This window comes from Streptomyces flavochromogenes, assembly GCF_000717595.1.
Lineage (GTDB): Bacteria > Actinomycetota > Actinomycetes > Streptomycetales > Streptomycetaceae > Streptomyces > Streptomyces flavochromogenes.
Map to the genome: position 1 here is coordinate 55,696 of NZ_JNZO01000005.1, position 113,801 is coordinate 169,496.

Here is a 113,801-nt window from a genome sequence, read left to right on the forward strand (position 1 = left end):
TCTCGGCCGCCAGGTCGAGCGCGGCCCGGACGTCGGCGCGGATCGCGTCGGCCTCCTCGGCGGTCGGCGGGTCGTGCCGGACGTGCCGCTCGGTGAGCCGGACGCAGCCGATGTCGACGGAGCGGGCCGCCTCGACGTGCCGGTTGCCCACGACGAACTCGGTCGAGCCGCCGCCGATGTCCACGACCAGACGGCGGTCGTCCCCGTGCAGCTCGCCGGTGGCGCCGGTGAAGGAGAACGCGGCCTCCTGGTCGCCGGTGATCACCTCGGGCTCGACGCCGAGGATCTCCACGACCCCGTTCACGAAGTCCGCGCGGTTCTCGGCGTCGCGGGAGGCGGAGGTGGCGACGAAGCGCAGCTTCTCGGCGCCCAGCTCCTTGATGACCTCGGCGTACGCGCGGCAGGCGGCGAAGGTCCGCTCCAGGGCCTCGGGGGCGAGCCGGCCGGTCTTGTCGACGCCCTGCCCGAGCCGGACGATCGTCATCCGCCGGTCCAGCTCGATCAGCTCACCCTCGGGGTGGATGTCGGCGACGAGGAGGCGGATGGAGTTCGTGCCGCAGTCGATTCCGGCGACCCGGGTCACTCCGCCCCCTCCTTCTTCTCCTCGTCCTCGTCCGCGCACGGCGTGACGCAGGCGCCCTTCGCCCACCACTCCGGCAGCATCGCGAGCGCCTCGTCGCCGAACGGGTTCACACCCGGCCCGGCGGCCAGCGAGTGACCGACGAGGACGTGCAGGCACTTCACGCGGTCCGGCATGCCGCCGGCGCTCGGAAAGCCCTCCAGGACCTCGATGGCGTCACGGCGCGCGATGTAGTCCTCGTGCGCGGCCCGGTAGGCGGCGGCGAGCTCGGGGTCGGTGGCGAGCCGGGCCTGCATCTCCTTCATGACCCCGTTGGCCTCCAGGGTCCCGATGGCCGAGGCCGCCCGGGGGCAGGTCAGGTAGTACGTGGTCGGGAACGGCGTGCCGTCGGGAAGCCGGGGCGCGGTCTCGACGACGTCCGGGTTGCCGCACGGGCAGCGGTGCGCGATGGCGCGCAGGCCGCGGGGCGGCCGGCCGAGCTGGAGCTCGAAGGCGGCGATGTCCCGCTCGGTGGGCTCGGTGCGTTCGGTCTGCGGAGGGGGCGTTTCCATGTCTGCCTTGCTCGTCTGGTGCGGAGGAGGGGTCAGGGGCGGTCGGCGTGGTCGACGCCGTCCCAGAGGTTGTCGTACCAGGGGCGGTCCGCCGCACCCTGGTCGCCGCGGGGCCGTTGCTCCGCGGCGGGGTCGTTCACGGTGAAGCCGGTCTCGCCGGGCAGCAGGTAGTGGAGGTGCTCGCGGGCGAGGCGGCGGACGTAGGCCGGGTCCTGGAGGCGGGCCTTCTCGTCCCTGAGCTCCTCGACCCGGCGGGCGGCCTCGGCGGCCCTGCGCTCCTGCTCGGCGATCTCGCCCTGCTGGGAGACGTAGCTCCGCATCGGGTAGGCGAGCGCCACGACGAGGGAGCAGACGACCAGGGCGAGGAAGGCCGCGCGGCCGGTGAGCCGGGAGCGGCGGGCCTGGCGGCGGGTCTGGGAGCGGTAGACACGGGCGGCGGTCTGCTCGCCGAGCAGTCTGATCCGGGTCGCGGTGGAGAACCGGTCCCGGTCCTTCGCGGCCATGTCGTGTCGCCTCCCCTGTTCACGCGGACGTCCCCGCACACGGTACGGGACCGAGTACGGGGACGTACGGAAGCTGCCCTGCGGAGGGGCTCAGCCGTTGATCAGCCCTTGAAGCGCGGGAAGGCGCTGCGGCCGGCGTAGACCGCGGCGTCGTCGAGGATCTCCTCGATGCGCAGCAGCTGGTTGTACTTGGCGACACGGTCCGAGCGGGCCGGGGCGCCGGTCTTGATCTGGCCGCAGTTCACGGCGACCGCGAGGTCGGCGATGGTGACGTCCTCGGTCTCGCCGGAGCGGTGGGACATCATGCACTTGAAGCCGTTGCGCTGGGCGAGCTCGACGGCGTCGAGGGTCTCGGTCAGCGAGCCGATCTGGTTGACCTTGACCAGGAGGGCGTTCGCGGTGCCCTCCTCGATGCCGCGGGCCAGGCGCTCCGGGTTGGTGACGAAGAGGTCGTCGCCGACGATCTGGACCTTGGAGCCCAGCTTGTCGGTGAGGACCTTCCAGCCGGCCCAGTCGTCCTCGTACAGCGGGTCCTCGATGGAGACCATCGGGTATGCGGAGACGAGCTCCTCGTAGTACTCGGTCATCTCGGCCGCCGAGCGGGACTTGCCCTCGAACTCGTACGTGCCGTCCTTGTAGAACTCGGACGCGGCCACGTCGAGCGCGAGCGCGACGTCGGAGCCCGGGGTGTAGCCGGCCTCCTTGATGGCCTCGACGATGAGGTCCAGGGCGGCGCGGTTCGACTCGAGGTTCGGCGCGAAGCCGCCCTCGTCGCCGAGGCCGGTGGAGAGGCCCTTGCGCTTCAGCACGGCCTTGAGGGTGTGGTAGATCTCGGCGCCCCAGCGGAGGGCCTCGGAGAAGGACTCCGCGCCGATCGGGGCGATCATGAACTCCTGGATGTCCACGTTGGAGTCGGCGTGCGACCCACCGTTGAGGATGTTCATCATCGGAACGGGCAGCAGGTGCGCGTTCGGGCCGCCGAGGTAGCGGAAGAGCGGAAGGTCCGAGGCCTCGGACGCGGCGTGCGCGACGGCGAGGGAGACGCCGAGGATGGCGTTGGCGCCGAGGGAGCCCTTGTTCTCGGTGGCGTCCAGGTCGAACATGGCCTGGTCGATCAGGCGCTGCTCGGTGGCGTCGTAGCCGACGAGCTCCGGACCGATCTGCTCGATGACGGCGAGGACGGCCTTCTCGACACCCTTGCCCAGGTAGCGGTTCGGGTCACCGTCGCGAAGCTCGATGGCCTCGAACGCACCGGTGGAGGCGCCGGACGGAACGGCAGCACGACCGGTGCTGCCGTCGTCGAGGCCGACCTCGACCTCGACCGTGGGGTTGCCTCGGGAGTCCAGGATTTCCCGGGCTACGACGACGTCGATGGACGGCACGAGCATCTCCTTTTTGGGATGTGACGCTGGATGTGACGCAAGGTCGGTGCAGGGTCGCTTGGCCTTGCGACAAGAGCCTAACCGGCTCGGGGGCTCCGGCCAGCCGGGCGCCCGCCCCCTGGGACGAAAAAGGACCCAAGGGCATGCATGTCGGGACGAAGGGCCCCAGATCTACCGGCCGGTAACAGCAATGACCGCCCGATCCTGTCCGTAGGCCCTCCCCTTATCGCCTCCGCACGCCCTCCGGAAACGGGGGAACCCCGGCCCGACGCGCACGGGGGATGGGCGCGTCGGGCCGGGGTGGTCACCGCGGGAGGGTCGGAGGGGCCGCGTGAGCCGCCGGACTCACGCGGACCGCCGGGCTCACTTCAGGTGAAGCTGCTGGCCCGGGTAGATGAGGTCGGCGTTCTCGACGACGTCCTTGTTCAGCTCGAAGAGCTTGGCCCAGCCGCCCTTGACGCCGTGCGCCTGGGCGATCTTGCCGAGGGTGTCGCCGGTCACGACCTTGTACTCGCCGTCACCCTTCTTGACCTTCTTGCCGGTCGGGGTGGTGACGGTCTTCTTCGCGGCGGCCTGCGGAGCGGCCTGCTGCTGCGTGGCCTTCTTCGGGGCCTGGCGCTGCTCGCTGCGGGTGGTCGGCTGCTCGGCCTTCCGCTCCTGCTGCTGCGGCGCGCTCTCGGCGGCACCGGTGTTCGGCGAGGCGCCGGAGAGGCCCACGCCGCAGGACGGCCAGGCACCCTTGCCCTGGCCCGCGAGGACCTTCTCGGCGATGGCGATCTGCTGGGACTTCGACGCCTGGTTGGCGGTCGCGGCGTAGGCGGTGCCGCCGTACGCGGCCCAGGTGGAGGCCGAGAACTGCAGGCCGCCGTAGTAGCCGTTGCCCGTGTTGATGGACCAGTTGCCACCGGACTCGCACGCGGCGACGGTGTCCCACTCGGAGACCGTGGCGGCCGAGGCGGTGCCCGCGGTCATCAGCGGGGCGGCCACGGCGACACCGGTGACGCCGACGAGCGTGGCGACCTGGGTGGCCTTGGAGGGACGACGGTGTTTGCCCTTGCCGGAAAACAGCATGGAGATTCTCCTCACCGACGCCTGTGAGGTGAGCTGTCGGGTTCGGGCCGGAAAGTTGCCCGGCCGCGCGTCCTAGCGCGCGGCTTCACCCCAAGCCGTTCACCGGCCGTCTGTCTCAACGGCCGGGACCGGCACTTACCTTGGGTCCCCCACTCCTGCCTTCGGCGCTTGCGCGACGACAATTCCCATCGGCCGACGGCAGGATTCGGCGTTTCGGTCGACGGGGCCCGCGGTGGCGAGCGGTGATGACCGTAGACACAGACCCACCGGAAGTTCAAAGAGGCATATTGCGGAAATAACGCCCCTACTTGCCTTCCGGTGGGGGGTGTTTGTGCAGGTGAGAGGCGACAGAAGCAAAGTTTGCGGGCGTGACACGCCAGTTGGGGCGAAGAGACCCATGTCTCACTTGCCCAGAACCGGACATACGCCCCCGAATCACTTCGCCGGCGCGATCGAACCGTTCGTCAGATCGAGGGCCTGACCAGGGAGGATGAGATCCGGATCGAGGCCCACGGTCTGCCGGTTGGCGTCATAGAGGGCGGTCCAGCCTCCGGGGAGTTCGTTCTCCTGTGCAATGTCGGACAGATTGTCGCCCGGCTGCACGAGGTAGGAGCCCGACTTGCCCTGACTGTCCGTTGCGTCCGATTCCTTCGACGCGTCAGCCGGAGCCTTCTCCAGGGGGTTTTCAGTCAGCTTGCTGCCCGATGAAGCATGTCTACCCGATTCGGTAGAACTGTCCGGGTTGCCGGTTTCCTCCGGAGCCGCGTCACCCCGGTGCTTGCCGGTACCGGGAGTGGCCGACGACGCGTCATCCGTCGGGCCGCCGGGCGTGGTGGCTCCCGGCACACCGGGCGTACCGGGCGTACCGGGCGTAACGGACTCATCGGGCGCACCCGGAGTCGTGGGTACGGTCGGGTGGCTCGGATCGGTCGACACGGAGGGGCTCGCCGGGGTGGTCGGCGTGACGGGAGCGGTCGGCGAGACGGGAGTGGCGGGCGCGGTGGGCGATGCCGTCTCCGCGGCCTTCTTGGCATCCTTGGACTCCTTCGCCTCCTCCGAGGACCCCTCGGAGGTCCCGGGAAGGCCGGTGGTCCAGTTCGACTCGGGAACCGGCCCCGTGGGCGCATGGGGGATGTTCGCGGGGCCGGGGTCCACGCCGGGCGAGGTGCCGTCGTTCGTCAGGCCGGCGATCGGCGCGCAGGTGGCCCACTCGGTGGAGCCCTTGGCAAGGGCCTTCTCGGCCACCGCGATCTGCTGGGCGCGGCTGGCCAGGTCGGGGCTGGGCGCGTAGGCCAGACCGCCGTTCCGCTCCCAGCTGTCCTGGGTGAACTGGAGCCCGCCGTACATGCCGTTGCCGAAGTTGGCGCTCCACTGGCCGCCGGACTCGCATTCGGCGACGCGGTCCCAGGTGGCGGCGTCCGCGGCGGAGGCGGACCCGGTGGCGAGCAGCGGCAGCGCCATGGCGGAGCCGGTCACACCCGCGGCGACGACGATGGCGGGGGCCTGACGGGGGCGACGGTGACGTCCGTTCCCGGAACGCATAGAAGCGCCTTTCGCGTGACGACTGTGTGGACAGACTCAGTTGTCGGACATGGCCGAATTACTCAACCTCGTTGACGAACCGAGCTGACGGGGAAGGTAGCCGTATTCGAACGCTCATCACAAGTCGATGCACCCGCGATCACGCGAAGATCACAGTTTTGACGACTCGTCACTTCGTGGAGGTCGTACGGAAGGGGTGAACTCGACCGGAAGCGTGCGCAATCCGCGCATGATGAGCCCACCGCGCCACCGCAGTTCCTCCGGATCGGCGGCAAGTCGCAGGTCCGGCAGCCGAGTCAGCAGGGTGGCGAGCGCGGTCTGTCCTTCGAGCCGCGCGAGCGGCGCGCCCAGGCAGTAGTGGATGCCGTGCCCGTACCCGAGGTGCTGGTTGTCGCGCCGCGTCAGGTCCAGGGTGTCCGGCCCGTCGAACCGCTCCGGGTCCCGGTCCGCGGCGGCGAGCACCACGAGGACGGGGTCGCCCGCCGGGATGTCCTGCCCGCCGAGGGTCAGCGGCTCGGTCGCGTACCGCCAGGTGGCCATCTCCACCGGCCCGTCGTACCGCAGCAGCTCCTCGATCCCGGTCTCAAGGAGCCCGGTCTCCCCCGCCGCGACCGATGCCTGGAGCAGCTCGCGCTGCTCGGGGTGGCGCAGGAGCTGGTACATGCCGTTGCCGATGAGGTTCACGGTCGTCTCGAAGCCGGCGAAGAGAAGGATGAAGGCCATCGCGGCGGCCTCGTTCTCGGTGAGGTGCTCGCCGTGGTCGGAGGCCCTGATGAGCCCCGAGATGAGGTCGTCGCCGGGCTCCTCGCGCTTGCGGTGGATCAGCTCGGCGAGATAGCCCCGCATCTTCTTCACCGACCGCGCGACCCCGCCGCGCGGGCCGCCGCCGTGCCGGATCATCATCCCGGCCCAGTCGCGGAAGTCGTCCTGGTCCTCCTCGGGCACGCCGAGCAGGTCACAGATCGCGTAGATGGGGAGCGGGAAGGCGAACTCGTGGATGAGGTCCGCGCTCCCCTTCTCCACGAAGGCGTCGATGAGCCGGTCGGTCAGCTCCTGCACGCGCGGGGTGAACTCGGCGACCCGGCGCGGGGTGAAGGCCTTCGAGACGAGCCGCCGCAGCCGGGTGTGGTCCGGCGGGTCGATGTTGAGCAGATGCGTCATCAGCTCGGCCTTGCGCTCGCCCGGGATGCCCGTCTTCCCCTTGGCGTGCGGGGACTCGTCGTGGTGCGCGGGGTTCTTGGAGAGCCGCTGGTCGGCGAGGGCCTGCCGGGCGTCCCCGTACCGCGTCACCAGCCAGGCCTCGACCCCGCTGGGCAGCGTCGTCCGGTGCACGGGCGCGTGCTCGCGGAGCCAGGCGTACGCGGGATACGGATCGCTCGCGAACTCCCAGGTGAAGAGCTCGGGCGCGGGGGGCGACACGGGGCAGGACGCGGGATCGGTTCCGGGGGTGGTGCTCACTCCCCGACCGTACAGGGCGGTCCGGAAGGTGAGGTCTGTCGGATCCTGTGATCAAGAAGGGGGTGGTGCCCTAGATTCTTGTCGGTGGATCCTCAGATGCTCAGAAGCACGTTCGCGGTCGTCGAGAGACGGGCCGAACACGCCGTCACCTTCTTCTACTCGCATCTTTTCTGGAACAACCCCGCCATGCGCGAGCTGTTCCCCGAGGACATGCAGCCCCAGCGGGACCGGCTCTTCGCCGCGCTGACCCATGTGGTGACCCGGCTGGAGTCCCCGGGGCTCGCCGAGTATCTGGGGCAGCTGGGCCGCGACCACCGCAAGTTCCTCGCCTCCCCCGCGCTGTACGCCGCCGTCGGATCGAGCCTGCTCGCCGCCTTCGCGCACGCCGCCGGAGCCGCCTGGAGCCTGGAGGCCGAGAAGGCCTGGACCGAGGCGTACGGGCACGTCGCCGATCTGATGCTGGCGGGCGCCGAGGAGGCGGCCGGGGCCGGGGAGCCGGCCTGGTGGGACGCGGACGTCGTCCGGCACGAGCGGTACGGCGAGGATCTGGCCGTCCTCACCCTGCGGCCCCGGCAGCACCTCCCCTTCCTCCCCGGGCAGTACGTCAGCGTCAGCTCGCTGCGCGTCCCGCGCGTCTGGCGCACCTACTCCCTCGCGGACGCGCCCCGCCCCGACGGCACGGTCGAACTCCATGTGAGCCGGATCCCGGGCGGCGCGATGAGCACGGCCCTCGTCGACGAGACGGGTCCGGGCGAGACGCTGCGGCTGAGCGCGCCCGGCGGTGGCCTCACCGCGTGCACGGAGCCGGGCGGCCTCCGTACCTATATATGCGCGGGTACGGGCTGGGCGCCGGTGAAGGCGCTCCTCTCCGAGGCGGCGCAGGCCGAGCCGGAACTGAAGGGCCGGCTGTTCGTGGTGGCGCGCGCGAAGGAGTATCTGTACGGCCGGGGGGACGCGGAGCGACTGCGGAGACATCTCGGCGGACTCAGCGTCACCTACATCACCTCGGCCCCCGGACACCGCAAGGACCAGGCGACCGAGCGGCTCCTCCAGGCACTGCGGGCCTGCGTCCACTGGCCCTCGCACGACGTCTACCTCGCCGGACCGCCCGGCTTCCTGACGGAGGTCGCCGAGGCGCTGGTGGAGCTGGGCACCGACCCGTACCGGATCCACCACGACACCCTGCAGCCCGTGGGACGCTTCACCGCCCGCCCGAACACCGCGGCGGAACGCCTCCTGGGCCCGCCGCCCCCGCTCTGGCACAACCCGGGCGCCCGGGCGCCGCGCGAGCTGTAACACCGGCCAACGGCGCCGAGAGCCGGCCACGAACGGCCAGGGGGTGTCGTGCCGATCAGGCCGTCACACCCTCCGCCACGCGGATCGCCTCCCGGTACGTCCGGGCCGCCGCGCGCAGCGCCGCCTCCGGATCCCCGCCCTCCGCCTCCGCGCGGACGGCGAGGGCGAGCAGGTCGTAGCCGATGCCCCGCTCCGCCGGGAGGGCCACGTCGAGGCCCGCCGCGCGCGCCCGGCCGCCGAGCTTCGCGGCGAGCGCGAGCCCCGGCTGGCCCAGCGGCACGCCGTCCGTCACGGACTCCCGCTGCTTCTCGATCGCCTTGGTGCGCAGCCAGTGGGCCCGTACGTCCTCCGGCGTCTCCGCCTTCTCGTCCCCGAAGACGTGCGGGTGGCGGCGGATCAGCTTCTCGACGAGGGCGCCGGCGACATCGTCCACGGAGAAGGGCTCCTCCGGGTCCTCCTCGGCGATCCGGGCGTGGAAGACGACCTGCAGGAGGACGTCCCCGAGCTCCTCGCGCAGCTCGTCCCGGTCGCCGTCCTCGATCGCCTCGACGAGTTCGTACGCCTCCTCGATCCCGTACTTGGCGAGCCCCTCGTGGGTCTGCAGGGAGGTCCACGGGCACTCGCGCCGGATGCGGTCCATGATCTGCACGAGGTCGAGGAGCCGGGCGCCGGGCAGGTCGTACGAGCCGGGCAGCAGTTCCAGGTCGGGCATCGTGTGGCGGCCCGAGCCGGCGAGCCGGGCGAGGCCGTCGGTCAGTACCCGGTCGCCCTCGCCCGAGGGCAGCAGCAGGACCGTACGGCCTCCGGCGCACGCCTCGACGAGTTCCTCGGCGCTGGGCCGGAGGTGCTCGACGGCGACCCCGGCCTCCCGCAGGTACGGCAGCTGGGGGTGGTGCTCGTCGGGGCAGAGCACCCGGTCCGCGGCGCCCAGCGCCTGCCAGGCGGGCCAGGACAGCAGTCCGGGTGCCACACGGTGGCTGGCGGTGAGCAGAACGATGCGGCCGGGGCTCTCAGATGTCACCCCTCGAACTTACTCCGCCTCACGCACCGGCCGGGACGGCGCCCGGGTCCTGGCTGAGCTGCCGCAGCCAGGGAGCGGTGGTGTCGCCGAGCCGGACCTGGGCGTCGTCCCAGGCGCCGTAGCGCGGGTTCACGTCGATGGCGAGGTCCTTGGAGGCGGCCGAGAAGACCTCCGTCAGCTTCCGCTGGCCCTCGGGGGTGTCCGTGACGCCCAGCTTGGCGGCGATCTTGTTCATGAGGACGTTGCGGCGGACGACGTCGTCGATCTGGCCCGGCGCCACGCCCTGCTCCTGGAGGAGGACGTCGGCGAGCCGGTCCTCGCCGCCGCTCTCGCGGACGAACGCGGTCCTGGTCTCCTGGAGCTCGGCGCGGGTGACACCCACGCCGTTGTCCGCGGCGACCTTGTCGACGACCCGGTCGAAGATCATGACGTTGAGCTTGCGGCGGGGCAGGTCACCGGTGGCCTGGACGAGCTGGGCGGCCTGCGGGGAGCGCTCCTGAGCGGTGCGCACGTCCTGCACCTGCGCCTGCAGGCTGGAGACGTCGATCCGTTCGCCGCCGACGACGGCCGCCGCTCCTGGGTGGGCGTCACTGCCGCAGGCGGTGAGCAGCGGGGCCGCGGCGAGCAGTGCGGCGGAGACGGTGAGCGCAGTGCGGCGGTGCAAAGGAGCCTCCCGGGCTGGTCGTGCGTCAGTTGAACGACCTTGCGGTGATCGATGTTAGGGAGTCGCCCGGGCCGGAGCCACTACTTCGGTGCGACTGTTTCCCCCAACGACTCACGGGCACGCCGGGTGTCGGCCGGTAACCGTCCCGTATCCGCCCCTTCGTACGCCCCTTCGTACGCCCCGCGGGAGCGTCCCGTCCGCAGCCGGTCCCCATGGATGGCGTTCAGGCGACCATTGAGTGAACGGGGTCGCGGGGAAAGGATTTCCCCGGTCGGACGCTGGCATATTCGACGGGTCATGCCGAACGCCACTCGAACACAGGGCTCCACGCCGCCCGCCCTCACACCCGCCGCCAAGGGCACCGCGACCCGCCTCACGGCCGGGGGCCCTCGCTCCCCGCTCCTCGCCGCGCTCCTCACCGTGCTCGCCGTCTGCGGCGGCGACGCCGTCGCCCGGATCTTCCCCTTCGGGCCGCGCCACCGGGCCGTCAACGACCTCGCGAACCAGTTCGTGCCGTTCCACGCGCACCTGTGGGACCTGCTGAGGGGCCGGGCGGACGGCGGTCTGCTGCTCGACTGGCAGGCGGGCTGGGGCACCAGCTTCCTCCCCGACTACGGCACCTACGTGTCGAGCCCCTTCGCGCCGCTGGTCGCGCTCTTCCCCCGCGGGGACATCGAGTACGCGGTGTACGGCATCACCGTCCTGAAGACGGCGGTCGCCGCGGCGGCCATGACGTACCTGCTGCGCCGCCTCGGCCCCGGCACCTGGTGGTGGGCGTCGGTCCTCGGCGCCTCGTACGCGCTCTGCGGCTGGTCGCTCGCGGAGGGAACGTACAACCCGATGTGGCTGGACGGCCTGATCGCCTTCCCGCTGCTCTGCCTGGTGGCCGAGTGGGTACGGGAGGACAAACGGCCGCTCCTCGGGCCGCTGGTGGTCGCGGTCTGCTGGGTGGCGAACTTCTACACGGCGTACATGGCGACGATCGGGGCCGCGCTGGTCCTGGCGGTCCGGCTCGCGACGGCGGACCCGGCGACGGACCCGCCGCGGGGGGAGGGCTCAGGCGCCGGCGGCGGTGCGGGGCGCGGTGCCGTCCGCACGCTGCTGCGGGCCGGGCTGACGACCGGCATCGGGATCGCCCTCGCGGCGCCGGTCCTGGCCCCCGTCCTCCTCGGCTCGCGTCACGCCCACCCGGGCCTGGTGCGGGAGTTCGACCCGGCGCCCGCCACGGACGTCCTCGCCCGGCTGCTCCCCGTGACATACAGCTTCTCGACCCCGGCGGCCTTCGTCTCCACGGCGGTGCTGCTGCTCGTCGCCGCGCTGCTGTTCCGCCGCGAGATCCCCGGCCGGCAGCGGTGGCCGTGGGCGGGCCTGTGCGTGGCGGTGCTGGCCTCGATGCAATGGGGTCCCACGCACCTCGTGTGGCACGCCTTCGCCACCCCGAACGGCAGCCCGTACCGCCAGACCTTCGTCCTCTCCGGCGTCCTCGTCCTCACCGCGTGGACCGGCTTCGCCCACGGCCTCCCGGGCCGCCGGGCACTGCTCGGCGGGACGACGGCGGTCGTGGCCCTGTCCCTGGGTTCGCTCCCGAGCCCCTTCCTCACTTCCTGGGCCCTCGTCCTCACGGCCGTGGGCCTGGTGGCGGTGGCGGGAGCGCTGCTGCTCCCGCGCCGGGGCCGGTACGGGGTGCTCGCCGCGCTCCTGGTCGTCGGCACCGTGGTCGGCCAGGCGGCGGCGACGACCTCGTACGCCGACCGGGAGCGGCTGGTCCGGCTCGACGACTACCCGCCGTGGGGCGCCGAGCAGCAGCGCCGGGCGGTTGCTCTGGCGGAGGCGGACGGCTGGCCCGCGTACCGCACGGACTCCGGGCTGCCCCGGGTCGCGGGCAACGATCCATTGCTCCTGGGAGGCCAGGGCGCCGCGTACTACAGCAGCCACACCCCGGCGGTCCTGACGGAGACCCTGACCGCGCTGGGCGGCGGCTGGACGTCCCGGGGCCGGAACCTGCTGAGCCTGGACAACCCGGTGACGGACGCGCTGTTCGGGGTGGGGGCGCGCTGGCGGGACGGGGCGGTGGTCCGCGCGGAGCCGTCGGCGCCGCCACTGCCGCTGGTGACGGTACGGCCGCCGGGCCCGGCCCCCGCGTACGGCAGGTCCCCCTTCCGCAATCAGGAACTCCTGCTGGGCACGCGGGTGTACGAGGCTCCGGGGGCGGACGGCGCGTGCCGTGTCGGCACGGAGGTCTTCCTCTGGGCCCAGGACGCGACGGGCACCGCCCGCCTGGGCACGTACGAGACGCGGCTGCTCGGCGGCCGGCCGAAGCGGCGGGCGGCGCTGACGTCCCTGGGTGTGCAGGAGCGGCAGGGGGCGAAGCCCGACGTCCCGCCCGGCGGGACCGCCGAGATCGCGTGCCTGGACCACGACCGCCTGCGCGCGGCCGTGGCGGGGCTCCGCGCCCGGGCGGCGACGAGGATCGACGTCCGCTCCGACGGCCTGACGGCCACGCTCCCGCCGGGCGTGACGGGCACGGCGGTGGTGGCCGTCCCGAGGATCGCGGGCTGGCGGTGCCAGGGCGCGAAGGCGGGTTCGTACGGCGGTCTGCTCGCCCTCGACGTCCGTCCGGGGACGACGACCGTGATCTGCGACTTCCGCCCGCCGGGCCTGCGGGCGGGGCTGGCCGCGGGAGCGGCGGGCACGCTGCTGCTCGCCGCGTCCCTGTGGCTCGGCGCCAGGACCGGACGGAGGGCGGAGGGAGCGGCCCGGCTCAGCCCGTGAGTTCGACGATGCGCCAGCCGACCGCGCCCGAGGCACCGGCCCGGCCGGTGACGGCGAGAGGGAGTTCGCCGGGCGCGCTCGTGATCCGGTGCAGCAGGGGAACGCCGTCGCAGGGCACGGTCTTGATCTCCTCGCCGCCGACGACCGGTACGACCGCGCCTTCGCCGACGCAGACGACGGCCAGCTGGTAGGCGGACCCCTTCGTCAGCCGGGAGCGGTGGTGCACCCCGTCCTCCACCCGCTCCGTCCCGGACTCCACGAACTCGGGAGCGTCCAGGGAGACCGTGTCCAGGGCGCCCTTGACGCGCTTCTCCTGCGCTGCCGCCGCCGTACCGCCACCGGTGGCCGCGGACGTGGACGCGGCGGGCGGGGCGGATGCCGGAGCGGGCCCCTGGTCGGTGCACCCGACGGCCCCGATCGAGAGAAGCCCCAGCGCGGCCCCCGTCAACAGATACGTGCGTATTCCGGTCATCATCGGTCTCCCCGTGGTCGAACTGCCCCGACCGGCGACGTTAGGTCACACCCCGAGGTCTCCGGGCGCCAACAGGACTTCTCTGAGGAAGACTTGAGGAGAGACGCTCCGGCTCACGGGCGGCTCGGCACCCGCCGCTCCCACCTGACCTCGCCGTCCTCCACCCGGTCCGTGGGGGTGAGGCCGGCCGCGGTGGCGACGGACGCCGATGCCGTGTGGCCCGGGTGGACGTGGGCCACGATCGTGCGGGCGCCCTGCTCGACCAGCAGGGCCACCAGGGCCTGGGCGGCTTCCCGCGCGATGCCCCGGCCCTGCCACTCCGTGCCGATCACCCAGGCGACCTCCGCGACCCGTCCGCCCTCCGTGACCGTCGCCTGTACGGTCCCGGTCAGCCGGTCCTCGGCACGGAGGCGGACCACCCAGTTGCCCCAGACCACCGTCGGGTCCGGCGAGCCGTCCGCCAACCGCTCGTACCGGGACCGCAGTTCGGGCAGCGTCAGCGGGGCGCCGCCGATGAAGGCGTGCAGGGCGGGGTCGGCGAGGACCTCCGCCATCTCCTCGGCGTGCGCGACGGCGAGCGGGAGGAGGTCGAGTCGGGAGCTCCGTACCGTACGTGCGGTCACCCCGCTCCCCTCTCCCGCGCTCATACGTTCCCCAGGAAACCCGGGTCGTTCTCGTCCAGCCCCACGCTCGTCTCCCGCTCGAAATCCAGGAGTTCCCTCATCGTCACGACGCGGCGGCTGGTCGCGGCCAGGTCCTGGTGCGCCTCCGCCGACCACAGCGGCGGATAGAGGGTGAGCCCCCGGTCCCCGTCCAGCCGACGGACCTCGTCCTGCCAGCCGGGCCAGCGCAGCCCCTCGTAGAACTCCTCGGTGCCGCCGGACAGCATCCACGACAGCCAGGCCCCGTATCCGGCGCCCAGCGCCTCCCAGCTCAGCGAGTCCGGCGCGAAGTACACCATCTCGCCGGGCTGCCCCGGGAGGCCGACCCGGTCCGCGGGCCCGCCCTGGAGGACGAACACCCCGCCGAGTACGTCGTGGGCCACGACGAGCCCCGCGTCGGGCCGCCACTCCGGATCGGCCGTCTCGTCCGCGGGGAACTCGTTGACCTGCGCGAGCGACGGCAGCCGCCGGTCGTTGCCGGCGGCCGGGCTGCCGTACACCCGCAGCCAGCCGTCGTCGACGAACGCCCCGCCGCTGTGGAGGAGGAACGCCCCCAGGAACGACCGCACGGTCACCTGCGTCCGCAGCAGCGCGGCCGCGCCCCGCGCCGCGTCGGCGTCCAGCACGTCCACGGGTACGGGCGCGGCCCGCAGCTTCTCGCCGAGGACCGGCCAGGCCGGGTCCTCGACCTCGATCAACTCACTCAGTTCACGCACCGGGGCATGTTCGCACGGCCACCGGTGCGACCGGCCCTCAGCCGCCCGTTAGCCTGCCCAGGTGCCCCACGAGCAGCCTCCCGCCCCGAACGCACCCCGCCCGTCCGACCCCGCCGTCGACCACGAACTCGTCGAGGCCGCGGCCGACGTCGCCCGCACGCGATGACCGACCCCCACGGAGATCTCCTCGCCGCGCGGGCGCTCGTCTTCGGGCCCTGCGGTCTCGCCTGCTCGCAGGCGGTGCCGGAGCCCGAGTCCGCCGACTACGCCGCCCACGCGTTCACCGTCGGCGGCCGCTCCGTCCGGTTCCGGGTGGCGAGGACGACGCCCACCAAGTCCGGCCAGTTCGTCACCGTGTGGAAGAGGTCGCCGGCCGGGCCGATCACGCCGTTCGACACGGCGGACGGCATCGACCTCGTCGTCGTCAGCTGCCGGGACGACCGGGAGGCGGGCCGCTTCGGGCAGTTCGTGTTCCCCGTGGGGGTGCTGCGCCGCCACGGTGTCGTCTCGGAGAAGGGGTCGGGAGGGAAGCGCGGGTTCCGTGTGTACCCGCCCTGGGTGACCACGACCAACAGACAGGCCGGCCGTACGCAGACCTGGCAGCGGGACCACTTCCTGTACGTGCCCGAGGACGGGACACCCGTCGACCCGGCCCGAGCCCGCGAGCTCTACGCCCGCTGACCGCCGGCCGGAGGGCCGGAGGGCCGGAGGGGAAGCCTCAAGGGCCCCACCCGCTCCGCCTCGCGCTCACGCCCCCGCGCGACGGATTCCCGTCAGCAACCCGTCCAGCGCCGCCACCGTCCGCTCCAGCGCCTCCGCCGACGTGGCGCTTTCGCCCCTCGCCAGCCACAGCGCCGCCTCGTTCATCGCGCCCGACAGCAGCCGCGCCAGCGGCTCCACCGGCTGGTCGGCGACGACACCCGCCTCCACCAGCCCCTCCAGCGCCTCCGTCAGGTGCCGCGCCGAGGACTCCTCGTCCAGGGCGCGCCATTCCTCCCACCCCAGGACCGTCGGCGCGTCGACCAGCACGATCCGTCGTACGGCCGGGTCGGAACCGGCCGCCAGGAAGGCGCGGCAGCCGGCGCGCAGCTGCTCCCAGGGGTCGGTCTGTTCCTCGGCCGCCGCCGCGACCCGGTCCCCCAACTCCCCCTGGACCTCGGCGACCACCGCCCGGAACAGCCCCGCCTTGCTCTCGAAGTGGTGGTAGGCCGCCCCCTTGGTGACCCCCACCGCCCGGGCCACCTCCGCGAGCACGACCCCGTGGTACCCGTCCTCGGCGAACCGTCTCCGCCCCTCCGCGAGAAGCGCCCGCCGCGTCGCCGCCCGCTGCTGGGCCCGGAGGCCCTGGGCGCCGTTGGTTCCCGCCGCCCGGTCGCCCGCCGCCTGCCCGTCCGGCATCGCCGTACACCACCCTTCCCATTTCGCATACCCAAGGTATGTTGGCTCTCATCACTCACATACCCCGAGTATGTGAAATCGGAGCGAGCGACGCACGACGAGGGAGAGCCACCCCGTGAAGACCGGACGACTCAGCAGCTTCTACCCCGTGATCTGCACCCGCGACGTCGCCGCCTCCCGCGACTTCTACACCCGCCACCTCGGCTTCGCGACGACCTTCGAGGCCGACTGGTACGTGAGCCTGCACCGCCCCGACGCGACCCGGTACGAGCTCGCCCTCCTCGACCACAACCACCCGACACTCCCCGAGGGCCACCGCGTCCCGACCCGGGGCGGCCTGCTCCTCAACTTCGAGGTCGAGGACGTCGACGCGGAGCACCGCCGCCTGATCGGGGAGGCCGGCCTCCCCGAGCTCCTCCCCCTCCGCACCGAGGAGTTCGGTCAGCGCCACTTCATCCTCGGCGCGCCCGACGGCGTACTGATCGACGTCATCACCACGACCCCGCCGACCGAGGAGTACGCCGCTCAGTACACCTCCACCGCCCCGGACCGGTCCTAGTCGGCGACCCTGGTGGCGCTGCCGAGGATCCTGGTCGGCGTGATGCGGACGACCACGCGGACCTGTTCCGCCGGAGCCTCCGCGTACTCCTTGCCGCCGCCGGGACCGAGGTACTCCTCGGCGATGCGGACCGCCACCGCCCGGCCGGTGTCCTCGGTGAGGGTGGCCGTGCCACGTATCTCGACGTACAGATCGGGGTCGGCGGGGTCGAAGACGGTCAGGCCGACCCGCGGGTCCCGGACCATGTTCAGCGCCTTGCGCCGGCCCTGTGTGGTGGAGATCAGCAGCTCTCCGCCGTCGCGGCTGACCCACACCACCGAACTCTGCGGGGCGCCGTCGGGGTTGAGGGTGGCGAGCACGGCCATGTGCGGGGCGTCGAGCAGGCCGCGTACGGCCTCGTTCATCTCAAGGGACATGAGGGGGAGACTATGCGGGCGCCCGGGGACGCGCACCGGGTTACCGGCCCGCCGACCGGGACCCCGGACGGGCCCCGGCACCGCGAGGGAGCCGCTACGCGGGGCAGAGGGACCGGTCGTACAGCGTCTCCAGGGCCGCCAGGAACGACCGGCTGACGGGTGGGCCGGCCGGCGGGTGCGCGAGGCCGGGGCGCGAGGTGGCGTCCATCGCGCGGGTCGGCCGTCCGTCGCCGAGTCCGGCGGAAACTTTCCCGGGGCCGGTCGCAACCTCGCGGGGTGACGCACGTCTGGTGGTGTGAAGGCGCCCTTCACCGATCCACCCGACCGTGTCCGTTCCCATTCTCGGGAGAACCTCATGTCCAGCCACGCCAAGCGGAACTTCCGCCCCCGCCCCCGCATCCTGGGCGTCATCACCGGTGCCGCGCTCCTCCTCGGCGGCGGTGGTTTCGCCGCCCAGGCCATCGCCGACTCGGGTCCGCAGCCCGCGCCTGCCGCGCCGAAGGTCTCGGCCCCGGACGCCGCCCCGGCGGCTCCGGCCGCCGCCCCCGCTCCGGCCGTCGCCCCCAAGGCCGTCCCCAAGACCGCCGCGCCCAGCAGGCCCGCCCCGGCGGCCCAGCCCGTCGCCGCCCCGGCTCCGGGAGTCGCCCCGAAGGTCGTCGCGCCCGGCAAGCCCGGCCCGGCCGCCACGCCCGCGCCCGCGCCGGCCGCCGACCAGGTGACCCGCCCGGCGCCTGCCGCCGCGCCCGCCGCCGACCAGGCGACCCGCCCCGCGCCCGTCCCGGCTCCGGCCGGTGCCGCGCCCCGCGTCCAGAAGTAACGGCACGCGGTAGCACCGAGGAGCGGGCGGCCCGGCCGGGCCTGCGCAGGTCCGGCCGGGCCGCCCCCTCCGCCCCGCAACGGATCGAGGACCGTGCAGTTGTCGTACGCCATACCCGTCCCCGGACACACAGACCGGCCGTCGCCCTGGTGGGCCCGGCTGCTCGCCCGTATGCCCCGGACCCGGACCCGGGTCGACGACGCCTCCGGGGCCGTACGGGGACGGCATCTGCGTGCGGTGGACGCCCCCGAGGACCAGGGGCCGCCGCCCACCCTCACCGAGCTGTACCGGGCCCGGCGGCTCGACATGGTGCGGCTCGCGCTGTTCCTCGTCGACGACCTGCACACCGCCGAGGACGTCGTCCAGGACGCGTTCGCCGCCGTGTGCCGGACGTACGGCACCTCGCTGCACGGGCTCCAGGACCCGGGCGCCTACCTGCACACCGCCGTGGTCAACGCCGCCCGTTCCGTCCTGCGCCGACGCCGCACCGCGCGCGCGTACACCCCGCCCCACCCGGTCTCCGAGCCGCCCGTCGACGAGGGGCTGCTGCTCGCCGAGGAGCACCGGCACGTGCTCGACGCGCTCGCGCAGCTGACCGGGCGCCAGCGCGAGGTCCTCGTCCTCCGGTACTGGTCGGAGCTGACCGAGGCGCAGATCGCGCAGACCCTGGGGCTCTCGCGCGGCACGGTGAAGTCGACCGCGAGCCGCGCGCTCGACGCTCTGGAGAAGAAGCTGGAGGCGGGCCGATGAGACCGCGCGCCGAGGACCCCCTCACCGTCACCGAGGAGCGGCTGCGCGCCGCGTTCGCCGCCCGCGCGGCCCTCGTCACCTACCGGGACCTGCGCCGTGACGAGCCTCCGGAGGGGCGGAGCTGGGGGCTGCGGCGGGTGCGCGGGATCGCCTTCGCGTCGCTGGGGGCGGTCGCCGCCGCCGCGGCCGTGGCGGCGGCGTACCTGCTCTTCCTCGTTCCCGCCGGCACGGTCTCCCCCACTCCGGCGCCGCCCGCCCGGCCCCCCGGCGTCGGCGAATCCCCGGTCACGCCCACCCCCTCCCCCGTCGCCCCTTCGGTCACCGGACCTGGTGCGGCACCCGAGCCGGGGGCGGTGCAGCCGCCCGGGAGCGGTCCGAAGCCGGGGGCGGCGCCGAAGCCCGGGGCGAGTCCGGAGCAGGGCGCCGTGTCGACACCCGGGGCCGGTCCGACGGCCGCCCGAACGAACCCGAAGCCCGCCGGCCGGCCGTAGCCGGCGAGCCGGGCGCGGCATGCGAGAAGGGCCGGAACCCCTGCGGGGTTCCGGCCCTTCCGGACGTGCGGGTGCGTGCGAACTACTTCGCGGGGACCTCTTCCAGGCACAGCACGAACTTGTCCGACTCCAGCTGCTGCGCGAGCGCCGACAGCTCCGCGCCGCACTGGTTCACGTCGAAGGTGTTGTCGATGACCTTGACGACCTTGAACAGGTCGGCCTTGCCCGAGGAGCAGTCCGTGGTGTCGACCTTGGGGTCGTTGTCCGGGCCCGTCACGGTGACGCACTCGCCGGCCTTGGCGTGCACGGGGGCGTCGCCGGTGAGGTACGGCAGGCCGAGCTTCACGCCGAGGGCGATGGCGATCGCGAGGACGACACCGCCGACCTTCTTCAGGATGCGGCTGCCCTTCTTCGCGGGGGCGGGCTGCTCCGGAGCGGTGGGCTGCTCGGGGGTGAGGGGCGCGGGCGGCGTCGTCATGAGGGATTCCTTGGGGACGTGAACATGATCTGACGCGAACGCTACATGCGCCAAAAAGGGCAAAAAGGATCAAGGAGATCCATTGGCCGATCAGTTGTGGAGTCGTGACTCTGTCGCTCCGTCAGGAGCGCGGCCCCAGCTGACGCTGGTGCTCCAGCACCCGCCTCAACTCCGCCGGAAGCGGGTGATACGGGCCGAACGCGCGCTCCGCGTCGAACAGCAGTCGCTGGAGCTGCTCCTGTCCGGCCGCGTGCTCCCCCGTCGCGACGAGGAGCAGCGCGATCCGCTGCCGGATGTCGAAGGCACGGGCCGGATCGCCCTCGTAGTACGGCAGGACCGCGCGGAACTCGGTCAGCGCGGCAGCCGTCTCCCCCAGCTGCTCCAGGCACAGGGCGGCGTCATAACGGAATTGAAGAGCCTGCGGATCCGCCGGCCCCGCCTCCGCGTCGCGGTCGGCCGCGAGGCGGCGCAACTCGGGCAGCGCGCGCCGGTACTGGCCGTCGTCCATCAGCGTGGACGCGTACTGCTTGCGCAGGATGCGGACGACCGGTGACCGCTCGCCGTGCTCGGCCGCGGCAGCGGGCAGGATCCCCCCGAGCATGTCGACGGCCTGGGTGAGCGCCCCCTCCCCCAGCAGCCGCTTGACCTCGTCGACGGCGGCGGCGACATCGGGGCGCGCGGGGGCGGTGGGAGGCGCGGGCGCGGTCGGGGCCGGAGGCGGATACGAGGCCCTCGGGTCGATTCCGGGAGTGGGCACCTGCGGGGGCGGCGGCGGAGCCTGCGGCGGAACGACCGGCGCGGCCGTCCGTACCGGCGTGGTCGGCGCCGCCGGTGCGGTCGCCGCCGGGCGGTCCGGCCAGGGTGCGTGCGGGCGGAGGAACGGCCGGGTCGGGTCCATCGGCCCGGCCGGGGCCCCGCGCGCGGGGAGCAGCGGCAGCAGCTGCTCGTACACCTCGTGGGCGCCGGGCGGCCGCTCCCGCGGGTCCTTGGCGAGCAACCGGAGGACGAGCGCTTCGAGGGGCTCGGGGACCTCGGGCCGCAGCTGACGGAGCGGTACGGGAGGCTCGTACAGATGGCGGTGCAGGACACCGAGCGCCGTGGACCCGGCGAAGGGCACGTTCCCGCTGAGGAGTTCGTGCAGCAGCGCGCCGAGCGCGTACAGGTCGGTGGAGGGTCCGACGGCGCCCCCCATGGCCTGCTCGGGCGCCATGTAGGCGGGGCTGCCGATGGGCGAACCGGTGTGGGTGAGGCGGGTGGTGTCGCTGTCCAGGACGGACGCGACCCCGAGGTCGAGGACGACGACGGACCCGTCGGGGCGGACCATCACGTTCCGCGGCTTGAGGTCGCGGTGCACGATCGGTACGGCGTGGACGGCCGCGAGCACGGCGCACAGCTGCGCGGCGACGCTGACCGCCCACTCCCAGGGGTACGGGTCGTGCTCGGCGAGGTGGTCGGCGAGGTCGGCGCCCCCCACGTACTGCATGACGAGGTACAGGTCCTCGCCCTCGCTGCCCGCGTCGTGGACGGTGACGAGGCCGGGGTGGTCGACGTGCGCGGTCACCCGGCACTCGCGCACGAAACGGCGGCGCAGCTCGTCGGCGGCGGTGGCCGGGCCCGTCATGGTGGCGGGCCGGAGCAGCTTCACCGCGACCCTGCGGTCGAGCCTGCGGTCGTACGCCGTCCAGACCTGGCCCATGCCGCCTTGCCCGATGACGGTGGCGAGCTCGTAACGCCCGCCGATCACCCGCCCGTTCACGCCCGACCGTCGTCTTCCCCGGTCTGCCGCAGCAGGTCACTGAGCTCGTCCAGCTCGGCGCGGACCTGGTCGATGCGGGGGGCGTGGCCGGGAAGGGGCGGCGGGACCTGGCCCGGGGGCGGGGTGGGGACGTACGGACCCGGGGCCGGCCCCTGGACCGGGCCCGGCATCGGGGCCTGGCCAGGCACCGGACCCGTGGCCGTGACGGCGGCGGGCGGGTAGCCGTGACCCGGCGTGGCATACCCGGGCGGCGGCGTGCCGTACGGGTACGACTGCGGCTGCTGAGGCAGGTGGGGCGACGGGGTCGGAACCATGATCACGACCGGCGCCGGCTGGTGGTGACGGATGTCGACCACCAGGAAGTAGCAGGTCACGATCGCCATCTGCACGAGCAGCACGATCATGCCGACGGTGTTCATCCACGTGTCGGCGAAGCGCTGCTCCAGCGGCACCACACACCCGATGTTCAGCACCAACTGCGCCCAGAAGAGCGCCCAGTCACGCCCGGTGCGCCGCATGATCGCGATCCGGAGCATGGCGACCCAGGCGAGGAAGCCGAGCGACAGGACCACCAGGACCGTGATGAGGACCCGGACGGTGATCGTCGCCGCCGACGGGCCGGTGGCACGCGGCGGCGCGGGTGCGGGCGTGGCCGCGGGTGTGGGCACCTGACCGTACATACGACGCTCCCCCGGGACGGACGATCAGGCCTCTGCGGTTGATCGGACCAAGTCGGACCAAGAGAGTATGACGGCCTTCACGCGGGCTCCACACTTCCGTCCGCGAGACCGTCGTACAGCCCCTGGACCAGCTGCTCGCCGAGCCGGGCGGCAAGCCTCAGGGCCTCCTCGAACTCGGCGAGCGACTGGAAATGGGCGCCGTGGCGACGCTGGTCGGCCAGGGGCAGCCGGGGCAGCTGGAGGCGGCGCACGTCGAGCCGGGTCGCGGTGGAGGCGAAGCTGCTGGCCTGCCGGTTGTTGGCGGTGCCGCGCAGGAATCCGGCGAGGAACCAGGGGTCGAGGGCGGCCGGTTCGGGCCGCAGCAGCTGGAGGTTGCGGCCGAGTGCCGCGCCCGCGGTGGCGGCGTCCACGACCCGCGCGACGGAGCCGCCGCCGAGGACGGGGACGACGACATCGCCCTCGATGACGAGGACGGGCTCCTCGCGCCCCTCGCCCGGACCGCCGGCGGGGAGGGTGCCGGAGGGCGCTCCGCCGGACAGGACGTCGTGCTCGGTGAGGACGGGTACGCCCGCGCCGGCGGGGGCCGTTCCCGAGCCGCCCGTACGGAGCCGGAGGGCGCCGGTGCGGGCGAGTTCACCGACGGTGGTGAGGGGGCGGGGTGCGGGGCGCGCGGGCACGGGGGTGGGGGTGAGGCCCTGGGTGCGGCGCAGGGTCTCGTCCAGGCGGTCGCGGACGGCGGCGAGTTCGGGTGCGGTGCCGCCGGCGGCCGGGGCGGCGAGGTAGCGGGCGGGGGCGAGGTCGACCTCGTCGTCGAGGAGTTCGATGACGGGGACGGCGCGGGCGACGGACTCCTCGCCGCCGCGGCCGGTCCAGGCGTCGAGCACCGTGTTCCGCAGCGTGGTCCAGGGGAGCCTGTCGCGGCCGGCGTCCGGGACGAGCCCGGCGGTGTCCACGAACAGGGTCTCCGCCGGGGGCCGCTGGTCGGCTCCGGGGCGGACGAGGACCCAGAGGTGGAGCGGGATGCCGTACGGGGGTGCGGCGCCGGCCGGGAGGGCGACGACGGCCCGGAGGGCGCCGCGGCGCAGCAGGTCGGCGCGGATGCGGCGGCCGGAGCGGCGGGAGGCGACGGCGGGCGGCATGAGGAGGACGGCGGCGCCGCCGTCGCGGAGCCGGGCGAGGGCGTGCTGCACCCAGGCAAGCTCGGACTCGGTGCGGGCCGGGAAGCCGTACTCCCAGCGGGGGTCGTAGGCGAGTTCGTCGTGGCCCCAGGTCCGCTCGTTGAACGGGGGGTGGCACAGGACCGCATCGACGTGCAGGGACGGGAAGGCGTCGGCGCGGAGGGTGTCGCCGGTGGCGGCGCGGATGTCGGCGTCGCCGTGGAGGGCGAGCCGGAGTGCCGAGAGGGCGGCCAGGTCGGGGTCGGCGTCCTGGGCGTAGAGCGCGGTGGGGTGCGGGACGGCGCGCAGCAGGCCGCCGGTGCCGGACGCCGGGTCGAGGACGGTGGCGAGGGGGCGGCCCTCGGGGGCCGCGGCGACGGCGAGGGCCGCCATGAGCTCGGCCAGCGGGGGCGGGGTGAGCGTGTACTGGCGGGGGTTGGCGTCGAGGTGGCGGCCGAGCAGGAACTCGAAGGCCTGGCGGGGGCCGCCCAGCTCGGCGGCCAGCTCGACGGCGGCGCGGAGCAGCGGCACGGCGGGGAGCGTCTCGGCCGGGGTGGGGGTGTGAACGGACCTGGGCAGACCGAAGCGGGCGGTGAGGACCTCTTCGAAGACGCCGGGAAGGAGTTCGCCGAGGCGGTCGTCGGGGAGCGCGGCGAGCTCGGTCCAGGCGCCCGGGCGGGCGCGCAGGAGGAGCAGGGCGCAGCCGGTGTGCACGAGGCCGGCGACGGTGCCGGAGGGGTGGGCGGCGAGCTGCTGCCAGACGCGCTCACGGAGCGGCACTTCGGCGAGTTTTCCCTGGTCGCGGAGCCACTGCTCGACGTCGGCGAGGGAGAAGGAAGGGCTGGTCTCGGTACCCCCGACGGGCTTGGGGAAGTCGGCGTGGCGCCGGCGCCAGTTGCTGACGGCGGCCCTGCCGACCCCGGCGAGCCGGGCGATGCCGGCGGCGGTGACCTCTGCCGTGCTCTCTTCGGGCACCTGTCCGTCTCCCCTCGTCCGTGCGTGAACACACCGAGCATAGCGCTCGAACCGGTTCACGACGTGATCGGAATCAGAACGCGTGAACGGTGTTGACTCGGTTCACAGTCTCTGCTGTGATTACTCCATCGGAACACGGAGTCCCGAAAGCGGAGCCCTCACAGCGCCCGGAAGGTGCCACAGCCATGTCTCAGCAGCAGCAGCGCAACTGGTTCGCCCGCCACAAGGTCCTCACCGCCGCCGGCGCGGTCGTCGCGGTCATCGCGATCGGCGCGGCGATGGGCGGGGGCGGCGACACCGAGTCCCCCAAGACGGACGCCAAGCAGGAGCAGCCCGCGAAGCAGGGCGGCGACAAGAAGGCCCCGGAGTCCAAGGCGCCCGAGAAGAAGGCCGTCACGATCGACGGCGACGGGGACTTCGAGGTGGGCGCCGACGTGAAGCCGGGCCTCTACCGCTCCACGGGCAACAAGGACGCCGGCTGCTACTGGGAGCGCGCCAAGAACGCCTCGGCCGACACGGACTCGATCCTCGCCAACGACAACGTCACGGGCACGTCGTACGTCGAGATCAAGGCCTCGGACAAGCTCTTCAAGTCCTCCGGCTGCGGCACCTGGGAGGCCGTCGACGCGAAGGCGAAGGGCACGCCCGGGACGACCCTCAAGGGCGACGGCGGCATGTTCAAGGTGGGCGTCGACATCGCCCCGGGCACGTACAAGTCGACGGGCAACAAGGACGCGGAGTGCTACTGGGAGCGTTCGAAGGACGCGAGCCACGGCACGGACTCGATCCTGGCGAACGACAACGTGACGGGCACGGCCATCGTCAAGGTCGGCGCCTCCGACGCGTACTTCAAGTCCTCGGGCTGCGGCGACTGGGCCAAGACGGGCTGACGGGCTGACGGGCTGACGGGCTGACGGGCTGACGGGCTGACGGGCTGACGGGCGAGAATGGCGGGAGGACCGAGGCGGGAGGACGGACGTGGCGCTGACCCTGGAGGAGGCCGTCGCCCGCCTGGGCGACAAGACCTCGGCGAAGCGCCGGTCCGCCGCGAGGCGCCTGGGAGCCCTGGCCGACGGGGCCGCGGGCCCGGCTCTGCTCGACGCGCTCCGCCGGGAGGCGGACGTGCGCCGGAGCTGGGAGACCACGTACGAGATGGCCATCGCCCTCGGAGCGTGCGGTCACCGCCCGGCCATCGGCCTCCTGACCGAACTGGCCCTGCGTCCCACCGAGGACGACGCGGTGCACTCGGCCCTGGGAGAGGCGATCGTCCGGCTGCGAAGCCTCGACGAGGGTCTGGCGGCGCCCCTGGAGTGGTGCCTGGACCAGGCCGATCCGTCCCTGACCGACGGCGCTCTCCGGGCCGCCGCGACCCTGGGCGGCGCTCCCGCCCCCACGACCGTCGGCCGGATCCTGGACGTCCTCGACCCGCTGGACCCGTACGACGGCCTCCGCTACTGGGCCGCGGTCGCGGCGGCGAACTGGCCGGGGAAGCGCGCCGACGTCTTCCTCGCGTCCTGCGCGGCGGGTCCCCGGGCGGACGTGGCCGAAGCGGCGAGGGCGTCCCTCGACGCACGCCGCGCCGACGCACGCGACGACGGCACACTCCACGCCGGCGCCTGAGCCGACCGTCAGCCGTCGTTCTCCGCGCGGAGGACCTCCGCCTCTTCCAGGTTCATACCGATCATGTGCCGGAAGAAGTCCGGGAACGACGGGTACCTCTCGACCTCCGCACCGGCGATCCAGATCACCGGCGCCACGACATCTCCCGGCGCCATGGGCATCACGGGCATCACGGGCATCACGAAGAAGTCGATCGTCGTCGTCGACGCGGCGATCGGCAGGAGGGCGTCACGAGCGAGTCCGGAGCGCATCAGCGCGTCGGGCTCCATGGAGTCCACCAGCATCCGCGCCGTCTCCATGGCCGGGGAGCCGAGGAGCTCCCCGGTGCCGAAGACGTCGATGTCCTGGAAGAGAGCGGGCCATCCGTCGGCGGCGAGGAGGAAGGACACGTACGCGCGGTCGAGCTCGTGCCCGAGCCTCCCGGCCACCTCGCGGAGACGATCCGCGTCCGCCGGCGGACGCGGCTCCTCGAAGCGCCAGAGCTCATCCGTGTCCGCTGCCCGCACGCGTTCCCTGGCGGCCCGCATGCGGCGCATCTCGTCAGGCCAGTCGGTCATGGCGTACTCCGTCAGGCGCCAGGTGATCCCGGATCTTTCCCAGCTTGTGCGCGATCGCCTGGCCACGGACCACGGACAGAAGCGACTCGCGGTCGCCGGCACGGACGGCGAGACCGTCGAGCCACGCGTCCGAGCCGGGCCAGTCGAACGGCATCGACGACTTGGGCCAGGACGCGCTGAGTTCCCTGGCAAGGACCAGTCCCTCTCCCGCCAGTTCGTCCCTGCCTGCCGCCGCTGCGACGAGGACGCTGTCCTCCATCTCCGGAACGGCGGCGCCGTGCCCCTTCTCCAGACGCCGCCGAGCCTCCGCGTGGTACTGCCGCACGATCTCGTCGATCGACGGGAGCTCGTCGAGCGGCAGTCGGCTCTGCTCCCGCAGAGCGCCGACCGCGTGGGCGAAGTCCCGCTCGTGCCGGGCGAAGAGAACCGGATCGGGCATTCCTGAAGGGCGAGCCGAACGCTGCCCCAGCATCAGGGAGACCACCGGGAACTCCCTGGTCAGCGCATGGACATGCACCGTCGGAAGATACCCGTCGTCACCTGTCGTCCGGTCGAGGCAGATGCCCTGCACGACCGGGCCGATCCGGCGAAGCAGGTGCAAGGACTTCCAGGCGTCGAAACCCGGAAACTCCGCGGCCCACTCCTTCGTCACCCGCCCAGCGGTGGGAACACCTGATGCGGTCATGGATTCACTTCTCTTCCTCGGCGAGGCGCTCTCGCGGGGTCTGCAGTCAGCTGGACGGAATCGTCGCGACCGTCACTTGTCCGTCCGTGAGGCATTCGATGAGCACCGCACTACCGAGCGGGTGGATCCAGAAGTGCGGCAGCGCGTCCAGGATGTCCCGCGCATGCCGCACCGCGACCTCCGCGGGCATGGTCACGGCCGGCATCACGTAGTTGCCCCAGATGACGGCGACCCGCTCACCCCGCTGTACGTATGGGGAGAGCAGCTCCGCCGCCATCCTCGTCCAGTCCTCCTCGTCGTCCCACCAGAGACGGTCGTCGAACGGAGCGGACGCGAAGTCGAGCACGTCGCCGGAAGCAGCCGGAAATCTGTTCAACGTCGCCGCCGCCAGTGCGCTGTTCTCCGCGAAATCCAGCTTCACGACCTGCCGGCCGTCATCGTCACGGGGGTCGTTCACGAAGTCCGGAAGGTAATCCGGACGACTCCCGTAGGAACTGCCGTCACTCATACGGTCCACCCACCTCGAAGTGCTCCCACCGGATAACCCTATCGCCGTGCGTCGGCAGGCCGAGGGCGCCACCGGCGCGGGGCGCCGCACAGTACGAGGGCCGTCCACCCGGTGTTCCGGATGAACGGCCCTCGTACTCAGCGGGATTCGCCCTCAGCAGGATTCGTCCTCGGTGGGATTCGTCCTCGACGGGACGCGACCGAGGTCAGTTCAGGGTCTCCAGGATCTCGGCGGGGGCCGGCGCGTGCTCCCGGGCCTCGCCGTCGACGGTCCACGAGCCGTTCCACTCGATCCGCCGGACCCGCCCGTGACGGTTCTCGTACTCCACGAAGCTGCCGGGCGCGCCCTCCAGGAGCTCCAGCTCCCGGAGCAGCACGTCGGGGGTGGTGAAACCGCGGAGGTCGCCTTCGCTTCCGCCGCCGGTCCTCGTGTTGTCGAACTTCATCCGGAGGAACGGAACGGCCTCGCGCGTCATGTCCGCCGCGTTCAGCATCTTCTTGAAGCGGAAGAACGCCTCCTCCGGCGTCTCGTTCCCGGAGAACTCCCGGACGTACGCCGGGAAGACCCCGACCACGACCTCGTTGAGCTGCTCGTTCCGGCCCACGTAGTAGCCGTGGATCTCGGGCTGGATCGCCACCAGGGCGTCGAAGTCGTACCCCGGGTGGGAGAACCCGGGAACGACCTCGAAGGGGCGGGGGTTCTCCCCGAGCCCGGCACGGTGCTCACGCGCGAACGTGAGCACCGCCCGGGCCAGGTCCTCGTCGAAGGAGTCTCGGGCGTTCACCTGATGGATGCGCGTCCCCTCCGCGTTCATCGCCAGCGAGAACACGAACCGGAACATGGGCGACCAGCGCCACGCGCGCGCGAGGCCAGGAAATTCCTCTACCTTGGGAATTTCATTTACGGCCTGCTCCACATCAAATGCCACCCTAGGTCTCCTTTAATTCGAGTAGTTGGGACCTGTGTCCTGCCGATAACGCGCCTTCATTTTACCACCACCGCTTGAATTCGCCTTGCGGCGCATCGGATGCATTTTGGTGGCGTCATTGAAGAACTTCGCGCGCTGACTCTTGCTCTGGTTGTATCCCTCGGCGTTCCAATGGTCGACGACCGCGTATGTGTGCTCGTACGTCAGCTCGTCGTCCGGAACGATATTACCGTCGTTGTCCAGCCAGTTTCCGTCGCTGTCCTTCCAATTCTTTTCCATTTCCCGGTGGGTGTCCGCCCAGTATCCCGACGGGTACTGGTTGTCGCGGCTGAGCCGGCTCGGATTCGGGTTCGGGTTGGAGCCCATGTGCCCGTTGGCCATGCGCGGCTGGTTTCCGGCCGCGCAGGTGCACGTGGCCGAGTGGGCGGGGTTGCTTCCACCGCAGTTGTGGACCAGGACCGCGGCGCTCTTGTCGACCGCCTGGACCTGATTCCCCGCGAACACGAAGTACGTGTGCAGGCCCTCGATGCTGAGGTCGTACGTGACGCGATCCGCCTGGTACGACTTCAGTCCGACGACGGCCGCCGGGGCGCCCTCGCCGTTCTGGAGCTTCTGGCCGACCTTGAGGTCGCCCGCCTGCGTCCAGGAGTTGCGGGTGGACTCGTAGAACTGGTGGTGCTTGGTGGTCTCGATCGTCTTCCGGCCGGCCTTCGCGACGATGGTGACGTCGACGTAGTCGCGGTCGGTCTGGGTGACGATCACCTTCTTGACCTGGTGCACCTCCTTGGTCGTCTTGCCGGGCTCGGCCGTGAGGACCTTGTCGCCCGCCTTGACCTTGGAGATCTCCTTGGTCTTGCCGTCCGCCATCAGGACCGGCGTCTTGCCCGTGAAGCTGTGCGGCGTGCCGGCCCGGCGGATCGGGCAGCCGGGACCGGAGCTGTCGCCCGCGGACGCCTTCGACTTCGGGCCGTTGCCCTTGCCCTTCGCGCCGAACGCGCCGCCCATGACGGCACCGATCGTCGCCGCCTTCGCGGCTCCGGCGACCGAGCAGCCCTCCTCGCTGTTCACACAGGAGGTGCCGTACTCGACCGCGCCCGTGAGGGCTTCCTCGCCGGCGCTCTCCGCGACGTTCGTCGCGATCTTGCCGGCCGTGCCGGAGAGCAGCTTGCCAGCGGCGCTCGCCGCGAGTCGGCCACCGACGCCACCGGCCGCACCGGTGACGGCGCCGATGGCGACCGCGCCGAGGAAGCCGCCGACGGACTTCGGACCGTCGTTCATCATGTAGCCCACGCCGTTGGCCGCGGCGCCCGCGAGGGCGGCGCAGCCGATGGCGCCGACACCGGCCGTCAGCGCGGTGCAGCCCGCGAAGACGGCGATGCCCGTGGCCACCGAGGCGATGGTCGAGGCGTGCTGCTTGACGAAGTTGGCTGTCGCCTTCGCAGCCTTCTTGACGGCCTTACCGACCTTCTTGGCTGCCTTGACCACCTTCTTGGCCACGTGTTTGACCGCCTTGGCGACCTTCCGCACGGCCTTCTTGACGTGTTTGACCACCTTGTGGACGACACGCTTCACGCGCTTGTACACGCGTTTGACGTATCTCTTGACCTTCTTGACGCTGTCGGCGACGTGCCGGACCGCCTTTCTGACGACCCGCTTCGCCCGCTTCACCACCTTCTTGGCGGCCTTCTTGACGACCTTCGCGGCCTTCTTGACGACCTTGGCAGCCGTCTTGACGACCGCCTTCGCCGTGTTGTAGGTCGACTTCGCGACGCTCGTGACCTTCTTGGTGACCTTCTTGAAGGCCTTCTTGATGGAGTCGAACCAGTGGCCCGTCGGGTCGACACCCGTCATCGGGTTGCCGTTCGCGTAGGCGTACCGGTTCGCGTTCACCGAGTCGGGAAGGGGCGAGTTGCTCGCCGTGTCCCGGTTGCCGAACTGTCCGGTCTCCGGGGAGTACCAGCGCGCGGCCATGTTGACCTTGGCCGTCTGCGGATCGGTCCACCCCGACTGGTAGCCGAGCGCGCCGGCCATCATCGAGGACTGGACGACCTTGCCGAAGGGCGAGTAGGTCGTCGACCCGGCCAGCGCCTCACCGGAGGCGGTGAACTGGGCGACCACATCGGTGTGCAGGTCCGTCAGGGCCAGCACCGCGGTGACCGCGCTCTTCACGCCGACGACGGAGCCGTCCGCGTCCCGGCTGTAGGTGGACACACCGTCCGAGGCCACGTCGTTGTCCGCGCCGCTGTACTGGAAGGTGTGGATCGCCGCACCGTCCTCGTTGGCGGTCAGGACCCGGTCGAAGCCGTCGTAGGTGTAGGTGCGGTCACCTTCCTGGATCACCCGGTTGAAGGCGTCCGTCTTCATGTTCGTGACGCGGCTGGCATCGTCCGTCACCGAACTGAGCGAGCCACGCGCGGTGTACGTGTACGTGCTGTGGCCGTCCGAGGTCAGCCGGTTCCGGGCGTCGTAGGTGTAGGTGTCGCCACCCACCCGGGTGCGGTTGCCGGACGCGTCGTAGCCGTAGACCTCCGTCGTCGTCCCGTTGTTCCAGGACGCCAGGCGGTCGGCCCAGTCGTACGTGTACGTGTGGGCGGCGGCACCCACGACGCCGGCCGTCGTCTTCGACGTCATGTTGTCGTTCTCGTCCCACCCGTAGGTGATGGACGAGAGCGTCTTGCCCGTCGGGGACGTCAGCGTGTCGTTGGTCAGACGCTGCAGCTTGTCGTAGCCGAAGCTGCGCTTCGCCTTGCCCGTGCCGTAGCCGACCGACTTGACGTTGCTGTTGACGTCGTAGTCGTACGTCATCGTCGTGCCGGTGGCACCGTCGTTGGTCGTCTTCAGACGACCGGCGGTGTCGTAGCCGTACGTCGACGTGCCGGAGGCGTCCGTCCGGGTGGTCATCGCACCGTCGCCGTTCCAGGCGAAGGACGAGGCACCCGAGGGACCGTTGGCCGTCAGGAGGAGACCGCGGTCGTCGTAGGAGAAGGTGTTCTTCTCCGAACCGAGGCCCGCGATCGCCGTCAGACGGTCGTCCTCGTCATAGGTGTAGGTGTGGTCGGCCGTGTCGGCCTCCGCACCCGCACCCGTCTGCTTGACGAGGCGGCTCTTCGCGTCGTACTCGAAGGAGTTCGTCACCCCGCCCGGGGACCGGGACTCCTTCACCCGCCCGGCGAGGTCGTAGACGGCCGTGAAGGTCCGGTCCGCGACGTTCGGGTGGGTCGGGGTCGAGGGCTCGACCACCGTCTCCGGCATGCCCCACGTGTTGTACGACGTCAGGAACGGGTTGCCCCGTCCGTCGGTGAACCGGGTCCGGTTGCCCGCGGCGTCGTAGCCGAAGGTCGAGGTGATCGACTCGGTCGCGGAGACCGGCTCGACCGCCTTCGTGATCTGGCCCGCCGCGTCGTACGTGAGGGTCTTGGTGTGCTGACGGTAGTCCGTCACCGAGACCGCGTTGCCCATCCGGTCGTACGACGTACGGGCGGTCCGCTGCACGGCACCCGTCGCGTCGAGGTCCTCGGTCTTCACCAGCTGGCCGAAGCCGTCGAACGTGTTGCGGGTGCTGGTGCCGTCGGGGTCCGTGGACAGGAGCGGCCGGCCGTCCATGTCGTACACGAAGCGCGAGACGCTTCCGGCGGAGTCGGTGACCTCCGTCATCTCGCCCAGCGCGTTGTACTTGTACGACTGGGTCACACCGTTCGGCGAGACGACGCGCGAGAGCTCGCCGCCCGGCGCGTTGTACTCGTTGATCGCCGTGTACGCCCGCTGGGTCGGCTGGCGCACGATGTCCGTGCTGGTCAGCTCACGGCCCAGGTAGTCGTACGTGCTCTCCTGGCGGGCGCCGTTCGGCCGGGTGGCCGACAGCTGGTCGCCGTTCGTGTCGTACGTGTACTTCGTCGTACCGCCGCCCGGCTCGGTGACCGAGGCGAGGTCGCCCAGCTGCGTGTACGAGTAGGTGGTGCGGTTGCCCAGCGGGTCGACCTCGGCCGTGACCTGTCCGAGCTTGTTGTACTCGTTGTACGACGTGGCCGTGATCGGGGCCGAGGCCCCCGGTGCCAGGTACTGCGGTGTCGTGACCGACGCCTCCTGGCCCTCCGCGTCGTACGCCGTCGTCGTGACGTTGCCGAGCGGGTCCGAGAGCTCGGTCGGCTCACCGAAGGTGTTGTACCCGGACATCGTCACCGGACGGACCGAGACCGGCGTCCCCCCGTTCTGCTCCGTCATGACCGCGGGCTCGGTGACCGACGTCTGCTGCCCGAGCTCGTCGTAGCCGTAGTCAGTGACGTTGCCCGAGGTGTCCGTCTGGGACATCGGCAGACCGCGCTGGTCCAGCTTCCACGTGGTCGTGCGGACCGCGCTGCCCGCGGCCGGCAGGGTGCCGCCCTTGACCGCGGTGACCTGCGCCGCGGTCAGTGCCTCGCTGTAGACCTGAACGTCGTCGATGCCGCCCTTGAACTCATAGTCGTAGTTCCCGGCGCCCATCTTGTGACGGCCGATCTGGAACGGACCGGTCGCCTCCCAGTTGCCCGAGACCGCGACCTCCTGGGCGAGCGTGCCGTTGACGTACAGACGCAGCTTGGACGCCTGCGCGTCGTACATGCCGACCAGGTGGGTCCAGGCACCGGCGACCGCCGCCGACGGAGCGGAGACCGCCCGGTCGTAGGCGAGGGGCAGCGCGTCCGTCCGCGGACGGGCGAACGCCCAGCCGGTGTTGGCCGCGTAGTACAGCACGAAGCCGTACACACTGCCCGCGTCCTGCGACAGCACCGTGCGGCCCGTGGTCAGGTCGGACAGCTTGGCCCACGCCGAGACCGTGAAGCTGCCCGCCGTGTTCACGACGGGGCCCGAGGCCTGCGCCCACGAGTTGACGTCACCGTCGAAGGCGGCGCTGCCGCTCCGGTCGGTGTTCCAGTGCATCCCGGTGCCATGGGTACCGGTGTTGTTGGCGCCGGAGGAGTCCGCGAGGCCGAAGCCCGTGGTCTCGTCCAGCTTGTAGCGGGCCACCGGAGCCGTGGTGCCGTCGTGGATGGTGGTGCCGGTGATGTTGCCCAGGGCGTCGTACCGCGTGTCCGTGGTGGACGTGTCACCCGTCGCCGGGTCGCGGTCCGTCTCGGTCACCACGTTGTCGTCGGGGTCGTACGCGGTGTGCGTGGTCCTGGCGAGCCCGTTGGGGTCGAGGATCTCGGACACCGTGCGGTCGGCCGCGTCGACGGTGAAGGCGGTGCGGGTCTGCCCGTCGTTGGTGACCTGCTCGATCAGGTTGCCGCCGGCGTCGTAGGTGTTCGCCTGCTCCGTGAAGGACTTGCCGGTCGCCGGGTCCTTGCGGAGCACGGAGGCCGACAGGCCGTCGTCGGTGTAGGTGTACGCCGTCTGCCAGCCCATCGAGTCGGTGATCGACGCGAGGCGGCCGGCCGGGTCGTAGGCCCGGGACTCCTGGACGAGGGTGGTCGCCGGCGAGGGGTTGAAGGGGTCGCCGGTGTGGTTCAGCAGGCTGGTGACGAGCGGCCGGCCCTCGGCGTCGAAGGTGTAGGTGTTGACCGTGCCCGCGGGATCGGTCTCCTTCACCTTGTTGCCGTAGGCGTCGTACTCGAACGACGTGGTGTCGCCGCCCGGGTCCGTCCTGCTCGCCAGCAGGTTGTTCGCGTTGTACGTCATCGACGTCACGCGCGCGGTGTCGCCGCCGGTGAGGTCGACGACGCTCTGGGACAGGATGTTGCCGTCCGGGTCGTACGCCGTGGTGGTCTTGGCCTGGTGCTTCGCGCCCGTCACCCGGTTGGTGACGGCCGGCGTGGTCTCGGTCAGGACCTGGTCGTTCTTGTCGTACGTCTGGCTCGTGACGATGCCGGCCGGATTGGCGTCCGAGATCTCCGTCTTGGAGATCTCACGGCCGAGGTTGTCGTACGTGTACCGCACCTGGGCGCCGTTGGCGTCGGTGATCCGCGCCAGGTCGCCGTTGGCGTAGTACGTGTACGTCGTCTTCCGCCCGCCCGGCGTGGTGACCTGCGCCACCAGTCCCGCCGGCGTCACCGCCGTGCCGCCCTCCGCCGCCGGAGTGGTGGCGGTGGTGTACGTGGTGCTCGCGGTGCGGCCGTTCGGGTGCCCGGCCACGGGGGGCGTCGTCACCGACAGCAGGTTGCCGCCGGCGTCGTACGCGTAGCTGGTCAGGTACGCGTTGTCGGCCGGGCCGGTGGAACGGCCGTCCCGCTCGGTGAGCAGCAGATCGTTCCGCAGGTCCATCGGCGGGAAGGCCGTGGTCGCGTCCGGGTAGTACGTGTAGTACTCCGTCGAGCACTTGTTGGCCTTCGTGTCCTGGCAGACGGTCTGGGAGACCGCGTTGCCGCGCACGTCGTGGCCGGTGATCGAGCGGTTGCCGTTGGCGTCCGTGATGGTGTGGAGGAAGCCGCCGGTGTCGTACCCGTAGGTGGTGCGGTCGCCCTCCGTGTCGATCGCGGCGAGGAGGCGGTTGCCCATCTCGGCGTCGTACACGTAGGTGAGGGTCTTGTCGCTCGGGTCGGTCAGCTTGACCGTGCGGACCGGCGCGACACCGGAGGACGCCTTGTAGGCGGACCAGTGGGTGGCGACGTCGGCGTCGGTCAGGCCCTTGGCGTGGGCCGCGACCTCGGCGATGGAGCCGGTGAAGTAGCTGACGTCGGCCGGCGAGCTGAGCCAGTTCTTCCCGAAGCCCGCGCCGACGAACGTCCGCGTGGTGGTCTGGTCGTTCGGGGCGCCGGTGCAGGTGCCCTGCTTGGCGCCGTCGAGGTAGAGCGTCTGCGTGGTGCCGACGGCCGACAGGACCGCGTGGTGCCACTTGTCGTCCGTGACCGTGCCGGTGGAGCCGAGGGTCGCCGCGCCGTTGCAGGTGGAGCTCCACCAGTGGCCGTGCAGCTTGTTGTCCGCGCCGACGTAGAGCAGGTTGCTCCAGCTGCCGGTGGCTCCGCCCGCGTTGTTCGGGGCGACGCTCTGGTCGCTCATGATCACGCCGGGTGCGGCGGTCTTGAACCACAGCTCGACCGAGCGGTCGGCCTTGGCGTGCAGCGGACCGTAGGGGATCTCCAGGAAGGAGGTGGCCCCGTCGAACGTCGACGCGCTCGCGTCACCCGGACCGAAGGGTCCCTCGGCGCCCTGGATGACGTTGTTGTACGTGCCGAAGCCGGTGTTCACCTGGTTCGCGGCCTGCGCCGCGCCCTGGGTGTCGTCCAGGCGCCAGTAGCCGGCCGGGGCGGAGCCCAGGACGGCGGAGCGGTAGACCTGGGACGAGCCGGTGATGGTCGGCGGGTTGAGCTTCCAGGTGCCGCCGTTGCCGTCGGTGGCCTGAAGGACGCGGTCGTCGGTGGTGTCGTAGACGACGGACGCCTGGGTCTTCAGACCGGGCGTGGTGATCTTCTGGAGCAGTCCGGCCGGCCGGGTGGCGGAGTCGTACTGGGTCTTGATCACGTCCGCCGAGAGCGGCTCGGAGAAGATCGCGACCTCGGCCAGCTGGCCGTTGAAGTGACCGAGCTTGTCGTTGGCGTTCATCGCCGGCCAGCCCATGGTGTTCACACCGGCGCCGAGGGCGATGTACGGCTGCACCCAGTCGTTGATGGTGCCGCCGAGCGAGCCGACCGCCGCACCGTCGAGGTACAGGGTCTGGCTGTTGGCGACGCCGGTCAGGACGGCGTTGTGCCACTTGCCGTCGGTGACGACCGGGGTGGACGTGATCGTCGTCATGCAGCCTGGCGACATGGCGAGGCAGCCGCGCAGCTTGCCGTCGGTGCCCACGTACACCGCGGGGGTGTTCTTCGTGGTGTTGGCCACCGGGTCGGGGTCGCTGAGGGGCTTGTCGCCGTAGTAGAAGAGCACGCCTCCGGCGGTGCTCGTCTTGAACCACAGCGAGACGGAGGTGTACGAGGGCGTGGCGCCCGGCGCGGCCGGCATCTCGACGTACGAGGTGGTGCCGTTGAAGGTGGCCGCCTTCTGGGTGGAGCCCGCGAGGGGACCCGTCCCGCCCAGCGTCACGTTCTTGTACGTGCCGTTGTACTGGCCCTGGTTCGCGTCGAGGGCGTCCTTCGCGACGGTGCCCGACGTCTCGCCGAGCCGCCAGTAGGCGAACGGGTCGGCGTCGAGGACCGTGGTGCGGTAGTGGTTGCCGGTGGCGTAGGTGTACGTCGTGCACTTGGACCAGTCGGCCGGCGGGCACACCTTGGTGAGCTGGTCACCGCTGTAGGTGTACTGCCAGGTCTGGGCCGAGTTCGCGTCGCCGGCCGTGGCCTGGTCGGTGTAGACGGTCTGGACGTGCCAGGCGGTGGCCGAGGCCGGCTGGTACCAGGTCAGGCCCAGGTTCCGCTTGGAGACCTCGTTCGTGATCTTCGTGAGGCGCTTGTCGGCGTCGTACGAGAAGGTCTCGGTGCGGCCCGCGTAGTCCTTGATGGTCTTCAGCGCGTAGGTGCCCGCTTTCGCGGTCGCCTGGGTGAAGGCGTACTCCGTGAAGTCCTTGTCGGTGAGCGCGTAGCCGCCGGTGACGGCCGCGAGGCGCGCGTAGCGGCCCAGCGGGGGCACGAAGGTGCCGTCCGAGTTCCGGCCGAAGGCGACCTGCTCACCGCCGGGGTAGGTGATGATCACGCTGGTGAGGGCGCCGCTGCCGTCCTTGGCCTCGACGGCCTTCATGTCGACGATCGTCGACCAGCCGGCGCCGAACGCGGAGTCGACGCGGGGGTCGAGGCTGTTGTAGGAGCGCTCGATCTCCAGCGACGGGCCGATCACCGGCACGTCGGCGTCGGTGTCCTCGGTCGTGTAGTTGCCGTCCGAGGGGTCGAACTCGTGCCCGTCGGTGTTCATCGACAAGCCCGAGGTGACCGGCGGCTGCGGCACGGCCGTGGTGAAGCGGCTGCCTTCCACGACGGCCGAGGTGCCGTCGCTGGCCTCCACGTACCAGTCGTAGTTCTTCGACCACTTCAGCTTGCCGGCGGGTATCTTCCAGCTGCCCTTGGTGACCGTGCCGGACGTGGCCACCAGCGTGGGGGTACCGGTGGCGTCGCCGTCGTAGACCTCGAAGGTGTACGACAGGGGGTTGGGGCCCTTGTCGGCGTCGCTCGCGTAGACGAGCAGCTCCGGCTGGAGGGTGTTCGCCTGGAAGTTGGCCGGCGGGTACTGGGCGTTGATCTGCGGCGCCGAGTTCGGCGTGTAGGTCAGGTCCAGGGCCGGGCGGAAGCCGCCGGTCGCCGAATTGTCCGAGTGGAACTTCTTCCAGTGGAGCATGTCGTTGGTCGGCGCGGTGAGCGCGAGACCGTAGTTCGCGGCCCCGCCGGCGACGTTGTTGAACCACGTCGTGCTGAGCGAGACGGGCATGCGCACGCCGACGCTAGCCGAGCCGGAGCTGTTGGAGCAGGAGGCTCCGGGCGCCGGGGTGGCGGTGCCGATGGCGGCGCCGAAGGACGGGCCGGGGTACGCCGTGACGGCGGACGGCGTCCACGACTGCGTGATCGGGTGCACCGAGAACGACTGGGCCGCACAGGTCGAGGACCACAGGGCGTACACGTTCAGGGTGGCGGCGGTGACCCGCTGCCCCGCGAGCGTGGTGCCGAGGGAGTTGAACTGCAGGAACGAGTTCGTCTTGTTGGTGCCCGAGTCGTACGAGCCGACCTTGATCTGGGTCTCGGTGGAGTGGTCCCCGCCGATGGTGTTCTGCGTGTACGTCGAGTTCGACGCGGTCACCGTCGGGTCGACGGTCACCGGGTAGACGCGCGCGGGGTCGTCGAGCCAGGCACGGTCGGCGGTCATCCGCAGGGCGGGCCGGCCGTCGACGGTCGTCAGCTCGTAGGTGACGGCCCGGGACTGGGCGCGGTCGCCGGAGCGCGGGTCGACCTTGGAGTCCTCCATGTACGCGTGCGGGATGGTCGCGGTGACCTTGCCGTCGGCGTCGGTGAACTCCACGTCGCCGTCGGCGGCGACGCGGGGGGTGAGACCCTTGAGGTCGAGCGCGAAGACCCAGGAGTTCTCGGCCCGCGGGGAGCGCAGGACGACGTTCTCCTTGAAGCCCTCGGCGAGCGGCACGAGCTGCACGTCGGTCTCGGGGAGGACCCCGGCGTAGGTGAGGGTGCCGTCGGCGTCGACGGTGGGCTCGGTCCCGGCCGCGTCCCGCAGGGCGTAGGCGAGGGAGCGGCCCTTGCCGAAGTCGACGGAGGCGAGGGCCTTGTCGGAGGCGGTCGGCGCGAACTCGACGTCGAGGGAGTTGGCCGTCTGCTGGAGACGTCCGTCCTTGTCCTCGGTCAGGCTCGTGTCGATGGCCTTCCACGTGCCGTCCGCGACCTTGAAGTTGGTGCGTCCGGGGTAGTGGCGGACGGTGGTGGAGCCGTCGGCGTTGACGTAGTGGTCCGAGGTGGCCGTGGACTTCTTCGCGTCGCGCTTGCTGGTGCGCGCGTCGAAGCTCTTGGCGCCGCCCGGCGCCTTGCCGGTGCGGACCTCGGCGGGGTCGTCGGTCTCCCGCTCGAAGAGGGGGAGCTCGCCCTTGCCCTTGCCGGGCTTGCGGCCGGCCTCGCCCTCGAGGCTCGTGGAGTCGGAGGAGGCTTCGTGGCTCTTGCCACGGGCCGTTCCGCCCTGTTGGTCAGGAGTGTCGAGAGGGCTCTCGCTCACCCATTTCCACAGCCCCGCGAGGGAGAGCCTGGGCATCTTCACCGGTTCGAGCGTGACGCCCGCGGCGAGCGCCGACTCGGTGGTGAGCATGAGGAACAGGGAGATCAGTACGGAAAGAGCCGTAGCCCTCAACCTGCGTCTTCCGGTGCGACCCGGTGGGAACAGGCGAGGGCTACGGACCCGGCGTATACGCATGGGCCAGCCTTTACTAACACGATGCTTACAAAGCTTCGCGAGCCTGCCCGATGACAGATCACCAGTTCACACCAGGGTGCCGAACTTTACTCTTCCTTTACCCAGGGGACGGAACCCTTCCGGACAACTCCGGCCGGCGCCGCGCGTCAGGGGTTCTCCGGCGCGTCAGCCCTCGCGGGCCAGCCGCTTCACCGTCGCCGTGATGTCGCCCTTCAGGGACGCCCCGGGCGCCACCCGGACCAGGTTGTCGTGGGCCGCGCCACCCGCCTCACCGACCGTCACGAACCGGATCTTCGGGTTCTTCTCCACCGCCGCTTCGGCGGCCGCCACCTGCGGGGCACCCGAGGCGACGACGATCTCGCAGTCCCGCTGCACCAGACCGTTGAGGAACGGGCGGGCGTTCTCCACCGACTTCTCGCCCATCACCGGTACGAACGTCACGCGGATGTGCTTGTCCAGCGACGCCGCCTGCATCCCCTCCCAGACCGGGGCCGCCGGCGCCCCGGTCACGATGCCCTGCTCGTCGGTCAGCAGACAGGCGTCGTAGTCCTGATAGGCGCGGGCCCGGGTGTCGGGCGGGGTGCCCGGCCGGTCCGAGCCGGCGAACAGCCAGGCGCCGACGAGTCCGAGGACGAGGACCAGGACCGAGCCGAGGGCCCAGCCGGCCCGGCCGCGCAGCGCTCCGGCACCGGCGGCCAGGAGCCCGGGAATCCGGGCCGCCCCGGACTCAGCCGCCTCCCTCTTGGCCGCCTCCCGCTCGGTGACGCGCCAGGCACGACGGGTCTTCACCGGCCGGCCCCCTTGACGGTGAGGCAGTGCGCCGCCGCGCCCAGGGTCGAGACCGTGAGCAGCACCAGGTCGAGGAGGTACGCGAAGCCGTGGGTCTCCTCGGGCGTCAGCGCGATCTGGAGGCACCAGCCGACCGAAGCGGCCGTGAACAGCAGCGCGGCGAGCCGGTCGTTCCGCGTCCCACGCCGCAGGGCGAGCGTGAGCGAGGGGACGAACCCGAGGACGCCGAGGCTCAGCAGCGGCACCAGCGCCAGCCCGACCCGGACCGGCCGGCCCGGCAACTCCTTGGGGCGCGGGGACTCCGCGCCCTTCTCCAAGCGGACGGCCTGGTTCACGATTCGCGAGACCTCTCACGGAGGCGCACGCCGGGGGCAGGGCGCACGGGTGTACGACAGGGGACGCCGTACGGTACATCCCCCGCCGCGAAGATCACCCCCGGGGTCCCGCTCCCCGGCGCCACCCCGTACGGCTCAGATGCGGTGCCGCACCCACACGTTGGGCTCGACGTAGACCGCGTACCCGCGCGAGGCGTCGCAGTGGACGGGCACCAGGGCGCCCTCGACCTCGACCGGGCCGTCCGCGTCGAAGGGGAGGCCGGTCCACGCGCGCCACTGCTCGACCGAGCCGGAGACGGTCATCGAGGCCGGGGCCACCGCCTCGATGACACCGCCCGCGCGCACATGGACGCGCAGCCAGGCGTCGTGCGGAAGGCCGTCGGCCTCCCGGGTACGGAACGCGTACTCGTGGATGGAGGACGCGGCCTCCAGGTGCTTGCCGTTGGGCCGGACCGGGGCGACCAGCTCGGAGAACCCGCGCCGCCCGGCGTTGGCCCGCATGGCGGCCAGCATCCGGTGCGAGAGGCCCTGGCCCAGGGCGCTCGTGTCGACCGTGATCTCGATGGCGCTGACGGTGTCGGCCTCGCGCCCGTGCTTCAGGTCCGAGAACGCCCAGAGCAGCACCTCGTCCCAGCCGCGCGCGGGCAGCTCGCGGCGCCCGTCCACGTCCAGGCGGAAGGGAACGCTGAAGCCGCGGGCGACGACCTTGCCCTCGGCGTCGGTGGCGACGAGCACGTACTCCGGCAGCTCGCGCACGATCCGCCCGATGTTCGCCCAGCCCACCGGGTCGTACATCATGAACTCGGGCCAGAGGTCGCGCATGCCCCACATCGGCCCTTCCAGTTCGGGGCGTTCGGCGAGGGTCGATATGTTCAGGTCCATGCAGGCAGATTAAAGATCATCCGCTCCCTCGCCAACGGGTTTTCCGTCCCCTCGCGGGCGCTACGGAAGTTTCTGCTGCGGGCAGCCGGCGAGGACCCGCCTCATCGCGTCCCGCTCACCGCCCGTCACCCACACGCCGTACTTCTTCTTCACGGCGATCTGCCGCGCCACGTACGTGCAGCGGTACGCCTTGTTCGGCGGCAGCCAGGTCGCAGCGTCGCCGTCGGACTTGCGGCGGTTGGTGGAGGCGTCGACGGCGAGCAGGTTGAGCGGGTCGTTGGCGAACCGGCGCCGGGTCTCCGCGTCCCACGCGCCCGCGCCCTTCTGCCAGGCGTCGGAGAGCGCGACGACATGGTCGATGTCGACCTTGCTGCGCCCGCGGACGAAGCGGACGGTGGTCCCGGTGTACGGGTCGTCGGTGAGCGTGCCGGAGGCGACCTTGCAGCGCCCGTCGGTGAACCGGACGCCGGTCAGGTCGCGCTTGAGTATGTCGTCCCGGGTCCCGCAGCCGTTGCCGTCGACGTCCGCCCAGGCACGCCCGAACTTCTCCCGCTCGAAACCGGTCTTCGGCGCCCGCCCCTTCACCGTGAGCGTCTCCACGGCGGCGAGAGCGGTTCCCCGCGCGCCCGGCTCGCCGCCCGCGCCACCGCCGGATCCCGGACCGTCGGCTCCGGGTGAACAGGCGGTGGCGATGAGCGCGGCGACGGCAAGCGCCGACGAGGCCAGGGTCGTTCGAAACGTCCGCTCTGCAAGCATCCGGGAATCCTAGGCCGCACGGGCCCGCCGCGGGGAGGACCCCGGCCACCCCTGCTCCCTCAGACCTTGCCGATGCCCAGGGTGTTCTCCGAGGGCAGCAGGCCGGAGCCGATCGCGGCCAGCCAGGGGCCGCCGAGCAGTTCCGCGAGGCGGGCGGTGCCGTCCGGGCCGAGGCCGGCCCAGGGGGCGGCGGCGAGTTCGTCCGTGCGTCGCTCGACCTCGGCGCGCAGGGTCCGGCCCGCCTCGGTGGCACCCCCGTCGGCGGTCAGGAGGCCGCGGGCGGTGAGGCGGGTGCGCGCCGCCGCCCATTCCTCGCCGCTCCAGCCGCGGCTCTCGAAGACGGGCTCCGGCGCGGCGCCGACCGCGGCGAAGGAGACGAGCGACTCGACCGGGTCGAGCCCCGCGTCGACGAGGGCGCCGAGGTGACCGTCGCCCCGGTGCTCGCGCAGGATCGTCGCGGACTGCCAGAGGACCAGGTGCGGGGCCTCGGGCCGGGGCAGGGCGGCGTTGGCGGCGGCGAGCGGGCGGGAGACGAGGAGCTCGGAGGCCGCCGTCGCGCCGTCGGCGGCGGTGCGGGCGAGGGCGGCGGCCTCGGCGAGTTCGGGGCTCGTGAGGAGCTCCTCGCCCAGGACGGCCCGGTAGGTGCGGTCGACGGCCCGGAGCCGCGCGGCGAGGACCTCGGCCGGGGCGGCGGTCTCCCAGGCGGCGGGGACGTACCGGGCGATCATCGCGGGGCTGAAGCTGTAGAAGGTGTCCGCCACCCGGCCCGGGTCCACGGGGCCGAGGGGTGCGGCGCGCCAGGCGAAGTAGGCGGGCCAGCGCTCGGAGGTGTCGTAGCCGAGGGCGGCGGCCTCGTCGAAGGCCTCGGGGGCGTAGTAGAGCAGGGCGTGCAGGGGTTCGAGCAGGTGCCACATCTGACGTACGCGTCCGGATTCCACGGCGGGCTCCTCTTCACTCGGGCACCATCTAGTCACTGACTAGACAGTGCCCCGCCCCTCTGAACTTGTCAATGCCTAGATTGCGGCTAGGCTCCTCCCATGACGCGTACGAGCCGAAGCTCCTACCACCACGGCGGCCTGCGGCAGGCCGTCCTCGACGCCGCCCTCGACGTCATCGCCGCCGAGGGCCCCGGCGCGCTCAGCCTGCGCGACCTCGCGCGCCGCGCGGGCGTCTCGCACGCCGCGCCCGCCCACCACTTCAAGGACCGCACCGGGCTCCTCACCGCCCTCGCGGCCGAGGGGTACGCGCTCCTCGCCGAGGCCCTCGCCTCCGCCCCCGAACTGCGCGAACGCGGAGTGCGGTACGTGCGGTTCGCGGTCGAGCACCCCGCCCACTTCCAGGTCATGTTCCAGCCGGAGCTGCTGCGCGCCGACGACCCGGACCTGCTCGCCGCCAGGGAACGCGCCTCCGTCGAACTCCGCGCCGGCGTCGCCGGCCTGGCGGACGTCCCCGACGCCCGCACGGCGGGCATCGCCGCCTGGTCGCTGGCCCACGGTTTCGCGACGCTGCTCCTCACCCACAACGTGACGGGGGCACTGGGCGACCGCGACCCCGAGGAGTACTTCCGCTCCCTGACCGGCCTGCTCTTCACCGGCCAACTCCCGCCGGATCAGGAGGGGAAGCGGGAATAGCCCGCGTCGGTCAGCAATTGACGGAGAACATGAGAACCACGAACACCCTCCGTCGCACCGCCCTAGCCCTGCTCACCACGGCGACCCTCGCCTTAGCCCCCACCGCCCTCGCCACCCCCGACCACGCGGGATCCGGATCGCCCTGGCGCGGCGCCTGGGCCGCCTCCCCGCAGGCACCGACCGCGCCACTCGGCCCCAACTGGTCGGAGCAGGGCTTCGACAACCACACCGTGCGACAGGTCGTCCGCGTCACGGCCTCCGGCACGCGGGCCCGGATCGAGCTGAGCAACCGTTACGGCACCACCCCGCTGCGCATCACCGGCGCGACCGTCGCCCGCACGTCCAAGGGCGGCGCGCTGCAGCCCGGTTCGGTCCGCACCCTCCGCTTCGACGGACGTGCGTCCGCCACCGTCCCGGTCGGCGGGACCCTCCTCAGCGACGGTGCGCCGCTCCCGGTCAAGGCCTTCGAGTCCCTGACCGTCACCCTGTACCTGGCGGGCGAGACCGGCCCCGCCACCTTCCACCACTTCGCAGGCGCCACCGCCTACCGGGCCGACGGCGACCACCGCGCGGACCTGTCCGGCTCCGCCTTCACGGAGACGAGCACGTCCTCGTACTACCTGTCGGGCGTCGAGGTCACGGGCGGCCGTGACACCGCCCGCCGCGACGGCATCGTCACCTTCGGCGACTCGATCACCGACGGCGTGGGCTCCGCGACGGACGCGGACAACCGCTACCCGGACGAGCTCGCCGAGCGCCTTGCCGCCGCCGGCCGGCCGCGCGCGGTCCTCAACCACGGGATCGCGGGCAACCAGGTCGTCAACGACACGACCTGGGCGGGCGAGAAGGCCCTGACCCGCTTCCGGGAGGACGTCCTGAACGAGCGGGGCGTCCGCACGGTCGTCCTCCTCGAAGGCATCAACGACATCGGCGGCAGCACGGTGAACTTCCCCGCCGCGCCCACCCCCGACGTCTCCGTCACCGAACTGATCAAGGGCCACCGCACCCTGATCCGCCAGGCCCACGCCAAGGGGCTGAAGGTGATCGGCGCGACCCTGACCCCGGTCAAGGGCTCCTTCTACGACACCCCGGCCAACGAGGCCAAGCGCGACGCCTTCAACACCTGGGTCCGCACCTCGGGCGCGTACGACGCGATCGTCGACCTCGACCACGCGGTCGCCGACCCGACGGACCCGGACCGCATCCTCCCGGCCTACGACTCGGGCGACGCCCTCCACCCGAACGACGCGGGCTACCGCGCGATGGCCGAGGCACTGGACCTCGACGAGCTGTAGTCGCCGGCCGGGGTGCGCGGAGACCGGCCCGCGCGCCCCGGTCCCGCACTCCGGCCGCACACCCCGGCCCGCGTCCTCTACGACCCCAGGATCGTCGTCAGGAACTCCCCGGTCCACGCGAGCAGTTCGCGGCCCACCACCGGCTTTCCGCCGATCTTGCCCGACGTGGGGCGCGGCACCAGGATCTGGTGGACGGCCGGCTTGATGACGGTTCGCGGGTAGAGCCGCTTCAGGCGGAGCTCCTGCGACTCGCGCAGTTCCACCGGCGCGAACCGGATGTTGGGACCCTGGAGGACGATCTCGCCGACGCCGCACGCGCGCGCCAGCATGCGCAGGCCCGCCACCAGGAGGAGGTTCTCCACCGGCTCCGGCAACTTGCCGTAGCGGTCGGTGAGTTCCTCGCGGACCGCCCTGATGTCCTCCTCCGAGTTCGCCGAGGCGATCGAGCGGTACGCCTGGAGACGGAGCCGCTCGCCCGGTGCGTAGTCGTGCGGCATGTGGGCGTCGACCGGGAGCTCGATCTTGACCTCCAGCGGGGCCTCCTCCTCCACCCCGCCCTCCATCTGCGCCCGGTAGTCCGCGACCGCCTCGCCGACCATCCGGACGTACAGGTCGAAGCCGACGCCCGCGATGTGGCCGGACTGCTCGCCGCCGAGCAGGTTGCCCGCGCCGCGGATCTCCAGGTCCTTCATCGCCACGTACATGCCCGCACCCATCTCGGTGTGCTGGGCGATCGTCGCGAGCCGCTCGTGCGCGGTCTCGGTGAGCGGCTTCTCCGGCGGGTACAGGAAGTACGCGTAGCCGCGCTCCCGGCCACGGCCGACACGGCCGCGCAGCTGGTGGAGCTGCGAGAGACCGAAGTTGTCGCCGCGCTCGACGATCAGGGTGTTGGCGTTGGAGATGTCGATGCCCGATTCGACGATGGTCGTCGAGACGAGGACGTCGAACTTCTTCTCCCAGAAGTCGACGACGACCTGTTCAAGGGCCGATTCGGACATCTGGCCGTGAGCCGTCGCGATCCGCGCCTCGGGGACGATCTCGCGCAGCCGCGCAGCCGCCCGGTCGATCGAGTCGACCCGGTTGTGGATGTAGAAGACCTGGCCCTCGCGCAGCAGTTCACGCCGGATCGCGGCGCCGATCTGCTTCTCCTCGTACGGGCCCACGAAGGTGAGGACGGGGTGGCGCTCCTCCGGCGGGGTGGTGATGGTCGACATCTCGCGGATGCCGGTGACCGCCATTTCGAGCGTACGGGGAATGGGGGTCGCCGACATGGTCAGCACGTCGACGTTGGCACGGAGCTTCTTCAGCTGCTCCTTGTGCTCGACGCCGAAGCGCTGCTCCTCGTCGACGATGACCAGGCCCAGGTCCTTGAACTTCGTCTCGGAGGCGAACAGGCGGTGGGTGCCGATGACGACGTCGACCGAGCCCTCCCGCATGCCCTCCAGGGTGGCCTTCGCCTCCGTGTCGGTCTGGAAACGGGACAGCGCCCGGACCTTCACCGGGAACTGGGAGTACCGCTCGGAGAAGGTCCCGAAGTGCTGCTGCACGAGCAGCGTCGTCGGCACGAGGACCGCGACCTGCTTGCCGTCCTGCACCGCCTTGAAGGCCGCGCGGACCGCGATCTCCGTCTTGCCGTAGCCCACGTCGCCGCAGATCAGGCGGTCCATGGGCACGGTCTTCTCCATGTCCTCCTTCACCTCGGCGATGGTGGACAGCTGGTCGGGCGTCTCCGCGTACGGGAAGGCGTCCTCCAGCTCGCGCTGCCACGGGGTGTCCGGGGCGAAGGCGTGCCCGGGGGCCGCCATCCGCGCCGAGTACAACTTGATGAGGTCGGCCGCGATCTCCTTGACGGCCTTCTTCGCGCGCGCCTTCGTCTTGGTCCAGTCCGCGCCGCCGAGCCGGTGCAGGGTCGGGGCCTCGCCGCCCACGTACTTGGTGACCTGCTCCAGCTGGTCGGTCGGGATGTACAGCCGGTCGCCGGGCTGGCCGCGCTTGGCGGGGGCGTACTCGACGAGGAGGTACTCACGGGTCGCGCCCTGCACGGTCCGCTGGACCATCTCCACGTACCGGCCGACACCGTGCTGCTCGTGCACGATGTAGTCGCCGACCTCCAGGGTCAGCGGGTCGATGGTCTTGCGGCGCTTGGCCGGCATCCGCTGGCCGTCCTTGCCGGCCGCCTTCTGGCCGGACAGGTCGGTCTCGGTGAGGACGGCGAGCTTGAGGGCCGCGTCGACGAAGCCGTAGTCGATGGAGCCGGTCGACACGTGCACGACCGAAGGGGAGATCTCCGTCAGGTCCGCGTCGAGACGGGCCGCGATGCCCTCGCCGCCGAGGACCTCGACCGTACGCGTCGCGGGGCCGTGGGCCTCCGTGACGTAGACCGTGCGCCAGCCGTCGGCCAGCCAGCCCTTGGTGTCGGCCAGCGCGCGCGCCGTGTCGCCGCGGTACGACTCCGGGGCGTGCATCCCGAGCGCGAGAGTGTCCCCGTCGCCGCCGTCGGCCGTCGCGTCCGCCGCGAACGGCGACACCGACCACCAGGACATCCCCAGCTCGCGCGCCCGGTCCCGGACGTCCGCGATCCCCCACAGGGAGGCCGCGCCGACATCGATCGGAGCCTCGCCGCCGCCTGCGGTGGCCGCCCAGGACGCCTGGAGGAACTCCTGCGACGTCGCCACCAGGTCCGAGGCCCGGGTCCGCACCCGCTCCGGGTCGCAGACCACGGCCATGGCGCCCTTCGGGAGGACGTCGAGCAGCAGCTCCATGTCGTCGACGAGGACCGGAGCGAGGGACTCCATGCCCTCGACGGCGATCCCCTCCGCGATCTTGTTGAGGAGCTCGCCCAGCTCCGGGTGCTCCTCGGCGAGCGCCGCCGCCCGCTCCCGTACGTCCGCGGTGAGCAGCAGCTCGCGGCACGGCGGCGCCCAGAGCCCGTGCTCGGCCACTTCGAGGGACCGCTGGTCGGCGACCTTGAAGTACCGGATCTCCTCGACGTCGTCGCCCCAGAACTCGATCCGGAGCGGGTGCTCCTCGGTCGGCGGGAAGACGTCCAGGATGCCGCCGCGCACGGCGAACTCGCCGCGCTTCTCGACCAGCTCCACCCGGGAGTACGCGGCGGCCGCCAGGCCCTCCACGATCTCGTTCAGGTCGGCCGTCTGCCCGCTCCTCAGCGCCACCGGCTCCAGGTCTCCGAGGCCCTTGACCTGCGGCTGGAGCACGGAGCGGATGGGGGCGACGACGACGCTCACCGGGCCGGCCGCCGGGTCGTCGTCCCGCGGATGCGCGAGGCGGCGCAGGACGGCGAGACGGCGGCCGACGGTGTCGGAGCGGGGCGAGAGCCGCTCGTGCGGCAGGGTCTCCCAGGAGGGGTACTCGACGACCCGGTCCGGGTCGAGCAGGGACCGCAGCGCGGCGGCGAGGTCCTCGGCCTCCCGCCCGGTCGCGGTCACCGCGAGCACCGGCCGCCCCGAGTCCCGGGCGAGCGCGGCGACGGCGAAGGGCCGGGCGGCCGCGGGACCGACCAGATCCACGTGCGGGCGGTTCCCGTCGGCGGCGGCCTTCACCGCCTCGGCGAGGGCCGCGTCCTTGACGACGACATCGAGCAGACCGTGCAGGCTCATGAAGCTTTCCATCCCGAGGGGTGACGGGGGCGGGCAACGCGAACAGCCCGACACGTCGCACGGGCCGGGGTGTCCAGCGTACGACGCGCCACAGACACCCGCTCCCGTAACACGACCCACCGGGCCCGTCGCGCGGCCGCGCGTACGGTCGTCCGCCCCACCCCCGTGAGGGCGGACGACCGCACCCGCCACCTCGGCCGCGCGGGCCGCGCCCGCTCGTACTACTCGCTCGCGATCGCGTTCAGGACGTTCATCCGGCCCGCCCGGAAGGCGGGGACCAGCGCCGCGAACAGCCCCACGAAGGCCGAGCCGATGAAGACCGTCAGGATCGTCGGCCAGGGGATCTCCAGGACCCCGAGGCCCTCCAGGGCGAGGAGCTTCTGGGCGGCCGTGCCCCAGCCCATGCCCAGGCCGAGGCCGAGCAGCGCGCCGAACAGGGCGATCACCACCGACTCCAGGCGGATCATGCGGCGCAGCTGGCGGCGGGAGAGGCCGATGGCCCGCATGAGGCCGATCTCCCGGGTCCGCTCGACGACCGACAGCGCCAGGGTGTTCACGACTCCCAGGATCGCGACGACGATCGCCAGGGCGAGGAGCCCGTACACGATGTTGAGCAGCTGTCCGACCTGGTCCTGGAGCTGTTCCTTGTAGTCGGCCTGGTTGCTCACCTTGTACTGCGGGTACGGCGCGAGCGCGTCCTTGAGGGCCTGGTAGGCCTCGGTCTCCTGGCCGTCCTTCGCGCTGGCGAGCAGGAGCAGGCTCTGCGGCATGCGGTCGGCGGGGACGTACTCGGCGAGGGTGGCGACGTTGATGTACATCGCCCCCTTGTCGACCTGGCCGGTGTCCGCGGTGATCGCCGCGACCTTCAGCTTCGCCTTCTCGCCGCCCTTGAAGGCGAGGGTCAGCACGTCGCCGACCTTCACCCCGTGCTCGGCGGCGTAGTCGCTGCCGACCGACATCGCGCCCTTGCCGTACGCGTCGGTGAGGGTGCCGGCGGTGGTCTCCCGGCGCAGGTCCTTCACGTACGACGGTTCGGTGGCGGCCAGGTCGGCCGTCGTGGTCCTGCCGCGCGTGTCGGTGACGGTGGCGTCGACCCACCGGTACTCGGTGACGTGGTCCAGGCCCGGGGCCTTCTCCAGGGCTGCCTGGGCCTGCGGGACGATCGGCTGCCCGGTGCCGGACTGCACGATGAAGTCGGCGCCGACGGACCGGTCCAGCTCGTCGGTGGCCGAGGCGACCATCGAGGAGCCGACGACCGACAGGGCGGCGACGAGCGCGAGGCCGATCATCAGGGCCGCGGCGGTGGCGCCGGTGCGGCGCGGGTTGCGGAGCGCGTTCCGCTCGGCCATCCGGCCGACCGGGCCGAAGATCCGCAGGACGACGACGCCCAGGGCGCGGACGACTCCGCCCGCGAGGAGCGGGCCGACGACGACGAAGCCGAGGAGGGAGCAGAGGACGCCGAGGCCGAGCCAGAGGGAGCCGGGGCCGGCCTCCTCGGCGCGGGCCGCCGCCACGAGCGCGGCCGCTCCGGCGGCGGTGAGGGCGAGACCGATGCCGCCGCGGATCCGGCCGGCCCTGCCGTCGGCGGGGGTGCCCGCGTCGCGGAGGGCGGCCATCGGGGAGATCTTCCCGGCGCGCCGGGCCGGGATGTAGGCGGCGAGGACGGTGACGACGATGCCGAGGGCGAGGCCGACGGCCGGGGTCGTCCACGTGACGGTGAGGTCGTCGGTGGAGAGCTCCATCCCGATCGAGGACATGAGCTTCATCAGTCCGACGGCGAGTCCGACGCCGGCGGCGACTCCGGCGACGGAGCCGAAGAGGCCGAGGAGCAGCGCCTCGATGAGGACGGATCGGTTCACCTGCTTGCGGCTGGAGCCGATGGCCCGCATGAGGCCGATCTCGCGGGTGCGCTGGGCGACCAGCATCGAGAAGGTGTTGACGATGAGGAAGATGCCGACGAGGAAGGCGATTCCGGCGAAGCCGAGCATCGCGTACTTCATGACGTCGAGGAAGCCGGCGACGTCCTCGCGGCCGGCGTCGGCGGACTCGGCGGCGGTCTGCAGGGTGTAGCCGCCGCCGATCGAGGCGGCGATGTTCGCCTTGAGGATGTCGTCGCTGACCCCGGGCTTGGCGTCGGCCGCGATCTGGGTGAACAGGCCTTCCTTGCCGAGGAGTTCGCGCTGCGCGACGGGCGTATCGAAGTAGACGACCGTGGCGCCCGGGTTGGTGACCTTGAACTCGACGATGCCGGAGATCTTCGCGGTGAAGTCACCGACGACGGAGATCGTCCGCAGCTCGTCGCCGAGCTTCAGGCCGTGCTTCTCGGCGGTGTCGCCGTCGACGACCACCTCGGTGGGACCGCGCGGCTCGTGGCCCGAGGCCATCTCCACCGAACGGAGCTCGTTGGAGCTCCAGTTGACGGCGATGGTCGGCGCGCCGCTGGTGGGCCCGACGTTCTTGTTCTTCGCGTCGACGACGGTGACGCCGGTGGAGACGACCGCGCCCTGCGCGGCCTGGACGCCGTCGGTCTTCCGGACCTGCTCGACCAGCGAGGCGGGGAAGGACTCGGGGCGGCCGCCCTGGGGCACGTCGCCGGGGTCGGTGTCCTTGGGGCTGACGGTGACGTCGGAGGCGGTCGACGCGAAGAGCTTGTCGAACGTCGTGTTCATGGTGTCGGTGAACACGAGGGTGCCGCTGACGAACGCGACGGAGAGCAGGACGGCGATGGCGGAGAGCGCCATGCGTCCCTTGTGCGCGAAGAAGTTGCGCAGCGAGGTCTTCAGGACGCTCATGAGGTCCGCCCGCGCGCGTCGAAGTCCTTCATGCGGTCGAGGACGGCCTCGGCGGTCGGCCGGAGCATCTCGTCCACGATCCGCCCGTCGGCGAGGTAGAGGACCCGGTCGGCGTAGGAGGCGGCGACCGGGTCGTGCGTGACCATGACGATCGTCTGGCTGAGCTCGTCGACCGAGGTACGGAGGAAGCCGAGGACCTCGGCGCCCGCCCGCGAGTCCAGGTTTCCGGTCGGCTCGTCACCGAAGATGATCTCGGGCCGGGCGGCGAGGGCGCGGGCCACGGCCACACGCTGCTGCTGGCCGCCGGAGAGCTCGTTCGGACGGTGCTTGAGCCGCTCGGAGAGGCCGACGGTGTCGACGACCCGGCGCAGCCACTCGGCGTCGGGCTTGCGGCCGGCGATGTCCATCGGCAGCGTGATGTTCTCGATGGCGCTCAGGGTCGGCAGCAGGTTGAACGCCTGGAAGATGAAGCCGATCCGGTCCCGGCGCAGCTGCGTGAGCTTCTTGTCCTTGAGCCGGGTGATCTCGGTCTCGTCGAGGAAGATCTCGCCGCTGGTGACGGTGTCGAGCCCGGCGAGGCAGTGCATCAGGGTCGATTTGCCGGAACCCGAGGGTCCCATGATCGCGGTGAACTGTCCGCGGGCGATGTCGACGTCGACGGAGTCCAGCGCGACGACCCGGGTCTCCCCGGAGCCGTACGCCTTGACGACCTGACGCGCCCGCGCGGCGACGGCCGTACGCCCTCCAGTACCCCCGTGCCTGGGGATGGTCACAGCCGTGGTCACGGTTTTCTCCTAGCGGTGGCGTGGAGCAGTGGGTGGGTTTGTAAGTTCAAGTTAAGGAGCCGGAACGGCTCTTCTCCTCCTCCGCCGGGACGAAGCGCCCCTGGCCCGTATGGGGGAGGCGCCCCTAGGGGTTCCTCCACCCGTGGTCGTGGTGGGACCCTGACTCCGATCATTTAGGTGTACGAAGAAAGGAATGCCGCGGTGACGGAGCCGTACGTGAAGGGGGTCGCGACAGCCGGTCCGGCCACCCCAGCCACCCGCCGCGGTCCCGTAGTGGCCGCCCTCATGCTCGGCATGGGGCTTGCCGCCATCGACGGCACGATCGTGTCCACGGCCGTCCCCCAGATCGTCGGCGACCTCGGCGGACTCGCCGTCTTCTCCTGGCTGTTCTCCGGCTATCTGCTCGCCGTGACGGTCACCCTGCCGGTGTACGGGAAGCTCAGCGACACTTTCGGGCGCAAGCCGGTCCTGATCGCCGGGGTCGTCCTCTTCCTCATCGGTTCCCTGCTCTGCGCGGCCGCCTGGAACATGGCCTCCCTCATCGCCTTCCGCGTCGTCCAGGGCCTCGGCGGCGGCGCGCTCCAGGGCACGATCCAGACGATCGCCGCCGATCTGTACCCGCTGAAGGAACGTCCCAAGATCCAGGCGAAGCTCTCCTCCGTCTGGGCCGCCTCCTCGGTCGCCGGACCGGCGGCCGGCGGACTCCTCGCGGGGTACGCGGACTGGCGCTGGATCTTCCTGATCAACCTGCCGGTGGGCCTGGTGGCGCTGTGGCTGATCGTCAGGCACCTGGTGGAGCCGGAGCGGGCCACAGCCCGGCGGCCACGCGCGCGCGTCCGGATCGACTGGGCGGGCGCGCTCGCCGTCTTCGCCACCGGAGCCCTGCTCCTGACCGCACTGGTCCAGGGTGGCGTCGCCTGGCCGTGGCTGTCGGCCCCGTCCCTCGGACTTATGGCCGGGGCGGCCGTCCTCGGCGCGGTCACGGTCTTCGTGGAGCGACGCGCGGCCGAACCGATCATCCCCGGCTGGGTCTGGCGCCGCCGCACGATATCCGCCGTCAACCTCGCCCTGGGCGCACTTGGCCTGCTCATGGTCGCCCCGACGGTCTTCCTGCCGACGTACGCGCAGTCCGTCCTGGGCCTCGGGCCGATAGCGGCCGGGTTCGTCCTCTCGGTGATGACCCTGAGCTGGCCCATCAGCGCGGCGTTCTCGAACCGGGTCTACGGCCGGATCGGCTTCCGCCTCACCGCCGTCGTCGGCATCTCCCTGGCGCTGCTGCTGCTCCTGGCCTTCCCGTTCCTGCCGTTCCCCGGGGAGCCCTGGCAGCCCGCACTGATCATGCTGCTCCTGGGCGCGGCGCTCGGTCTCTTCCAACTGCCGCTGATCGTCGGCGTCCAGTCGACGGTCCCGTACGAGGAGAGGGGCACGACCACCGCGTCGGTGCTGTTCTGCCGCCAGGTCGGCCAGAGCGTCGGCGCGGCCCTGTTCGGCGCCGTGGCGAACGGCGTGCTCGCCGCCCGCCTGGGCGGCGGCGACCTGGACACACTGGCCCGCGCCCTGGACGCGCCCGGCTCGCTGACGGCCGGGACGATGGACGGTCTGCGGCGCGCGGTCGACGCGGCGGTCGACTACGTCTTCGTGGGCGCGGCGGGGGCGGCGGCCCTGGCCCTCCTGGTGTTGCTGACCCTGGCCCCCCGCCGCTTCCCGGTCCTGAAGGAGGCGGCGGGGGACGACGCCTGACCGCCGTTCCCGCGCCCCCGCCCGCGGCGGGACGCGCCGGTACCGGCCTCGGTCACACGCCGCCCTGCCGCTTCCGGGGCGAGAGGCAGAACGGGTGCCCCGCCGGGTCCAGGACAACCCGCCACCGGTCGGGGCACGGCTGCGCCTCCGGTACGGTCGCGCCCCACTCGACGAGCCGGGCCACCGCCTCGTCGAGGTCGTCGACGTCGAAGTCGAGGTGCGACTGCTGCGGCACGTCCTGGCCCGGCCAGGTCGGGGGGCGGTGGTCGTCGACCCGCTGGAAGCCGATCAGCAGCCCGCCCTCACCGCCGCCGAGCCCGGCGAACTCCCCGTCCGAGCGTTCGTGGAGCGGGAGCCCGGTGGCCCGGTGGTAGAAGTCGGCGAGGGCCAGGGGGTCGGCGCAGTCGAGGTTGACCGCCGTCAGTTTCATCAGCATGACCGACGAGCCTACTTCGCACCTCCGGAGTCCTTCGGACCTCCAAGTCACCCCGCGCCCGGTCCTGTTCCGGGCTCGGTTCCGGGCCTCGCCCTGAGTCCTAGCCCTGCTAGGCGTCCGGGCCCTGCTCGGAGTCCGGCCCCTGCCCGGAGTCCGGGCCCTGCTCGGAGTCCGGGCCCGCCACCCGCCCCGTCAGCGCCGCCAACGAGTTGCGGATGTGGTCCATGTGGCCGTGGATCTCGTCCCGGACCTCCTCGTGCTCCCGCAGCACCCGCTCCGTCTCGCGCTCGACGCGCTCCGCCTTCATCCGCGCCTCCGCGAGCAGCGCGGCCGCTCTCGCCTCCGCGTCCTCCTGGCCGTGCCGGGCCTGCTCCTCGGTCTCCGCCAGGGACCGCTGCGCCTCCGCGAGCCCCGCCTCCGCCGCGGCGGTCAGCCCTTCGTGGTGGGCGTCCAGGGCGGTCGCCCGGCCCTCCGCCGTACGCTCCGCCTCCTCCCGTACGGCCGTCTGCTCCGCGCCCTGCTCCGCGAGGAGATCCGCCGCGCGCCGCCCGGTCTCCTCGAAGACCTCCCGCGCCCCGGCCAGCCGCTCCTCCGCCTCGCGCCGCGCCTCCGTCGTCAGCTCCTCGGCCCGCGCCCGCGCCGTGGCCAGGGTCGTGCCCGCCGCCGCGTCGGCCGCCGCCCGGACGCCCTCCGCGTACGCCCGCGCCGCCTCCGCCGCCTCCCGGCCCGCCGCCTCCGCCGCCTCCGCGAGGGACTGCGCCTCCGCCTCGGCGGTCCGTACGAGGGTCTCGTCCTCCAGCTCCGCCAGTTCCAGGATCTTCCCCGCCCGGTCGCCGAGGGTCTCGTACCGGTGCGGCACCAATGCCTCCACGGCCGCCCGCAGACGGGCCGCCTCGGCCTCCGTCTCCTTGGCGAGGACGGTGAGCCGTGCGGCCCGCTCCCAGGCGGCGTCACGTTCCGCGGAGAGCGCGGCGAGACGGCGGTCGACCTGCTCGGGCCGGTACCCGCGCCCCCGTCCGACAGCGAAACTCATCCCTGGCGCCCCTTCCCTGTGCCCGACCCCGAACGTCCAGGATGCTGCATCAGAACGGACAAAAGGCGCCCAACGTGCATACACGTCGAGCGCCTTTCATCACATTCTGTCCAGCAGAGTCTGTCCAGCGGCGTCAGCGGGAAACCCCGGGCCCACCTTCTACAGCAGCCCGTCCCACATCTGCTCCAGCAGCACCGACCACCAGTTCTCCGGCGACGACAGCGCCGCCGGGTCCACCATCGCCAACTGCGCCTGGAAGTCGACCGTCCAGCGGCCCGCCTGCTCCGGGTTCAGCCCGAACCGAAGCCGCCACATCCGGCCGAGCAGCGCCATCGCACGCGTGAACTCCGGCAGCCCGGTGTTCACGAACTGCGGCGGCACCGACTGCCCGCCGGGACCGGCCTCCACCGGCACCGCCACGATGTGCGCGGTCCCGTACTGGACACAGATCGCCCGGCCGAAGTCCGAACCGAGCACCAGGTACGAACTCGCGTCCGGCGCGGGCTGGACCTGCCGCTGCGCCGCGAGCTCGGCCAGCGTCGGCACCACCGGCACCGCGGGCTGCGCCCAGAAGAACGGCCCGAAGTCCGCCGGCAGACCCGCCCACACCAGCGTGCGCGCCACCAGCTCCGGCACGCCCTGCCGCGACACGGCGCGCTGGTCGAAGCGGAGGATGCCGGGACCGAACGCCCCGGCCAGTTCCTGCGCGATCGCCTCCGGCGGCACCGGCGGCGCCGGCTGTACCTGCGGCAGCGGCGCCCGCACGGGCGCCGGCCGCGCGGGACCGTCCGCGACCTGGTGCAACTCGCCCTGATGAGTGAGAAGTTGCTGCATGCCCTGCTGACGGCCCGCGTGATCACGACCGTACGGGGCGATGCTGGTGATCCGCGCCTGCGGCCAGGTCTCCCGGATCATCCGCGCGCAGTAACCACCGGGCAGCTCACAGGACTCCAGCTCCGTGTGGAGTTCGAGCACCTGCTGCGGCGGCACGTTCATCGCGCGCAGCTCGTGCAGGATCTGCCACTCCGGGTGCGGGGTGCCCGGCGCGGAACGCCGGATGATCTGCGCCTCGGAACCGTCGGGCGCGCGGTAGCGCAGCACCGCCTGGTAGCCGGGACCGACCGTCGGCTGACCCGCCGGCTGCGGATACCCGTACGCGGGGGGTACGGCCCCGGGCACCGGACCGGGTACGGGACCCGGCGCGGGCGGCGGCACGTGACCGCCGTGCAGCGGCGGCGGAGGAGGAGCCGGCGGCCCCGGAGGCTGCGGCGCCGTCGGACCGGCCTGACCCGGGTGGGCCAGCATCGTCGCGGCGTGCTCGATACCGCCCGCGGGCGTACCGGGCACACCCGGCGGCGGCGGGGGCGGCGGAGGCGCGCCCGGACCGCCCTGGTTCGGGTGCGCCAGCATCGTCGCGGCGTGGTGCACGGGCTGCGGCGGCGTCGGCGGACCGGGCGGGGCCGGAGCGGGCGGCGGACCGGGCGGACCCGGCTGCGCGGGAGGCCGTGGCCCCTCGGGCCCGAGCTGCGACACCAGCTGGGTGGGGATGTACGCACCGGCACCCGACGAGCCGCCGGGGACACCCGGGGCCCCCGGCGGCGGGGGCGCAGCCGGACCGCGCCCGCTCTTCGGCGGCAGCGCGGCCTTGCTGGTCGCCGCGTCCGCGATGTCCCGGGCACCCGGCGCCGTGGGCGCGGGGGCGGGAGGCGGCGGCACACCGGGACCGGCGGACTGCGGAGGCGCGGGAGCATGAGGCGCGGACGGTGCCGCCGGTGCGGGCGGACCCGCCGGAGCACCGCCCGGCGGCGGCGCGGAGGGGTCGAGCCGGGGCGCCACGGCGGTCGGGGGCAGGGCGCTGCCGCCCTTCATCAGGGCGGTCGGCGCGTCGGCACCCACCTGCGGCAGCGGGGTGTCCTCGTCGTCCGCCCCCGACAGCGGCGGCGCGAAGACCGTCGCGGGCAGCGGCACCGCCCCGTCCGCGCCACCGGAACTCGCGTTGGCGTCGGCCCACGGGCTCGGCGCGGGCGGCGGAGTCGGCGCGGGTACGGCAACGGGCGCCGGGGCGGGCACGGGCGGAGCCGGAGGCGCGACCGGAGCAACGGGAGCCGCCGCGGCAGGGGCCGGAGCCGCACCCGCGCCCGGCGTCTCCGCCGGAACCCCGTCCATCGCGGTCGGCTCGTACGCGACGGCACCCGCCACCGCGGACACCCCCGCACCCTCCGACGAGGACGACGACGAGGCGACCGAGGCCGAGGGGCCCGTCTCCCCCGCCGCCACCGGCTCCGACGCGTCGTCCATCGGCGCCGCCGAACTCCCGCTCTCCTGCGAGGCGTTCGGCTGCTTCGGCAGCCCGATCCGGTCCGCCGCGTCCTGCAGCCACTCCGGCGGACTCAGCAGGAACGACGTCTGGTTCAGATCGATCCGCGCCGCCGGCACGGCCGCCTGCGCCGGGACCTCCTCCGAGGTCCCGTACTCCTCCTCGTACCGGCGGATCACCTCACCCACCGGCAGCCCCGGCCACAGCGTCGCCTCACCGCTGTCCCGGGCGATCACCAGCCGCTGACGCCCGCCGTCCGACGTCGGACCGCCCTCGCGGTCCTCCGCCCACACCACGAACCCCAGCTCGAATTCCCGCACCCGCACCTCACGGTGCTGATACGACGGCAGGTCGCCGTTGATCCATTCCTCGGCGCGCTCCTGCGCCTGCGCGAACGTCACCACAGCCCACTCACTCCCCCACCGGGACGACCGGCACCGCTCGCGCGAAGCCGCCGTCCACCATCAGGTTCGCCACCGTCTCCAGCTCCGGCGGATTGCCCGCGAGCCGCTGGAGGAACGCGTCGAAGTCCGCACCACAGGGCAGCAGCAGCCGCTCCACCCGCTCACCCACCGACCAGCCCGCCGCCACCTCGCCGGAGTCCCGGGCGTCGTCGTACGCGCAGAACCACACCGAACCGACCCCCTCACCCCGCACCTTCAGCGCGATCAGACCGCCCTGGACGAACGCCACGCCCAGGTAGTCCTTGGTCAGATGGTCACGGAGGCACTTGTTGACATAGACGAGGTCGTTGACCCCCGCCTCCTCGCGCACCGTGAAGAACGGCTGGTCGACCAGGAGCCCCAGCTCCGCGTCGAGCGCCGCACCCACCGGGGCGCACCCGCCGGCGGCCCGCAGGAACGAGCGGTACGCCCCCGGAAGCCGGTAGCCGAGATCCTCCTCGACGCCCTGGAGCTGCTGCTCCGACACCGACACCAGACCCTTCGGCAGCCCGAAGTGCGCCGGCCGGGTCTCCTGCAACGGGCGCGTGCCCCGCTTCGCGTGGTCCACGGCGGCCGTCGCCACCCCGCCGTGGTGGCGCAGCAACGCCTTCACCTCGACCGGGACCAGCTCCATCCGGCGACTGCGGGCCACGTGATGCCAGGTCCAGCCGTGCGGCGTCGCCACCGACGGAATCGTGTCCCACAGCTCATGACCGGTCGCCGCCATCGCCGCGTTCGCCGACACGTAGTCCGTGAGCCGCAGCTCGTCGACGCCGAAACCCTCCGGCGGGTCGGCGATCTCGGCCGCCGCGCGCGCGTACGGCGAGAAGTCCGGGTGACCGAACTCGTCCACCCGCACCCCTCGCGGGTGCCGGGAGGCCCGGACCGGGTCCGGGAAGTGCACGACCTGCCCGGCGTAGGCCGCGTTCGGTGGCGCGGTGTCCTGCCCGAGCCGACCTGTCGTCATGGCGGTTGCCCCCTGCACTGGCGTCGCTGACTGCTACTACCCGCAGCCGCTGGCTGCTCCTGACTGATGCCGCACAGCCTATGCGCTGCCACAAGAGCCCGAACCGGCCCGATCCGACGGTGACCAACTGTCACGACGCCATGACAGATGCACCATGATTACGACACACCGAAGCCGCGTTACAGCGCCCCAGCTTCCCCATATGGCTCCCTATTTGGCAGGCTGTCCACGCAACTCGGGGGATTGCAGGAGGGGAAGACGAGCACCATGCACGCAGCACCGACACCCACACAGGGTGACCCACGCCTCAACTGGAGCAGCAGCGCCGACACCACACGCGCGCCGTTACTGCGTCAGCGCCGCGACGGCATTCTTCCCACCGTCGGGGCAGCCCTCTCCGTCCGCGGCGAGACGGCCCTCACCTGCACCGCCGCCCGCGGCGACCGGCCGCCCGCCCTGCACGCCCTCGTCCAGGACTTCCTGGACACCCTCACCAGCGGCCAGCGCGAGCGCTTCACCGGGCGGTGTCCCGAGGCGATCCTGCTCTCCCGGCACCTCACCGCCACCGAGAACGCCCGCTCCAAGCGCGCCCAGCGCAAACCGCTCACCCCCGGCGAGGCCCGCCGCTCCCTCAAGCACGCCAAGCTCACCGCGCGGCACATCCGCGAGGACGGCGACCCCCTGCACGGCAGCTACGCCGCACCCTGCCGTTCCTGTACGGCGATGCTCGCCCACTTCGGCGTCCGCACCGTCGACCCCACCGCGCCCGACGAGAACGGCTGACCGCACCCTCATGCCCGACCACCTCAGCACCACCCGGTTCCCGGTCAACGTCGACGCCGCCCTCCGCGAGGCCGGCTGGCAGCCCGGCCGCTGGGACATCAAGCTCGCCGAAGAATGGGCCGACACCCTGCGCGCCCACCTCTCCCCCGCGGGACACCGGCACAGCGTCTTCCCCGCCGTCGTGGAGGCCTGGGCCGAGTTCGGCGGCCTGCGGATCACCGCGCCCGGCCACGGCCGCCAGATAGCGCCCGCGGCCGTCCGCTTCGACCCGCTCGCCGGACTCCACCTCTCCCGCACCCTCGCCGACCTCGGCCGCGCCCTGGACACGGAGCTCGCGCCGCTCGGCGAGGAGGGCGACCACCAGGCGATCCTCGCCATGGACATGGAGGGGCGGGTCTACAGCCTCGACCACGCGGGCGACTGGTACCTCGGCAAGGACATCGACACGGCGCTCTCGACCCTCGTCACGGGCGCGCAGCCGACCCGCCTCACGGCCGGGTGACCGTCGGCAGCACCGCCGACACCTTGAATCCGCCCGCGTCGGTCGCCCCGGAGACGAACACCCCGCCGAGCTTCAGCACGCGCTCGCGCATGCCGACGAGCCCGTTCCCGCCGCTCGGCAGCCGTACGTCGGCGACGCCCGCGTCCGAAGGGCACGGACCGTTCTCCACCTGCATCGCGACCTCGGCCTCCCGGTGCGCGAGCCGCACCACGACCTCGGCACCCGCCGCGTGCTTGTGGACGTTGGTCAACGCCTCCTGCACCACGCGGTACGCCGTCCGCTCCACCTCCGGCGGATAGGCCCGCGCGTCACCGATGACGACGAACTCCACCACCGCCCCCGCGAGCCGGGACTGCTCACAGAGTCCCTCCAGCGCGTCCAGCGAGGGCCCGTCCTCGGCGGCGGCCTCGGCGGCAGCGGCGGCGGCCCGCCCGACGGCCGCCAGCGGCACCGGCGCGGGGGTCACCGGAGCGGCCCCCTCCCGCAGCACCCCCAGCATCTCCCGCAACTCGGTCAACGCCTGCCGCCCCATGTCCCCCACCAGGGCGGCGTTCCGCACGGCCTTCTGCGGATCCTTCAGCGCCACCGCCTGCAGCGCCGCCGCGTGCACCACCATCAGCGACACCCGGTGCGCCACCACGTCGTGCATCTCGCGGGCGATCCGCGTGCGCTCCTCCTGCCGCGCCCACTGCGCCCGCTGCTCCGCCCGGTCCGCAAGGAGCGACAGCTCCTGCTCCAGGCTGTCCGCCCGCTCCCGCAGGCTCTCCATGAGCCGGCGGCGCGCCCCTATGTAGAGGCCGAAGAGCAACGGCGGCGCGTTGAGCCCGAGCGTCATGAAGAGCGAGACGACGGGCACGTACCAGCCGCTCGGGTCGATGTCGGGCTCCCCGACATCGGCCTGGGCGACGTCCTGCCGCATCCGCACCACGGTCACGACGAACACGGCGACCGTCGACATCCCGGCGAGCAGCGCGGTGATGCGCCGGGGGACCTCGGAGGCGGCGAGCGAGTAGAGCCCGACGATCCCCATGAGGAAGCCCATCTCGGCGGGCGTCACGGCGATCGACACGAGCACGACCCCGATGGGCCACCGCCGCCGCCCGATCAGCACGGACCCGACGAGCAGCCCGAACAGCACTCCCACGGGCACGGGCAGCGAGGCCTGCTCGGCGAACCGCACCCCTTCGAACCCGCACTCGACGGCGGACACGAGGGCGAGCCCCCCATCGAGAACGGCGCTCCGCCGTCTCCCCCACCACCACCAATTCCCGACGCCCACGGCGTCCCGGTCTGCCCCCGTTGCGGTCATACCCACCACCCTACGGGCGAGCCCCGGCGTCAATGCCGGGGACACCAGTCCCTCGAACTGTCGAATCGCCAAGGTTTTCGACTCGGGCGTCCGCATTCCGGACGACGGTGTTCACATGACAGCCGACACCGGCAAGTACGCGGACTTCGAGGGCGTGCGCGGGCAGGCGGTCGCACTCCGCCGCGAGGGACTCAGCCTCCGCCAGATCCGCGACCGGCTGCGGATCTACAACAACGGCCTTCTCCACCGCCCGGTGAAGGGGGAGCCCGCACCCGAGTGGACGAAACGCCCGAACGCGAAGGACGACCTCAGGGACCGCGCCAGGGAACTCCGCCTCCAGGGCATGACCTACGACCAGATCCAGGTCGAGCTCGGCTGCTCGAAGAGCTCGATCTCCCTGTGGGTCAGGGATCTACCGAAAGTCGACCACCGAACCCCTGCCGAGCAAGGCAGGGAAGCCGCACTGAAGCGATGGGCCCACGAGAGCCCCCTCCGTGAGGCCGCACGCCAAACAGCCGTTCAAGCCCAACCGTCGCGATGAAAACGTCACCTTCATCAACAGCGACCCTGGAGTCATCGGCGTCTACCTCGCATGGCTCGACCTCTTGCAGATCCCACGGGAGCGGCTCCGGTTCCGGTTGATGATCCACGAGTCCGCCGACGCGAGCGGCGCGGAGGAGTACTGGGCCGACCTCGCGGGGATCCCCCGTGCGCAGCTGCAGAAGACGACGCTCAAGAAGCACAATCCGAAGACGGTCCGGAAGAACACCGGGTCCGACTACCGGGGATGCCTGATCATCCGGGTGGCCGCCGGCTGTCACTTGTACCGTCGCATCGAGGGCACCTGGTACGGCATAGTGGGGGCCATCAGGCCAGCGGACTGACAGTATGTCCGTTTTGGTGGATAACGCCATCCCCTGTGGTGTAATCGGCAGCACTGGGACCTTTGGAGTCCTATGTCCGGGTTCGAGTCCTGGCAGGGGAGCGTGCTTGGTTCGGGTCCTGACCGTCACGGTCAGGACCCGCACTCATGTCCGCCACCCTGCCCCCCGGTATCCTTCGTGCGTCCACCACCCAAAGCCGAAGGGCATTCCCGTGAGCGCCAACCGCCCGGCAGCCGTCGTCGTCCTCGCAGCGGGTGAGGGCACCCGCATGAAGTCGAAGACCCCCAAGGTCCTCCACGAGATCGCCGGGCGCTCGCTCGTCGGGCATGTCGTGTCCGCCGCCCGGGAGCTGGAGCCCGAGCACCTCGTCGTGGTCGTCGGGCACGCCCGCGAGCTGGTGAAGGGCCACCTGGAGGAGCACTACGCCGGGACCCGCACCGCCGTCCAGGAAGAGCAGAACGGCACCGGGCACGCGGTGCGGATGGCCCTGGAGGAGCTCGGGCAGGCGCCCGAGGGGACCGTGGTCGTCGTCTGCGGCGACACCCCGCTGCTGTCCGGTGAGACGCTGCGCGCCCTCGCCGACACCCACGCCGCCGACGGCAACGCCGTCACCGTGCTGAGCGCCGAGGTCCCGGACTCCACCGGATACGGGCGGATCGTGCGGGACCGGGCGACCGGAGCCGTGACCGAGATCGTCGAGCACAAGGACGCCTCGGACGAGCAGCGCGCCATCCGCGAGATCAACTCCGGCGTGTTCGCGTTCGACGGGCAGCTGCTCGCCGACGCCCTCGGCAAGGTCCGGACGGACAACAGCCAGGGCGAGGAGTACCTCACCGATGTGCTGAGCATTCTGCGTGAGGCCGGGCACCGCGTCGGCGCCTCCGTCGCCGGCGACCACCGCGAGATCCTCGGGATCAACAACCGCGTGCAGCTCGCCGAGGCCCGCGCCCTGCTGAACCGGCGGCTGATCGAGCGGGCCATGCTCGCCGGTGTGACCGTGGTCGACCCCGCGTCCGTCTTCGTGGACGTCACCGTGACCTTCGAGGCCGACGCCGTCGTCCTGCCCGGTACGCAGCTCCTCGGGGCGACGCACATCGGCGAGGACGCCGTGGTCGGCCCGAACACGCGCCTGACGGACACCCGGGTCGACAAGGGCGCCCGGGTGGACAACACCGTCGCCTACTCGGCCGTCATCGGCGAGAGCGCCTCCGTGGGGCCGTTCGCGTACCTCCGCCCGGGCACGAACCTCGGCCGGAAGTCCAAGGCCGGCACCTACGTCGAGATGAAGAACGCGACGGTCGGCGAGGGCACCAAGGTCCCCCATCTGTCGTACGTGGGCGACGCCACGATCGGCGAGTACACGAACATCGGCGCGGCGAGCGTCTTCGTGAACTACGACGGCGAGGCGAAGCACCACACCACGATCGGGTCGCACTGCCGGACCGGGTCGGACAACATGTTTGTGGCTCCCATCACGATCGGGGACGGTGCGTACACCGCCGCGGGGTCCGTGATCACGAAGGACGTGCCGGCCGGCTCGCTCGCCGTCGCCCGGGGCCAGCAGCGGAATATCGAGGGTTGGGTGGCCCGGAAGCGTCCCGGCAGCGCTGCCGCGCAGGCCGCTCAGGCCGCATCGGAGGACTCCGTCGGCGAAAGCTGACCGGAAACGGGTACGTCGAACTCGGCGTACCGTGATACGTGCACACAAATTCGGCTGGCTCGCACACGCGCACGACAGCTCGTGGAACGCGGCCAGACAACACGTCTGAGGAGACAGTGCTGTGACCGGGATCAAGACGACCGGCGAGAAGAAGCTGATGCTCTTCTCCGGCCGCGCCCACCCCGAGCTGGCCGAGGAGGTCGCGCACCAGCTGGGCGTCGGCCTCGTTCCGACCAAGGCGTTCGACTTCGCCAACGGTGAGATCTACGTCCGCTTCCAGGAGTCGGCCCGTGGCGCGGACTGCTTCCTGATCCAGAGCCACACGGCTCCGATCAACAAGTGGATCATGGAGCAGCTGATCATGATCGATGCTCTGAAGCGGGCCTCCGCCCGGAGCATCACCGTGATCATCCCGTCGTACGGCTACGCCCGTCAGGACAAGAAGCACCGCGGCCGCGAGCCGATCTCGGCGCGCCTGGTCGCGGACATGCTGAAGACGGCCGGCGCGGACCGCATCCTGACGGTGGACCTGCACACGGACCAGATCCAGGGCTTCTTCGACGGCCCGGTGGACCACCTGTCGGCGCTGCCGGTGCTCGCGGACTACGTGGGCGCGAAGGTCGACCGCTCCAAGCTGACGATCGTCTCCCCCGACGCGGGCCGCGTGCGGGTCGCCGACCGCTGGTGCGACCGTCTGGACGCCCCGCTGGCGATCGTGCACAAGCGTCGCGACAAGGACGTCGCCAACCAGGTCACCGTGCACGAGGTCGTCGGTGACGTGAAGGGCCGCGTCTGCGTCCTGGTGGACGACATGGTCGACACCGGCGGCACGATCTGCGCCGCGGCGGACGCGCTGTTCGCGCACGGCGCGGAGGACGTCATCGTGACGGCCACCCACGGCATCCTCTCGGGCCCGGCGGCGGACCGGCTGAAGAACTCCAAGGTGAGCGAGTTCGTGTTCACGGACACGCTGCCGGTGCCGGGCGCGCTGGAGCTGGACAAGATCACGGTGCTGTCGATCGCGCCGACGATCGCGCGCGCGGTGCGCGAGGTGTTCGAGGACGGTTCGGTGACGAGCCTCTTCGAGGAGCACTGAGCCGTAGCCGCACAGCACGCGGCAGGCACTACGTGAGGGCCGTTCCCCGTTCGGGGGAGCGGCCCTCCGCCGTGTTTGAGTGATCGAATTGGGTGGTAGGGCGGCGGGCCGGTAGACTGCCGTAGTTGCTCGGCGAGGGAGGCCGTACCCGTACGGATGTACAGGGTCACGGCGGTCCGTTATCGACGCGCTCTTCGTAGCAGGCCATCGCCAGTCGTGGCCGGGTGACCCAGGTTTTTCGTCACCTTTCTACGAGGAGTGCACCATGTCCGAGGTCAAGCTCGCCGCTGCCGTCCGTACCGAGTTCGGCAAGGGCGCCGCCCGTGCGATCCGCCGCAACAACCAGGTTCCCGCCGTCGTCTACGGCCACGGTTCCGAGCCGGCGCACGTGACCCTCCCGGCCCACGACCTCGCCCTCGCGCTGCGTACGCCGAACGTCCTGCTCTCCCTGGACGTCGACGGCAAGAACGAGCTGGCGATCCCGAAGGCCGTCCAGCGTGACGCCATCAAGGGCTTCCTCGTCCACGTCGACCTGCTGCTCGTCAAGCGCGGCGAGAAGGTCACGGTCGAGATCCCGGTCCACGCCGAGGGCGAGCTCGCCGCCGGTGGCAACCTGCTCGAGCACGTACTGAGCACCCTCTCCATCGAGGCCGAGGCCACCCACCTCCCCGAGGCCGTCACGGTCTCCGTGGAGGGCCTGGAGGCCGGTGCCTCCGTCCTCGCCGGTGACATCACCCTGCCGAAGGGCTCGACCCTGGTGACCGACGCCGAGGCCGTCGTCCTCCAGGTCCTGGCCGCCCAGGCCGAGGAGCCGGCCGCCGAGGCCGAGGCCACCGAGGGCGAAGAGGCCTGAGCCGTAGGCTCTGCTTGACGTGACGGGGTGACGGGCCGCACGGCCCGTCACCCCGTTTTTTCGTATCTGGACGTACCTGGACGAGGAGACCCGACGCACATGACCGATGACGCGAACGCGCCCTGGCTGATCGTCGGCCTCGGCAATCCCGGGCCCGAGTACGCGGCCAACCGGCACAACATCGGGTTCATGGTGGCGGACCTGCTCGCCGACCGGATCCGGGGCTCGTTCAAGCGGGCGGGGAAGGCGCAGGCGCAGGTCGTCGAGGGCCGGATGGGCCCCCCGGGGCCGGCGAGCCGTCGGGTGGTCCTCGCGAAGCCGATGTCGTACATGAACCTGTCGGGTGGCCCGGTGACGGCGCTGCGCGACTTCTACAAGGTGCCGACGGCGAACATCGTGGCGATCCACGACGAGCTGGACATCGACTACGGGGTGCTGCGGCTGAAGATCGGCGGCGGGGACAACGGGCACAACGGCCTGAAGTCGATGACGAAGTCGATGGGTGCGGAGTACCACCGGGTGCGGTGCGGGATCGGGCGTCCGCCGGGCCGGATGCAGGTGGCGGACTTCGTCCTGAAGGACTTCTCGTCGACGGAGCGCAAGGACCTGGACTGGTTCGTCGACCGGGCGGCGGACTCGGTGGAGTGCCTGGTGGCGGAGGGTCTGGAGCGGGCGCAGTCCGCGTACAACTCCTGAGGCCGGTGGGGCTCTCGCGGTACGACTGTACGATCGCGGGTCATGACGCACGTCCGTAACGCCGCCATGGCCCTGGTCGCCCTCCTTCTCGTGGTCGCGGGCGCCTGGGCCTCCTGGAACTCGGCCCAGCACGTCCTGCTCGCCAAGGGGCGGGAGCACGGCACGCTGACGGTGACCGGCTGCACCGACGACACGTGCAGCGGCCGCTACGCCCCGGAGGACGCCTCCTCGACGCGCAGGACGCTGACGATCGCGCGTTCCGTGGCGGCGGAACAGGGCGTGACGATCCCGGTCGTGGTGAAACCCGGCACGGACGAGGGCGTACGGACGGGCTGGGGCGGCGGTCTGCACGCGTGGCTGCCGCTGGGCGGGGCGCTGTTGCTCGCGGCGCCGCTGATCGGTGGCGGTCTGCGGCTGCCGAGGACGGCGTGGTCGATGGCGGGGACGGGCGCGGCGCTGCTCGTGGCGGCGTTCTTCGCGCTCTGAGGGTTGTGCCCGGACTCCACCGATTCCCGGCCGGATCGTTATGGAGCTCTGACTTAAAGCTGACTTAAGGCGACGGATAGGCTGCCCTCCTGCCACCCCCCACGGCATCCCTCATCCCATAGATGGACGACTGCACATGCGACGTTCTCTCATCCCTGCCGCTGCGCTTGTCGCTGCCATGGCAGGTTCCCTCGTCCTGGCTCCGGTGGCTTCCGCGTCGGAGGCTCCCAAGCCCGCGACGCTGCCCCTCCACCAGGTCGAAGAACTTCCCCTGACCGCCGAGGAGTTCGGCGAGAAGGGCGAGTGCCCGCCGGTTCCGGCCGGCAAGGACGGGTGGCACTTCGTCCTGCCGGGCAGCGGCAAGGGCGACTCCGCGGTCTTCACCAAGCTGACGGTGGAGTTCGAGCCGGGTGGTGTCCAGACCATCACCACGTTCGGTCCGCCGAGCGACAAGCACGCCTACGCGACCTCCGAGCCGGGCGCCAAGCTGGTCGCCGCCTCGGCCGAGGTCTCCGCCCCGGTCAAGCAGGGCTGGTTCAACCTGTCCCACACCTGCCCGGCCACCCCGGTCACCGAGACTCCCGGCACGGAGACCCCCGGCACCGAGACCCCCGGTACCGAGACTCCTGGCACCGAGACTCCTGGCACCGAGACCCCCGGTACCGAGACCCCGGGTACCGAGAGCCCCGCTCCGTCGGAGACCCCGGGTGCCTCCGAGACCCCCGGCGCCTCGGAGACCCCCGGTGGCACCGAGTCGCCGTCCGCCACCGCCCCCGCGGGTGGGACCGGCGGCACCGGCAGCACGGGCGGCGACCTCGCCGAGACCGGCTCCAGCGCCCCCGTCGGCATTCTCGCCGCCGTCGCCGTGGCCCTCGCGGGTGCCGGCGCGTTCCTGGTGACCCGCCGTCGCAAGGCCCAGCAGCACTAAGGGCCGGCGGTACCGACGTACCCCGTCGCGAAGGTGCCCCCGTGGAGGAGTCTCCACGGGGGCACCTTCGCGTGTACGGCCGGGCGTCAGCCGGTGTTGCGCAGGCCCGCGGCCACGCCGTTCACGGTGAGGAGCAGGGCCCGCGCGAGCAGCGGGTCCGGTTCCTCGCCGCGCTCGGCGGCGGTGCGCTGGCGGTCGAGCAGGGCGACCTGGAGGTAGGAGATCGGGTCCAGGTAGGCGTCGCGGATGGCGAAGGTCTGCTGGAGGACCGGGTTGGAGTCCAGGAGCTTCTCGCCGCCGGTGATCCTGAGGACCTCGGCGACGGTCAGCGCGTGCTCGGCCTCGATGGTGTCGAAGACGTGCTTGAGGTCGTCGGGGACCAGGGTGTCGACGTAGTGGCGGGCGATCCGCAGGTCCGTCTTCGCGAGCGTCATCTCGACGTTGGAGAGGAAGTTGCGGAAGAAGTGCCAGCGCTCGTGCATCTCGCCGAGGACCGCTTCGAGGCCGGCCTCGCGCAGGGCCTTGAGGCCGGAGCCGACACCGAACCAGCCGGGGACGATCTGGCGGGACTGGGTCCAGCCGAACACCCAGGGGATGGCGCGGAGTCCGTCGAGGGAGACGCCGGAGCCGGGGCGGCGAGAGGGCCGTGAGCCCAGGTGCAGGTCGGCGAGCTGGTCGACGGGGGTGGAGGCGAGGAAGTACGCCGGCAGGCCGGGGTCCTCGACCAGCTTGCGGTACGCGGTGTGGGCGGCGTCGGAGACGGTGTCCATGGCCGCGTCCCAGCGGGCCAGGGCCTCGTCGGACTGGCGCGGCGCGGTGTGGAGGGCGGAGGCCTGCAGCGTGGCGGCGACCGTCAGTTCCAGGTTCTCGCGGGCCAGGGACGGGATCAGGTACTTGTCGGAGATGACCTCGCCCTGCTCGGTCACCTTGATCTCGCCCTCCAGGGTGCCCCAGGGCTGGGCGAGGATCGCGTCGTGCGAGGGGCCGCCTCCGCGGCCGACCGTTCCCCCGCGGCCGTGGAACAGCCTCAGCCGGACCCCGTAACGGTGGGCGACGTCCCTCAGCCTCCGCTGGGCCCGGTGGATCTCCCACTGGCTCGTGGTGATGCCGCCGAACTTGGAGGAGTCCGAGTAGCCGAGCATGACCTCCTGGACGTCGCCGCGGAGCGAGACGAGGCGCCGGTAGGAGGGGTCGGCGAGCATGCCGTCGAGGATGACGTCGGCGGCCTTGAGCTCGTCGGTGGTCTCCAGGAGCGGCACGATGCCGATCTTGGCCCAGCCGCCGTGAAGGTCGATCAGTCCGGCCTCGCGGGCGAGGACGGCGGCGGCGAAGACGTCGTCGGCGCCCTGGCACATCGAGATGATGTAGGACTCGATGACCTCGGGGCCGAAGCGCTCGAAGGCTTCCTTGATGGTGTGGAAGACACCGAGGGTCTTCTCGCCGGCGGCGTCCAGCGGGGCCGGGGTGGGCGCGAGCGGGCGGCGCGAGCGAAGCTCCTTGGCGAGGAGCTTCTGCCGGTAGTCGCGCGGCATGTCGGCGTACCGCCAGGACTCCTCGCCGAGGCGGTCGAAGAGCTGGCCGAGGGCGTGGTGGTGGGCGTCGGCGTGCTCGCGGACGTCCATGGTCGCGAGCTGGAGGCCGAAGGCGGAGAGGGTGCGGATGGTGCGGTCCATCCGGCCGTCGGCGAAGAGCGCGCCGCGGTGCTCGCGCAGCGAGGTCTGGATCAGGGTGAGGTCGTGGACGAGCTCGGCGGTGCCGAGGTAGTCGCGGCCGTCCTGGTGGGGGGTGCCGGAGGCGAGGCGCTCGCGGGTGTTGACGAGCTTCTGCCGGATGCAGGTGGCCTTGAGGCGGTACGGCTCCTCGGCGTTGAGGCGCTTGTAGCGGGGGCTGATCTCCGGGAGGAGTTCCAGGTCGCGCTGGAGGGAGTCCAGGAGTTCCTGGGTGGCTCCGGCGTAACGGATGGAGTTGGAGAGCAGTCCGCGCAGGTAGTCGACGAGTTCGAGGGCGTCGGTGATGCCGTGCTCGTGCTGGAGGATCAGGACGTCCCTGGTCACCTGGGGGGTGACGTTGGGGTTGCCGTCGCGGTCGCCGCCGATCCAGGTGCCGAAGGTGAGCGGGCGGGTGCCGGCGGGGAGTTCGACGCCGACGCGCTCCAGCTCGGCGGCGAGGTCCTCCAGGACGTCGCCGACGGCGCCGGCGTGCAGCTCGTCGAGGTAGTAGATGGCGTTGCGGGCCTCGTCGGCGGGCTCGGGGCGGACGACCCGGAGTTCGTCGGTCTGCCAGATGAGGTCGATGTTCTCGGCGAGCCGCAGGTCGAGGCGGCGCCGGTCGGCCTCGATGACCGGGGTCTCCAGGAGGGCGGCGATGCGGCGCAGCTTGTTGAGGACGGAGCGGCGGGCCGCTTCGGTGGGGTGCGCGGTGAAGACGGGCCGGACGTTGAGGTTCTTGACCGTCTCGCGGACGTGCTCGGGGTCGCCGTCCTTGAGCATGTCGGCGGTGCGGGCGAGGAGGCCGCCCTCGGCGGCGCGCTTCTCGCGCATCTCGCGGCCACGGTGGACCTGCTCGGTGACGTTCGCGAGGTGGAAGTAGGTGGAGAAGGCGCGTACCAGCTTGGCGGCGGTCTCGAGTTCGACGCCGCGGAGCAGCTCGGCGGCGGCCTCGCCGTCCTCGCGGGTGAGGCTGCGGACCCGCTCGACGAGGTCGAGGAGCTCGTGGCCCTCCTGGCGGACGAGGGTCTCGCCGAGGAGGTCGCCCAGTCGGCGGATGTCGGCGCGCAGCTCGGCGCTGGCGGTGGGGGTCTGGTCGGCACTGCTCACAGGTGCGGCTCCTTGCAGTGTTTGAGCACGTCTGGAGGGGTTCTGGAGGCTTGCGGACCGCGCTGTCCGACGCACCCAGGATAGGTGTCCATCTGCCGGACAGCGGTCAGGGTCCCCTTGTGCCCCCTTGCCGCGTGCCCCGGCGCTGCCATACTTACGACGCCGTAGGTTACGGAGGCGTAGCCTCGCGCTCTTTTCATACCGTTCCGCTCTCTTTCATCCTCATCCCTTCTTCCCCAGGGGACACCTATGACCACCAGCCCTGAGTTGCTCGAAACCCAACAGGACCACCTGCCCTCCGGCACGCTCGGCGGGGACAAGAAGCGATCGATCGAGCAGATCACGCTGCTGCTGTTCATCACGGTGCCCTTCATCGCCCTGATCGCGGCGGTACCGCTGGCCTGGAGCTGGGGCGGCGTGTCGTGGCTCGATCTGGGTCTGCTGGTGGCGATGTACTACATCGGCTGCCACGGCATCACGATCGGCTTCCACCGTTACTTCACCCACGGTTCGTTCAAGGCCAAGCGGCCGCTGCGGATCGCGCTCGCGATCATGGGCTCGCTCGCGGTGGAGGGTCCGCTGGTGCGCTGGGTGGCGGACCACCGCAAGCACCACAAGTTCTCGGACGCGGAGGGCGACCCGCACTCGCCGTGGCGTTTCGGCGAGACGGTGCCGGCCCTGATGAAGGGTCTGTGGTGGGCGCACATCGGCTGGATGTTCGACGAGGAGCGGACGCCGCAGGCGAAGTACGCGCCCGATCTGATCAAGGACCCGGCGATCCGGCGGATCTCCCGTGACTTCATCTTCTGGACGATGCTGTCGCTCGCGATCCCGCCGGTGGTGGGCGGTCTGGTGACGATGTCCTGGTGGGGCGCGTTCACCGCGTTCTTCTGGGGTTCGCTGGTGCGGGTCGCGCTGCTGCACCACGTGACCTGGTCGATCAACTCGATCTGCCACGCGGTGGGCAAGCGTCCCTTCAAGTCGCGGGACCGTTCGGGCAACGTGTGGTGGCTGGCGGTGCTGTCCTGCGGCGAGTCCTGGCACAACCTGCACCACGCGGACCCGACGTCGGCGCGGCACGGGGTGCTGCGCGGCCAGGTCGACTCCAGCGCGCGGCTGATCCGCTGGTTCGAGCTGGCGGGCTGGGCGTACGACGTGCGCTGGCCGGCGAAGGAGCGCATCGAAGCCCGCCGCCAGAGCGCGTCCGCAGACGCGGCATGATGGAAGACGTGGCGATCGACGGCAGGACCAGTGGCACCGGCAGCGGCGAGCAGAAGCCCCGGCGGGGCCGCCGGGTGCGGATGACGGGCGCGGAGCGCCGGGAGCAGCTGCTGGACATCGGCCGGACGCTCTTCGCGGAGAAGGGCTTCGAAGGCACGTCGGTGGAGGAGATCGCGGCGAAGGCCGGGGTCTCCAAGCCGGTGGTGTACGAGCACTTCGGGGGCAAGGAGGGGCTGTACGCGGTCGTGGTCGACCGGGAGATGCGCCAGCTCCTCGACGGGGTGACGGGGGCGCTGACGGCGGGGCATCCGCGGGAGCTCCTGGAGCAGGCGGCGTTCGCGCTGCTCGACTACATCGAGAACTACACGGACGGTTTCCGGATTCTCGTACGGGACTCCCCGGTGGCGCAGTCGACGGGCACGTTCGCGTCGCTGATCAGCGACATCGCCACGCAGGTGGAGGACATTCTGGGCCTGGAGTTCAAGGCCAGGGGCTTCGACCCGAAGCTGGCGCCGCTGTACGCGCAGGCGCTGGTGGGGAGTGTGGCGCTGACGGGTCAGTGGTGGCTGGACGTCCGCAAGCCGAAGAAGGCGGAGGTCGCGGCGCATCTGGTGAACCTGGCGTGGCACGGTCTGGACGGTCTGGAGCCGAAGCCGCGGTTGATAGGGCACCGGAAGAACTGACCGCCCGGTCGACTTCGGAGAGTAAAGCTCTGGCACAGGCCTCCCGGGTAGGTAGAATCCGTTTCAACATCCCGGGGGGTGTCCGACCGTCGAACGAGGTCGTCTCCGCATGCCCACTGGCCTGCGCTGACGCCGTTCGACGCTGTGCGAGCCCCCCTGTTTGGTTCTGTCGAACCTCTGATCTCCTGGGGGGGATCTCTTGCTTTTCCTGAACTCCAAGCGTTCTCGTCGTGTCGCCGCGTGCACCGCGCTCGCCCTCTCGGCCGGCATGCTGCTCGCGGGCCCGGCCTCCGCCGACACCCCGGTGCCGGTTCCGTCGGTCGAGAAGGCGACGCCCTCCTTCACGCCTCCGAAGCTGACGCTCCCGAAGAAGGACGGCGCCCGTACGGCCGCCCGTGCGGGGCAGGACGCCGGTCGCGCCGACGTGACCTCGGCCGCCGCCACGTCCCTGCCGCTGTCCGACCTCGACGGTGACGGCGTCGACGACTTCATCTACCGCGCGGTGGACGGCGAGCTCTACTCGAACACCAGCACGGGGACCGAGAACGCCTTCGACCTCTTCCGCTACGAGGACGTCGCGAAGGACATCATCCCGATCGGCAACCAGAGCGGCAGCACGACCGAGCCCGAGGTGCTCGTCCTCTCCGAGAACGGCACTCTCACCCTCTACACCGACGCCGATCCCTCCGGCACCCCGTACTCCAAGGTGGTGGGCGGCGGCTGGCAGATCTACAACAAGGTCGCCTCGCCCGGCGATGTGAACGGCGACGGCCGCGCCGACGTGGTCGCCCGCACCCAGGACGGCGCGCTGTACCTGTACCTGGGCACCGGCAGCGCGACCGGGCCGCTCGGCACCCGGATCCTGGTCGGCAGCGGCTGGGGCGTCTACGACCAGATCGTGGGCCTCGGCGACGGCACCGGCGACGGCAAGGCCGACCTCTACGCCCGCGACACCGCCGGCACGCTGTGGTTCTACGCCGGTACGGGCGACAAGAACAAGCCGTTCGGCACCCGCACGTCCATCGGCGGCGGCTGGGGCGCGTACAACCAGATCCTGCGCGGCGGCGACGGCGACCTGCTGGCCCGTGACAACGCGGGCACGCTCTTCTTCTACCCCGCCAACGGCAACGGCACCCTGGGCGGCCGCCAGCAGGTCGGCGCCGTGGGCGACCTGACGGGCATCACGCAGCTCGCCGGCGCGGGCAACAACCCGTACACGGGCAAGGGAAGCGTCCTCGCGACCACCCCCGGCGGGGCGCTGTACGCGTACTTCCACTCCGCCACCGGCAAGCTGGAGGCGCGCGTGGAGCTCCTCGGCCCGGGCGAGGCGAGCGGTATGACCGTCACGAACCTGTCCTCGCTGAACGCGGACGGCTCCGCCGACATCGCCGTCCAGGCCAACGGCGACCCGTCCGGCGGTCTGTACATCGGCGAGTACACGATCGGCAGCGGCTGGGGCGTCTACAACAGCCTCGTCGGCCCGGGCGACCTGAGCGGCGACGGCAAGGGCGACCTGCTGGCCCGCGACCGCTCCGGCAACCTGTACCTGTACAAGGGCAACGGCCAGGGCGACAAGTTCGCGACGCGCATCAAGGTCGGCTCCGGCTGGGGCGCGTACAACAAGATCCTCGGCGCCGGCGACTTCACCGGTGACGGCCGCACCGACATCGTGGCCCGCACCTCGGGCGGCGACCTGTACGTGTACCCGGGCACGGGCAACGCGACGGCCGCGTTCAAGACGCGTGTGAAGGTCGGCAGCGGCTGGAACACGTACACCAAGGTGATCGCCCCCGGCGACCTGAACGCCGACGGCAAGGCCGACCTGCTGGCCGTGACCTCGGGCGGCGACCTGTACCGCTACCTGACCACGGCGCCGAACAAGTTCTCCGCGCGGACCAAGCTCGGCGGCGGCTTCCAGGCCTACAACTCGATGTCGTAACGCCGTCTCCCGGACAGCCGGGTGCGCCCCGTACCGGACTCCGGCACGGGGCGCACCCCTTTCCCGGAACCCTCTGTCACCCCCGGGCGGTATGCTCCCGAAGACCCGGGGGTGTTCGCCCTCCGTACGCGCTTTCTGCCGTACGGAGATGCCGTGGACGCCCGTTCCCGGTCCGACGACATTCTGATCCCTGGGGGGGATCTCTTGCGCTCTGTGCACCTCACGCGTGCCCGCCTCGCGGCCTGCACCGCTCTCGTCCTCTCGGCGGGCATGCTGCTCGCGACCCCGGCGTCGGCCGATCGGCCCGCGCCTCCCCACCCCGCCGTCGAGAAGCCGACGGCCGACTTCACCCCGCCGCCGCTGACGCGGGCGACGCCCGGCACGGCCCGTGCGGGTGCCTCCGCCGCCGCCGATGCCGCCGCCACGGGGTCCAGGGTCCCCGCGCCGCTGTCGGACTTCGACGGCGACGGAGTGAGCGACCTGATCTACCGCGGCTGGGACGGCAACCTCTACACCTCGCTGGCCGCGGGCGGGGGCGGCGCCTTCAACGGGACCGCGTCCGAGCCCGCGAAGGACATCGTCCCGATCGGCAACCAGGACGTGACCGGCGGCGGCCCCGAGGTCCTGACGCTCTCGGAGCAGGGCACGCTCACGATGTACGCGGACGCCACGCCCACCTCGGCGGCGTACGCGTGGCAGGGCAAGGGCTGGCAGATCTACAACAAGCTCTTCTCGCCCGGTGACGTGAACGACGACAACCTGGCGGACCTGCTCGCCCGCGACACCAGCGGCAACCTGTACCTGTACTACGCGACCGGCACGCGCAGCGCGCCGTTCTCGGCGCGGGTGAAGCTCGGCCCCGGCTGGAACATCTACGACCAGCTCGTCGGCCTCGGTGACAACAACCGCGACGGCTGGACCGACCTGTACGCCCGTGACACCGCCGGCACCCTGTGGTTCTACGCGGGAACCGGCGACAAGAACAGGCCCTTCGGGACCCGGGTGTCGGCCGGTCCCGGCTGGAACATCTACAACACGATCGTTCCCGTGGGCGACGACAACGGCGACGGCAGCGGCGAACTGCTCGCCCGCGACGCCAAGGGCACCTTCTGGTACTACACCGGCAAGGGCAACGGCACGCTGGCGCCCCGTACGCAGGCCAGCTCGGTGGGCGGCTGGGAAGGCGTCCCGCAGTTCGGCGGGGCGAGCAACAACCCGGTCGCCGGCACCAAGGAAGGCGTCCTGGCGCGGGACGCGGCCGGCACGATGTTCTGGTACGGCAGCCGGACCAACGGCGTGCTCACCACGCGCAGCCAGTACGGCAGCTCCGGCGGCTGGCGGGGTGCCGACTACACGCACCTGTCCTCGCTGGACCCGGACAACTCGTCCGACGTGGCGCAGCTCTTCGACAACGGCCTCTACATCGACGGTGTCTTCCTCGGTTCGGGCTGGGGCGTCTACAACGCGCTCGTCGGCCCGGGCGACCTGAGCGGCGACGGCAAGGGCGACCTGCTGGCCCGCGACCGCTCCGGCAACCTGTACCTGTACAAGGGCAACGGCCAGAGCACGACGTTCGCGACGCGCGTCAAGGTCGGCAGCGGCTGGGGCGCCTTCAACAAGATCGTCGGCGCGGGCGACTACACCGGCGACGGGCGCGCGGACATCGCGGCCCGCACCTCGGGCGGCGACCTGTACGTGTACCCGGGCACGGGCAACGCGACGGTGCCGTTCGGTACGCGGGTGAAGGCCGGCACCGGCTGGAACATCTACACGAAGCTGGTCGCGCCGGGCGACCTGAACGGTGACGGCAAGGGCGACCTGCTCGGGGTGACCTCGGGCGGCGACCTCTACAGCTACCTGAACTCCACGCCGGGCAAGTTCGGCGGCCGGAACAAGGTCGGCACCGGCTTCCAGATCTACAACGCCATGTCGTAGGGCACGCACACGGACACGCGGACGCCCCGCACCGGAGTTCCGGTGCGGGGCGTCCGCGTGTACCGGGCCGCGCGTCAGTGGGGCTTGCGGGCCACGGCGAAGATCCGGCGGAACGGGAACACCGTGCCGTGCGGGCCCCGGGGATAGGCCTCGCGGAGGAGGTCCCGGTACTGGCCGAGGAAGGCGTCGATCGCGTCCTGGTCGTCGCCCAGGGTGGTGAGGACGGGCCGCAGGGCCGTGCCCTTGACCCAGTCGAGGACGGGATCCTCGCCCTGGAGCAGCTGGCAGTACGTGGTCTCCCAGACATCCGTCTCGCAGCCGAGGTCGGTGAGGCGGGTGAGGTAGTCGGAGGCGTCGAGGATATGGACGAAGCGCCGGCCCTGGTCGCCCAGGCGGCCGCGCCACTCGGGGGTCTCGCAGAGTTCGCCGAGCAGGGCGTGGCTGGGCGAGGTGAAGTTGCCGGGGACCTGGAAGGCGAGGGTGCCGCCGGGCCGGAGTCCTTCGATCCAGCCGGCGAAGGACTCGGGGTGGTTGGGCACCCACTGGAGGGCCGCGTTGGAGACGATCAGGTCGTAGGGCTCGGTGGGGGTCCAGTGCGCGGCGTCGGCGGGCCGGAAGTCGATCCAGCCGCCGCCGCGGGTGGTGCCGGACCAGTCCTTCTCGGCCTGCTCCAGCATGTCGGGCGAGAGGTCGAAACCGGTGATGTGGGCGTCGGCCCAGCGGTCGGCGATAAGGACCGTCACGTTTCCGGGGCCACACCCGATGTCGGCGATTCGGGCGGGCCGGTCCTGGGCGGGCAGGTGCGGTATTCGGGTGAGCAGGTCGAGGAAGGGCCGTGTGCGGTGGCCCGAGTGACGGAGGTACTGCTGTGGATCCCATGTCGGCGCGGATGGTGCGGCGGATTCCACGGAATGCATGTTCGAAGCCCCCTTGCTGGAACGAGTTGCCGAAGCGGAACGGAGTTCCGGCCGGGTCCCTTCCCCACAGTCCAGGGAAATATATCTTGATTCCAAGATACTCGACATGGAGAAACTCGACCCCAAGAGACTTTATGTCAACAGACCCTCTACACTGATCGTCATGGAGGACGAGGTCGACCGACTGGTCGCAGCATGGCGCCGCGAGCGCCCCGACCTCGACGTGGAACCGCTCGAGGTGCTCAGCCGCGTCTCGCGGCTCGCCCGGCACCTCGACCGCGCCCGTCGACTCGCCTTCTCCGAACACCAGCTGGAGCCGTGGGAGTTCGACGTCCTCACCTCCCTGCGCCGCGCCGGAGCCCCGTACCAGCTCTCCCCCGGCCAGCTCCTGACCCAGACCCTGGTCACCTCCGGCACCATGACCAACCGCATCGACCGGCTCACCAAGAAGGGCCTCGTCGAGCGGCTCCCCGACCCCAGCGACCGGCGCGGCGTCCTGGTCCGGCTCACCCCCGAGGGCCGCGACCGCGCCGACGAGGCGCTCGCCGGGCTGCTCGCCCAGGAGCGGGCCATCCTGGCCCAGCTCTCCCGGGGCCAGCGCGGCGAACTGGCCGCGCTGCTACGCCAGCTGACCGCCCCGTTCGACAACGTCCCCGGATAGTCCGGACAGCGGCGCCTCACCCAGCTGGGCCGGACCCACCCCCGCACGCCTGGCCAGGGCGACCGCCGCCAGGGTGGAGTGCACGCCCAGCTTCCCCAGCACGTTCTGCATATGCGTACGGACGGTGTGCGGGGACAGGAAGAGGCGCTCGGCGACGGCCTTGCGCCCCAGGCCCGCCACCATGCAGCGCAGCACCTCCCGCTCGCGCGGGGTCAGCGACTCCACGAGCCGCTCGCTGTCGGTCCGGTGCTTGCGGGCCGCCGTCAGCTCCCGCAGGACACCCGTGAGCAGCGCGGGCGGCAGATGCGTCTCGTCCCGCAGCACCCCGCGGACCACCGCGAGGAGCCGCTGCAGCGAGCAGTCCTTCGCGACCCAGCCGGAGGCCCCCGCCTGGAGCGCCAGGGCGGCCCGGTGCGGGTCGTCCTTCTCCGCCAGGACGACGGTACGGACGGCGGGCTGCACCCTGCGCACCCCCGCGACCAGGGAGATCCCGTCGACGGCGCCCTCGGCGTCGTCCGGGACCGCGCGGGCCACGGCCCCCGCGGGACCGGCGCCCAGCTCGGCGTCGACGAGCAGCACGTCGAACCTGCGGCCCTCCGCGGCGCCGCGCTCCAGGCAGCGCAGGGCGGCCGGGCCGCTTCCCGCGGCCGCGACGTCGACATCGGGCTCGGCCGCGAGTGCGGCGGCGAGTGATTCGGCGAAGACGCGGTGGTCGTCCACCACGAGGACACGGATACGTGCCACGGACACCCCCAAGTGTCGAGGAACGGGAAACCGACGCGGGCACGACGTCGGAGGCGGGTGCGTCATCCGCGCGGCCGCCGCCGTGCGTTGACTGTTACCCCCGCTTCCGGCGCCGTACCCGACCGGGTCTCGCCCCCTGAACAGCACCGGCCCCCACCGGCGCTGCCCCTCAGAGTAGGGGCGGGGCGTCACGGCGGGGGCCGATTCGGGGAACTGTCCGAAGTCGTACGGGAGTACGAAGGGTGTCGGCGGCTCCGTAACGGGCGGTCAGCGCGCCGTACGAGAGTGTCCGCGGGACGGTCAGAGGCGCCGCGCACCTGCCGAGGGGACGGCCGGGAAGATGCCGGGGGCCGCGTGGCCGGCCTCGGCGAAGGCCTTCTCGACGGCGGCGGCGACCGCGTCCGCCCGGTCGGTGTCGACGAGGACGACGGCGGAGCCGCCGAAGCCGCCGCCGGTCATCCGGGCACCGAGCGCCCCGGCGGCGTTCGCCGCCTCGACGACCAGGTCGAGCTCCGGGCAGGAGACCCGCAGATCGTCCCGGAGCGAGGCGTGCCCCTCGGTGAGGACGGGGCCGACGGCCCGGGTGTCCCCGGCGTCGAGCAGCGCGATCGTCCGCTCCACGCGGGCGTTGTCGGTGACGACGTGCCGCACGTAACGCAGAACCGTCTCGTCGCCCAGCAGTGCGAGGGATTCGGGCAGTTGCACGACACTCACGTCGCGCAGGGCCCGGGCGCCGAGCGCCCGCGCACCGGCTTCGCAACCGGCGCGTCGCTCGGCGTACGCGCCGTCGCCGAGCGCGTGCTTCACCCGGGTGTCGACGACGAGCAGCCGCAGCCCCTCCCGTGCCAGGTCGAAGGGGACCTGACGGTACGAGAGGTCCCGGGTGTCCAGATACAGGGCATGGCCCTCCTCGGCGCAGGCGGAGGCCATCTGGTCCATCACCCCGCAGGGGACGCCGACGAACGCGTTCTCGGCGCGCTGGGCGAGCCGGGCGAGCTCGGGCCGGGAGATCCCGAGCCCGAACAGGTCGTTCAGGGCGAGCGCGGTGACGACCTCCAGGGCGGCCGAGGAGGAGAGCCCGGCTCCGGTCGGCACGGTCGAGGTGAGGTGGACGTCCGCGCCGGTGACCGGGTGCCCGGCCTCCCGCAGCGCCCAGACGACGCCGGCCGGGTAGGCCGCCCAGCCGCCGCCGGAGAGCGGTTCGAGGGAGTCGACCGCGAGCTGGACGACGCCGCCGTCGATGTCGGCGGAGTGCAGGCGCAGCACCCCGTCGTCGCGGCGGGCGACGGCGGCGACGGTGGTGTGCGGCAGCGCGAGCGGCAGCACGAACCCGTCGTTGAAGTCGGTGTACTCGCCGATGAGGTTGACCCGGCCGGGGGCGGCCCAGACACCGTCGGGGGCGGCGCCGTACAGCGCCTCGAAGTCGGCGGCGACGCTCATGCCCGACCCCCCTCGTGCCGCGCACGCGCGAAGGCCCAGGCGTCGGCGACGACGTCCGCGAGGTCCGGGCGGGACGGAGTCCAGCCGAGCCGCTCGCGGGCGGCATCGGCGGAGGCGACGAGGACGGCGGGGTCGCCCGCCCGGCGCGGGGCGGTGATCTCCGGGATCGGGTGCCCGGTGACCTTCCGTACGGTCTCGACGACCTCGCGGACGGAGAAGCCGTTGCCGTTGCCGAGGTTGCAGATCAGGTGCTCGCCCGCGGTCATCGCGTCGAGCGCCAGGAGGTGGGCCTCGGCGAGGTCGGCGACGTGGATGTAGTCGCGGACGCAGGTGCCGTCGGGGGTCGGGTAGTCGTCGCCGTACACGGAGATCGCCTCGCGGCCTCCGAGGGCGACCTGGAGGACGAGCGGGACGAGGTGCGACTCGGGTGCGTGGCGCTCGCCGAGGGAGCCGTAGGCCCCCGCGACGTTGAAGTAGCGCAGCGAGACGGCGGCGAGGCCGTGGGCGGCGCACTCCCCGCCGATCATGTGGTCGACGGCGAGCTTGCTCGCCCCGTAGGGGCTCGTGGGGGCGGTCGGGGCGGTCTCGGTGATCGGGACGGTCTCCGGCTCGCCGTACGTCGCGGCGGTGGAGGAGAAGACCAGCCTGCGGACGCCGGCGGAGCGCATGGCGGCGAGCAGGGCCATGGTGCCGCCGACGTTGTTCTCCCAGTACTTCTCGGGCCTGACGACGGACTCCCCGACCTGGGAGAAGGCGGCGAAGTGCAGGACGCCGTCGTAGGAGCCGTCCAGCCACCGCGCCGCGTCCTGGACGCGGCCCTCGATGAACTCGGCGCCCGCCGGGACGGCTTCGGCGAAGCCGGTGGAGAGGTCGTCGAGGACGGTGACCCGATGGCCCCGCTCCAGGAGGTGGGCGGCGACGACGCTGCCCACGTATCCGGCCCCGCCGGTCACCAGGTACTTCTTCACTGCCTCGGTCACTTGCCTGCCACCTCTCGGAGTCGCCGGGCCGCCGTCTCCGGCGGCACGTCGTTGCTGAACGCGCTCATGCCGGACTCCGTGCCCGCGAGGTACTTGAGCCTGCCGGACGTCCGACGGACGGTGAAGAGTTCCAGGTGCAGCGCGAACTCCTCGCGGTCCGCACCGGTGAACGGCGCCTGGTGCCAGGCGGAGATGTACGGCGTCGGCGGCTCCCCCGGTCCGAAGATCCGGTCGAAGCGCCTCAAGAGTTCCAGATAGATCTGTGGGAACTCTGTGCGGGCCTCCTCGTCGAGCGCGCGCAGGTCGGGCACCCGGCGGGTCGGATAGAGGTGGACCTCGTACGGCCAGTGGGCGGCGTACGGCACGAAGGCGATCCAGTGCCCGGTCTCCAGGACGATCCGCTCGGCGTCGGCGCGTTCCCGGGCGACGACGTCGTCGAAGAGGTTTCCGCCGGTGCGGGCCCGGTGCTCGGCCGCCTGGCGCTGCATGAGGGCGGTGCGGGGCGTGGCGAACGGATAGGCGTAGATCTGCCCGTGCGGGTGGGCGAGGGTGACTCCGATCTCGGCGCCGCGGTTCTCGAAGCAGTACACCTGCTCGACACCGGGGCGGGCGGCGAGTTCGGTGGTGCGGTCGGTCCAGGCGTCGAGCACGAGGGCGGCCCGCTCGGGGGTGAGGTCGGCGAAGGAGGCCTCGTGGTCGGCGGTGAAGCAGACGACCTCGCAGCGTCCCGACTCCCCGGCGAGGGTGGGGAAGCGGTTCTCGAAGACGACGACCTCGTAGTCGGGGGCCGGGATCTCGCTCTGCCGTCCGTCGCCGGAGGGGCAGAGCGGGCACTCGCCGACCGGCGGGTGGTACGTCCGGCCCTGCCGGTGCGAGGCGACGGCGACGGAGTCCCCGAGGAGCGCGTCGTACCGGAGCTCGGTGGCCGAGGTGACGGGGTCGAGCGGCCGGGTGTCGACGGCGGTGCGGACGACGTCGTCACGGGTGTCGTAGTAGATCAGCTCGCGCCCGTCGGCGAGCGTGGTGACGGTCTTCTTCACGGGGTGCCCTCCGGCGATTCAAACATAACCACGCACAAGGAATCACATTCCAACATCACCGTCAACGGCGAAGCCCGGCCCCTCCCACGAACGAAGGGACCGGGCTTCACCCGAACGTCAGAGAGAAGGACCCCGCTGCACCGGCAGCGCGCGGTCGAGCAGCCCCGTACGGGCCGCGAGGGCCGCCGCCTCCAGGCGCGACCCCACCCCCAGCTTCATCAGGACCCGCTGCACATGCGTCCGGGCCGTGCTCGACGCGATCCCCATCCCCTCCGCGATCAGCCGGGTGTCCTCCCCCTCCGCGACCCGGACGAGGACCTCCACCTCCCGCTGCGTCAGGAGCCGCAGCAGCCGCTGGCCCTCGTCGTCCGGCTGCGCCGAAGGGTGCAGCAGCTCGGCGAAGGCCGACTGGAGCAGCTGCGGCGCCACCGCCGACTCCCCCGCCCGCGCCTTCACCAGGGCACGCTCGACGCCCTCGATGCGCTCGTCGTGCCGGACGTACCCCGAGGCCCCGGCGGCGAACGCCGCCGCGATCCCGCGCGGCGAGGGCACCGGGCCGAGCACCACCACGGCCACCTGCGGCCGCTCGCGCTTGATCCGTACGACCACGTCGAAGGCCCCCGGTTCGGCCGGGGCGGCCGTGCCCAGGAGACAGACCTCCGGCGCCCGGCTCACCACCAGCTCCGCCGCCCCCGCCACCGGCGCGGCCGCCGCGAGCACCCGGTGCCCGCGCAGCTTCAGCGCCGAGGCCAGAGCCTCCGCGAGCAGGCGGTGGTCGTCCACCACCACGAGCCGTACGCCCATCCCGGTCATCCCCCATCCTCCGGGCCGCCGTCCACCGGCCACCCGCTCGACCCCGAATTCCTCACCCACGGGCACCCCGCGCAAACGGCCCGGCGCGTCGGGGTGAACCGACGCGCCGGGCCGCGCGCACCTCATGGACATCCGTGCGATGTCAACGAGTTCAGTGGGTGCTGAACGACACCGCCAGATACTCCTTGTCGGCCGGCGACGCCGACGCCCGCGGCTTGGAGAGCATCATGTCGGACATGAACACCCGCCCGTCGCCGTACAGGATCTCCGCGTAGTCCGGGGAGAAGCCCTTCTCCACGTCATGGGTGACCTTGTCCGCCGGGTTCTCCAGGAGGAGCGTCTCCTTCATCGTGCCGCCGTCGACGGAGACGATCCGGCCGCCCTGGTTGTAGGGCGCCTCCTTGTACGCGATGACGTTGCCGCCGTCCATGCGGAGCGGGATCAGGGAGTACTTGTCACCCGCGTCCGCCTTCTCCGGCGCCGTCTTCCCGGTGGCCAGGTCGAAGGCGATGAGCTCGTTCGTCTCGTCGCCGAACTCCCCGGTGGAGCCCTCGTGCTCCTCGGTCGGCACGTACAGCCGGCCGTTGCCGACGACGACCTTCGTGCACGACTCGACCTTCGTCGAGCGACAGCGGGCCGCGTACTGGTCGGCGTCCGCCGTGATCTTCGCCTTCAGCTTCCCGGTCTTCTCGTCGAGGGAGAAGAAGTCCGAGATGCCGCTGCCGTCGCCGGCGCTGTCGCCGACGTCCGCCGCGACGACCAGCGGCTTGGTGGAGACCACCGACGCGTACTTCACACCGGTCGGCATCTTGAACTGCGAGACCGGGGCGCCCGTCATCGGGTCGAGGTTCTGGATCATCACGTACTGGGCGTCGTAGGTGCCGCACTTGCGGACCGCGACGAGACCCTCGCCGCCGCCGTATCCCAGGTCGTAGCAGCCCTGGTCGTTGGCCTGCGGCTTCCAGCGCGGGTTGCCGTTGGCGATGTCGAAGGCGGCGCCCCCGTCGGAGCCGCCGGCCGCGACCGTCTTCCCGCTGAGCGTGACCTCGCCGAACCGGACCTTCTGGTCGCCGGCGGTGCCGCCGGTGACCGAGGTGGACCACAGCAGCTTTCCGGCGTTCAGGTCGACCACGCCGACCTCGGTGCACTGCTGGTAGTAGCGCGGCGCGACCCGCTTCTTGGCCTCGAAGAGGATCGCCAGCTTGTTGTCGGCCGTCAGATGGCGCGAGCTGCCGCAGACCTGACCGGTCAGCGGCAACGTCCACAGGACGGAGCCCTTGTCGCGGTCGTAGGCGACGATCGCGTTGACGCCCGTCTTCACGTACGCCTTGTCGGTGAGCCAGGAACCCGTGACGTCGGTGACGTCCGGCACCACCGGCTGCTCCACCTTGAACGTCAGCTTCGCCCCGGTGTTCGCCGGCGGCTTCTCCTTGCCGCCGCCACCGATGCCCTTGGTGTCGCCGGACCCGCCGTCGGCGCCCTGCGAGGCGCCGCCGGTGCCCTTCGACTCGTCGGTCTTGGGCCCGGCGTCACCGGAGTTGGCGTACCAGATGCCGCCACCGATGATCAGGACGACGGCGACGGCCGCCGCGATGACGATCTGGAGCTGCGCCGACAGCTTCCTGCCGCCGCCCGGAGCCGCGGCCGGGACCGCGGCCGTGGGGGGCTGCTGGTACCCGCCGTAGGGCTGCTGCTGGGGCGGATAGCCGTACGGGGGCTGGGCCGGCTGCTGGTAGCCGGCGCCGTAGGACTGCTGCGGCTGCGTGGGCGGCTGCGCCGGGTAGCCGTACGGCTGCTGCGGCGGCGGTGCCTGCTGCGGGTAGCCGTAACCGGGCTCCGGCTGCGGCGGCGGTGCCTGCTGCGGGTAGCCGTAACCGGGCTCCGGCTGCGGCGGCGTCGGGGCGCCGAAGCCGCCCTGCGGGTCAGGGGGCTGGTTCGGCGGGGGTGGGGGTGGCTGCGTCATCGGTCCGTGTACCTCACTTGCTGAAGGCCATCATCGTCTTGACCAGCTTTTCTTCCTTGTCGTTCGACGCGGAGACGCGTCCGCTCGCCACGACGAAGGTGCCGGCGCCGTACGCGTAGCCCGGGCTGTAGAAGTTGCTCTCGACCTGGGCCGTCGACGCCGGGTGCTGGAGCAGGATCTTCGGCGCACCGCCGGTGGGGGCGATCGTCGCGACGGCGCCGCCCTTGTCGTACGACGGGTCCACGTAGACCAGGACCTGGCCGCCCTCCATGCGGAGCGGGATCATCGACTGCTCACCGGGCGCCTTGGAGCGCCACTTGGCCTTGCCGTTCTTCAGGTCGAAGGCGACGACCTCGTTGGGGGTGCCGTACGAGGTCTCGGTGGCCATGTAGAAGGTGTTCGCGTCGGCCGCGACTCCCGTGCAGCCCTGGAGGTTCTTGCCGAAGATGACGAAGCCGCCGCCGCACGAGGGGGCGAACTTGTCCTTGCCCCCCTGGATCTGCGAGCGGAGCGAACCGTTCGGGTTGAGCGCGAAGATGGTCCACTTCTTCTGCTCGCGCTGGGTGGCGGAGACGACCAGCGGGTCGATCGAGTAGACCCGGTCCACCTCCCAGTCGGTCTCCAGCTTGAAGGTCCACTTGGGCTTGCCCGTGTTCGGGTCGACCTCGCTGACGCCCTGGATCTTCTTGGTGGTGCTGCCCGACGGGCAGTCCACGGCGGCGATCAGCTTGCTGCCGCCGGCGTACGCGAAGGGCTTACAGCCGGTCGTCGCGCCGGTGAAGAGCTGCTTGCCGTCGGTCAGCGAGAAGCCGTAGGAGCTGCTGGAGCCGGAGACCGTCACCGTGTTGCCACTGATGGACAGGGTGTTGTCCGAGAAGGCGAACAGGCCCTTGGGCTTCGGTACGGCCTTCTTCCAGCCCGCCTTGCCGGTCTTCAGGTCGATCTGCTGGAGCGAGGTGCACTTGGCGCCGTCCTTGGCGCTCTCGGCGTAGGCGAAGACCATGACGCCGTTCGCCGAGGGCTCGGCGGGCGCGGCGCACAGCTCGAACGGCACGTCGACGTGCCACTTCGGGGCCCCGTCGCTCAGGTTGTAGCCGGAGACGCCCTTGTACATGGCCTTGACGACGGTGTCGCCGACGATCCACGGACCGAGGACGTCGGAGCCGTTGCGGGGCAGGTCGACGTCGTTCTGGAGCAGCCAGTTGACCTTGGCCTCGCCCGCCTGGCGCCCGGCGTTGAGGTCGTCCTCACCGCCCTTGGACCCGTCGCCCGAGCCGTCGCCCTTGTCCACCGACTCGGTGGGCTTGGGGGCGCCGGAGGAGGAACTGGCGGTGGCGGTCGGACCGGCGATCGGGTCCTTCTCGTCGTCCCCGCCGCCGACGACGGCCCAGGTGGTGACGGCGGCCACCAGGACGGCTCCCGCGGCGATGGCGGCGACGAGACCGGTGCGGCCCTTGAGACCTCCGCCGGAGGACGGCGGGGTCGGGGCACCCTGGTACATCGGCTGGGTGGGGTACCCGCCGTAGGGGTTCTGCTGCTGGCCGTACGGTCCCGGCTGCTGCGGCTGGCCGTAGCCGGGCTGCTGGCCCTGCTGCGGGTACCCGTAGGGCTGCTGCGGGGGCTGCTGGCCGTACGGACCCGGCTGACCGGGCTGGCCCTGCTGCGGGTATCCGTAACCGGGCTGCGGCTGCTGGCCGTACGGTCCGGGCGCGGCGGGCGGCGCGGCCGGGGGCGCGCTCGGGGGCACGCCGGGCGGGCCGGCGGGCGGCGGCGGAGTCTGCGGTGCCTGCGGCGGGACGGGCGGCACGGGCGGCGTGCCCTGGTGCGGGCCCTGGTTCGGATCCTGGGGAGCTCCGAAGCCCCCCGGCGGCTGGTTGCTGGGCGGCTGGGTCATCAGCAGTTCCCCCTTGACGTGAGCGGGTTTTCTTTCTACCACTCGCGCGCCGGCGCAAAAGCGACCGGTCCGCCCCTTGTACCCAAGGGAGGACCGGCCTGTGATGCCCTCGTTATGCGTCCTCGGCCAGTTCGAGCCAGCGCATCTCCAATTCCTCGCGTTCACCCGCGAGTTCCCGCAGCTCCGCGTCGAGCTTCGCGACCTTCTCGAAATCGGTCGCGTTGTCGGCGATCTGCGTGTGCAGCTTGGCCTCCTTCTGGGAGACCTTGTCGAGCTGTCGCTCGACCTTCTGCAGCTCCTTCTTGGCGGCGCGGCTGTCGGCCGCGGAGACGCCCGGCTTCGCCTGCGCGGGCGCCGCGGCGGGCGCCGGGACGGCCGCCTCGATCATCTTCCGGCGCCGCTCCAGGTACTCGTCGATGCCGCGGGGCAGCATCCGCAGGGTCTGGTCGCCGAGCAGCGCGAGCGTCCGGTCGGTGGTGCGCTCGATGAAGAACCGGTCGTGGGAGATGACGACCATGGAGCCCGGCCAGCCGTCGAGGAGGTCCTCCAGCTGGGTGAGGGTCTCGATGTCGAGGTCGTTGGTGGGCTCGTCGAGGAAGAGGACGTTCGGCTCGTCCATCAGCAGGCGGAGCAGCTGGAGGCGGCGGCGCTCACCGCCGGAGAGGTCGCCGACGGGCGTCCACTGCTTCTCCTTGGAGAAGCCGAACTGCTCGCAGAGCTGCCCGGCGGTCATCTCGCGGCCCTTGCCGAGGTCGACCCGGTCGCGGATCTGCTGGACGGCCTCCAGGACCCGCAGGGTGCCGGGGAGCTCGGTGACGTCCTGCGAGAGGTAGGCGAGCCGGACGGTCTTGCCGACGGTGACACTGCCGGCCGCGGGCTGGATCTCGCCCTGGCTGACGGCGGCGTCGGCGAGTGCGCGCAGGAGTGAGGTCTTGCCCGCGCCGTTGACGCCGACGAGGCCGATGCGGTCGCCGGGACCCAGCTGCCAGGTGAGGTGCTGGAGAAGGGTCTTGGGACCGGCGGTGACGGTCACGTCCTCCAGGTCGAACACGGTCTTGCCGAGCCGGGCGTTGGCGAACTTCATCAGCTCGGACGTGTCGCGCGGCGGCGGCACGTCGGCGATCAGCTCGTTGGCGGCCTCGATGCGGTAGCGGGGCTTGGACGTGCGGGCGGGGGCGCCGCGCCGCAGCCAGGCCAGCTCCTTGCGCATCAGGTTCTGCCGCTTGGACTCCTCGGTGGCGGCGATGCGCTCGCGCTCGGCGCGGGCGAACACGTAGTCGGAGTAGCCGCCCTCGTACTCGTGCACGGCACCGCGCTGCACATCCCACATGCGGGTGCAGACCTGGTCGAGGAACCAGCGGTCGTGGGTGACGCAGACGAGCGCGGACCGGCGCTCCTGGAGGTGCTTGGCCAGCCAGGAGATGCCCTCGACGTCGAGGTGGTTGGTGGGCTCGTCGAGGACGATCAGGTCCTGGTCCTCGATGAGCAGCTTGGCGAGCGCGATGCGGCGGCGCTCGCCGCCGGAGAGCGGGCCGATGACGGTGTCCAGGCCGTTCTCGAAGCCGGGCAGGTCGAGCCCGCCGAAGAGCCCGGTGAGCACGTCGCGGATCTTGGCGCTGCCGGCCCACTCGTGGTCGGCCATGACGCCGATGACCTCGTGCCGGACGGTGGCCTTCGGGTCGAGCGAGTCGTGCTGGGTGAGCACGCCGAGGCGCAGCCCGCCGCTGTGGGTGACGCGGCCGGTGTCGGCCTCCTCCAGCTTGGCCAGCATCCGGATGAGGGTGGTCTTGCCGTCGCCGTTGCGGCCGACGACTCCGATCCGGTCCCCTTCGGAGACGCCGAGCGAGACGCCGTCGAGCAGTGCACGGGTGCCGTACACCTTGCTGACAGCCTCGACATTGACCAGATTGACGGCCACTTTGACTCCTGTACGGGGGATCGATCGATCTCCCAGAGTACGTTGCCGCGTACGCCGCACCGACGGGCAGCTGGGGCGCGACGGCCTCGGCGAACTCATCGCGGTGGCCGGGGCCGGGCACGGACGCGGAGATCCGGGCACGACGCGAGCGGCTGCGCCGGGCCCGTGAGCAGCAGGGCGGTCCGGAAACGAGCGCGTCGTGACGAGCGCCGCCGCTCAGGTGGAGGTGATGCGACCGCGCATCGATCCCGCGGCCCTGGAATGGCCCCTGTCCCACCTCGTCGTCGAGCCCGTGACGTACCCCGTCGTGCGTCGAGCGGCGGCCCTCCTCGCCGAGAACGGGCTGCACGGCCACGCGTACGCCGACGGTCGCCGCGACGGCCCTCGCGGCACCGGGCCCGTCTCTGTGCTCACCTCGGACCCGGAGGACCTCGTCGGCCCCTGCGGAGGCCGGGCGGCCGTCATCGCGATCCGATGCGCCCCGCCCGCTCCACCAGGAGCCAGCCCGCCAGGGCCAGGCCGACGGCCGCCGGGGCCGTGACCGGGACGGCGATCAGAGTGGCCGAGTGACCGTCGAGGAGTCCCGCGAAGCCCGTCAGGGAGAGGCCCAGGACGCCGAAGAGCGCGAGCGTGATGCCGACCGCCGCCACGGGGCCGCCCTCGCCGGTCGCCGGGGCGGCCGGGACCGGGGCCTCGAAGCGACGGAAGGCGGCCACGAGCAGCGCCGTGAGAAGGCCCGCAGCGAGGAAGCGGAGGGGGACCTGCGCCCACCAGGATCCGGTCGCCGGGGCGGGCAGCTCCGCACCGAGGCCGAGCATCGCCCCGTACACCCCGAGCATCGCCGTCAGGTGCCAGAGGAACGCGGTCATCGCGATCCCGTTCGCGGCGACCACCGCCCGCCACACCGAGGCCCGGGCCACGAGCCGCGCCCCGGGGCCCCGGAGCAGCTCGACCGCGCCGACCAGCCACAGGCCGTGGCAGAGCAGGGCGAGGGTCGGCGGGGCCATGTTGGAGACCTTCTCACCGGGCATCCCCACCATCGACAGCGGATACGGTCCCAGGGCGACGAGCGCGGTCGCGCCGAGCAGGCCCGCGCCGGCGAGCAGGGCGGGGCGGCGGATCATGCCGTCGGCGCGGAGGAACCCGAGCTGGTGGACCGCCAGCCACACGAACGCGAAGTTCAGGAACTCGACGAACGGCACGTCCGCCGTGAACCGCAGCACGTCCACCGCGACCGCGCCGCCCGCGAGCGCCGCGAACGCGCCCCAGCCCCAGCGCTCGTGCAGCCGCAACAGCGGCGGGGTGAACGCGACCATCGCCAGATAGATCCCTATGAACCAGAGCGGCTGGGTGACCAGCCGCAGCGCGACCCCGGTGAGCCCTCCGTCCGCCCCGGACAGCTGGAGGAGGAGCGCGGCGGCGCCCCAGACACCGACGAAGACCATCGTCGGCCGCAGCAGCCGCTGGAGCCGGGCCCGCAGGAAGGCCGCGTACTGCGGCCGGGAGCGGTGGGCGAGGGCGTGCGAGAAGCCGCCGACGAAGAAGAACACGGGCATCACCTGGAACAGCCAGGTCACCACCTGGAGTTCGGGCACGACGGCGAGCAGATTGCCGACCTGTCCGTCGGTGGTGACGGCCGCCATCAGCCAGTGCCCGAGCACGACGACGGCGAGCGAGGCGACCCGGAGCAGATCGACGTACCGGTCCCGGCTCGCCGGCGTTGCGGCGGCGAGCTCACGCGCGCTGATTCCCATGCCCGTACGGTCCCGCGGTCGGCCTCGCGGCCGACAGGGCGCTGATACTCAACCGGCGCGTGAGTACGGGCCTCCCGGCCCCCGGGGCGCAGTACCGAGCGGCCCGCCTCCCGGACCCCCGCGCGCAGTGCCAACCGGCCCCATGCCGTCGGCCACGCGGGCGACCTCCCGGCCGGGGCTGCCCGCCCCCCGAACCGGCGGGGCGCCATGTTCTTCTCACACCCCCCCCCACCCGAGGAGAAGCACGTGCAGAAACGCCCACGCCTCGCCGCCGTCGCCACCGCCACCGCCGCCCTCGCCGTGATCGCGGCGGGCCCCGCGTCGGGTGGCGATCCGACCGTGTCCGACCCCCGGATCGTCGCCCACTTCGACTTCGCCGCCGGGCAGACCGCGGAGAACATCGCCCTCGAACCCGACGGCTCCGCCGACATCACCTTCGCCTTCGCCCACCAGGTCGCCCGCGTCACCAAGGAGGGCGGGACGACGATCCTCGCCACCCTGCCCGAGGTGCCGGACGCGCAGACGCCCGTCGGCGGGGCCGTCGCCCTGGGCATCGCCCGCGCCCACGACGGCACCCTGTACGTCACCTACGTCACCGGCACGGAGGAGACCGGCGTCTGGCGCATCGCGCCCGGCGGCGGCGAGCCGGAGCAGATCGGGTTCTTCCCGGTGGACTCCTTCCCCAACGGGCTCGCCCTCGACGAGAAGTGCGGCACCCTCTACACCGCCGACTCGCGGCTCGGCAGGGTGTGGAGCCTCCCGGTGACCGGCGGCACGCCCACGGCCTGGGCCACCGGGGCCGCGCTCGAACCCACCGCGCAGGTCCCCTTCGGCGCCAACGGCCTCAAGGTCCACCACGGTGCCGTCTGGGTGTCCAACACCGCACGTGAGACGTTGCTGCGCATCCCGGTCGGTCCCGGTCCCGACCATGCGGCAGGTCCGGTCGAGACCCGGGCGACCGGGCTCACGTCCATCGACGACTTCGCCTTCACCGGGCACGGCGACACGGTCCTCGCCGCGCTGAACCAGGTCGACGAGCTGGAGCTCGTCCTGCCCGACGGCAGCCACAGGACCGTGCTCACCGGCGCGGACGGCCTCGACAACCCGACCTCCGTGGCGGTGCGCGCCAAGACGGTCTACGTGAACAGCGCGGCCTTCTTCAACACGCTGGACCCGGACCCGAACCTGCTCCTGGCCCGGATCTCCAAGAACAAGCTCTGAACACGTTCCGACACGTTCTAGAGAACGGTGGCGCCCGGCGCCGGCGACGTCGCCACCCGCGCCGTGCGGCAGGTGCCCGAGGCGATCAGGGCGGCGGCGACCGTCTCCGCGGACTCCGCGTCCTTCACGAGGAAGGCGGTCGTCGGGCCCGAGCCCGAGACCAGGGCCGCCAGCGCGCCCGCCTCCGTGCCCGCCGTCAGCGTCTCCGCGAGCGACGGGCGCAGGGAGAGCGCCGCCGCCTGGAGGTCGTTGGCGAGGGCGGCCGCGAGCGCGGTCGTGTCGCCGGTGCGCAGGGCGTCCAGGAGGACCTTGGAGGCGGCCGGCTCGGGGACCTCGACGCCCTCGGTGAGCCGGTCGAACTCGCCGAACACCACCGGGGTCGAAAGACCGCCGTCGGCGACGGCGAACACCCAGTGGAAGCCGCCGCCGACCGGCAGCTCCGTCAGGTTCTCGCCGCGCCCGGTGCCGAGTGCCGCTCCGCCGATCAGGCTGAACGGCACGTCGCTGCCGAGCTCGGCGCAGATCTCCAGGAGTTCCTCGCGGGAGGAGTCCAGGCCCCACAGCGCGTCGCAGGCGAGCAGGGCGCCCGCGCCGTCCGCGCTGCCGCCGGCCATGCCGCCGGCGACCGGGATGTCCTTGGCGATGTGCAGGTGCACGCCCGGGGCGATGCCGTGCCGGGCGGCGAGCAGCTCGGCGGCGCGCGCGGCCAGGTTGGTGCGGTCCAGCGGCACCTTGTCGGCGTCCCGTCCCTCGCAGGTGACGGTCAGCCCGTCGGACGGGGTCGCGGTGACCTCGTCGTGGAGGGAGACCGCGAGGAAGACGCTGGCCAGGTCGTGGAAGCCGTCGGGGCGGGCCGCGCCCACCGCGAGCTGGACGTTGACCTTGGCGTGGACCCGGACGGTGACGCTCTCCGCGGCGGTCATGCCTTCGCCTCCGCGATCCGGGCGAACTCCTCCACCGTCAGCGCCTCGCCGCGCGCCTGCGGCGAGATCCCGGCCTTCACCAGGGCCTCCTCCGCCGCCGCGGGCGAGCCGGCCCACGTCGCGAGGGCGGCGCGCAGAGTCTTGCGGCGCTGGGCGAAGGCCGCGTCGACGACCGCGAAGACCTCCTGCCGGGTGGCGGTGGTCGCGAGCGGTTCGGTGCGGCGGACGAGGGAGACGAGGCCGGAGTCGACGTTCGGTGCGGGCCAGAAGACGTTGCGGCCGATGGACCCGGCACGCTTGACCTCCGCGTACCAGTTGGCCTTGACCGACGGCACGCCGTACACCTTGTTGCCCGGCTTGGCGGCGAGCCGGTCGGCGACCTCGGCCTGGACCATGACGAGCGTCCGCTCGATGCTCGGGAACCGCTCCAGCATGTGGAGCAGGACGGGCACGGCGACGTTGTACGGCAGGTTCGCGACGAGCGCGGTCGGCGCCGGGCCCGGCAGCTCCTGGACCTGCATCGCGTCGGAGTGCACGAGTGCGAAGCGGTCGGCGCGGGCGGGCATGCGGGCGGCGATCGTGGCGGGCAGCGCGGCGGCGAGCACATCGTCGATCTCGACGGCCGTCACGCGGTCCGCGGCCTCCAGGAGGGCCAGGGTGAGGGAGCCGAGTCCGGGACCCACCTCCACGACCACGTCGTCGGGCCGCACCCCGGCCGTGCGGACGATCCGCCGGACGGTGTTGGCGTCGATGACGAAGTTCTGGCCCTTCTGCTTCGTGGGGCGTACGCCGAGGGCGGCCGCCAGTTCACGGATGTCGGCGGGGCCGAGGAGGGCGTCGGGGCTTTCGGGGCCGGTGGTGGTGCTCACCGGTACAGCCTACGGGGCACCCGTGGGGCACCCTACAACTCACCCCGTCTCACCCGTGCAGCCGCCGTCCGCAGTGGGGCCACGGACTCGCCCCCCGCTGCACGTACAGCTTCTTCGCACGGAACGTCTGCTCGGCGGCGGGCGCGTTCTGAGCGACTCCGCTGCCGCCGAGGGAGCGCCAGGTGCCGGGGTCGAACTGGTAGAGCCCGCCGTACGTCCCCGAGGGGTCGACGGCGTTCGGGCGGCCGCCGGACTCGCAGGCGGCGAGCGCTCCCCAGTCGAGGCCGTCGGCGCCCGCGACGGAGGTCGGCATGGGCCTGGTGCCGATCCGGACCCGCCGGCTGACGGGTTCGCGGACGATCTCCTCGCCGATCCGGCGGGGCCGCTGCTTGACGCCGTTGACCGTCCGCAGGCTGTACGTGACACGGCGGACGCCCGCCGCGCCCTGCCGGTCGACGACCTCGGTGCCGACGAAGAGCTCGGGGTCGCGGGCCCTCTCGACGGCGTACGGCACGGCCTCCTCGCGCGTCACCTTCGAGCCGGTGATCCGCAGCACGGTGACCGTCTGGCCGTCGCGCGGGAAGGACTCGGGGACGACGGAGGTGGCGTCCTGCGCGGAGAGGGTGATCCCGGCCTCGGCGAGGGCCTCGCGGACGGTGGCGGCGTTCGTCCGGACGGTCCGCTCGCGCCCGTCGGCGAGGAAGGTCACCGTCCGCTCGGTCCGTACGTCGAGGGCGAGTCCGTCGCGGGAGATGGCGGCGCCTCGGGAGACCGAGAGAAACGCGCCCTCCGCGCGGACCCCGAGCTGGCGCAGCGCGCCCTCGACGGTCCGGGCGGTCGTCCAGACCTGGCGGCGCTGCCCGTCGAGGGTGAGGGCGACGGGGCGTCCGTACCGGACGACGATCTCGTCGCCGCTGGCCAGGGCCTCGGCGGGGGCGGGCGCGACGATGTCGTGGGCGCCGACGGCCAGGCCCTCGTCGGCGAGCAGTTCCTCGACGTCGTCGGCGAAGGTGTGGAGGGTACGCGGGACGCCGTCGACGGAGAGCCGGACGGCCTTGTCGTCGGCGACGAACGCGCTGGTGCCGCCGGCGAGGAAGGCCACGACGAGTGCCTGCGGGACGAGCCGCCGCAGCCCGTCCCCGGTGGCTCCCGAGGCCTTGCGGCGGCGGGCGGCGCGCCGGGACCCGGCCCGGGAGCCCTGCCCGGGGACGAGGCCCGGCGCGGCACCCGGGGCGGGGACGACGAGCGGCGCGGCCTGGGTCGGCTGGTCGTGCACGGACAGGGGCGCGCCCCGCCGTCCGGCGCGGTGACTGCCCTGGGAAGTGCTCACGAGGCCGGGACCCTACCCGGGCACTCCTCACGCGGTGCGTCGATCCGGCTACGACACGTAACCGTTATGGATCAGTAATCGAAGGCGCGGGCCGTGTTCACGGCGATCGCCTCGGCCATCTCGTTCTCGCCGATGCCGCGCACCTCCGCCATCGCCCGGAGGGTGACGGGGATCAGGTACGGGGCGTTCGGGCGGCCGCGGTAGGGCGCGGGGGTGAGGAAGGGGGCGTCGGTCTCGACGAGGACGAGTTCCAGCGGGGCGACGGCGAGAGCGTCGCGCAGGTGCTGGGCGTTCTTGAAGGTGACGTTGCCGGCGAAGGACATGTAGTAGCCCTTGGCGGCGCAGATCTCGGCCATGGCGGCGTCGCCGGAGTAGCAGTGGAAGACGGTCCGCTCGGGGGCGCCCTCCTCGTCCAGGACGCGCAGCACGTCGGCGTGGGCCTCGCGGTCGTGGATGACGAGCGCCTTGCCGTGCCGCTTGGCGATCTCGATGTGGGCGCGGAAGGAACGCTCCTGCGCGGCGATGCCCTCGGGTCCCGTACGGAAGAAGTCGAGGCCGGTCTCGCCGACGCCGCGCACGTAGGGGAGGGCGGCGAGCCGGTCGATCTCGGAGAGCGCGTCGTCGAGGGCGGAGTCGCCGCCGCCTGCGCGGGCCCCCTGCCGGGACCATCCGTCGGGGTCCCCCAGGACGATCCGGGGCGCTTCGTTGGGGTGCAGGGCGACGGCCGCGTGCACGTGCTCGTGGGCGGCGGCGGTCTCCGCGGCCCACTGGGAGCCCTTCACGTCGCAGCCGACCTGGACGACCGTGGTCACCCCGACGGCGGCGGCCTTGACCAGAGCCTCCTCGACGGTCCCCGACTGGAGGTCCAGGTGGGTGTGCGAGTCCGCGACCTCCACGAGGAGGGGTTCGGGCAGCGGCGGCGGGGCGTCCTTGGCACTCATGACCCCGATCGTACGAAAGTCATGAGTGCCGGCGCGCGCCGATATGCCGGGCCCGGGGCGGGCCGCCGGCCCCCGGGCCCGGGCCGCTCCCGGGCTACTGGCGGCGCCTGAAGGGGTGCAGCAGGTCGGACAGGTGCCAGTGGTGCGGCACCGGCGGCTGCTCGGGGGCGTCCTCGGTCAGCTCCTGACCGATGGGACCGGCCATCGAGACGGGCTTGGTGGCCCGCGCCCCCTGCTGGTGCTTCTCCGTCGCGGCGATCAGGTCGAGCACCGACGACACCTGCCCCGCGCGCATGATCCGGACGACGTGACCGCCGCAGTTCATGCAGGTGGGGCTGGACAGCGGGGACGGAACCCGCTCTCCCTCCGCCTTGTAGACGACGAATTCGTGGCCGGCGGCGTCGACGTGGTGCTCGATGTCGTACGCCTGCTCCCAGCCGTACCCACAGCGCATGCAGGCAAAGGCGTACGCCTCATGGGCGACGGATATGCCGGTGCCGGTGATCTCGGTCATTCCAGCTCCTCTCCACTGATCCAGTGGACGCCTTTTCGGGCCGGAGCGCATCAGCACGGGTCGAACCATGGAAGGCATTTGGCACTTCCCTTGCCAAGAGCCCTGAGACGGGTTCCCGCGCCGGGTTCGGCTTTGCCTTTCAGATTAGTCCTTTACCGTTTCCGGGGCCCGGTCCAGCCGCATTCTTTGCCGCCACGACGGCATCGAACACCTCGCGCTTGGGAAGCCCCGCGTCGGCGGCGACCGCGGCGATCGCCTCCTTGCGCCGCTCGCCCGCCTCCTCGCGCACCCGCACCCTGCGCACCAGCTCCTCGGCGTCGAGTTCGGCCGGTCCCGTCTCGGGGGCGCCCTCGACGACGACGGTGATCTCGCCCCGCACGCCCTCGGCCGCCCAGGCCGCGAGCTCGGCCAGCGGGCCGCGCTTGACCTCCTCGTACGTCTTGGTCAGCTCGCGGCAGACGGCGGCTCGGCGCTCGGCGCCGAAGACCTCGGCCATCGCGGCGAGGGTGTCGTCGAGCCGGTGCGGGGCCTCGAAGTAGACGAGGGTGCGGCGCTCGTCGGCGACCTCGCGGAGGCGGCCGAGGCGCTCGCCGGCCTTCCTGGGCAGGAAGCCCTCGAAGCAGAAGCGGTCCACGGGCAGGCCCGAGAGGGCGAGCGCGGTGAGCACGGCGGACGGGCCGGGGACGGCCGTCACCTTGATGTCCTGCTCGACGGCGGCGGCGACGAGCCGGTAGCCGGGGTCCGACACGGACGGCATGCCCGCGTCGGTGACGAGCAGCACACGCGCGCCGCCGACGAGGGCCTCGACCAGCTCCGGCGTACGGGCGGACTCGTTGCCCTCGAAGTAGGAGACGACACGGCCCGTCGTGTGGATGCCCAGGGCACGGGTCAGTCCGCGCAGCCTCCGGGTGTCCTCGGCGGCCACGATGTCCGCGTTCTCCAGTTCGGTGGCGAGTCGGGGCGGAGCGTCCGCGATGTCACCGATGGGGGTCCCTGCGAGTACCAGCGTTCCTGTCACACGTCCCATCCTCCCAGCCCGGAGAGGCGACGCGCACAGGCGCGTTCCCTACGATGGCGCGGTGACCAGTACCGCACCCGAGGCCCTGGAGGGCCAGCACCCCATGGCAGAGCCCGTGGCAGAGCCCTCTTCGTGGCAAAAGCGGCTTCGGCGTTTCGGCTATGCGCCGCCCGCCGGAAGCGCCGCCCCCATCGGGCTGCGGGAGCGGCTCGTCCCCCCGTACGTCCGCCCGTCCAAGCGTCTGATGTCGCTGCTCGGCATCGGCCCCGACCGGTCCGAGCGGCTGTGGCGGCTGATGGCGTGGGGCGGTCCGCTCCTGGTCACGGCGGTCGCGGGGCTGCTGAGGTTCTGGAACCTGGGCAAGCCGAACGCGGTGATATTCGACGAGACGTACTACGCCAAGGACTCCTGGGCTCTGATCAACCAGGGGTACGAGGGGGCGTGGCCGAAGGACATCGACAAGACGGTCCTCAGCGACCCCGGCGCGGTCCTCGTGCCGACCGACCCCGGCTATGTCGTCCATCCTCCGATGGGCAAGTGGGTCATCGGCGTCGGCGAGAAGCTGATCGGCTTCGAGCCGTTCGGCTGGCGCTTCATGGTGGCGCTGCTCGGCACGCTGTCGGTCCTGATGCTGTGCCGGATCGGCCGGCGTCTCTTCCGCTCCACGTTCCTGGGCTGTCTGGCGGGTCTGCTGCTCGCCGTCGACGGACTGCACTTCGTGATGAGCCGTACGGCTCTCCTCGACCAGGTGCTGATGTTCTTCGTCCTGGCGGCCTTCGGCTGTCTGGTCCTGGACCGCGACCGGACCCGGAAACGGCTCGCGGGCGCGCTCCCGGAGGACGAGGAGGGCGTGCTGCGGCCGGACGCGGAGATCGCGGAGACGCTGCGCCTGGGGTGGCGGCCATGGCGCATCGCGGCCGGTGTGATGCTGGGCCTCGCGGCGGCGACCAAGTGGAACGGCCTGTACGTCATGGTGGGCTTCGGCCTGATGACGGTGCTGTGGGACGTCGGCGGGCGCCGGACGGCCGGCGCGGTCCGCCCGTACCTCGCGGTGATCAAGAAGGACCTGGTCCCGGCGTTCGTGTCGGTCGTGCCGGTCGCGATCGCCACGTACCTGGTGACGTGGACCGGCTGGATCGTCAGCGACAAGGGCTACTTCCGGAGCTGGGCCGCCGACCAGGACAAGCTGGACGGCGGCGGGACCTGGGGCTGGCTGCCGCAGTGGCTGCGCAGCCTCTGGCACTACGAGTCCGAGGTCTACAGCTTCCACGTGGGCCTCACCTCGCCCCACACGTACGAGTCGAACCCGTGGTCGTGGATCGTCCTCGGCCGTCCGGTCTCCTACTTCTACGAGTCGCCCGCGCCCGGCACCGGCGGCTGCCCGGCCTCCGCGAAGGAGAAGTGCGCGGCGGAGGTCCTGGCCCTCGGCACCCCGCTGCTGTGGTGGGCCGCCTGCTTCGCGATCCTGTACATCCTGTGGCGCTGGGCCTTCCGCCGCGACTGGCGGGCGGGCGCGATCGCCTGCGGCATCGCGGCCGGCTGGGTCCCCTGGTTCCTCTACCAGGAACGCACCATCTTCCTTTTCTACGCGGTGGTCTTCGTTCCGTTCCTGTGTCTGGCGGTGGCGATGATGCTGGGCGCGATCGTCGGCCCCGCGGGTTCCTCGGAGAGGCGCCGCACGTTCGGCGCGGTGGCGGCGGGCTGCATCGTTCTTCTCATCGTCTGGAATTTCATCTATTTCTGGCCCATCTACACCGGCACTCCCATTCCGCTGGACCAATGGCGGAACCGGATGTGGCTCGACACCTGGGTGTAGCGGGAGAATCACGGCAAGAGGGCGCGACCGGTGGTCGCGCCCTCTTGGTTGTTGTCGGTGGCCGGCGGTGGGCGCCGGCGGACCCCGCCGCAGGGCGCCCCGCCCCGGTGTCGCCGGATTCGTACAACCATCCGCCCGCTCAGGAGTCGTGTAGGGCGAGTGCGCCGTATGCGTGTTCGTTTCGCTTTCAGGGGGACCCACATGACTCACCGCATATCCCTGCGTGCCCGCGTGCTTCCGGTCGTGGTCGCCGCCGGAGTGCTCGTGCCCGTCGTCGCGGGCGCGGCACCCGCTGCCGCCGCCACGGCGCCGCAGGTCAGCTGCACGTCCGGCAAGGCCGGGCTCGCCGTCAAGCTCCAGAGGGACATCACCGCCGCCCTCGCCTCGCGCGCGGGTACTGTTGCCGTCGGCCTGCGCGACCGCACCACGAACACCACCTGCACCCTGCGCGCGACGACCGCGTACGACTCGGCCAGCGTCGTGAAGGTGACCGTCCTCGCCACGCTCCTCTGGGACGCCAAGAAGACCAATCGATACCTGACCTCACGCGAGGCCGGCCTCGCCACCGCCATGATCACCAAGTCCGACAACGCGGCCACCACCGCCCTGTGGAACCAGCTCGGCGTCACCAAGGTGAAGGGCTTCCTGGCGGCCGCCGGCATGACGCGGACGGTGCCGGGGTCCGGCGGGTACTGGGGGCTCACCCGGATCAACGTCACCGACGAGCAGCGCCTGCTCTCACTGATCACCGCCAGGAACACCGTCCTGAGTGACAACTCCCGCGCCTACATCCTCAAGCTCATGGGGCAGGTCGTCACCGCCCAGAGGTGGGGGACCCCCGCCGGTGCGCCCTCCTCCGTGTCCAAGCACGTCAAGAACGGCTGGCTGCAGCGCGCCACGCGCGGCTGGCGCGTGCACAGCATCGGCACGTTCCAGGGCGGCGGCCACGACTACACCATCTCCGTGCTCACCGACGGCAACAGCACCATGAACTACGGGGTGACCACCATCCAGGCCGTGGCCAAGGTGATCCACCGGGATCTGTTCCCGACCGCGCCCGCCGCGTCCCGGTACACGCCGACCGCCACGCCCATGGAGGCGTACGTCGCGGTTCCCCAGCGCTGAGGTCCTGGCTCCCTGTGTGACGGAATGGCCCGAAGTTGCTCGACACACGCATGGGGCGCTGCTTGACTCGTGGGTTCACACGGGGAGGGGAGCGCAGCCATGCGCAGTGGAGCCAAGGTCGCGATAGTCGGGGGTGTGTTCGCCGTCGTGGCGGGCGGGGTCGGATACGGGGGCTACAACCTCTGGAACGGCGTGATGGGTGGCGAGAAGTCGCCGCAGTCCAACGCGGCCGCCGCGCCACGGACGGGGCCGGTCACGGACGAGGAGGTCACCGCCGTCGCGCGGGACTTCCTCGCCGCCTGGGCCGCAGGGGAACCGGAGAAGGCCGGGCAGCTGACGAACGACCCGGTGACGGCCGGGCCCGCCGTGGCGGCCTACCGGGACGGCGCGAAGGTCTCGAAGGCGGTGATCACGCCGGGGGCGGCGGTCGGGGCGACGGTGCCGTTCACCGTGAAGGCGACGATCTCGTACGAGGGCGTCGCCAAGGACCTGTCGTACGCCTCCCAACTGACCGTGGTGCGCGGGCAGACCACCGGCCGGGCGCTGGTGAAGTGGCAGCCGGCCGTGCTCCACCCCAAGCTCACCGCGGGCGGCACTCTGCGCACGGGCGCCGCGAAGAGCGCCGCCATCAAGGCCGTCGACCGCAACGACATCGAGCTGACCGCGGAGAAGTACCCGTCGCTCGGACCGCTCCTGAACGAGCTGCGCACGCGGTACGGCTCCAAGGTGGGAGGCTCCCCCGGCGTCGAGACCTGGATCGACTCGGGCAGCGAGACCGCCGCCGACACCCCTCTCCTCGTCCTGCGGCAGGGGAAGGCGGGCACCCTGAAGACCACCATCGACGCGGGTGTGCAGGCGGCGGCGGAGAAGGCGGTCAAGGCGTACGGGAACGCCTCGGTGGCGGCGATCGAGCCGTCGACGGGGGCGATACGGGCGGTCGCCAACAGCCCGGCGACCGAGTACAACATCGCGTTCCGGGGGGCCCAGGCCCCCGGCTCGACGATGAAGATCGTCACGGCGGCGATGATGATGCAGAACGGTCTGGCGACGCCCAGCACCAAGGTCGAGTGTCCTCCCGACGTCATTTCGAGGAGCCAGAGCTTCCAGAACCTCGACAGGTTCAGCATCGCCGACGGCACCCTCACCGAGGCGTTCCGCCGCTCCTGCAACACCGCCTTCATCAAGGCGATCACCCGACTCAGCGACAAGAACATCGCGGACACCGCCCTCGGCGACACGGCCCGCGACTCCTTCGGCATCGGCCAGGTCTGGCAGGTGGGCGTCCCCGCGGCGGACGGCAGCGTCCCCGAGTCGGCCGGGAGCGATACGCCCGCCTCGTACATCGGCCAGGGCAAGATCACGATGAGCGCCCTCAACGTCGCCTCGCTCTCCGCGACCGTGAAGAACGGCGGCTTCCTCCAGCCGTACCTGGTGGCGAGGGACCTCGACGACCGGGAGTTCGCCAAGGCCGACCGGCTCTCCCCCGAGGTCGCCTCGGGGCTGCGCCTGATGATGAAGGCGGCGGCGACGGCGTCGGACGGCACCGCGACGGAGGCGATGGCGGGGGTCCCCGGCCCCAAGGGCGCCAAGACCGGCTCCGCCGAGATCGACGGCCACGCTGTCTCCAACAGCTGGTTCACCGGTTACTCGGGCGACCTCGCGGCGGCGGCGGTCGTCCAGTCGGGCGGGCACGGCGGCGACGCGGCGGGCCCGGTGGTGGCGCGGGTGCTGAAGGCGGGCTGACCGCCCGCCTCCCGGAACCCGGTCGCATGGCCCGTACAACTACCGCTAGCGTGCGGGCCATGACCGCTGACGACACCACATCCCCCGCCCACCCCCGGTTCGCCGCCGCACTCCAGGAGCTGGGGCTCGACGTCGAGATCCGCCGCTTCCCGGACGAGACCCGCACCGCGCAGCAGGCCGCCGAGGCCATCGGCTGCGAGGTGTCGGAGATCGTGAAGTCCCTCGTCTTCGCGGCCGACGGGGTCCCGGTCCTCGTGCTGATGGACGGCGCCTCGCGGGTGGACGTCGAGCGGGTACGGGTGGAGCTGGGCGCCGGGAAGGTGACCCGGGCGGACGCGAAGGCGGTCCGGGAGACGACCGGGTACGCGATCGGGGGCGTCCCGCCGTTCGGGCACCGCACCCGGACCCGGGTCCTCGCCGACCGGGGCCTGCTCGACCACGCGCGGGTGTGGGCGGCGGCGGGCAACCCGCACACGGTGTTCGCGCTCGACCCCAAGTCGCTGGTGACGCACGCCGGCGGAACCCTGGTGGACGTCCGCGAGCCCTCGGCGTGACGCCGCTCGTCACCCTGGCCGTCCTCGTCGCAGCCGTCACGCACGCGAGCTGGAACGCGCTGGCGCACCACATCAAGGACCAGCTGCTCTCGTTCACGCTGATATCCGGCGGGGGCGCCCTCATCGGCCTGGTCACGGCCTTCTTCGTGCCGTTGCCGGCGGCGGAGGCGTGGCCGTACCTGGTGGCCTCCGCGCTGCTGCACGTGGGCTACATGGTGCTGCTCATGCGCTCGTTCACGCTGGGCGACTTCGGCCAGATGTACCCGATCGCGCGAGGTACGGCCCCGCTGGCCGTGACGGCGCTCGCGGCGGTCTTCGTGGACGAGATACCGGACGGCTGGCAGCTGCTGGGCGTCGCGGTGGCGTGCGCGGGCCTGACGGGCCTCGCGCTGTGGGGCATCCGGGGCAAGGGGGCGCGCCCCCACTGGCCGGCGCTGCTCGCGGCGGGCGCGACGGGCCTGTCGATCGCCCTGTACACGGTGGTGGACGGCGTCGGCGTCCGCGCCTCGGACACGCCGCTGGGCTACATCGCGTGGCTGATGGTCCTGGAGGGCCTGGCGATCCCGGCGTACGCCCTCTGGACCCGCCGGGCGGCCCTGCTGCCCCAGCTCCGTCCGTACGCGGGGCGGGGCCTGCTGGGCGCGGTGCTGTCGGTGGCCGCGTACAGCCTGGTGCTCTGGGCGCAGACGAAGGCGCCGCTCGCCCCGGTCGCTGCGCTGCGCGAGTCCTCGATCATCGTGGGCGCGGCCATCGGAGCCCTGTTCTTCAAGGAACGCTTCGGCGGCCCGAGGGTCGCGGCGGCGGGCCTGATGGTGGCGGGCATCGGACTGATGCTGCACGCGGGATGAGGCGGCGGGCGGGCGGCGGGCGGGGCGTCCACGGAGGGCGTCAGCGACCGACGCCGACGCCCACACCCGCGCCGGGGGCCGGGCCGTCCCAGGAGGCGCGGAAGAAGTCCGTACGGATGCGGCGGAAGCCGGTGTGGCCGGTGGCCTGGGCGTGGGACAGGCACCAGCCGGCGGGCCCCCGTCCGTCGTCCGCCGCGCCGGAGCCGTCGAGGCAGGTGGTGCACTCGGCCTCGGTGACGGTCCCGCTGCCCGTCCGGTCGGGCCGTAACGCCCAGAGCCGGGGCCGCCGAGCGGTCCGGTGGTACGCCCCCGCCGGGCTCACCTCGACCCGCCCGCGGCTGCCGGGGCCGGAGGTGTCCGTACGGCCGGGCGGCGCCCCGGCGGGGGCGGTAACAGCCGGCGGACCCGGCCGGCACGGCGGACGCCAGGGTTGCTCACGTCGACGCTCCTTCGAAACGGTGGCCACGCCCCGGCCGTTCGCGCGGTCGCGGGGGTCTTGCTGTTTCTCGCACGGACCAGCAAGATCAACTCACCGTTACGGTCGACATACGGCACGTGATCGCCATCACAGCATGCCCACGCGTGCCGGAAGAATGCAAGGCTTGCGAACTCCCCCTTGGCGTTCCGCGAGTCGAGGACCGGCGCGGTGACCGCGCACACGCGCGGACACCCGCCCGGGCAGAGAAGGGACCGCATCATGCCGGCCAGGCGCCCCCACCCGCCGACCGTCCGACTCCGGCGTCTCGCCTCGGAGTTGAGGAGGCTTCGCGCCGAAGCGGGACTCACCCGCGAGGAGGTCGCACAGCGGACCGGGATCAACGAGGCGACGCTCTACCGGATCGAGAGGTCCCGGGCACGACCCCAAAGACGCACACTGGTCGGCCTGTTGGACGCCTACGGGGCCGACGAGTCGCACCGCACCGACCTGCTGGCCCTGCAGAGCGGGGCGAACGATCAGGGCTGGTTGCGGCCGTACCACGCGGAACTGCCCGAGGAGTACACCGCGTACATCGGCTTCGAGGCCGAGGCGCGGACGGTCCGCAACTACGAGTCGCTCTTCGTCCCCGGGCTCGCCCAGACCGAGCAGTACGCCACGGAGGTCGTCCGGGGCGTCCTCCCGGTGGCCAGCCGGAGGGAGGTCGCACAGCGCGTCCAGGCGCGCATGGAGCGCCAGGCCGTCCTCACCGGGGAACACCCGCTGCGGCTCCGGGCGATCGTGGACGAGGCGGCCCTGCGGCGCGCGGTCGGAGGCCGCGAGGTCATGCGCGGCCAGGCACGGCACCTGCTCGAACTGATGGCGGAGCCGCACGTCACGTTCCAGGTGATCCCCTTCGAGAGGGGCGCGCACGCCGGCATGACGGGCAGCTTCGTCCACATGGAGTTCCCCCACGCGGACGATCCCGAGCTGGTCTACCTGGACACACCGGCCGGCGACCTGTTCCTCGAGTCGGAGACGGAGATCCGACGCTACAAGTCGGTGTTCGAGCACCTCCAGGCGGTGGCCCTCGGGCCGGACGACAGCGCCGGGCTGCTGGCCAGGGTTGCGGAAGAGTAGAACCGAGAGAGGGTGTTCGCAGTGCAGCACGACCCGGCCGAGCCGACGTGGCGGAGCAGCAGCTACAGCAGCGGGAACGGTCAATGCGTGGAGGTCGGCGACACCTCCCCCGTCCGCGCCCCGGTTCCCGTCCGCGACAGCAAGACGGCCCCCGCCGGCCCCCGCCTCTCCTTCGGGGAGGGGGCCTGGGCGTCCTTCGTGGCCGCGGTCAGGACCGAGCGGCTGTAGCCCGAGGCGGCGTGGCCTCGGGCGCGAGCGCGTGGATCACGGCACGGGCCAGTGCCGCAGGAGCCAGGCGTCGACCGTCATGGCGGCACCGTACCGGCGGTCCCGCTCCCCCTCACTCCCCCAGCACCTCCGCGAAGTGTGTGTTCACCGCCAGGAGGCCGCCGTCCACGCGAAGGACCGTGCCCGTGATCCAGGACGCGTCCGCCGAGGCCAGGAAGGCGACCGCCGCAGCCACGTCCTCCGGGGTGCCCACCCGCGGCAGGGGGTAGACCCGTTCGGCCAGGGCCTTCAGCTCGCGGTCCCTGCCCGACCACGCCGTCGTCGCGATCGTCCCCGGGTTGATCTGGTTCACCCGCACCCCGCGCCCCGCCGCGTCGCCCGCGAGCGTGCGGGTCAGCGACGCCAGGCCCGCCTTCGCCGCGCTGTAGGCGTGGCCGCCGAAGTCCGTCTCGGCGTTGACCGAGCCGATGTTCACGATCGCCCCGCGCCCGCCGGCCGCCAGGTGCGGCAGCGCCGCCCGGGAGCAGCGGACCGCGCCCATGAAGGTGACGTCGTGCTGGACGGTGAACACCGCGTCCGGCTCGTCCTCGAAGCGGTCCCGGTCGGGCGCCACAGGTCCGAGGGCGTTGTTGACGAGGACGTCCAGGCGCCCGAAGGTCTCCACCGCGCAGGCCGTCGCCTCGTCCACCGACGACTGGTCGCCCACGTCGCAGTGCCGGTACTCGGCGCCCGGGATCCCCGCCGCCGTCTTCCGCGCCGCCGCCTCGTCCACATCGGTGACCAGGACCCTCGCCCCTTCCGCCGCGAGCCGTCGCGCCGTCGCCGCGCCGATGCCGCGCGCCGCGCCCGTGATCAGTACCGCGTATCCGCCGAAGCGTTCCCTGAGGTCCATACGCCCGATCTCAGCACTCGGCTCCGGGCCGCGCCAGCCCCCCGTAACATCCCGTTCATCAATTACCCCCGCCCCTATGCGCGAAGAAAGCACAGCCAGGCGATTCGGCCAGGGCCGAAAGACTTTGACACACCCCTGGCGCGAATACCACGATCTACTTCGCCGCCGACCACGCATTCATCAGGGGGAAAACCATGTCCACGTATCAGTCCGGTGTCGAGGAAATCGCAGAGGCCCTTTCCTCCCGGAGCTACGACCTGATCTCGGGCGAGAAGGTGAAGCAGCTTCTCCTGCGGCGCTCCGAGACCGCCGTCGACGACCTGGAGCCGTTCCGCGACAGCTGGTCGCGGATGCCGCTCGACAGCTACATGGCGGACGGCGGCCGCTACCGCCGCCGCCGGCACGCCACCCTGAGCGCGCCGCGCGCGAGCGCCGACTACCGCGTCGAGGCGCACCAGCCGCACTACCAGGGGCTCGACTACAACACCCTCAACGGCGGCGTGGCCCGGCACTACGAGCCGTTCGAGGAGCAGATCCTGCGCGGCCGCACCATGGACAGCCTGATCACTCTCGGATGTGACATATTCGGCCGCCTCGCGCCGTACTCGGGCTGGCACATCGAGGCCCACCAGTTCCGCATCGAGGTCAACGGCGAAGAGGTCGGCCTGCCCACGCCGGAGGGGGTGCACCGCGACGGTGTCACGTTCGTCCTGATGGCGATGGTCGGCCGCTCGAACGCCACCGGCGGCGAGAGCACCGTCTTCAACCTGGACAAGCAGCCGGTCGAGAAGTTCTCCCTGACCGACCCGCTCGACGTGGCCCTCGTCAACGACGAGCGCGTCTACCACGGCGTCTCGCCGATCGAGCAGATCGACCCCGCCGCCCCGGCGTCGCGCGACGTGCTGGTCATCACCTACCGTCACAAGCCCTGATGTCAGGGGCGGGTGGGAGGGGACGGGGTCCGCGCGGGCCCGGACCCTCCCACCCGCTCACCCCTTGAGTGAGTACGTGAGCGAGAAGGCGGGAAGTCGGGAACATGGGTCAGCTCATCGCCGTGGCGGTCATCACCATTCTGGCTGTCATCAGCCCCGGCGCGGATTTCGCGATGACCGTCCGCAACAGTTATCTGTACGGGAGGACCGCCGGTATTCTCGCGGCCGTCGGAATTGCGCTCGGCGTTCTCATCCACGTCACTTACACCATGCTGGGTGTCGGACTTCTGGTCTCCAGGACGCCGATGCTTTTCACGGCGATGAAACTCATCGGCGCCGCATATCTGGTGTACATCGGCTACAGGACGTTCGTCACCAAGGCCCAGGTGGACATCGACCTTTCGGAGGACGGCGGCCTTTCGAAGGCCGGGGCGCTGCGCACCGGCTTTCTGACGAACGCGCTCAACCCGAAGACGATGCTGTTCGTGCTGAGCACGTACACCCAGGTCGTCAGCGCCGACACCCCCGTCTTCCAGCAGGTCGGCTACGGCCTCTTCATGTCCTTCGCCCACCTGGTCTGGTTCGGCCTCGCGGCGGTCCTCTTCTCCAACCAGGCCCTGCGGTCCCGGCTGCTGCAGCGGCAGACCGTGCTCAACAAGGTCATCGGGGCCGTGCTGGTCGGTCTGGGCATGCTGCTGGCGCTGACGCCCGCCATGGCCTGACCCGCCCGGTCCCCGACGGGAGAAGGCCGGTGCCGGCGGGTCAGTCCGTCGAGACCCGCTCCACGCGCGGCTCCGCGATCGCCTTGTAGTCCTCCGACGACAGGGCGATCGAGCGGTCGAGCCGCGCGGCGTTGAAGTAGAACTCCTGGTGCGTCAACAGGTCGGGGTCCACGAGGAGTTGGAGCCGCTCGTCGAAGGCGAACGGCAGGATCGTGCCGCTCGGCGAGCCCGCGAGGTCCTCCGCGATCTCCGGGGAGGCGAAGGAGACGTACGTGCCGCCGTACAGCGCCTTCACCGCGTTCAGGTCGATCCGCCGGTCACCGGGGACGACGACCAGCGCGAAGCGCTTCTCCTTCTTGCCGATCTTCACCATGGCGATGATGCACTTGGCCGCCTCGGCGAGCGTGTGCCCCCGCAGCGCGCTGACCGCCTCGGTGCCGCCCTCGGGGGCGTGCTCGATCACCCGGTAGGCGGCTCCGCGCTCGTCCAGCAGGGCGAGCAGCTTCTCGTACGTCCCGTTGTCGGACGTCACGTCGGTCGCGGCATCGGTCACGGCGTCGGCGGTCATGGGTTCCTCCTTGTTGCGGCATGTTTCAAGTGGTTTCGTACGACGGCGCGTTGACCCTACGCCGGTTGTCCAGGTGCCTGAGCAGAGCGACACCCGAGGAGTCCAGTTCGTACAGCACCCGTACGCCCGCCCGGCGCCGGCGCACCACGCCCGCGGCCACCAGGGACGTGAGGTGTTCGGAGACGGTGCTCGGCGCCAGTCCGAGCGTCGCCGCCAGGTCCGAGGTCGTGGTCGGTGCGACGAGGCCGCGGACCACTCCGGCCCGGCTGCGGCCGAGCAGGATCTCGAGCCGGTCGCCGCGCGCGGGTTCGTCGGTGCCCTCGTCGGCCCGTCCGCCCGCCCGCCGCCCCGGCCGGATCTCGCAGGCCAGGACGGCGGCCCCTTCGGCCTGGTACGACACGGCCGTCACCCCGTTCGGGGCGAAGCCCAGGAGCGACGCCCCCCGGCCGAACACCAGGGGCACCAGGACGATGCGCGAGACGTCCGTCTTCGCCGCGATCCTGCCCGGCGGCCCGGCGTGCAGCCGCAGGACGTCCCCGCGCCGCGAGATGGCCCCGTTCAGGGTGCCGAGGAGGCGGTCCGGGCCCTGGGTGGCGAGCACGCGGGCGCGGAGCAGGATGTCGTCGTCCGTGACGGTCTTCAGAGGCGCCTCGTACGGGGCGAGGGCGGCGCGTACATAGCGAGGGAGGAAGGCGCACAGGTCGGCGATCCGCCCCCCGGGATCCGCGTACAGCGGACGCACCTCGACGGGGACGCCCTGCGGGAACCACCGCTCCAGCTCCTCGCGCACCCGGGCCGGGGACACCTCGCGGAGCGAGGCGATCTCGTCCGCCAGGTCCGGTTGCCGGGCCGAGGACGGGACGGGCAGGAGGAACGACGGCAGGGTGCCGCCGCCGGCCCGGAAGAGGTGGACGAGCCACCCCGGCAGGGTCACGTCGGCCCGCATCAGCGAACGGCGCGCCGCCCGGCCCCAGTTGGTGTACGGCCAGGGCACGAGCCCCCGGTAGGCGGCCAGCAGCCCGATGCTGCCGAACGTCTCCCACAGCCGGCTGTCGGCGATCCGAAGGGATCCGGCGTGGCTCCCGTGTTCGGACGTCGTCAACGAAATCTCGATCACATGCGCCCCCGTGCGCCTGGTCCACCGAACGGTGGAGCGGGCACACGCTAGCGCCCGAATGATCACCGATCCGCGCCCCGGAAGGGCAGAATGTCAGGTCGCGCCCGGAGGAATGTCAGGTCGGGGAGATCACGAACGGCGTTGCGGCCGGGAGCGGTTCACACCGCGCCGTGCACCACCGACCCGACCGCCCTCACCAGCGCCTGCGCCCGCGGATCCGCCGTCACCGTCTTGCGCATGCCGTTCGTCACGTACCCGAAGGCGATGCCGGCGTCGGGGTCGGCGAAGCCGAGCGAGCCGCCGCGGCCCGGGTGGCCGTACGAGGACGGGCCGAGGAGCGGGGAGGCCGGGCCGTGCAGCATGTGGCCGAGGCCGAAGCGGGTGCCGACCAGCAGCACCTTGTCGGCTCCCGCCGACTCCTCGGTCCGGGCGAGCGTGAGGGTGTCGGGGGTGAAGAGGCGCTCGGCGCCGTCCACGGGGCCGAGGGTGGCCGCGTAGAAGCGGGAGAGGGCGCGGGCGGTCGCCACCCCGGCGGAGCCGGGCAGTTCGGCGGCCCGGTAGACCGGGTCGTTCTCGTCGGGCGTGGGGTCGATGACCCCGAAGGCGCGCCGCGTCAGGGACTCCGGGTTCCTGTACGCCTCGGTGACGGAGCGCTTGGGGCGGAGCTTGAGGGCGCCGCTGCCGGGCGGTTCGATCTCCTCCACGGGGCCGAGGCGGCCGACCCGGTGGGCCTCCGTGTCGGGGAGTCCGATCCACAGGTCGAGGCCGAGGGGGTCGGTGATCTCCTCGGCGACCCAGCGGCCGATCGTGCGGCCGGTGACCCGTTGGACCAGGCCGGAGAGCAGCCAGCTGAAGGTGTGGGCGTGATAGCCGTGAGCCGTGCCGGGCTCCCAGACGGGGGCCTGGGCGGCTATGGCGCGGGTCGCGGTCTCCAGGTCGACGGCCTCGGCGAGGGTGAGCGGCCGGTCCAGGACGGGGACGCCGGCGCGGTGCGCGAGCAGCTGCCGTACGGTCACGCCGTCCTTGCCCGCCGCCTTGAACTCGGGCCAGTACGCGGCGACCGGGGCGTCCAGGTCGAGCAGCCCGCGCTGGTGCAGGAGCAGGGGTGCGGCGGCGGCGACGCCCTTGGTGGCCGAGCGGACGACCTGCGCGGTGTCCTCGGTCCAGGGGGTCTCCCCGTCCACGTCGCGGGCGCCCGCCCACAGGTCGACGACCCTGACGCCGTCGTGGTGGACCGCGACGGCGGCCCCGCGCTCACCGCGCTGCTCGAAGTTGCGCAGGAACGCGTCCCTGACCGGCTCCCAGCCCGCCGCCACCGTGCCCTGGACGTCCACGTCCCACTCCTCCATCGCCGATCCGACCCCCCATGGTGCAACGCGGAGGGAGGAGGACCGATTCCGGGGTCTCAGGCCACGGAGCTCGGCACGAAGCCGAACGGCAGCTCAAGGCGGTGCCTGGCCATCAGCTCCTCGTCGGCGAGGATGTCGCCGGTCCGCCCGTCGGCGGCGATGACGCCCTCGCTGAGGATCACCGCGCGCGGGCAGAGCTCCAGGGCGTACGGCAGGTCGTGGGTGACCATGAGCACGGTGACGTCGAGCGAGCGGAGGATGTCGGCGAGCTCGCGGCGGGAGGCCGGGTCCAGGTTGGACGACGGCTCGTCGAGGACGAGGATCTCCGGCTCCATGGCGAGGACCGTCGCGACGGCGACCCGGCGGCGCTGCCCGAACGACAGATGGTGCGGCGGCCGGTCCGCGTACTCCGCCATCCCGACCCGGTCGAGGGCCCTCCGTACGACGGCCTCCAGTTCGGCGCCGCGGAGGCCGGCCGTCGCCGGGCCGAAGGCCACGTCCTCCCGCACGGTCGGCATGAACAGCTGGTCGTCGGGGTCCTGGAAGACGATGCCGACCTTGCGCCGGATCTCCGCGAGGTGCTTCTTGCCGACGGGCAGCCCGGCGACGGTGACGCCGCCCGCGCCGCCGGTGAGGATGCCGTTGAGGTGGAGGACGAGGGTGGTCTTGCCGGCGCCGTTGGGGCCGAGGAGGGCGACCCGCTCGCCGCGGCCGACGGTCAGGTCGACGCCGAAGAGGGCCTGGTGGCCGTCGGGGTACGCGTACGCCAGGCCCCGCACGTCGAGCGAGGGCGCGGTCGTCGGGGGGACGGGCGTCGAGGGGGCGGTCATAGGGTCCATCCCAGGAGGCAGATCAGAAGTGCGGTGAGGGGGAGCGCCGCCGCGTACGTCCACTGGGCGCGGGTCGCGGTCACCTCGTCGATGACCGGCATCGTGCCCGTGTAGCCACGGCTGACCATGGCGAGGTGGACCCGCTCCCCGCGCTCGTACGAGCGGATGAAGAGCGCGCCCGCCGACTTGGCGAGGACGCCCCATTGGCGGACGCCCCGCGCCTCGAAGCCGCGTGAGCGGCGGGCGACGGACATCCGGCGCATCTCGTCGGTGACGACATCGCCGTACCGGATCATGAACGAGGCGATCTGGACGAGCAGCGGGGGCAGCTTCAGCCGCTGGAGGCCGAGGAGCAGCTCGCGCAGTTCGGTGGTGGAGGCGAGGAGCACGGAGGCGGCGACGCCGAGGGTGCCCTTGGCGAGGACGTTCCAGGCGCCCCACAGACCGGGGACGCTCAGCGACACCCCGAGGACGGTCGTCTGCTCCCCGGGGACCACGAAGGGCATGAGCAGCGCGAACGCGACGAACGGCACCTCGACGAGCATCCGCTTCAGCAGGAAGCCGGCCGGGACGCGGGCCTTCGCCGCCACGACCGCGAGGAGCAGCGCGTAGAGGGCGAAGGCCCAGACGGCCTCGCGGGGCGTCGAGACGACGACCACGACGAAGCCGAGGACCGCGGCCAGCTTGGTGTGCGGGGGCAGCTCGTGGACCGGCGAGTGCGCGTGCCGGTAGAGCCTGTGCGTGTGCCCCGCTCCCATGTCAGGCGGTCGTTTCCGCGCGGGTACCGGGTTCCGCGTGCGCACGGCGGCGGCGGACGACCCAGAACGCTCCCGTGCCGACGGCGAGGGTCGCGCCCACGCCGATCGCGCCGGCCAGGCCGCCGGAGAGGCGGGCCGTCTCGATGCCCTTGACGCCGTAGTCGGCGAGCGGGGAGCCGGCGGCCGCGTGGTCCTCGACCTTGCTGTCGATGCCCTTGTCGGCGGCGACCTTCTCCAGTCCGTCGGGGCTGGCGGAGGCGTAGAAGGAGACGAAGCCGGCGAGGACGAGCGCGGTGACGACACCGCCGATCCACAGCTTCTTCGCGGACCCGGCGGGGGTGGCGGCGGGCTCGGCGGCCGGGGCCGCGTCGACCAGCTCGCCGCCGACGCGCAGCTTGAGCGGGGCGGTCAGGCCGCGGGCGCCGTACACCAGGTCGGGGCGGACGGCGACGACCGCGCCGACGGTCAGCATGGTGATGACGGCCTCGCCGATGCCGATCAGGACGTGGACGCCGACCATGGCCGTGAGGACCTTGGAGACCGGGACGTCGGTGGTGCCGCCGACCGCGTAGAGGACGGTGAAGGCGGCGGCCGCGGCCGGTACGGAGACGAGCGCGGCGACGAAGGAGGCCGCGGTCACCGAGGCACGGGTGCGGGGCAGCAGCAGGACGAGGCCGCGGAAGAGGGCGTAGGCGACGACGACCGTGACGACGCCCATGACCGTGATGTTCACGCCGAGGGCGGTGAGGCCGCCGTCGGCGAAGAGGATGCCCTGCATCAGCAGGACGACGGCGATGCAGAGGACGCCGGTCCACGGCCCGACGAGGATCGCCGCGAGCGCGCCGCCGAGGAGGTGTCCGCTGGTCCCGGCGGCGACCGGGAAGTTCAGCATCTGGACGGCGAAGATGAAGGCGGCGACGAGTCCGGCGAGCGGAGCGGTCCGCTCGCCC

At 72.0% G+C, this 113,801-nt stretch carries 96 protein-coding genes, 1 tRNA gene, 2 pseudogenes and 1 riboswitch (2 of these 100 only partly in view); of the genes and pseudogenes, 38 read left to right on the top strand and 61 right to left on the bottom strand.

Annotated features, from left to right (window positions below; genetic code table 11):
• From IF00_RS0106655 to IF00_RS0106685, 7 genes are all read right to left on the bottom strand, one after another.
• Nucleotides 1-583, bottom strand: the 5' portion of a protein-coding gene (locus IF00_RS0106655; protein ID WP_030315264.1) for a Ppx/GppA phosphatase family protein. It extends 329 nt beyond the left edge of the window; 583 of the gene's 912 nt are visible here — the first part of the coding sequence; the start codon lies at nucleotides 581-583; its stop codon lies off the left edge, out of view.
• Nucleotides 580-1,131: a DUF501 domain-containing protein gene (locus tag IF00_RS0106660; RefSeq protein WP_030315266.1), complete on the bottom strand. Its 552-nt coding sequence runs from the start codon at nucleotides 1,129-1,131 to the stop codon at nucleotides 580-582. The genes IF00_RS0106655 and IF00_RS0106660 overlap by 4 nt, the downstream gene beginning before the upstream one ends.
• 32 nt (nucleotides 1,132-1,163) lie before the next feature.
• Complete coding sequence (locus IF00_RS0106665; RefSeq protein ID WP_030315267.1) at nucleotides 1,164-1,634, bottom strand: FtsB family cell division protein; 471 nt, start codon at nucleotides 1,632-1,634, stop codon at nucleotides 1,164-1,166.
• A 101-nt stretch (nucleotides 1,635-1,735) separates the two neighbouring features.
• Nucleotides 1,736-3,022: a phosphopyruvate hydratase gene (gene eno, locus IF00_RS0106670; protein ID WP_030315269.1), complete on the bottom strand. Its 1,287-nt coding sequence runs from the start codon at nucleotides 3,020-3,022 to the stop codon at nucleotides 1,736-1,738.
• Nucleotides 3,023-3,379: 357 nt separating this feature from the next.
• On the bottom strand, nucleotides 3,380-4,087 hold the full coding sequence (locus tag IF00_RS0106675; protein ID WP_030315270.1) for a LysM peptidoglycan-binding domain-containing protein: 708 nt from the start codon (nucleotides 4,085-4,087) through the stop codon (nucleotides 3,380-3,382).
• Between the two features lie 3 nt (nucleotides 4,088-4,090).
• A riboswitch (cyclic di-AMP (ydaO/yuaA leader) is annotated at nucleotides 4,091-4,264 on the bottom strand.
• Nucleotides 4,265-4,522: 258 nt separating this feature from the next.
• On the bottom strand, nucleotides 4,523-5,629 hold the full coding sequence (locus tag IF00_RS0106680) for a transglycosylase family protein (RefSeq protein WP_030315272.1): 1,107 nt from the start codon (nucleotides 5,627-5,629) through the stop codon (nucleotides 4,523-4,525).
• Between the two features lie 150 nt (nucleotides 5,630-5,779).
• Nucleotides 5,780-7,087 carry a cytochrome P450 family protein gene (locus IF00_RS0106685; RefSeq protein ID WP_030315275.1) on the bottom strand — a complete coding sequence of 436 codons (1,308 nt, stop codon included), beginning with the start codon at nucleotides 7,085-7,087 and terminating at the stop codon, nucleotides 5,780-5,782.
• Nucleotides 7,088-7,183: 96 nt separating this feature from the next.
• On the opposite strand from IF00_RS0106685, the gene IF00_RS40995 reads away from it, so the two are divergent.
• Nucleotides 7,184-8,383, top strand: a complete 1,200-nt coding sequence (locus tag IF00_RS40995; RefSeq protein ID WP_030315277.1) for a globin domain-containing protein — start codon at nucleotides 7,184-7,186, stop codon at nucleotides 8,381-8,383.
• Between the two features lie 55 nt (nucleotides 8,384-8,438).
• On the opposite strand, the gene IF00_RS0106695 is transcribed toward IF00_RS40995, so the two are convergent.
• Nucleotides 8,439-9,404, bottom strand: coding sequence for a nucleoside triphosphate pyrophosphohydrolase (locus IF00_RS0106695; protein ID WP_030315278.1), 966 nt, complete (start codon nucleotides 9,402-9,404; stop codon nucleotides 8,439-8,441).
• 19 nt (nucleotides 9,405-9,423) lie between these two features.
• Nucleotides 9,424-10,068, bottom strand: a complete 645-nt coding sequence (locus IF00_RS0106700) for a SurA N-terminal domain-containing protein (RefSeq protein WP_030315279.1) — start codon at nucleotides 10,066-10,068, stop codon at nucleotides 9,424-9,426.
• Between the two features lie 297 nt (nucleotides 10,069-10,365).
• Here IF00_RS0106700 and IF00_RS0106705 point away from each other — a divergent pair, with 297 nt between their 5' ends.
• The gene (locus IF00_RS0106705; RefSeq protein WP_030315281.1) at nucleotides 10,366-12,840 is read left to right on the top strand and encodes a YfhO family protein; all 2,475 of its coding nucleotides are present in this window, start codon (nucleotides 10,366-10,368) and stop codon (nucleotides 12,838-12,840) included.
• Here the strand turns inward: IF00_RS0106705 and IF00_RS0106710 are convergent.
• From IF00_RS0106710 to IF00_RS0106720, 3 genes are all read right to left on the bottom strand, one after another.
• The gene (locus tag IF00_RS0106710) at nucleotides 12,830-13,312 is read right to left on the bottom strand and encodes a hypothetical protein (protein WP_030315283.1); all 483 of its coding nucleotides are present in this window, start codon (nucleotides 13,310-13,312) and stop codon (nucleotides 12,830-12,832) included. The two genes, IF00_RS0106705 and IF00_RS0106710, sit on opposite strands and share 11 nt — an antisense overlap.
• 113 nt (nucleotides 13,313-13,425) lie before the next feature.
• The gene (locus IF00_RS0106715) at nucleotides 13,426-13,959 is read right to left on the bottom strand and encodes a GNAT family N-acetyltransferase (protein ID WP_030315285.1); all 534 of its coding nucleotides are present in this window, start codon (nucleotides 13,957-13,959) and stop codon (nucleotides 13,426-13,428) included.
• Nucleotides 13,956-14,690: a DUF2625 domain-containing protein gene (locus IF00_RS0106720; protein ID WP_030315286.1), complete on the bottom strand. Its 735-nt coding sequence runs from the start codon at nucleotides 14,688-14,690 to the stop codon at nucleotides 13,956-13,958. The genes IF00_RS0106715 and IF00_RS0106720 overlap by 4 nt, the downstream gene beginning before the upstream one ends.
• A gap of 162 nt (nucleotides 14,691-14,852) precedes the next feature.
• Between IF00_RS0106720 and IF00_RS0106730 the strand changes: the two genes are divergently transcribed.
• Complete coding sequence (locus IF00_RS0106730; RefSeq protein WP_030315288.1) at nucleotides 14,853-15,371, top strand: MepB family protein; 519 nt, start codon at nucleotides 14,853-14,855, stop codon at nucleotides 15,369-15,371.
• A 66-nt stretch (nucleotides 15,372-15,437) separates the two neighbouring features.
• On the opposite strand, the gene IF00_RS0106735 is transcribed toward IF00_RS0106730, so the two are convergent.
• On the bottom strand, nucleotides 15,438-16,088 hold the full coding sequence (locus tag IF00_RS0106735) for a TetR/AcrR family transcriptional regulator (protein WP_051819930.1): 651 nt from the start codon (nucleotides 16,086-16,088) through the stop codon (nucleotides 15,438-15,440).
• Between the two features lie 115 nt (nucleotides 16,089-16,203).
• Here IF00_RS0106735 and IF00_RS0106740 point away from each other — a divergent pair, with 115 nt between their 5' ends.
• Nucleotides 16,204-16,647, top strand: coding sequence for a VOC family protein (locus IF00_RS0106740; RefSeq protein WP_030315292.1), 444 nt, complete (start codon nucleotides 16,204-16,206; stop codon nucleotides 16,645-16,647).
• On the opposite strand, the gene IF00_RS0106745 is transcribed toward IF00_RS0106740, so the two are convergent.
• Entirely contained in the window at nucleotides 16,644-17,063 is a 420-nt protein-coding gene (locus IF00_RS0106745) for a PPOX class F420-dependent oxidoreductase (RefSeq protein WP_030315294.1), read from the bottom strand. The genes IF00_RS0106740 and IF00_RS0106745 overlap by 4 nt on opposite strands.
• Nucleotides 17,064-17,418: 355 nt before the next feature.
• Between IF00_RS0106745 and IF00_RS45550 the strand changes: the two genes are divergently transcribed.
• The 3 genes from IF00_RS45550 (at nucleotide 17,419) to IF00_RS45555 (ending at nucleotide 19,121) form a co-directional block, all read left to right on the top strand.
• Nucleotides 17,419-17,880, top strand: a complete 462-nt coding sequence (locus IF00_RS45550) for a hypothetical protein (RefSeq protein WP_030315298.1) — start codon at nucleotides 17,419-17,421, stop codon at nucleotides 17,878-17,880.
• 93 nt (nucleotides 17,881-17,973) lie between these two features.
• The gene (locus IF00_RS0106760; protein ID WP_030315300.1) at nucleotides 17,974-18,630 is read left to right on the top strand and encodes an RNA polymerase sigma factor; all 657 of its coding nucleotides are present in this window, start codon (nucleotides 17,974-17,976) and stop codon (nucleotides 18,628-18,630) included.
• Entirely contained in the window at nucleotides 18,627-19,121 is a 495-nt protein-coding gene (locus IF00_RS45555) for a hypothetical protein (protein WP_051819931.1), read from the top strand. Before IF00_RS0106760 ends, IF00_RS45555 begins: the two co-directional genes overlap by 4 nt.
• An 82-nt stretch (nucleotides 19,122-19,203) precedes the next feature.
• Here the strand turns inward: IF00_RS45555 and IF00_RS0106770 are convergent, their stop codons facing one another.
• From IF00_RS0106770 to IF00_RS0106785, 4 genes are all read right to left on the bottom strand, one after another.
• A complete protein-coding gene (locus IF00_RS0106770; protein WP_030315304.1) occupies nucleotides 19,204-19,599 on the bottom strand; it encodes an LppU/SCO3897 family protein in 396 nt (131 codons plus the stop codon).
• A gap of 121 nt (nucleotides 19,600-19,720) precedes the next feature.
• Nucleotides 19,721-21,355, bottom strand: a complete 1,635-nt coding sequence (locus IF00_RS0106775; RefSeq protein WP_030315307.1) for a serine/threonine-protein kinase — start codon at nucleotides 21,353-21,355, stop codon at nucleotides 19,721-19,723.
• Complete coding sequence (locus IF00_RS45560; RefSeq protein ID WP_051819933.1) at nucleotides 21,352-22,035, bottom strand: hypothetical protein; 684 nt, start codon at nucleotides 22,033-22,035, stop codon at nucleotides 21,352-21,354. The genes IF00_RS0106775 and IF00_RS45560 overlap by 4 nt, the downstream gene beginning before the upstream one ends.
• Nucleotides 22,036-22,112: 77 nt before the next feature.
• Nucleotides 22,113-24,167, bottom strand: coding sequence for an N-6 DNA methylase (locus tag IF00_RS0106785; protein WP_030315311.1), 2,055 nt, complete (start codon nucleotides 24,165-24,167; stop codon nucleotides 22,113-22,115).
• A gap of 185 nt (nucleotides 24,168-24,352) precedes the next feature.
• On the opposite strand from IF00_RS0106785, the gene IF00_RS0106790 reads away from it, so the two are divergent.
• Together IF00_RS0106790 and IF00_RS0106795 are read left to right on the top strand one after the other, a co-directional pair.
• Complete coding sequence (locus tag IF00_RS0106790; RefSeq protein WP_030315313.1) at nucleotides 24,353-25,057, top strand: Rv1352/Rv1906c domain-containing protein; 705 nt, start codon at nucleotides 24,353-24,355, stop codon at nucleotides 25,055-25,057.
• A gap of 88 nt (nucleotides 25,058-25,145) precedes the next feature.
• Complete coding sequence (locus IF00_RS0106795; RefSeq protein WP_051819935.1) at nucleotides 25,146-25,787, top strand: hypothetical protein; 642 nt, start codon at nucleotides 25,146-25,148, stop codon at nucleotides 25,785-25,787.
• Nucleotides 25,788-25,795: 8 nt separating this feature from the next.
• Here IF00_RS0106795 and IF00_RS0106800 read toward each other — a convergent pair whose 3' ends face one another.
• From IF00_RS0106800 to IF00_RS0106845, 10 genes are all read right to left on the bottom strand, one after another.
• Entirely contained in the window at nucleotides 25,796-26,344 is a 549-nt protein-coding gene (locus tag IF00_RS0106800; RefSeq protein ID WP_030315317.1) for an SMI1/KNR4 family protein, read from the bottom strand.
• A complete protein-coding gene (locus tag IF00_RS0106805) occupies nucleotides 26,328-27,029 on the bottom strand; it encodes a hypothetical protein (protein WP_158710437.1) in 702 nt (233 codons plus the stop codon). The genes IF00_RS0106800 and IF00_RS0106805 overlap by 17 nt, the downstream gene beginning before the upstream one ends.
• Nucleotides 27,030-27,075: 46 nt before the next feature.
• Nucleotides 27,076-27,537, bottom strand: a complete 462-nt coding sequence (locus IF00_RS0106810; protein WP_030315322.1) for a hypothetical protein — start codon at nucleotides 27,535-27,537, stop codon at nucleotides 27,076-27,078.
• A gap of 205 nt (nucleotides 27,538-27,742) precedes the next feature.
• Nucleotides 27,743-28,378 (bottom strand): hypothetical protein, encoded by a 636-nt coding sequence (locus IF00_RS0106815; protein ID WP_051819937.1) that lies wholly within the window; start codon nucleotides 28,376-28,378, stop codon nucleotides 27,743-27,745.
• A 99-nt stretch (nucleotides 28,379-28,477) separates the two neighbouring features.
• Complete coding sequence (locus tag IF00_RS0106820; protein ID WP_245234450.1) at nucleotides 28,478-39,160, bottom strand: LamG-like jellyroll fold domain-containing protein; 10,683 nt, start codon at nucleotides 39,158-39,160, stop codon at nucleotides 28,478-28,480.
• 270 nt (nucleotides 39,161-39,430) lie between these two features.
• Nucleotides 39,431-40,054: a type 1 periplasmic-binding domain-containing protein gene (locus IF00_RS0106825; RefSeq protein WP_030315327.1), complete on the bottom strand. Its 624-nt coding sequence runs from the start codon at nucleotides 40,052-40,054 to the stop codon at nucleotides 39,431-39,433.
• Nucleotides 40,051-40,389, bottom strand: a complete 339-nt coding sequence (locus IF00_RS0106830; RefSeq protein WP_051819938.1) for a hypothetical protein — start codon at nucleotides 40,387-40,389, stop codon at nucleotides 40,051-40,053. Before IF00_RS0106830 ends, IF00_RS0106825 begins: the two co-directional genes overlap by 4 nt.
• A 135-nt stretch (nucleotides 40,390-40,524) precedes the next feature.
• A complete protein-coding gene (locus IF00_RS0106835; RefSeq protein WP_030315334.1) occupies nucleotides 40,525-41,271 on the bottom strand; it encodes a hypothetical protein in 747 nt (248 codons plus the stop codon).
• Nucleotides 41,272-41,331: 60 nt separating this feature from the next.
• Complete coding sequence (locus IF00_RS0106840) at nucleotides 41,332-42,027, bottom strand: HNH endonuclease family protein (RefSeq protein ID WP_030315335.1); 696 nt, start codon at nucleotides 42,025-42,027, stop codon at nucleotides 41,332-41,334.
• Nucleotides 42,028-42,086: 59 nt separating this feature from the next.
• Nucleotides 42,087-42,941, bottom strand: coding sequence for an SCO6745 family protein (locus tag IF00_RS0106845; RefSeq protein WP_037637682.1), 855 nt, complete (start codon nucleotides 42,939-42,941; stop codon nucleotides 42,087-42,089).
• 123 nt (nucleotides 42,942-43,064) lie between these two features.
• On the opposite strand from IF00_RS0106845, the gene IF00_RS0106850 reads away from it, so the two are divergent.
• Together IF00_RS0106850 and IF00_RS0106855 are read left to right on the top strand one after the other, a co-directional pair.
• On the top strand, nucleotides 43,065-43,658 hold the full coding sequence (locus IF00_RS0106850) for a TetR/AcrR family transcriptional regulator (RefSeq protein ID WP_030315338.1): 594 nt from the start codon (nucleotides 43,065-43,067) through the stop codon (nucleotides 43,656-43,658).
• 29 nt (nucleotides 43,659-43,687) lie between these two features.
• Nucleotides 43,688-44,953: an SGNH/GDSL hydrolase family protein gene (locus IF00_RS0106855; RefSeq protein ID WP_030315341.1), complete on the top strand. Its 1,266-nt coding sequence runs from the start codon at nucleotides 43,688-43,690 to the stop codon at nucleotides 44,951-44,953.
• 77 nt (nucleotides 44,954-45,030) lie between these two features.
• Here IF00_RS0106855 and mfd read toward each other — a convergent pair whose 3' ends face one another.
• The 3 genes from mfd to IF00_RS0106870 form a co-directional block, all read right to left on the bottom strand.
• The gene (gene mfd, locus IF00_RS0106860; protein ID WP_030315344.1) at nucleotides 45,031-48,570 is read right to left on the bottom strand and encodes a transcription-repair coupling factor; all 3,540 of its coding nucleotides are present in this window, start codon (nucleotides 48,568-48,570) and stop codon (nucleotides 45,031-45,033) included.
• Nucleotides 48,571-48,791: 221 nt separating this feature from the next.
• Complete coding sequence (locus IF00_RS0106865; RefSeq protein WP_030315345.1) at nucleotides 48,792-51,362, bottom strand: ABC transporter permease; 2,571 nt, start codon at nucleotides 51,360-51,362, stop codon at nucleotides 48,792-48,794.
• Nucleotides 51,359-52,147: an ABC transporter ATP-binding protein gene (locus IF00_RS0106870; RefSeq protein WP_030315347.1), complete on the bottom strand. Its 789-nt coding sequence runs from the start codon at nucleotides 52,145-52,147 to the stop codon at nucleotides 51,359-51,361. The genes IF00_RS0106865 and IF00_RS0106870 overlap by 4 nt, the downstream gene beginning before the upstream one ends.
• A 201-nt stretch (nucleotides 52,148-52,348) precedes the next feature.
• Between IF00_RS0106870 and IF00_RS0106875 the strand changes: the two genes are divergently transcribed.
• A complete protein-coding gene (locus tag IF00_RS0106875) occupies nucleotides 52,349-53,887 on the top strand; it encodes an MFS transporter (RefSeq protein WP_030315349.1) in 1,539 nt (512 codons plus the stop codon).
• 52 nt (nucleotides 53,888-53,939) lie between these two features.
• Here the strand turns inward: IF00_RS0106875 and IF00_RS0106880 are convergent, their stop codons facing one another.
• From IF00_RS0106880 to IF00_RS0106895, 4 genes are all read right to left on the bottom strand, one after another.
• On the bottom strand, nucleotides 53,940-54,323 hold the full coding sequence (locus IF00_RS0106880) for a VOC family protein (RefSeq protein ID WP_030315351.1): 384 nt from the start codon (nucleotides 54,321-54,323) through the stop codon (nucleotides 53,940-53,942).
• A gap of 109 nt (nucleotides 54,324-54,432) precedes the next feature.
• On the bottom strand, nucleotides 54,433-55,356 hold the full coding sequence (locus IF00_RS0106885; RefSeq protein ID WP_030315353.1) for a hypothetical protein: 924 nt from the start codon (nucleotides 55,354-55,356) through the stop codon (nucleotides 54,433-54,435).
• 159 nt (nucleotides 55,357-55,515) lie between these two features.
• On the bottom strand, nucleotides 55,516-58,077 hold the full coding sequence (locus IF00_RS0106890; RefSeq protein WP_030315355.1) for an SUKH-4 family immunity protein: 2,562 nt from the start codon (nucleotides 58,075-58,077) through the stop codon (nucleotides 55,516-55,518).
• A 7-nt stretch (nucleotides 58,078-58,084) separates the two neighbouring features.
• Nucleotides 58,085-59,083, bottom strand: a complete 999-nt coding sequence (locus IF00_RS0106895) for an SMI1/KNR4 family protein (protein WP_030315356.1) — start codon at nucleotides 59,081-59,083, stop codon at nucleotides 58,085-58,087.
• A 267-nt stretch (nucleotides 59,084-59,350) separates the two neighbouring features.
• Between IF00_RS0106895 and IF00_RS0106900 the strand changes: the two genes are divergently transcribed.
• The gene (locus IF00_RS0106900; RefSeq protein WP_030315360.1) at nucleotides 59,351-59,866 is read left to right on the top strand and encodes a YwqJ-related putative deaminase; all 516 of its coding nucleotides are present in this window, start codon (nucleotides 59,351-59,353) and stop codon (nucleotides 59,864-59,866) included.
• A gap of 10 nt (nucleotides 59,867-59,876) precedes the next feature.
• Nucleotides 59,877-60,368: an SUKH-3 domain-containing protein gene (locus IF00_RS0106905; RefSeq protein WP_030315362.1), complete on the top strand. Its 492-nt coding sequence runs from the start codon at nucleotides 59,877-59,879 to the stop codon at nucleotides 60,366-60,368.
• Here the strand turns inward: IF00_RS0106905 and IF00_RS0106910 are convergent.
• Nucleotides 60,355-61,677 carry a sensor histidine kinase gene (locus IF00_RS0106910; protein WP_030315363.1) on the bottom strand — a complete coding sequence of 441 codons (1,323 nt, stop codon included), beginning with the start codon at nucleotides 61,675-61,677 and terminating at the stop codon, nucleotides 60,355-60,357. The genes IF00_RS0106905 and IF00_RS0106910 overlap by 14 nt on opposite strands.
• A 115-nt stretch (nucleotides 61,678-61,792) precedes the next feature.
• On the opposite strand from IF00_RS0106910, the pseudogene IF00_RS41000 reads away from it, so the two are divergent.
• The 8 genes and pseudogenes from IF00_RS41000 to IF00_RS43170 all read left to right on the top strand — a co-directional run bounded on the left by IF00_RS41000 (nucleotide 61,793) and on the right by IF00_RS43170 (nucleotide 68,280).
• Nucleotides 61,793-62,561 (top strand): annotated as a pseudogene (locus tag IF00_RS41000) (hypothetical protein).
• A 29-nt stretch (nucleotides 62,562-62,590) separates the two neighbouring features.
• Nucleotides 62,591-62,662: transfer RNA gene (locus tag IF00_RS0106920), tRNA-Gln, on the top strand.
• 110 nt (nucleotides 62,663-62,772) lie between these two features.
• Nucleotides 62,773-64,221, top strand: coding sequence for a bifunctional UDP-N-acetylglucosamine diphosphorylase/glucosamine-1-phosphate N-acetyltransferase GlmU (glmU, locus tag IF00_RS0106925; RefSeq protein WP_030315365.1), 1,449 nt, complete (start codon nucleotides 62,773-62,775; stop codon nucleotides 64,219-64,221).
• A gap of 121 nt (nucleotides 64,222-64,342) precedes the next feature.
• Nucleotides 64,343-65,317: a ribose-phosphate diphosphokinase gene (locus IF00_RS0106930; RefSeq protein WP_030315367.1), complete on the top strand. Its 975-nt coding sequence runs from the start codon at nucleotides 64,343-64,345 to the stop codon at nucleotides 65,315-65,317.
• 265 nt (nucleotides 65,318-65,582) lie between these two features.
• On the top strand, nucleotides 65,583-66,170 hold the full coding sequence (locus tag IF00_RS0106935) for a 50S ribosomal protein L25/general stress protein Ctc (RefSeq protein WP_030315368.1): 588 nt from the start codon (nucleotides 65,583-65,585) through the stop codon (nucleotides 66,168-66,170).
• 99 nt (nucleotides 66,171-66,269) lie between these two features.
• Nucleotides 66,270-66,866, top strand: coding sequence for an aminoacyl-tRNA hydrolase (gene pth / locus IF00_RS0106940; RefSeq protein ID WP_030315370.1), 597 nt, complete (start codon nucleotides 66,270-66,272; stop codon nucleotides 66,864-66,866).
• Nucleotides 66,867-66,908: 42 nt separating this feature from the next.
• On the top strand, nucleotides 66,909-67,352 hold the full coding sequence (locus IF00_RS0106945; protein ID WP_030315371.1) for a hypothetical protein: 444 nt from the start codon (nucleotides 66,909-66,911) through the stop codon (nucleotides 67,350-67,352).
• A 178-nt stretch (nucleotides 67,353-67,530) separates the two neighbouring features.
• Nucleotides 67,531-68,280, top strand: a complete 750-nt coding sequence (locus IF00_RS43170; protein ID WP_245234451.1) for an LPXTG cell wall anchor domain-containing protein — start codon at nucleotides 67,531-67,533, stop codon at nucleotides 68,278-68,280.
• 86 nt (nucleotides 68,281-68,366) lie between these two features.
• On the opposite strand, the gene ppc is transcribed toward IF00_RS43170, so the two are convergent.
• A complete protein-coding gene (gene ppc / locus IF00_RS0106955; RefSeq protein ID WP_030315375.1) occupies nucleotides 68,367-71,096 on the bottom strand; it encodes a phosphoenolpyruvate carboxylase in 2,730 nt (909 codons plus the stop codon).
• Between the two features lie 249 nt (nucleotides 71,097-71,345).
• Here ppc and IF00_RS0106960 point away from each other — a divergent pair, with 249 nt between their 5' ends.
• From IF00_RS0106960 to IF00_RS0106975, 4 genes are all read left to right on the top strand, one after another.
• Nucleotides 71,346-72,317 carry an acyl-CoA desaturase gene (locus IF00_RS0106960; protein ID WP_030315378.1) on the top strand — a complete coding sequence of 324 codons (972 nt, stop codon included), beginning with the start codon at nucleotides 71,346-71,348 and terminating at the stop codon, nucleotides 72,315-72,317.
• Nucleotides 72,317-73,000 (top strand): TetR/AcrR family transcriptional regulator, encoded by a 684-nt coding sequence (locus tag IF00_RS0106965; RefSeq protein ID WP_030315379.1) that lies wholly within the window; start codon nucleotides 72,317-72,319, stop codon nucleotides 72,998-73,000. Before IF00_RS0106960 ends, IF00_RS0106965 begins: the two co-directional genes overlap by 1 nt.
• A 199-nt stretch (nucleotides 73,001-73,199) precedes the next feature.
• A complete protein-coding gene (locus IF00_RS0106970; protein ID WP_030315380.1) occupies nucleotides 73,200-74,939 on the top strand; it encodes an FG-GAP-like repeat-containing protein in 1,740 nt (579 codons plus the stop codon).
• A gap of 213 nt (nucleotides 74,940-75,152) precedes the next feature.
• Nucleotides 75,153-76,874, top strand: coding sequence for an FG-GAP repeat domain-containing protein (locus IF00_RS0106975; protein ID WP_245234452.1), 1,722 nt, complete (start codon nucleotides 75,153-75,155; stop codon nucleotides 76,872-76,874).
• 74 nt (nucleotides 76,875-76,948) lie between these two features.
• On the opposite strand, the gene IF00_RS0106980 is transcribed toward IF00_RS0106975, so the two are convergent.
• On the bottom strand, nucleotides 76,949-77,791 hold the full coding sequence (locus tag IF00_RS0106980; protein ID WP_030315383.1) for a trans-aconitate 2-methyltransferase: 843 nt from the start codon (nucleotides 77,789-77,791) through the stop codon (nucleotides 76,949-76,951).
• 163 nt (nucleotides 77,792-77,954) lie between these two features.
• On the opposite strand from IF00_RS0106980, the gene IF00_RS0106985 reads away from it, so the two are divergent.
• Nucleotides 77,955-78,452 carry a MarR family winged helix-turn-helix transcriptional regulator gene (locus IF00_RS0106985; protein ID WP_030315385.1) on the top strand — a complete coding sequence of 166 codons (498 nt, stop codon included), beginning with the start codon at nucleotides 77,955-77,957 and terminating at the stop codon, nucleotides 78,450-78,452.
• On the opposite strand, the gene IF00_RS0106990 is transcribed toward IF00_RS0106985, so the two are convergent.
• The 8 genes from IF00_RS0106990 to IF00_RS0107025 all read right to left on the bottom strand — a co-directional run bounded on the left by IF00_RS0106990 (nucleotide 78,411) and on the right by IF00_RS0107025 (nucleotide 89,244).
• Nucleotides 78,411-79,196 (bottom strand): response regulator transcription factor, encoded by a 786-nt coding sequence (locus IF00_RS0106990; RefSeq protein WP_030315386.1) that lies wholly within the window; start codon nucleotides 79,194-79,196, stop codon nucleotides 78,411-78,413. The genes IF00_RS0106985 and IF00_RS0106990 overlap by 42 nt on opposite strands.
• A gap of 300 nt (nucleotides 79,197-79,496) precedes the next feature.
• On the bottom strand, nucleotides 79,497-80,636 hold the full coding sequence (gene galK, locus IF00_RS0106995; RefSeq protein ID WP_030315388.1) for a galactokinase: 1,140 nt from the start codon (nucleotides 80,634-80,636) through the stop codon (nucleotides 79,497-79,499).
• Nucleotides 80,633-81,616: a UDP-glucose 4-epimerase GalE gene (gene galE, locus IF00_RS0107000; RefSeq protein WP_030315390.1), complete on the bottom strand. Its 984-nt coding sequence runs from the start codon at nucleotides 81,614-81,616 to the stop codon at nucleotides 80,633-80,635. Before galE ends, galK begins: the two co-directional genes overlap by 4 nt.
• On the bottom strand, nucleotides 81,613-82,656 hold the full coding sequence (gene galT, locus IF00_RS0107005) for a galactose-1-phosphate uridylyltransferase (protein ID WP_030315392.1): 1,044 nt from the start codon (nucleotides 82,654-82,656) through the stop codon (nucleotides 81,613-81,615). Before galT ends, galE begins: the two co-directional genes overlap by 4 nt.
• Nucleotides 82,657-82,773: 117 nt before the next feature.
• On the bottom strand, nucleotides 82,774-83,460 hold the full coding sequence (locus tag IF00_RS0107010; RefSeq protein ID WP_030315394.1) for a response regulator transcription factor: 687 nt from the start codon (nucleotides 83,458-83,460) through the stop codon (nucleotides 82,774-82,776).
• A 160-nt stretch (nucleotides 83,461-83,620) separates the two neighbouring features.
• Entirely contained in the window at nucleotides 83,621-85,432 is a 1,812-nt protein-coding gene (locus tag IF00_RS0107015) for an outer membrane protein assembly factor BamB family protein (RefSeq protein ID WP_030315396.1), read from the bottom strand.
• Between the two features lie 13 nt (nucleotides 85,433-85,445).
• The gene (locus IF00_RS0107020; RefSeq protein WP_030315399.1) at nucleotides 85,446-87,326 is read right to left on the bottom strand and encodes an outer membrane protein assembly factor BamB family protein; all 1,881 of its coding nucleotides are present in this window, start codon (nucleotides 87,324-87,326) and stop codon (nucleotides 85,446-85,448) included.
• A 112-nt stretch (nucleotides 87,327-87,438) separates the two neighbouring features.
• Nucleotides 87,439-89,244, bottom strand: coding sequence for an ABC-F family ATP-binding cassette domain-containing protein (locus IF00_RS0107025; RefSeq protein ID WP_030315401.1), 1,806 nt, complete (start codon nucleotides 89,242-89,244; stop codon nucleotides 87,439-87,441).
• 193 nt (nucleotides 89,245-89,437) lie between these two features.
• Here IF00_RS0107025 and IF00_RS47985 point away from each other — a divergent pair.
• Nucleotides 89,438-89,716 (top strand): annotated as a pseudogene (locus tag IF00_RS47985) (DNA-binding protein); the annotation flags it as partial.
• On the opposite strand, the gene IF00_RS0107030 reads toward IF00_RS47985, so the two are convergent.
• The gene (locus IF00_RS0107030; protein ID WP_030315403.1) at nucleotides 89,706-90,998 is read right to left on the bottom strand and encodes an acyltransferase family protein; all 1,293 of its coding nucleotides are present in this window, start codon (nucleotides 90,996-90,998) and stop codon (nucleotides 89,706-89,708) included. The pseudogene IF00_RS47985 and the gene IF00_RS0107030 overlap by 11 nt on opposite strands.
• A gap of 246 nt (nucleotides 90,999-91,244) precedes the next feature.
• Between IF00_RS0107030 and IF00_RS0107035 the strand changes: the two genes are divergently transcribed.
• Entirely contained in the window at nucleotides 91,245-92,219 is a 975-nt protein-coding gene (locus IF00_RS0107035) for an NHL repeat-containing protein (RefSeq protein ID WP_030315405.1), read from the top strand.
• Between the two features lie 17 nt (nucleotides 92,220-92,236).
• Here IF00_RS0107035 and IF00_RS0107040 read toward each other — a convergent pair whose 3' ends face one another.
• The 6 genes from IF00_RS0107040 to rsmI all read right to left on the bottom strand — a co-directional run bounded on the left by IF00_RS0107040 (nucleotide 92,237) and on the right by rsmI (nucleotide 97,823).
• On the bottom strand, nucleotides 92,237-93,142 hold the full coding sequence (locus tag IF00_RS0107040) for a 4-(cytidine 5'-diphospho)-2-C-methyl-D-erythritol kinase (RefSeq protein ID WP_030315407.1): 906 nt from the start codon (nucleotides 93,140-93,142) through the stop codon (nucleotides 92,237-92,239).
• Nucleotides 93,139-94,011, bottom strand: a complete 873-nt coding sequence (gene rsmA / locus IF00_RS0107045) for a 16S rRNA (adenine(1518)-N(6)/adenine(1519)-N(6))-dimethyltransferase RsmA (protein WP_030315409.1) — start codon at nucleotides 94,009-94,011, stop codon at nucleotides 93,139-93,141. The genes IF00_RS0107040 and rsmA overlap by 4 nt, the downstream gene beginning before the upstream one ends.
• Before the next feature lie 49 nt (nucleotides 94,012-94,060).
• Nucleotides 94,061-95,341: a resuscitation-promoting factor gene (locus IF00_RS0107050; RefSeq protein ID WP_030315411.1), complete on the bottom strand. Its 1,281-nt coding sequence runs from the start codon at nucleotides 95,339-95,341 to the stop codon at nucleotides 94,061-94,063.
• Nucleotides 95,342-95,412: 71 nt separating this feature from the next.
• Nucleotides 95,413-96,282: a TatD family hydrolase gene (locus IF00_RS0107055; RefSeq protein ID WP_030315414.1), complete on the bottom strand. Its 870-nt coding sequence runs from the start codon at nucleotides 96,280-96,282 to the stop codon at nucleotides 95,413-95,415.
• 94 nt (nucleotides 96,283-96,376) lie between these two features.
• Nucleotides 96,377-96,796, bottom strand: coding sequence for a hypothetical protein (locus IF00_RS0107060; RefSeq protein WP_030315415.1), 420 nt, complete (start codon nucleotides 96,794-96,796; stop codon nucleotides 96,377-96,379).
• A 139-nt stretch (nucleotides 96,797-96,935) separates the two neighbouring features.
• Nucleotides 96,936-97,823 (bottom strand): 16S rRNA (cytidine(1402)-2'-O)-methyltransferase, encoded by an 888-nt coding sequence (gene rsmI, locus IF00_RS0107065; protein ID WP_030315417.1) that lies wholly within the window; start codon nucleotides 97,821-97,823, stop codon nucleotides 96,936-96,938.
• A gap of 52 nt (nucleotides 97,824-97,875) precedes the next feature.
• Here rsmI and IF00_RS0107070 point away from each other — a divergent pair, with 52 nt between their 5' ends.
• The 5 genes from IF00_RS0107070 (at nucleotide 97,876) to IF00_RS0107090 (ending at nucleotide 103,900) form a co-directional block, all read left to right on the top strand.
• The gene (locus IF00_RS0107070; RefSeq protein ID WP_030315418.1) at nucleotides 97,876-99,630 is read left to right on the top strand and encodes a dolichyl-phosphate-mannose--protein mannosyltransferase; all 1,755 of its coding nucleotides are present in this window, start codon (nucleotides 97,876-97,878) and stop codon (nucleotides 99,628-99,630) included.
• 201 nt (nucleotides 99,631-99,831) lie between these two features.
• Nucleotides 99,832-100,755, top strand: coding sequence for a serine hydrolase (locus IF00_RS0107075; protein ID WP_030315419.1), 924 nt, complete (start codon nucleotides 99,832-99,834; stop codon nucleotides 100,753-100,755).
• Nucleotides 100,756-100,854: 99 nt separating this feature from the next.
• Nucleotides 100,855-102,498, top strand: a complete 1,644-nt coding sequence (locus tag IF00_RS0107080) for a penicillin-binding transpeptidase domain-containing protein (RefSeq protein WP_030315420.1) — start codon at nucleotides 100,855-100,857, stop codon at nucleotides 102,496-102,498.
• A 59-nt stretch (nucleotides 102,499-102,557) separates the two neighbouring features.
• Nucleotides 102,558-103,052: a YbaK/EbsC family protein gene (locus tag IF00_RS0107085; protein WP_030315421.1), complete on the top strand. Its 495-nt coding sequence runs from the start codon at nucleotides 102,558-102,560 to the stop codon at nucleotides 103,050-103,052.
• Nucleotides 103,049-103,900, top strand: a complete 852-nt coding sequence (locus IF00_RS0107090) for a DMT family transporter (RefSeq protein WP_030315422.1) — start codon at nucleotides 103,049-103,051, stop codon at nucleotides 103,898-103,900. Before IF00_RS0107085 ends, IF00_RS0107090 begins: the two co-directional genes overlap by 4 nt.
• A 40-nt stretch (nucleotides 103,901-103,940) precedes the next feature.
• Here the strand turns inward: IF00_RS0107090 and IF00_RS0107095 are convergent, their stop codons facing one another.
• The gene (locus IF00_RS0107095) at nucleotides 103,941-104,222 is read right to left on the bottom strand and encodes a DUF7848 domain-containing protein (RefSeq protein ID WP_030315423.1); all 282 of its coding nucleotides are present in this window, start codon (nucleotides 104,220-104,222) and stop codon (nucleotides 103,941-103,943) included.
• A 375-nt stretch (nucleotides 104,223-104,597) separates the two neighbouring features.
• Here IF00_RS0107095 and IF00_RS0107100 point away from each other — a divergent pair, with 375 nt between their 5' ends.
• Both IF00_RS0107100 and IF00_RS0107105 read left to right on the top strand, forming a co-directional pair.
• Nucleotides 104,598-105,455 carry a helix-turn-helix domain-containing protein gene (locus IF00_RS0107100; protein ID WP_030315426.1) on the top strand — a complete coding sequence of 286 codons (858 nt, stop codon included), beginning with the start codon at nucleotides 104,598-104,600 and terminating at the stop codon, nucleotides 105,453-105,455.
• A 21-nt stretch (nucleotides 105,456-105,476) separates the two neighbouring features.
• A complete protein-coding gene (locus IF00_RS0107105; protein ID WP_106975775.1) occupies nucleotides 105,477-105,683 on the top strand; it encodes a DUF397 domain-containing protein in 207 nt (68 codons plus the stop codon).
• Between the two features lie 112 nt (nucleotides 105,684-105,795).
• On the opposite strand, the gene IF00_RS0107110 is transcribed toward IF00_RS0107105, so the two are convergent.
• Entirely contained in the window at nucleotides 105,796-106,575 is a 780-nt protein-coding gene (locus tag IF00_RS0107110; RefSeq protein WP_030315430.1) for an SDR family NAD(P)-dependent oxidoreductase, read from the bottom strand.
• 194 nt (nucleotides 106,576-106,769) lie between these two features.
• On the opposite strand from IF00_RS0107110, the gene IF00_RS0107115 reads away from it, so the two are divergent.
• Entirely contained in the window at nucleotides 106,770-107,507 is a 738-nt protein-coding gene (locus tag IF00_RS0107115; RefSeq protein ID WP_030315432.1) for a 2OG-Fe dioxygenase family protein, read from the top strand.
• A 104-nt stretch (nucleotides 107,508-107,611) separates the two neighbouring features.
• On the top strand, nucleotides 107,612-108,229 hold the full coding sequence (locus IF00_RS0107120; protein ID WP_030315434.1) for a LysE family translocator: 618 nt from the start codon (nucleotides 107,612-107,614) through the stop codon (nucleotides 108,227-108,229).
• 40 nt (nucleotides 108,230-108,269) lie between these two features.
• On the opposite strand, the gene IF00_RS0107125 is transcribed toward IF00_RS0107120, so the two are convergent.
• The 6 genes from IF00_RS0107125 to IF00_RS0107150 all read right to left on the bottom strand — a co-directional run.
• Nucleotides 108,270-108,797, bottom strand: coding sequence for a YbaK/EbsC family protein (locus IF00_RS0107125; protein ID WP_051819941.1), 528 nt, complete (start codon nucleotides 108,795-108,797; stop codon nucleotides 108,270-108,272).
• A gap of 25 nt (nucleotides 108,798-108,822) precedes the next feature.
• A complete protein-coding gene (locus IF00_RS0107130) occupies nucleotides 108,823-109,899 on the bottom strand; it encodes an ArsR family transcriptional regulator (protein ID WP_030315436.1) in 1,077 nt (358 codons plus the stop codon).
• Between the two features lie 173 nt (nucleotides 109,900-110,072).
• A complete protein-coding gene (locus IF00_RS0107135; protein WP_030315437.1) occupies nucleotides 110,073-111,263 on the bottom strand; it encodes a serine hydrolase domain-containing protein in 1,191 nt (396 codons plus the stop codon).
• Nucleotides 111,264-111,319: 56 nt separating this feature from the next.
• Nucleotides 111,320-112,102 carry an energy-coupling factor ABC transporter ATP-binding protein gene (locus IF00_RS0107140; RefSeq protein WP_425338268.1) on the bottom strand — a complete coding sequence of 261 codons (783 nt, stop codon included), beginning with the start codon at nucleotides 112,100-112,102 and terminating at the stop codon, nucleotides 111,320-111,322.
• Nucleotides 112,090-112,851 carry a cobalt ECF transporter T component CbiQ gene (cbiQ, locus tag IF00_RS0107145; protein WP_030315441.1) on the bottom strand — a complete coding sequence of 254 codons (762 nt, stop codon included), beginning with the start codon at nucleotides 112,849-112,851 and terminating at the stop codon, nucleotides 112,090-112,092. Before cbiQ ends, IF00_RS0107140 begins: the two co-directional genes overlap by 13 nt.
• Before the next feature lies 1 nt (nucleotide 112,852).
• Nucleotides 112,853-113,801 carry the 3' portion of an energy-coupling factor ABC transporter permease gene (locus tag IF00_RS0107150; RefSeq protein WP_030315443.1) on the bottom strand. Its footprint extends 131 nt past the window's final position, so the window shows 949 of its 1,080 coding nt (coding positions 132-1,080); the start codon falls outside the window, past its right edge — the gene reads right to left on this strand; its stop codon occupies nucleotides 112,853-112,855.

What these genes read in the sequence shown, in the direction of transcription:
- IF00_RS0106660 (WP_030315266.1), bottom strand. Translation starts at nt 1,131, where the DNA reads ATGGAAACGCCCCCTCCGCAGACCGAACGCACCGAGCCCACCGAGCGG.
- IF00_RS0106665 (WP_030315267.1), bottom strand. Translation starts at nt 1,634, where the DNA reads ATGGCCGCGAAGGACCGGGACCGGTTCTCCACCGCGACCCGGATCAGA.
- eno (WP_030315269.1), bottom strand. Translation starts at nt 3,022, where the DNA reads ATGCTCGTGCCGTCCATCGACGTCGTCGTAGCCCGGGAAATCCTGGAC.
- IF00_RS0106675 (WP_030315270.1), bottom strand. Translation starts at nt 4,087, where the DNA reads ATGCTGTTTTCCGGCAAGGGCAAACACCGTCGTCCCTCCAAGGCCACC.
- IF00_RS0106680 (WP_030315272.1), bottom strand. Translation starts at nt 5,629, where the DNA reads ATGCGTTCCGGGAACGGACGTCACCGTCGCCCCCGTCAGGCCCCCGCC.
- IF00_RS40995 (WP_030315277.1), top strand. Translation starts at nt 7,184, where the DNA reads ATGCTCAGAAGCACGTTCGCGGTCGTCGAGAGACGGGCCGAACACGCC.
- IF00_RS0106705 (WP_030315281.1), top strand. Translation starts at nt 10,366, where the DNA reads ATGCCGAACGCCACTCGAACACAGGGCTCCACGCCGCCCGCCCTCACA.
- IF00_RS0106710 (WP_030315283.1), bottom strand. Translation starts at nt 13,312, where the DNA reads ATGACCGGAATACGCACGTATCTGTTGACGGGGGCCGCGCTGGGGCTT.
- IF00_RS0106715 (WP_030315285.1), bottom strand. Translation starts at nt 13,959, where the DNA reads ATGAGCGCGGGAGAGGGGAGCGGGGTGACCGCACGTACGGTACGGAGC.
- IF00_RS0106730 (WP_030315288.1), top strand. Translation starts at nt 14,853, where the DNA reads ATGACCGACCCCCACGGAGATCTCCTCGCCGCGCGGGCGCTCGTCTTC.
- IF00_RS0106735 (WP_051819930.1), bottom strand. Translation starts at nt 16,088, where the DNA reads ATGCCGGACGGGCAGGCGGCGGGCGACCGGGCGGCGGGAACCAACGGC.
- IF00_RS0106745 (WP_030315294.1), bottom strand. Translation starts at nt 17,063, where the DNA reads ATGTCCCTTGAGATGAACGAGGCCGTACGCGGCCTGCTCGACGCCCCG.
- IF00_RS45550 (WP_030315298.1), top strand. Translation starts at nt 17,419, where the DNA reads ATGTCCAGCCACGCCAAGCGGAACTTCCGCCCCCGCCCCCGCATCCTG.
- IF00_RS45555 (WP_051819931.1), top strand. Translation starts at nt 18,627, where the DNA reads ATGAGACCGCGCGCCGAGGACCCCCTCACCGTCACCGAGGAGCGGCTG.
- IF00_RS0106770 (WP_030315304.1), bottom strand. Translation starts at nt 19,599, where the DNA reads ATGACGACGCCGCCCGCGCCCCTCACCCCCGAGCAGCCCACCGCTCCG.
- IF00_RS45560 (WP_051819933.1), bottom strand. Translation starts at nt 22,035, where the DNA reads ATGTACGGTCAGGTGCCCACACCCGCGGCCACGCCCGCACCCGCGCCG.
- IF00_RS0106790 (WP_030315313.1), top strand. Translation starts at nt 24,353, where the DNA reads ATGTCTCAGCAGCAGCAGCGCAACTGGTTCGCCCGCCACAAGGTCCTC.
- IF00_RS0106800 (WP_030315317.1), bottom strand. Translation starts at nt 26,344, where the DNA reads ATGACCGACTGGCCTGACGAGATGCGCCGCATGCGGGCCGCCAGGGAA.
- IF00_RS0106805 (WP_158710437.1), bottom strand. Translation starts at nt 27,029, where the DNA reads ATGACCGCATCAGGTGTTCCCACCGCTGGGCGGGTGACGAAGGAGTGG.
- IF00_RS0106810 (WP_030315322.1), bottom strand. Translation starts at nt 27,537, where the DNA reads ATGAGTGACGGCAGTTCCTACGGGAGTCGTCCGGATTACCTTCCGGAC.
- IF00_RS0106815 (WP_051819937.1), bottom strand. Translation starts at nt 28,378, where the DNA reads ATGTTCCGGTTCGTGTTCTCGCTGGCGATGAACGCGGAGGGGACGCGC.
- IF00_RS0106820 (WP_245234450.1), bottom strand. Translation starts at nt 39,160, where the DNA reads ATGCTCACCACCGAGTCGGCGCTCGCCGCGGGCGTCACGCTCGAACCG.
- IF00_RS0106835 (WP_030315334.1), bottom strand. Translation starts at nt 41,271, where the DNA reads ATGGACCTGAACATATCGACCCTCGCCGAACGCCCCGAACTGGAAGGG.
- IF00_RS0106840 (WP_030315335.1), bottom strand. Translation starts at nt 42,027, where the DNA reads ATGCTTGCAGAGCGGACGTTTCGAACGACCCTGGCCTCGTCGGCGCTT.
- IF00_RS0106845 (WP_037637682.1), bottom strand. Translation starts at nt 42,941, where the DNA reads ATGTGGCACCTGCTCGAACCCCTGCACGCCCTGCTCTACTACGCCCCC.
- IF00_RS0106850 (WP_030315338.1), top strand. Translation starts at nt 43,065, where the DNA reads ATGACGCGTACGAGCCGAAGCTCCTACCACCACGGCGGCCTGCGGCAG.
- IF00_RS0106855 (WP_030315341.1), top strand. Translation starts at nt 43,688, where the DNA reads ATGAGAACCACGAACACCCTCCGTCGCACCGCCCTAGCCCTGCTCACC.
- mfd (WP_030315344.1), bottom strand. Translation starts at nt 48,570, where the DNA reads ATGAGCCTGCACGGTCTGCTCGATGTCGTCGTCAAGGACGCGGCCCTC.
- IF00_RS0106865 (WP_030315345.1), bottom strand. Translation starts at nt 51,362, where the DNA reads ATGAGCGTCCTGAAGACCTCGCTGCGCAACTTCTTCGCGCACAAGGGA.
- IF00_RS0106880 (WP_030315351.1), bottom strand. Translation starts at nt 54,323, where the DNA reads ATGCTGATGAAACTGACGGCGGTCAACCTCGACTGCGCCGACCCCCTG.
- IF00_RS0106885 (WP_030315353.1), bottom strand. Translation starts at nt 55,356, where the DNA reads ATGAGTTTCGCTGTCGGACGGGGGCGCGGGTACCGGCCCGAGCAGGTC.
- IF00_RS0106895 (WP_030315356.1), bottom strand. Translation starts at nt 59,083, where the DNA reads ATGACGACAGGTCGGCTCGGGCAGGACACCGCGCCACCGAACGCGGCC.
- IF00_RS0106900 (WP_030315360.1), top strand. Translation starts at nt 59,351, where the DNA reads ATGCACGCAGCACCGACACCCACACAGGGTGACCCACGCCTCAACTGG.
- IF00_RS0106905 (WP_030315362.1), top strand. Translation starts at nt 59,877, where the DNA reads ATGCCCGACCACCTCAGCACCACCCGGTTCCCGGTCAACGTCGACGCC.
- IF00_RS0106910 (WP_030315363.1), bottom strand. Translation starts at nt 61,677, where the DNA reads ATGACCGCAACGGGGGCAGACCGGGACGCCGTGGGCGTCGGGAATTGG.
- IF00_RS0106935 (WP_030315368.1), top strand. Translation starts at nt 65,583, where the DNA reads ATGTCCGAGGTCAAGCTCGCCGCTGCCGTCCGTACCGAGTTCGGCAAG.
- pth (WP_030315370.1), top strand. Translation starts at nt 66,270, where the DNA reads ATGACCGATGACGCGAACGCGCCCTGGCTGATCGTCGGCCTCGGCAAT.
- IF00_RS0106945 (WP_030315371.1), top strand. Translation starts at nt 66,909, where the DNA reads ATGACGCACGTCCGTAACGCCGCCATGGCCCTGGTCGCCCTCCTTCTC.
- IF00_RS43170 (WP_245234451.1), top strand. Translation starts at nt 67,531, where the DNA reads ATGGCAGGTTCCCTCGTCCTGGCTCCGGTGGCTTCCGCGTCGGAGGCT.
- IF00_RS0106960 (WP_030315378.1), top strand. Translation starts at nt 71,346, where the DNA reads ATGACCACCAGCCCTGAGTTGCTCGAAACCCAACAGGACCACCTGCCC.
- IF00_RS0106965 (WP_030315379.1), top strand. Translation starts at nt 72,317, where the DNA reads ATGGAAGACGTGGCGATCGACGGCAGGACCAGTGGCACCGGCAGCGGC.
- IF00_RS0106980 (WP_030315383.1), bottom strand. Translation starts at nt 77,791, where the DNA reads ATGCATTCCGTGGAATCCGCCGCACCATCCGCGCCGACATGGGATCCA.
- IF00_RS0106985 (WP_030315385.1), top strand. Translation starts at nt 77,955, where the DNA reads ATGGAGGACGAGGTCGACCGACTGGTCGCAGCATGGCGCCGCGAGCGC.
- galK (WP_030315388.1), bottom strand. Translation starts at nt 80,636, where the DNA reads ATGAGCGTCGCCGCCGACTTCGAGGCGCTGTACGGCGCCGCCCCCGAC.
- IF00_RS0107010 (WP_030315394.1), bottom strand. Translation starts at nt 83,460, where the DNA reads ATGGGCGTACGGCTCGTGGTGGTGGACGACCACCGCCTGCTCGCGGAG.
- IF00_RS0107015 (WP_030315396.1), bottom strand. Translation starts at nt 85,432, where the DNA reads ATGACGCAGCCACCCCCACCCCCGCCGAACCAGCCCCCTGACCCGCAG.
- IF00_RS0107020 (WP_030315399.1), bottom strand. Translation starts at nt 87,326, where the DNA reads ATGACCCAGCCGCCCAGCAACCAGCCGCCGGGGGGCTTCGGAGCTCCC.
- IF00_RS0107030 (WP_030315403.1), bottom strand. Translation starts at nt 90,998, where the DNA reads ATGGGAATCAGCGCGCGTGAGCTCGCCGCCGCAACGCCGGCGAGCCGG.
- IF00_RS0107040 (WP_030315407.1), bottom strand. Translation starts at nt 93,142, where the DNA reads ATGACCGCCGCGGAGAGCGTCACCGTCCGGGTCCACGCCAAGGTCAAC.
- IF00_RS0107055 (WP_030315414.1), bottom strand. Translation starts at nt 96,282, where the DNA reads ATGAGTGCCAAGGACGCCCCGCCGCCGCTGCCCGAACCCCTCCTCGTG.
- IF00_RS0107060 (WP_030315415.1), bottom strand. Translation starts at nt 96,796, where the DNA reads ATGACCGAGATCACCGGCACCGGCATATCCGTCGCCCATGAGGCGTAC.
- rsmI (WP_030315417.1), bottom strand. Translation starts at nt 97,823, where the DNA reads ATGGGACGTGTGACAGGAACGCTGGTACTCGCAGGGACCCCCATCGGT.
- IF00_RS0107075 (WP_030315419.1), top strand. Translation starts at nt 99,832, where the DNA reads ATGACTCACCGCATATCCCTGCGTGCCCGCGTGCTTCCGGTCGTGGTC.
- IF00_RS0107080 (WP_030315420.1), top strand. Translation starts at nt 100,855, where the DNA reads ATGCGCAGTGGAGCCAAGGTCGCGATAGTCGGGGGTGTGTTCGCCGTC.
- IF00_RS0107085 (WP_030315421.1), top strand. Translation starts at nt 102,558, where the DNA reads ATGACCGCTGACGACACCACATCCCCCGCCCACCCCCGGTTCGCCGCC.
- IF00_RS0107100 (WP_030315426.1), top strand. Translation starts at nt 104,598, where the DNA reads ATGCCGGCCAGGCGCCCCCACCCGCCGACCGTCCGACTCCGGCGTCTC.
- IF00_RS0107110 (WP_030315430.1), bottom strand. Translation starts at nt 106,575, where the DNA reads ATGGACCTCAGGGAACGCTTCGGCGGATACGCGGTACTGATCACGGGC.
- IF00_RS0107115 (WP_030315432.1), top strand. Translation starts at nt 106,770, where the DNA reads ATGTCCACGTATCAGTCCGGTGTCGAGGAAATCGCAGAGGCCCTTTCC.
- IF00_RS0107120 (WP_030315434.1), top strand. Translation starts at nt 107,612, where the DNA reads ATGGGTCAGCTCATCGCCGTGGCGGTCATCACCATTCTGGCTGTCATC.
- IF00_RS0107125 (WP_051819941.1), bottom strand. Translation starts at nt 108,797, where the DNA reads ATGACCGCCGACGCCGTGACCGATGCCGCGACCGACGTGACGTCCGAC.
- IF00_RS0107135 (WP_030315437.1), bottom strand. Translation starts at nt 111,263, where the DNA reads ATGGAGGAGTGGGACGTGGACGTCCAGGGCACGGTGGCGGCGGGCTGG.
- IF00_RS0107140 (WP_425338268.1), bottom strand. Translation starts at nt 112,102, where the DNA reads ATGGACCCTATGACCGCCCCCTCGACGCCCGTCCCCCCGACGACCGCG.
- cbiQ (WP_030315441.1), bottom strand. Translation starts at nt 112,851, where the DNA reads ATGGGAGCGGGGCACACGCACAGGCTCTACCGGCACGCGCACTCGCCG.